General features: G+C 59.1%; 99 protein-coding genes, 1 tRNA gene, 8 pseudogenes and 1 riboswitch (2 of these 109 cut by a window edge). Of the genes and pseudogenes, 57 read left to right on the top strand and 51 right to left on the bottom strand.

The window, feature by feature from the left end; genetic code table 11:
• Window positions 1-415 (top strand): annotated as a pseudogene (locus G3A56_RS19845) (prephenate/arogenate dehydrogenase family protein); its annotated part reaches 536 nt to the left of the window's first position; the annotation flags it as partial.
• A gap of 170 nt (window positions 416-585) precedes the next feature.
• Here G3A56_RS19845 and G3A56_RS19840 read toward each other — a convergent pair.
• The gene (locus G3A56_RS19840) at window positions 586-1,587 is read right to left on the bottom strand and encodes a DUF2125 domain-containing protein (protein ID WP_082185451.1); all 1,002 of its coding nucleotides are present in this window, start codon (window positions 1,585-1,587) and stop codon (window positions 586-588) included.
• Between the two features lie 49 nt (window positions 1,588-1,636).
• On the opposite strand from G3A56_RS19840, the gene G3A56_RS19835 reads away from it, so the two are divergent.
• Entirely contained in the window at window positions 1,637-2,188 is a 552-nt protein-coding gene (locus G3A56_RS19835; RefSeq protein WP_082185453.1) for a gamma-glutamylcyclotransferase, read from the top strand.
• Here G3A56_RS19835 and G3A56_RS19830 read toward each other — a convergent pair.
• The 4 genes from G3A56_RS19830 to ftsE all read right to left on the bottom strand — a co-directional run bounded on the left by G3A56_RS19830 (window position 2,161) and on the right by ftsE (window position 5,583).
• On the bottom strand, window positions 2,161-2,958 hold the full coding sequence (locus tag G3A56_RS19830; protein WP_003497453.1) for a lysophospholipid acyltransferase family protein: 798 nt from the start codon (window positions 2,956-2,958) through the stop codon (window positions 2,161-2,163). The two genes, G3A56_RS19835 and G3A56_RS19830, sit on opposite strands and share 28 nt — an antisense overlap.
• 114 nt (window positions 2,959-3,072) lie before the next feature.
• Window positions 3,073-3,810, bottom strand: coding sequence for a YdcF family protein (locus tag G3A56_RS19825; RefSeq protein WP_035242872.1), 738 nt, complete (start codon window positions 3,808-3,810; stop codon window positions 3,073-3,075).
• A 113-nt stretch (window positions 3,811-3,923) separates the two neighbouring features.
• On the bottom strand, window positions 3,924-4,931 hold the full coding sequence (locus tag G3A56_RS19820; RefSeq protein ID WP_082185456.1) for a cell division protein FtsX: 1,008 nt from the start codon (window positions 4,929-4,931) through the stop codon (window positions 3,924-3,926).
• The gene (gene ftsE, locus G3A56_RS19815; protein ID WP_003497447.1) at window positions 4,924-5,583 is read right to left on the bottom strand and encodes a cell division ATP-binding protein FtsE; all 660 of its coding nucleotides are present in this window, start codon (window positions 5,581-5,583) and stop codon (window positions 4,924-4,926) included. Before ftsE ends, G3A56_RS19820 begins: the two co-directional genes overlap by 8 nt.
• 200 nt (window positions 5,584-5,783) lie before the next feature.
• On the opposite strand from ftsE, the gene G3A56_RS19810 reads away from it, so the two are divergent.
• From G3A56_RS19810 to G3A56_RS19800, 3 genes are all read left to right on the top strand, one after another.
• Window positions 5,784-6,455: a hypothetical protein gene (locus G3A56_RS19810; protein ID WP_082185459.1), complete on the top strand. Its 672-nt coding sequence runs from the start codon at window positions 5,784-5,786 to the stop codon at window positions 6,453-6,455.
• Window positions 6,456-6,525: 70 nt separating this feature from the next.
• Window positions 6,526-7,068: a hypoxanthine phosphoribosyltransferase gene (gene hpt, locus G3A56_RS19805; RefSeq protein WP_003497442.1), complete on the top strand. Its 543-nt coding sequence runs from the start codon at window positions 6,526-6,528 to the stop codon at window positions 7,066-7,068.
• 142 nt (window positions 7,069-7,210) lie between these two features.
• Window positions 7,211-7,570, top strand: a complete 360-nt coding sequence (locus G3A56_RS19800) for a response regulator (protein ID WP_003497441.1) — start codon at window positions 7,211-7,213, stop codon at window positions 7,568-7,570.
• 263 nt (window positions 7,571-7,833) lie between these two features.
• Here G3A56_RS19800 and G3A56_RS19795 read toward each other — a convergent pair whose 3' ends face one another.
• The 4 genes from G3A56_RS19795 to argH form a co-directional block, all read right to left on the bottom strand.
• Entirely contained in the window at window positions 7,834-10,521 is a 2,688-nt protein-coding gene (locus G3A56_RS19795) for a TIGR02302 family protein (protein ID WP_082185461.1), read from the bottom strand.
• A gap of 179 nt (window positions 10,522-10,700) precedes the next feature.
• Window positions 10,701-11,969: a diaminopimelate decarboxylase gene (gene lysA, locus G3A56_RS19790; protein ID WP_082185463.1), complete on the bottom strand. Its 1,269-nt coding sequence runs from the start codon at window positions 11,967-11,969 to the stop codon at window positions 10,701-10,703.
• 13 nt (window positions 11,970-11,982) lie between these two features.
• Window positions 11,983-12,186, bottom strand: a complete 204-nt coding sequence (lptM, locus tag G3A56_RS19785) for an LPS translocon maturation chaperone LptM (protein ID WP_020809890.1) — start codon at window positions 12,184-12,186, stop codon at window positions 11,983-11,985.
• Between the two features lie 94 nt (window positions 12,187-12,280).
• The gene (gene argH / locus G3A56_RS19780; protein WP_082185468.1) at window positions 12,281-13,681 is read right to left on the bottom strand and encodes an argininosuccinate lyase; all 1,401 of its coding nucleotides are present in this window, start codon (window positions 13,679-13,681) and stop codon (window positions 12,281-12,283) included.
• 24 nt (window positions 13,682-13,705) lie between these two features.
• Between argH and tlpA the strand changes: the two genes are divergently transcribed.
• Complete coding sequence (tlpA, locus tag G3A56_RS19775; RefSeq protein ID WP_082185470.1) at window positions 13,706-14,374, top strand: thiol:disulfide interchange protein TlpA; 669 nt, start codon at window positions 13,706-13,708, stop codon at window positions 14,372-14,374.
• A 66-nt stretch (window positions 14,375-14,440) separates the two neighbouring features.
• Here tlpA and G3A56_RS19770 read toward each other — a convergent pair whose 3' ends face one another.
• The 7 genes from G3A56_RS19770 to G3A56_RS19740 all read right to left on the bottom strand — a co-directional run bounded on the left by G3A56_RS19770 (window position 14,441) and on the right by G3A56_RS19740 (window position 19,757).
• Window positions 14,441-15,322, bottom strand: a complete 882-nt coding sequence (locus G3A56_RS19770) for a 3-hydroxybutyryl-CoA dehydrogenase (protein WP_082185473.1) — start codon at window positions 15,320-15,322, stop codon at window positions 14,441-14,443.
• A gap of 117 nt (window positions 15,323-15,439) precedes the next feature.
• Window positions 15,440-16,369, bottom strand: a complete 930-nt coding sequence (locus G3A56_RS19765; protein WP_082185312.1) for an electron transfer flavoprotein subunit alpha/FixB family protein — start codon at window positions 16,367-16,369, stop codon at window positions 15,440-15,442.
• A 25-nt stretch (window positions 16,370-16,394) separates the two neighbouring features.
• Window positions 16,395-17,141, bottom strand: a complete 747-nt coding sequence (locus G3A56_RS19760; protein WP_082185311.1) for an electron transfer flavoprotein subunit beta/FixA family protein — start codon at window positions 17,139-17,141, stop codon at window positions 16,395-16,397.
• Between the two features lie 182 nt (window positions 17,142-17,323).
• Window positions 17,324-18,097 carry a rhomboid family intramembrane serine protease gene (locus G3A56_RS19755; protein WP_082186039.1) on the bottom strand — a complete coding sequence of 258 codons (774 nt, stop codon included), beginning with the start codon at window positions 18,095-18,097 and terminating at the stop codon, window positions 17,324-17,326.
• Window positions 18,098-18,129: 32 nt separating this feature from the next.
• The gene (locus G3A56_RS19750) at window positions 18,130-18,708 is read right to left on the bottom strand and encodes a cob(I)yrinic acid a,c-diamide adenosyltransferase (RefSeq protein WP_082185475.1); all 579 of its coding nucleotides are present in this window, start codon (window positions 18,706-18,708) and stop codon (window positions 18,130-18,132) included.
• Between the two features lies 1 nt (window position 18,709).
• Complete coding sequence (locus tag G3A56_RS19745; protein ID WP_003497428.1) at window positions 18,710-18,907, bottom strand: twin transmembrane helix small protein; 198 nt, start codon at window positions 18,905-18,907, stop codon at window positions 18,710-18,712.
• 16 nt (window positions 18,908-18,923) lie between these two features.
• Entirely contained in the window at window positions 18,924-19,757 is an 834-nt protein-coding gene (locus G3A56_RS19740) for an SDR family oxidoreductase (protein ID WP_082185477.1), read from the bottom strand.
• 181 nt (window positions 19,758-19,938) lie between these two features.
• On the opposite strand from G3A56_RS19740, the pseudogene G3A56_RS19735 reads away from it, so the two are divergent.
• Window positions 19,939-20,858: pseudogene (locus tag G3A56_RS19735) on the top strand (YihY/virulence factor BrkB family protein).
• On the opposite strand, the gene gluQRS reads toward G3A56_RS19735, so the two are convergent.
• The gene (gene gluQRS, locus G3A56_RS19730) at window positions 20,826-21,725 is read right to left on the bottom strand and encodes a tRNA glutamyl-Q(34) synthetase GluQRS (RefSeq protein WP_082185479.1); all 900 of its coding nucleotides are present in this window, start codon (window positions 21,723-21,725) and stop codon (window positions 20,826-20,828) included. The pseudogene G3A56_RS19735 and the gene gluQRS overlap by 33 nt on opposite strands.
• A 57-nt stretch (window positions 21,726-21,782) precedes the next feature.
• Here gluQRS and G3A56_RS19725 point away from each other — a divergent pair, with 57 nt between their 5' ends.
• Entirely contained in the window at window positions 21,783-22,430 is a 648-nt protein-coding gene (locus G3A56_RS19725) for a DNA-3-methyladenine glycosylase family protein (protein WP_082185481.1), read from the top strand.
• A 15-nt stretch (window positions 22,431-22,445) separates the two neighbouring features.
• Here the strand turns inward: G3A56_RS19725 and G3A56_RS19720 are convergent, their stop codons facing one another.
• Window positions 22,446-23,864, bottom strand: a complete 1,419-nt coding sequence (locus G3A56_RS19720; RefSeq protein WP_082185483.1) for a helix-turn-helix domain-containing protein — start codon at window positions 23,862-23,864, stop codon at window positions 22,446-22,448.
• A 118-nt stretch (window positions 23,865-23,982) separates the two neighbouring features.
• Here G3A56_RS19720 and G3A56_RS19715 point away from each other — a divergent pair, with 118 nt between their 5' ends.
• From G3A56_RS19715 to G3A56_RS19685, 7 genes are all read left to right on the top strand, one after another.
• Window positions 23,983-25,515: an acyl-CoA carboxylase subunit beta gene (locus tag G3A56_RS19715; protein ID WP_003497416.1), complete on the top strand. Its 1,533-nt coding sequence runs from the start codon at window positions 23,983-23,985 to the stop codon at window positions 25,513-25,515.
• 102 nt (window positions 25,516-25,617) lie between these two features.
• Window positions 25,618-26,514, top strand: coding sequence for a glutathione-dependent disulfide-bond oxidoreductase (gene yghU, locus G3A56_RS19710; RefSeq protein ID WP_082185485.1), 897 nt, complete (start codon window positions 25,618-25,620; stop codon window positions 26,512-26,514).
• A 105-nt stretch (window positions 26,515-26,619) separates the two neighbouring features.
• Complete coding sequence (locus G3A56_RS19705; RefSeq protein ID WP_003497414.1) at window positions 26,620-26,997, top strand: hypothetical protein; 378 nt, start codon at window positions 26,620-26,622, stop codon at window positions 26,995-26,997.
• Between the two features lie 49 nt (window positions 26,998-27,046).
• Window positions 27,047-29,050 (top strand): acetyl-CoA carboxylase biotin carboxylase subunit, encoded by a 2,004-nt coding sequence (locus G3A56_RS19700; protein ID WP_164056791.1) that lies wholly within the window; start codon window positions 27,047-27,049, stop codon window positions 29,048-29,050.
• A 146-nt stretch (window positions 29,051-29,196) separates the two neighbouring features.
• The gene (gene scpA, locus G3A56_RS19695; RefSeq protein WP_003497411.1) at window positions 29,197-31,338 is read left to right on the top strand and encodes a methylmalonyl-CoA mutase; all 2,142 of its coding nucleotides are present in this window, start codon (window positions 29,197-29,199) and stop codon (window positions 31,336-31,338) included.
• Between the two features lie 13 nt (window positions 31,339-31,351).
• On the top strand, window positions 31,352-31,768 hold the full coding sequence (gene mce, locus G3A56_RS19690; RefSeq protein WP_082185488.1) for a methylmalonyl-CoA epimerase: 417 nt from the start codon (window positions 31,352-31,354) through the stop codon (window positions 31,766-31,768).
• Between the two features lie 176 nt (window positions 31,769-31,944).
• The gene (locus tag G3A56_RS19685; protein WP_082185490.1) at window positions 31,945-33,489 is read left to right on the top strand and encodes a glycerol-3-phosphate dehydrogenase; all 1,545 of its coding nucleotides are present in this window, start codon (window positions 31,945-31,947) and stop codon (window positions 33,487-33,489) included.
• Between the two features lie 19 nt (window positions 33,490-33,508).
• On the opposite strand, the gene G3A56_RS19680 is transcribed toward G3A56_RS19685, so the two are convergent.
• The gene (locus G3A56_RS19680; protein WP_082185491.1) at window positions 33,509-34,750 is read right to left on the bottom strand and encodes an ROK family transcriptional regulator; all 1,242 of its coding nucleotides are present in this window, start codon (window positions 34,748-34,750) and stop codon (window positions 33,509-33,511) included.
• Window positions 34,751-34,994: 244 nt separating this feature from the next.
• Between G3A56_RS19680 and xylF the strand changes: the two genes are divergently transcribed.
• From xylF to metE, 4 genes are all read left to right on the top strand, one after another.
• Window positions 34,995-36,035: a D-xylose ABC transporter substrate-binding protein gene (gene xylF / locus G3A56_RS19675; RefSeq protein WP_003497403.1), complete on the top strand. Its 1,041-nt coding sequence runs from the start codon at window positions 34,995-34,997 to the stop codon at window positions 36,033-36,035.
• Window positions 36,036-36,132: 97 nt separating this feature from the next.
• The gene (locus G3A56_RS19670) at window positions 36,133-37,428 is read left to right on the top strand and encodes a sugar ABC transporter permease (protein ID WP_425503385.1); all 1,296 of its coding nucleotides are present in this window, start codon (window positions 36,133-36,135) and stop codon (window positions 37,426-37,428) included.
• A gap of 18 nt (window positions 37,429-37,446) precedes the next feature.
• The gene (locus G3A56_RS19665; protein WP_082185495.1) at window positions 37,447-38,229 is read left to right on the top strand and encodes an ATP-binding cassette domain-containing protein; all 783 of its coding nucleotides are present in this window, start codon (window positions 37,447-37,449) and stop codon (window positions 38,227-38,229) included.
• 69 nt (window positions 38,230-38,298) lie between these two features.
• Window positions 38,299-38,513, top strand: a riboswitch (cobalamin riboswitch).
• 99 nt (window positions 38,514-38,612) lie between these two features.
• Window positions 38,613-40,961 carry a 5-methyltetrahydropteroyltriglutamate--homocysteine S-methyltransferase gene (gene metE, locus G3A56_RS19660; protein ID WP_082186041.1) on the top strand — a complete coding sequence of 783 codons (2,349 nt, stop codon included), beginning with the start codon at window positions 38,613-38,615 and terminating at the stop codon, window positions 40,959-40,961.
• A gap of 196 nt (window positions 40,962-41,157) precedes the next feature.
• Here metE and G3A56_RS19655 read toward each other — a convergent pair whose 3' ends face one another.
• From G3A56_RS19655 to G3A56_RS19625, 7 genes and pseudogenes are all read right to left on the bottom strand, one after another.
• Complete coding sequence (locus G3A56_RS19655; RefSeq protein WP_164056790.1) at window positions 41,158-41,391, bottom strand: hypothetical protein; 234 nt, start codon at window positions 41,389-41,391, stop codon at window positions 41,158-41,160.
• A gap of 94 nt (window positions 41,392-41,485) precedes the next feature.
• A complete protein-coding gene (locus G3A56_RS19650; RefSeq protein WP_082185500.1) occupies window positions 41,486-41,923 on the bottom strand; it encodes a helix-turn-helix domain-containing protein in 438 nt (145 codons plus the stop codon).
• A 136-nt stretch (window positions 41,924-42,059) separates the two neighbouring features.
• Window positions 42,060-42,953: a hypothetical protein gene (locus tag G3A56_RS19645; RefSeq protein WP_246231395.1), complete on the bottom strand. Its 894-nt coding sequence runs from the start codon at window positions 42,951-42,953 to the stop codon at window positions 42,060-42,062.
• Window positions 42,954-43,198: 245 nt separating this feature from the next.
• A pseudogene (locus tag G3A56_RS19640) lies at window positions 43,199-43,910 on the bottom strand (TfuA-like protein).
• Window positions 43,910-45,125, bottom strand: a pseudogene (locus G3A56_RS19635) (YcaO-like family protein). Before G3A56_RS19635 ends, G3A56_RS19640 begins: the two co-directional pseudogenes overlap by 1 nt.
• 16 nt (window positions 45,126-45,141) lie before the next feature.
• Entirely contained in the window at window positions 45,142-45,570 is a 429-nt protein-coding gene (locus G3A56_RS19630; RefSeq protein ID WP_003497386.1) for a hypothetical protein, read from the bottom strand.
• 8 nt (window positions 45,571-45,578) lie between these two features.
• Window positions 45,579-47,531 (bottom strand): BTAD domain-containing putative transcriptional regulator, encoded by a 1,953-nt coding sequence (locus G3A56_RS19625; protein WP_164056788.1) that lies wholly within the window; start codon window positions 47,529-47,531, stop codon window positions 45,579-45,581.
• Between the two features lie 172 nt (window positions 47,532-47,703).
• On the opposite strand from G3A56_RS19625, the pseudogene G3A56_RS19620 reads away from it, so the two are divergent.
• Together G3A56_RS19620 and G3A56_RS29035 are read left to right on the top strand one after the other, a co-directional pair.
• Window positions 47,704-48,194, top strand: a pseudogene (locus tag G3A56_RS19620) (hypothetical protein).
• 367 nt (window positions 48,195-48,561) lie between these two features.
• A complete protein-coding gene (locus G3A56_RS29035; protein WP_246231394.1) occupies window positions 48,562-48,702 on the top strand; it encodes a hypothetical protein in 141 nt (46 codons plus the stop codon).
• A 21-nt stretch (window positions 48,703-48,723) separates the two neighbouring features.
• Here G3A56_RS29035 and G3A56_RS19610 read toward each other — a convergent pair whose 3' ends face one another.
• The gene (locus G3A56_RS19610) at window positions 48,724-49,863 is read right to left on the bottom strand and encodes an ROK family transcriptional regulator (RefSeq protein WP_082185507.1); all 1,140 of its coding nucleotides are present in this window, start codon (window positions 49,861-49,863) and stop codon (window positions 48,724-48,726) included.
• Window positions 49,864-49,956: 93 nt separating this feature from the next.
• Between G3A56_RS19610 and G3A56_RS19605 the strand changes: the two genes are divergently transcribed.
• The 6 genes from G3A56_RS19605 to G3A56_RS19580 all read left to right on the top strand — a co-directional run bounded on the left by G3A56_RS19605 (window position 49,957) and on the right by G3A56_RS19580 (window position 56,194).
• Window positions 49,957-51,330 carry an ABC transporter substrate-binding protein gene (locus G3A56_RS19605; protein WP_082185509.1) on the top strand — a complete coding sequence of 458 codons (1,374 nt, stop codon included), beginning with the start codon at window positions 49,957-49,959 and terminating at the stop codon, window positions 51,328-51,330.
• A gap of 68 nt (window positions 51,331-51,398) precedes the next feature.
• Entirely contained in the window at window positions 51,399-52,310 is a 912-nt protein-coding gene (locus tag G3A56_RS19600) for a carbohydrate ABC transporter permease (protein WP_164056787.1), read from the top strand.
• Window positions 52,310-53,398, top strand: coding sequence for a carbohydrate ABC transporter permease (locus G3A56_RS19595; RefSeq protein ID WP_164056786.1), 1,089 nt, complete (start codon window positions 52,310-52,312; stop codon window positions 53,396-53,398). The genes G3A56_RS19600 and G3A56_RS19595 overlap by 1 nt, the downstream gene beginning before the upstream one ends.
• A 5-nt stretch (window positions 53,399-53,403) precedes the next feature.
• Window positions 53,404-54,516, top strand: coding sequence for an ABC transporter ATP-binding protein (locus G3A56_RS19590; RefSeq protein ID WP_082185514.1), 1,113 nt, complete (start codon window positions 53,404-53,406; stop codon window positions 54,514-54,516).
• 11 nt (window positions 54,517-54,527) lie between these two features.
• Entirely contained in the window at window positions 54,528-55,253 is a 726-nt protein-coding gene (gene ugpQ / locus G3A56_RS19585) for a glycerophosphodiester phosphodiesterase (RefSeq protein WP_082185516.1), read from the top strand.
• A 26-nt stretch (window positions 55,254-55,279) separates the two neighbouring features.
• Window positions 55,280-56,194, top strand: a complete 915-nt coding sequence (locus G3A56_RS19580; RefSeq protein WP_082185518.1) for a TIM barrel protein — start codon at window positions 55,280-55,282, stop codon at window positions 56,192-56,194.
• Between the two features lie 83 nt (window positions 56,195-56,277).
• Here G3A56_RS19580 and eglC read toward each other — a convergent pair.
• A pseudogene (eglC, locus tag G3A56_RS19575) lies at window positions 56,278-57,674 on the bottom strand (endo-1,3-1,4-beta-glycanase EglC).
• Between the two features lie 297 nt (window positions 57,675-57,971).
• On the opposite strand from eglC, the gene greA reads away from it, so the two are divergent.
• Window positions 57,972-58,454, top strand: coding sequence for a transcription elongation factor GreA (gene greA / locus G3A56_RS19570; RefSeq protein ID WP_082185521.1), 483 nt, complete (start codon window positions 57,972-57,974; stop codon window positions 58,452-58,454).
• 83 nt (window positions 58,455-58,537) lie between these two features.
• Here greA and G3A56_RS19565 read toward each other — a convergent pair.
• Window positions 58,538-59,955, bottom strand: a pseudogene (locus G3A56_RS19565) (O-antigen ligase family protein).
• Between the two features lie 129 nt (window positions 59,956-60,084).
• Window positions 60,085-61,422 (bottom strand): SGNH/GDSL hydrolase family protein, encoded by a 1,338-nt coding sequence (locus G3A56_RS19560; protein ID WP_082185525.1) that lies wholly within the window; start codon window positions 61,420-61,422, stop codon window positions 60,085-60,087.
• 412 nt (window positions 61,423-61,834) lie between these two features.
• On the opposite strand from G3A56_RS19560, the gene G3A56_RS19555 reads away from it, so the two are divergent.
• A complete protein-coding gene (locus G3A56_RS19555; protein ID WP_082185527.1) occupies window positions 61,835-62,983 on the top strand; it encodes a glycosyltransferase family 4 protein in 1,149 nt (382 codons plus the stop codon).
• 8 nt (window positions 62,984-62,991) lie between these two features.
• On the top strand, window positions 62,992-64,083 hold the full coding sequence (locus G3A56_RS19550; protein WP_082186045.1) for a glycosyltransferase family 4 protein: 1,092 nt from the start codon (window positions 62,992-62,994) through the stop codon (window positions 64,081-64,083).
• A 38-nt stretch (window positions 64,084-64,121) separates the two neighbouring features.
• Here the strand turns inward: G3A56_RS19550 and G3A56_RS19545 are convergent, their stop codons facing one another.
• The 5 genes from G3A56_RS19545 to G3A56_RS19525 all read right to left on the bottom strand — a co-directional run bounded on the left by G3A56_RS19545 (window position 64,122) and on the right by G3A56_RS19525 (window position 71,019).
• Complete coding sequence (locus tag G3A56_RS19545; protein WP_082185529.1) at window positions 64,122-65,327, bottom strand: glycosyltransferase family 4 protein; 1,206 nt, start codon at window positions 65,325-65,327, stop codon at window positions 64,122-64,124.
• Between the two features lie 87 nt (window positions 65,328-65,414).
• Entirely contained in the window at window positions 65,415-66,974 is a 1,560-nt protein-coding gene (locus tag G3A56_RS19540; protein ID WP_082185531.1) for an O-antigen ligase family protein, read from the bottom strand.
• Window positions 66,975-67,053: 79 nt separating this feature from the next.
• The gene (locus G3A56_RS19535) at window positions 67,054-67,710 is read right to left on the bottom strand and encodes a hypothetical protein (RefSeq protein WP_082185533.1); all 657 of its coding nucleotides are present in this window, start codon (window positions 67,708-67,710) and stop codon (window positions 67,054-67,056) included.
• Between the two features lie 13 nt (window positions 67,711-67,723).
• A complete protein-coding gene (locus G3A56_RS19530; protein WP_082185535.1) occupies window positions 67,724-69,982 on the bottom strand; it encodes a polysaccharide biosynthesis tyrosine autokinase in 2,259 nt (752 codons plus the stop codon).
• A gap of 128 nt (window positions 69,983-70,110) precedes the next feature.
• Window positions 70,111-71,019, bottom strand: a complete 909-nt coding sequence (locus tag G3A56_RS19525) for a hypothetical protein (RefSeq protein WP_003497341.1) — start codon at window positions 71,017-71,019, stop codon at window positions 70,111-70,113.
• A 393-nt stretch (window positions 71,020-71,412) separates the two neighbouring features.
• Here G3A56_RS19525 and G3A56_RS19520 point away from each other — a divergent pair, with 393 nt between their 5' ends.
• The gene (locus G3A56_RS19520) at window positions 71,413-72,465 is read left to right on the top strand and encodes an acyltransferase family protein (protein ID WP_003497340.1); all 1,053 of its coding nucleotides are present in this window, start codon (window positions 71,413-71,415) and stop codon (window positions 72,463-72,465) included.
• Window positions 72,466-72,598: 133 nt separating this feature from the next.
• Here the strand turns inward: G3A56_RS19520 and G3A56_RS19515 are convergent, their stop codons facing one another.
• On the bottom strand, window positions 72,599-73,927 hold the full coding sequence (locus tag G3A56_RS19515) for a hypothetical protein (RefSeq protein WP_082185537.1): 1,329 nt from the start codon (window positions 73,925-73,927) through the stop codon (window positions 72,599-72,601).
• Between the two features lie 306 nt (window positions 73,928-74,233).
• On the bottom strand, window positions 74,234-74,509 hold the full coding sequence (locus G3A56_RS19510; protein ID WP_164056740.1) for a hypothetical protein: 276 nt from the start codon (window positions 74,507-74,509) through the stop codon (window positions 74,234-74,236).
• Here G3A56_RS19510 and G3A56_RS19505 point away from each other — a divergent pair.
• The 4 genes from G3A56_RS19505 to G3A56_RS19490 all read left to right on the top strand — a co-directional run bounded on the left by G3A56_RS19505 (window position 74,408) and on the right by G3A56_RS19490 (window position 79,827).
• The gene (locus G3A56_RS19505; protein WP_082185539.1) at window positions 74,408-75,643 is read left to right on the top strand and encodes a glycosyltransferase family 4 protein; all 1,236 of its coding nucleotides are present in this window, start codon (window positions 74,408-74,410) and stop codon (window positions 75,641-75,643) included. The two genes, G3A56_RS19510 and G3A56_RS19505, sit on opposite strands and share 102 nt — an antisense overlap.
• Before the next feature lie 161 nt (window positions 75,644-75,804).
• Window positions 75,805-77,283 (top strand): lipopolysaccharide biosynthesis protein, encoded by a 1,479-nt coding sequence (locus G3A56_RS19500; protein ID WP_082185540.1) that lies wholly within the window; start codon window positions 75,805-75,807, stop codon window positions 77,281-77,283.
• The gene (locus G3A56_RS19495) at window positions 77,276-78,601 is read left to right on the top strand and encodes a polysaccharide pyruvyl transferase family protein (protein ID WP_003497328.1); all 1,326 of its coding nucleotides are present in this window, start codon (window positions 77,276-77,278) and stop codon (window positions 78,599-78,601) included. The genes G3A56_RS19500 and G3A56_RS19495 overlap by 8 nt, the downstream gene beginning before the upstream one ends.
• Window positions 78,602-78,609: 8 nt before the next feature.
• The gene (locus G3A56_RS19490) at window positions 78,610-79,827 is read left to right on the top strand and encodes a glycosyltransferase family 4 protein (RefSeq protein WP_082186046.1); all 1,218 of its coding nucleotides are present in this window, start codon (window positions 78,610-78,612) and stop codon (window positions 79,825-79,827) included.
• Window positions 79,828-79,877: 50 nt separating this feature from the next.
• On the opposite strand, the gene G3A56_RS19485 is transcribed toward G3A56_RS19490, so the two are convergent.
• The 3 genes from G3A56_RS19485 to G3A56_RS19475 form a co-directional block, all read right to left on the bottom strand.
• Window positions 79,878-80,666, bottom strand: coding sequence for a metallophosphoesterase family protein (locus tag G3A56_RS19485; RefSeq protein ID WP_082185542.1), 789 nt, complete (start codon window positions 80,664-80,666; stop codon window positions 79,878-79,880).
• A 258-nt stretch (window positions 80,667-80,924) separates the two neighbouring features.
• Window positions 80,925-81,530, bottom strand: coding sequence for a transglutaminase-like cysteine peptidase (locus G3A56_RS19480; RefSeq protein ID WP_082185544.1), 606 nt, complete (start codon window positions 81,528-81,530; stop codon window positions 80,925-80,927).
• Between the two features lie 145 nt (window positions 81,531-81,675).
• Window positions 81,676-81,933 carry a hypothetical protein gene (locus tag G3A56_RS19475; RefSeq protein ID WP_246231393.1) on the bottom strand — a complete coding sequence of 86 codons (258 nt, stop codon included), beginning with the start codon at window positions 81,931-81,933 and terminating at the stop codon, window positions 81,676-81,678.
• A gap of 330 nt (window positions 81,934-82,263) precedes the next feature.
• Here G3A56_RS19475 and G3A56_RS19470 point away from each other — a divergent pair, with 330 nt between their 5' ends.
• Window positions 82,264-82,821 (top strand): HNH endonuclease, encoded by a 558-nt coding sequence (locus G3A56_RS19470; protein WP_035242856.1) that lies wholly within the window; start codon window positions 82,264-82,266, stop codon window positions 82,819-82,821.
• Between the two features lie 30 nt (window positions 82,822-82,851).
• Here the strand turns inward: G3A56_RS19470 and G3A56_RS19465 are convergent, their stop codons facing one another.
• A complete protein-coding gene (locus tag G3A56_RS19465; RefSeq protein WP_003497317.1) occupies window positions 82,852-83,367 on the bottom strand; it encodes a disulfide bond formation protein B in 516 nt (171 codons plus the stop codon).
• A 969-nt stretch (window positions 83,368-84,336) separates the two neighbouring features.
• On the opposite strand from G3A56_RS19465, the gene G3A56_RS19460 reads away from it, so the two are divergent.
• The 6 genes and pseudogenes from G3A56_RS19460 to G3A56_RS19435 all read left to right on the top strand — a co-directional run bounded on the left by G3A56_RS19460 (window position 84,337) and on the right by G3A56_RS19435 (window position 90,902).
• Window positions 84,337-85,749, top strand: a complete 1,413-nt coding sequence (locus G3A56_RS19460) for an ABC transporter substrate-binding protein (RefSeq protein WP_246231392.1) — start codon at window positions 84,337-84,339, stop codon at window positions 85,747-85,749.
• 75 nt (window positions 85,750-85,824) lie between these two features.
• Entirely contained in the window at window positions 85,825-86,832 is a 1,008-nt protein-coding gene (locus tag G3A56_RS19455) for an ABC transporter ATP-binding protein (protein WP_175414404.1), read from the top strand.
• Entirely contained in the window at window positions 86,829-87,821 is a 993-nt protein-coding gene (locus G3A56_RS19450) for an ABC transporter ATP-binding protein (RefSeq protein WP_167373931.1), read from the top strand. Before G3A56_RS19455 ends, G3A56_RS19450 begins: the two co-directional genes overlap by 4 nt.
• Window positions 87,821-88,756 carry an ABC transporter permease gene (locus G3A56_RS19445; protein ID WP_082185547.1) on the top strand — a complete coding sequence of 312 codons (936 nt, stop codon included), beginning with the start codon at window positions 87,821-87,823 and terminating at the stop codon, window positions 88,754-88,756. Before G3A56_RS19450 ends, G3A56_RS19445 begins: the two co-directional genes overlap by 1 nt.
• 1 nt (window position 88,757) lies before the next feature.
• A pseudogene (locus G3A56_RS19440) lies at window positions 88,758-89,635 on the top strand (ABC transporter permease).
• A gap of 19 nt (window positions 89,636-89,654) precedes the next feature.
• Window positions 89,655-90,902: a M24 family metallopeptidase gene (locus G3A56_RS19435; RefSeq protein ID WP_082185549.1), complete on the top strand. Its 1,248-nt coding sequence runs from the start codon at window positions 89,655-89,657 to the stop codon at window positions 90,900-90,902.
• Between the two features lie 33 nt (window positions 90,903-90,935).
• Here the strand turns inward: G3A56_RS19435 and G3A56_RS19430 are convergent, their stop codons facing one another.
• Together G3A56_RS19430 and G3A56_RS19425 are read right to left on the bottom strand one after the other, a co-directional pair.
• Window positions 90,936-91,847, bottom strand: coding sequence for a LysR family transcriptional regulator (locus tag G3A56_RS19430; RefSeq protein WP_167373932.1), 912 nt, complete (start codon window positions 91,845-91,847; stop codon window positions 90,936-90,938).
• A gap of 436 nt (window positions 91,848-92,283) precedes the next feature.
• Window positions 92,284-92,368, bottom strand: a tRNA-Leu gene (locus G3A56_RS19425).
• Window positions 92,369-92,663: 295 nt separating this feature from the next.
• On the opposite strand from G3A56_RS19425, the gene uppQ reads away from it, so the two are divergent.
• Window positions 92,664-93,305, top strand: coding sequence for a polysaccharide biosynthesis GNAT family N-acetyltransferase UppQ (uppQ, locus tag G3A56_RS19420; RefSeq protein ID WP_082185551.1), 642 nt, complete (start codon window positions 92,664-92,666; stop codon window positions 93,303-93,305).
• Window positions 93,306-93,357: 52 nt separating this feature from the next.
• Here the strand turns inward: uppQ and G3A56_RS19415 are convergent, their stop codons facing one another.
• From G3A56_RS19415 to secA, 5 genes are all read right to left on the bottom strand, one after another.
• Window positions 93,358-94,629 (bottom strand): GNAT family N-acetyltransferase, encoded by a 1,272-nt coding sequence (locus tag G3A56_RS19415; protein ID WP_003500218.1) that lies wholly within the window; start codon window positions 94,627-94,629, stop codon window positions 93,358-93,360.
• An 8-nt stretch (window positions 94,630-94,637) separates the two neighbouring features.
• Window positions 94,638-96,053: a Wzx-type polysaccharide biosynthesis protein UppV gene (gene uppV / locus G3A56_RS19410; RefSeq protein WP_082185552.1), complete on the bottom strand. Its 1,416-nt coding sequence runs from the start codon at window positions 96,051-96,053 to the stop codon at window positions 94,638-94,640.
• 57 nt (window positions 96,054-96,110) lie between these two features.
• Window positions 96,111-97,256 (bottom strand): acyltransferase family protein, encoded by a 1,146-nt coding sequence (locus G3A56_RS19405; RefSeq protein WP_246231438.1) that lies wholly within the window; start codon window positions 97,254-97,256, stop codon window positions 96,111-96,113.
• Between the two features lie 139 nt (window positions 97,257-97,395).
• Window positions 97,396-98,289, bottom strand: coding sequence for a DMT family transporter (locus G3A56_RS19400; RefSeq protein ID WP_082185554.1), 894 nt, complete (start codon window positions 98,287-98,289; stop codon window positions 97,396-97,398).
• Between the two features lie 135 nt (window positions 98,290-98,424).
• Complete coding sequence (gene secA / locus G3A56_RS19395; RefSeq protein ID WP_082185555.1) at window positions 98,425-101,142, bottom strand: preprotein translocase subunit SecA; 2,718 nt, start codon at window positions 101,140-101,142, stop codon at window positions 98,425-98,427.
• 241 nt (window positions 101,143-101,383) lie between these two features.
• On the opposite strand from secA, the gene G3A56_RS19390 reads away from it, so the two are divergent.
• From G3A56_RS19390 to G3A56_RS19365, 6 genes are all read left to right on the top strand, one after another.
• Window positions 101,384-102,247 carry a peptidylprolyl isomerase gene (locus G3A56_RS19390; protein ID WP_082186050.1) on the top strand — a complete coding sequence of 288 codons (864 nt, stop codon included), beginning with the start codon at window positions 101,384-101,386 and terminating at the stop codon, window positions 102,245-102,247.
• A gap of 91 nt (window positions 102,248-102,338) precedes the next feature.
• Window positions 102,339-103,580: a bifunctional glutamate N-acetyltransferase/amino-acid acetyltransferase ArgJ gene (gene argJ, locus G3A56_RS19385; RefSeq protein WP_082185556.1), complete on the top strand. Its 1,242-nt coding sequence runs from the start codon at window positions 102,339-102,341 to the stop codon at window positions 103,578-103,580.
• A gap of 18 nt (window positions 103,581-103,598) precedes the next feature.
• On the top strand, window positions 103,599-104,375 hold the full coding sequence (locus G3A56_RS19380) for a GNAT family N-acetyltransferase (RefSeq protein ID WP_082185557.1): 777 nt from the start codon (window positions 103,599-103,601) through the stop codon (window positions 104,373-104,375).
• Entirely contained in the window at window positions 104,372-104,785 is a 414-nt protein-coding gene (gene mutT, locus G3A56_RS19375) for an 8-oxo-dGTP diphosphatase MutT (RefSeq protein ID WP_003500233.1), read from the top strand. Before G3A56_RS19380 ends, mutT begins: the two co-directional genes overlap by 4 nt.
• Window positions 104,786-104,944: 159 nt before the next feature.
• Window positions 104,945-105,259 (top strand): hypothetical protein, encoded by a 315-nt coding sequence (locus G3A56_RS19370; RefSeq protein ID WP_003500236.1) that lies wholly within the window; start codon window positions 104,945-104,947, stop codon window positions 105,257-105,259.
• 96 nt (window positions 105,260-105,355) lie between these two features.
• Window positions 105,356-105,547: a Flp family type IVb pilin gene (locus tag G3A56_RS19365; RefSeq protein WP_082185558.1), complete on the top strand. Its 192-nt coding sequence runs from the start codon at window positions 105,356-105,358 to the stop codon at window positions 105,545-105,547.
• A 15-nt stretch (window positions 105,548-105,562) separates the two neighbouring features.
• Here the strand turns inward: G3A56_RS19365 and G3A56_RS19360 are convergent, their stop codons facing one another.
• On the bottom strand, window positions 105,563-106,444 hold the full coding sequence (locus tag G3A56_RS19360; protein WP_082186051.1) for a methyltransferase domain-containing protein: 882 nt from the start codon (window positions 106,442-106,444) through the stop codon (window positions 105,563-105,565).
• Window positions 106,445-106,587: 143 nt separating this feature from the next.
• Here G3A56_RS19360 and G3A56_RS19355 point away from each other — a divergent pair, with 143 nt between their 5' ends.
• The 4 genes from G3A56_RS19355 to G3A56_RS19340 are packed head-to-tail and all read left to right on the top strand — an operon-like array spanning window position 106,588 to window position 109,009.
• Window positions 106,588-107,379: a ComF family protein gene (locus G3A56_RS19355; RefSeq protein WP_082185560.1), complete on the top strand. Its 792-nt coding sequence runs from the start codon at window positions 106,588-106,590 to the stop codon at window positions 107,377-107,379.
• A gap of 60 nt (window positions 107,380-107,439) precedes the next feature.
• A complete protein-coding gene (grxC, locus tag G3A56_RS19350; protein WP_035243594.1) occupies window positions 107,440-107,694 on the top strand; it encodes a glutaredoxin 3 in 255 nt (84 codons plus the stop codon).
• Window positions 107,695-107,723: 29 nt separating this feature from the next.
• Window positions 107,724-108,584, top strand: coding sequence for a carbon-nitrogen hydrolase family protein (locus G3A56_RS19345; protein ID WP_082185563.1), 861 nt, complete (start codon window positions 107,724-107,726; stop codon window positions 108,582-108,584).
• Window positions 108,581-109,009: a DUF1178 family protein gene (locus tag G3A56_RS19340; RefSeq protein ID WP_082185565.1), complete on the top strand. Its 429-nt coding sequence runs from the start codon at window positions 108,581-108,583 to the stop codon at window positions 109,007-109,009. The genes G3A56_RS19345 and G3A56_RS19340 overlap by 4 nt, the downstream gene beginning before the upstream one ends.
• Before the next feature lie 130 nt (window positions 109,010-109,139).
• On the opposite strand, the gene ubiG is transcribed toward G3A56_RS19340, so the two are convergent.
• Window positions 109,140-109,886 carry a bifunctional 2-polyprenyl-6-hydroxyphenol methylase/3-demethylubiquinol 3-O-methyltransferase UbiG gene (gene ubiG, locus G3A56_RS19335; protein ID WP_082186052.1) on the bottom strand — a complete coding sequence of 249 codons (747 nt, stop codon included), beginning with the start codon at window positions 109,884-109,886 and terminating at the stop codon, window positions 109,140-109,142.
• Between the two features lie 257 nt (window positions 109,887-110,143).
• Between ubiG and G3A56_RS19330 the strand changes: the two genes are divergently transcribed.
• Window positions 110,144-110,929 carry an SH3 domain-containing protein gene (locus G3A56_RS19330; RefSeq protein WP_164056782.1) on the top strand — a complete coding sequence of 262 codons (786 nt, stop codon included), beginning with the start codon at window positions 110,144-110,146 and terminating at the stop codon, window positions 110,927-110,929.
• 68 nt (window positions 110,930-110,997) lie between these two features.
• Here G3A56_RS19330 and G3A56_RS19325 read toward each other — a convergent pair whose 3' ends face one another.
• The gene (locus G3A56_RS19325) at window positions 110,998-111,255 is read right to left on the bottom strand and encodes a DUF2934 domain-containing protein (RefSeq protein WP_003500254.1); all 258 of its coding nucleotides are present in this window, start codon (window positions 111,253-111,255) and stop codon (window positions 110,998-111,000) included.
• A 282-nt stretch (window positions 111,256-111,537) separates the two neighbouring features.
• Between G3A56_RS19325 and G3A56_RS19320 the strand changes: the two genes are divergently transcribed.
• From G3A56_RS19320 to cysT, 3 genes are all read left to right on the top strand, one after another.
• Window positions 111,538-112,608, top strand: coding sequence for an enoyl-CoA hydratase/isomerase family protein (locus G3A56_RS19320; RefSeq protein WP_164056781.1), 1,071 nt, complete (start codon window positions 111,538-111,540; stop codon window positions 112,606-112,608).
• Window positions 112,609-112,934: 326 nt separating this feature from the next.
• Entirely contained in the window at window positions 112,935-113,921 is a 987-nt protein-coding gene (gene cysP, locus G3A56_RS19315; protein WP_003500258.1) for a thiosulfate ABC transporter substrate-binding protein CysP, read from the top strand.
• Window positions 113,922-113,975: 54 nt separating this feature from the next.
• On the top strand, window positions 113,976-114,290 hold the 5' portion of the coding sequence (gene cysT, locus G3A56_RS19310) for a sulfate ABC transporter permease subunit CysT (RefSeq protein ID WP_082185596.1). The gene runs 528 nt beyond the window's last position; only the first 315 of its 843 coding nucleotides appear in the window; its start codon is at window positions 113,976-113,978; its stop codon lies beyond the right edge, outside the window.

Here is a 114,290-nt window from a genome sequence, read left to right as displayed (position 1 = left end):
GCGCGTGGACGAAATGGATGCCGAACATCACGACAAGGTTCTGGCGATCGTCTCGCATCTGCCGCATATCATCGCCTACAACATCGTCGGCACGGCGGATGATCTGGAGACGGTGACCGAATCGGAAGTCATCAAATATTCGGCCTCCGGTTTTCGCGATTTCACCCGTCTGGCGGCCTCCGATCCGACTATGTGGCGCGATGTCTGCCTGCATAACAAGGACGCCATCCTGGAAATGCTGGCGCGCTTTTCCGAGGACCTCGCCTCCCTGCAAAGGGCGATCCGCTGGGGCGAGGGTGACAAGCTGTTCGAGCTGTTTTCCCGCACCCGCGCCATCCGCCGCTCCATCGTGCAGGCCGGTCAGGACGTCGACGCGCCGGACTTTGGACGGCACGCTCTGGATCAGAAGAAGTAGGGCGTATCCAGCTTATTGTCGTTTTGAGATTTGATCCGGCCCATCACGCCCGCCGGCAAAGTGCAAAGCCTCCTCGGCGTCATCCTCGGGCTTGACCCGAGGATCCACGATCCGACGCGCATGGATCCTCGGGTCAAGCCCGAGGATGACGTTGAGTATAAAGCAATCCCTCAGATCGGCGGAATCTTGCCAAGCGGAATGAAGCCGCTGACGGTGGCGCGACCGCGATCGACCACGAGATCGACGGACGCCCTGTCGCCGCCGCCGGCAAGCGCGCCGAGCAGCTTGCGGGCTGTGTCGATGGTGGATTGCAGCTGTGGGAACGCCTGCTTGGCATTGTCCGACCAGGCGCCGAGTTTTTCAATCTCCAGCTTGAACTGACCGGAGAGATAACCCTCATTGTCGAAGGAGAAGGGGCCGCTGATGCGCATGGTGCGGCCCTCGCCGATATCGGCCACCAGCCGGCGAAGCTCGCCGCTTGCGCCGTACAGGCCGGAACTGTCGCTGCCGTCGACCATGCCCGCCTTGCCCGCGAGTGTGACATCAACGATGGCGTCGAGGCGGGGAAGAACCTGCGGCCAGTCCTTGATGACGGTCGCCGAGTCGGTAAGCGTGATTGCACCGTCGAGATCGGCGCCGTTTTGGCGCAGGTGCATTTCCGTCTTTACGGCATCGAAGTCGATGGTCTGGCCGGTGACGGAAGAAATGGCCTGCGCCTTCAGTCCGTCGATGACGAGCGATGTGCGGTCGATGCCCTTCAGCTTGGTGACAATGCTCGATTGCATGTTCTGCCAGGCGGCAGAAACCGTCAGGCCATGGGCGGTGCGGATTTCCGCGGGCGAATCCAGTTCCCAGACGATGTGGCCGGGATTGTAGACCTGCGCTGCCGAGCGCAATTCGCCAAAGGAAGCGGAAACGCCGTTCTGCTTGTCGTCCACCATCACCTTGGAGCAGAAGAGGCCGATGCGGAAGGGATAACCCTTGAAGGCGATATCGCCGCATTCACCGCTGACATTTCTGGCCTGAGAGGGAGATATCACGTTCAGGACCGTCTGCTTCAGCCTGTCGGCGGCATAAAACCACCCGGCCGTGTAAAATCCGATGACCAGCACAATGGCGATACCAAGCCAGAGGAATTTTTTGGCCGTGCCGGATTGGCTTGACGCTGCCATATTGATCTCCGATGAACAGACTTCAGATAATTTTGATTTGGCTTGCGATATGGACGATTTTTGGGTCTTTGGCTACGGTTCGTTGATGTGGAACCCCGGCTTCGCCTTTGAGGAGAGGCAACAGGCGCGGCTGCATGGCTATCGTCGCTCGCTCTGCATCAGTTCCAGCGTCTATCGCGGTACGGAGGAAAAGCCGGGCCTCGTGCTGGGGCTGGAGCGCGGCGGTTCCTGCCTTGGCGTTGCCTTTCGGGTGCGGGGAAGAGACCACGATCCCGTCATGGCCTATCTGCGTGAACGTGAACTGATAACGAATGTCTACAAGGAACGTGTTGTTGCAATTGCCTTTGCCGATGGCCGGCGCGGTAGCGCGGTGACCTATGTGGCCGATCCCGCGCATGAGCAATATATTGGCGGCCTGGGTGTGGCAGAGGCGGCGGTCATCGTCGCGACTGCCTCGGGCCGGTCCGGGCCCAACACGGATTACGTCTTCAATACCGTGCAGCATCTGCAGGATATGGGCATTCGCGACTCGCTGCTGGAAAGCATCGCCGCCAATGTCGGCACGCTCGCGGCTCAGCCGGCGGCTGTGTCCTTGCCCTGAAGTTCGGCGATACGCTTGATGGCGGTCGGCGGCAGCGGCAGGTGCGGGTTGTTGCGCGCGGTTTCCAGCAGCAGCTCGTCGCTCGCCTTCTCCGTCACATCGATCAATCGCTTGAAAAACACGTCGGGGTCTAGCCCCGGCTCGATGGCCGGCAATATCCGCACCTTGAAATGGCCGGGATAACGCATGGTCGAACGGCGTGGCCAGAAGAGGCCGGGGTGCATAGCGACTGGAATGACCGGAACCTGCAGGTCGCGATAAAGCCTTGCAATGCCGTAACGATATTCAGGCTCGGCACCCGGCGGGCGACGCGTGCCTTCGGGATAGATGATGAGCTCGCGGCCGGCGGCCATTTCCTCTTTCGCCCGCTCCATCACCTTCAGCATGACCTTGCCGCGCGCGGCGCGGTTGACGGGGATCATGCGCTGCTTCATCGCATACCAGCCAAATAGCGGGATCCACAAAAGTTCGCGCTTCAGAATATAGACCGGGTCGGGAAGGTTGGGCAAAAGCGCATAGGTATCCCAGAAGGACTGGTGCTTGGGCGCGAAGATGCAGCCGGTCTCCGGAATGTTTTCCAGGCCCTCAATCTCGAAGGTCGTTCCAACGATGGTTTTCATCAGCCAATGGTTGGAGCGCGCCCAGTTCTTGGGGATTTCGTAGGCGATCTTGCGCGGCAGGATGAAATAGATCGGCGTCAGCACGATCATGCGGACAATCAGGTTGAGATAAAACAGCGTATTGAAAAGAAAAGAGCGCAGCTTGAGCATCAACAGCCTTCCCGGGATGCAGCCGTTCCGAAACTTTGAGCGCCTCGATGCCGGATGCCGATGCCAGACGCCTACACGAAAACAAGGGGCGGCAGCAAGCGTGTTTCTGGCAGCTTACGAGGAAGCCGCCGTTACTTTCGGTGGAGCGTGATCGGCGGCGGCCTTGCGCAGGCCGTCACCCTTGCCAAAGCCGGTCAGATCACGTCCGGCCGCCGCAACGAACTTCAGATATTCGTAGAGCATTGTTCTCACCACATCCGGCTCCGCGAACCAGTTGGTGCGGGCGAGGTCCGCGCTGATGACGGGGTAGGCGATGAATTCGGTCTGCGGGCTGGCGTTGCGCAATTCATGCAGGCTGCGATGCATATGGTAATTGTTGGTGACAACGACGATGGCCGAATAACCGTGATCGCGTATCCAGCTTGCCGCCTCATTGGCGTTGCCGATCGTATCAATGGCCTTGTAACCCATGTCCACGCAGCAGGAAAACATGTCCGAAGAGCCCTGCGTCATCTTGCGGATCTGCGAACGGGTGGTGGCGGGGTTGACGCCGGAAATCAGCAGACGTTTGCCCACACCGTCACGCAGCAGGCCGACCGCCTGTTCAATGCGCTGGTAGCCGCCGGTCAGAACGATGATCGCATCGCCCTTCGCGCCCTCCGGCGGGCGCATGGAGGCGACGGAATCGGCAAACCACAGGAAGCCGCCCGAAAAAGCACCGAGAGTGATGACGCAAAGCAGGATGAGACCGCGAATAAAACGGCGCAGGCGGCCACGCCGCGACCAGAGGCTCTTTTTTGCCGGTCGCGTGGTCGTCTGATCCTGATCCTGGTCCGTCCGACTCACAAACATTCCTCCTGAATACTCGCCGATTAAGGCAAGGAACAGGCATTTTTGTCCACCGTCCGCAGGTTACATCCGGCTCGTGAAGGTTTCAGTTTTCCGGCAAAATTTCAAAGCCGGGGTCACGATGCAAGGCCGTCACTTTTCGACGGATCGGAGCGCACGCGATCGATATCGTCGATCGTGCGGATGACGGTTACGCGCGCCGTGATGGTGGTGAGAAGCGCGATGATGATCATCGTTGTGGCGATGCCGATGTAACCGCCGAGACCGACCGAAAAGGAGCCGAAAAGCGCACTTGCCTGATCGCTCTGCGGTGTGGCGACCGTGCTCGATTGCCAGAAGCCGGCGGCAAGAAAAACCGTCGCTGCAAGGGCGCTGCCGGCCGCTGCCCCCTTGAGGCTGATTTTCAGGAAGTGCTTCTGGAATTCCCGCGCCACGAAGCTGCTTTCCGCACCGACAAAATGCAGGACCTCAACGATGTGACGATTGCCGGAAAGCGCGCCGCGCGTGGCGAACACCACCGTCAGCACCATGGCGGTGAAGACGAGGATCAAAACCCCCACACCGATCATGACAGTGGTTCTCGCCATCGAGACCAGCCTGTCCACCCATGTGCGGTGGTCATCCAGAAAGGCCTGCGGAAGTTCAGCCTTCAGCATATCCCGCATCGCCTGAAAATCCGGCGGGTTGTTTTCGTCGATGGTGATGACGACGAGGCGCGGGATCGGCAGTTCGGAAAGGTCGAGACCGCTGCCGAGCCATGGTTCCAGAAGGCGCGAGGTGGCGGCATCGTCAAGGATGGTTCCGTCGCGCGTGCCGACGAAAGTCAGCGCCAGATTGCGCGCCTTGGAGAGCGCCGCATTCATGTCCAGCCCGTCTTCGGGCTTGATCTGGATGGTGATCTCGCGGGAAATCTGGCTCTGCCATGTGGCGGCGGTGGCGCGCACCATGGAGACGGCGCCGAGCGTCAGGCAGGCGAGAAAGGCCATGATGGCGATGACCACCATCAGTGCGTTGCCCTGAATGTTGGATGGCGGCAGAATGGGCGCCATCGGGCGGATGCGCATCGGCGGGCGCTTCGGCGTCGTTGCCTCGGGTCTCAACTGTTTGCGGTTAATCTCATTCATAGATGTCGAGCCGCCCTTCGGTCAGGATCATCCGGCGCGCATCGATCTGGTCCATCAGGCCAAAATCATGGGTGGCGATGACGACGGCCGTGCCCAGCCGGTTGAGTTCCAGAAAGAGGTTGAGAAGGCGCTTGGCCATCGGCGGGTCGACATTGCCGGTCGGCTCGTCGGCCAGCAATATTTCCGGCTGGTCCATCAGCGCGCGGGCAATGGCGGCGCGCTGCTTTTCCCCGCCCGAAAGGATGGCCGGCAGCACATTGATGCGCTCGCCAAGGCCCACCCATTTCAGAAGCTCGATCACGTCGTTGCGATAGGCGCTTTCTTCCTTGCCGCGCACGCGCAGTGGCAGGGCCACATTCTCATAGGTCGTCAGATGATCCAGCAGCCGGAAATCCTGAAAGACGATACCGACGCGGCGGCGCAGCATCGGCAGCTCGCTTCGCGGAATGCGCGACACATCGCGGTTGAACATGCGGATATTGCCGCGTGTCGGCTGCAGCGACATCAAGAGCAGACGCAGAAGCGTCGTCTTTCCGGCGCCCGAAGGCCCGGTCAGAAACTGGAACGAACCCTTGGGAATATCGAAGGTCATGTCCCTCAGGATCTCGGGTCCCATGCCGTAACGCAACCCGACATTTTCGAAATGGATCAACGGACTTCCAGTCTCTTCGTTTCGTGGTGGTTCGCAAGCCGCTGGCGCGTGAGGCCCGGATGCCGCCGTTTAACCCGGTTCCGGTGGCCTGCGCGAGGCGTTTTTGCGAAGCATTAACCAATTAAATTTAAAACTTGGCAGGATTCGTTGCAATGCCCAGTTTTGCGGGCCGGAAAACCTGACCGGGGAATTCTATGGCTATGTTCCGTTCATCTCGCCGGCAAGCGGCATTCGATTTCGACCTCCTGATGCCGGAAGCGCCGGTGCGCCGGGCGGCGCGGGCCGCGGGTCCAGGCCCCGACGTGGTAGACGCGGAATTTGTCACCATCAAGGAAAACCGTGCGCGTCAGCCCGGAAACGACAACCGTGGTGCGGTGCGCCGGCGGAAGGAAAAACCACCCGTCACCGCCGGCGTGCTCGGTTTGGCGTTCGTCGGCTGGGTGGATCGGAAATTGTCGCGCCTGTCAGCGGATGCCTATTCCGCGCTGGTCGCGGGGCTGGCCATTTTCGTTTTCGTCTGCTCCGGGGGCCTGTCGGTCGTCGTGCCGGAAAAATCGGCTGTTGCCGCGCCGGTGAATCCGCTTGCCATTTCCCATGTCACCATCACGCCGCAGGAGGCGGGTGGCATGGATGTCCTTCTCATCAACGGCATCGTGGAAAACAACGGCACCGCGCTTGAAGACGTGCCGGCACTTCGCGCCGATCTCTTCGTCGCCAAGGGGCAGCTGGTGGCCAGCATGGTCATCGAGCCGCCGGTCAAGCAGATGCAGCCCGGTTTCAGCCACGGATTTTCGGCAAAGTTGCGCCATCCCGGTGGAAAAACACCGGAGATCAAGCTTTCCTTCGTCGAGGCGGGTGCGTCTGAACGCTGATTGTGCTAACGCGTGATCCTCGTATTTTTACTGAAAGGTAAAATCGGCAAGGCGCAGCACAGGAGAAAGAATGCCCGTCGTCCGTGGAAAAAACATCGAGCCGCTGTACACGGCCGAGCAGATCGCCGAGCGCAATCGCGATATGGCCAAGCATATAGCCGGCGGCCCGACCAAGGATTTGCTGGTCATCGCCGTGCTCAAGGGATCGTTCATTTTCGCGGCCGATCTTATCCGCGCGCTGCATGACAGCGGCCTTGCTCCCGAAGTCGAATTCATCACGCTGTCGAGCTACGGTGCCGGCACGGTTTCGCAAGGGGTGCGGATCGTCAAGGATATTGACAGCGACGTGAAGGACCGCGATGTCCTCTTGATCGACGATATTCTCGAATCCGGGCGCACGCTGCGTTTTGCCAAGGAACTGCTTTACGAGCGCGGCGCCCGTAACGTCACCATCGCCGTGCTGCTCGACAAGAAGGTCAAGCGCAAGGAAGATCTGGAGGCCGATTATGTCGGCTTTGAATGTCCGGATTATTTCGTTGTCGGTTATGGCATGGATGTCGCCTACGCCTTCCGTGAACTGCCTTTCGTCGGCGTCGTGACCGGCGACGCCTGACCCATTCTGCCGTGCCGGTTTGATACATGCCGGAGACGCCTCATTAACCATTCACCCAGCGAAACCCTGGGTGTTTACCTCTTGAAAAGAGGAGCCTGCGATGTTGCTCACGGCTGGAAATGATGCCCAGGAGCAATGATTGATGGCGAAGATTTTGATTACCGAAGATGAGGATGCATTGCGGGCTTTCGTCGCCCGCGCGCTGCGTCTCGACGGTCATGAGACCCATGAGGCGGCAGACGGCGAGCAGGGGCTGGAAAAGCTCCAGGAGACCAGTTTCGATCTTCTTCTTTCGGATATCCGCATGCCGGTCATGGATGGCATCGAGCTGGCGCACCGCGCCGCCGAACGCTTCCCGGCCATGCGCATCCTGCTGATGACCGGTTATGCCGAGCAGCGCGAACGGGCGGACGATCTGGCTGAAAAGATTGTTGACGTCGTCTCGAAGCCCTTTGCGCTTCCGGATATCCGCAAGGCTGTGGCGCGCGCGCTTGCGGCTTGAACGGCGAGACTAAGGAGATTTGAAGGGCGGCCTTCGTGCCGCCTTTTTTGTTGGCCGGACATCACCGCAGTCGTTGTTGCGCTATACCCACCCTCCGTCATTCCGGCCTTGAGCCGGAATCTAGCCAGCCCAAGTCCTTGGGCTGAAAGAACTCTTTCCGCCGCGCAGACGCGCGTCAACTGGATGCCGGATCAAGTCCGGCATGACGGAAAAGTTCAGGCGGTGAGGACGTAACGAGCCGCAGCATTACCTGTGCGTAACCCTCACTGTATATCCAGCAACCGCTCCAGATACCGCCGTTCAATTTCACCCGGCGGATTGTTGCCGAGCTTTTCACGGATCGCCTCGAGAATTTCACGGGCGCGCTGGACGTCGATTTCGTCCGGCACCTTCACCTGATCGCCGAAATCCGGGCCGGTGGTGCTGCGCGGACGGCCGAGCGGGTCGCGGCCGTTCTGGCCACCCTGGCCCGCCATGCCTTCCTGACCTTGCCCCGGCTGCTGGCCCTGCTGGCGCATGGCCTGCATGATCTGGCCCATCATGTCCTGTGCGCCCTGTCGCAACGCGTTCAGTGCATTGCCCTGGCCTTCGACTGCCTGTTCGCCCTGGCTTTTGCCGAGTGCTTCGCCGGCGCCTTCCATTTCCTGCTGTGCCTTGCCGAAGTTTTCCCCCGGCTCCATGCCGAGATCGCGAAGGCCCTGCTGCAATTCGCCGAGCTGCTTGCCGAGCGCATCCTGCTGCGCCCGCAGGTTTTTCAGCGCCTCGCGCAATTGCTCGGCGGTCATCTGGTCGCTCGGCTGTCCGCCCTGCTGGCCATTCTCACCCTGCTGGCCCTGTTGCGGCTGCTGACCGTTTTCACCCATCTGCGGGTCACCTTCGCCCTCGCCATCCTGCTGCGGATCGCCGCGCTGCATGCGGTCACGCAGCGCCTGATCGAGCTTGAAGGTCTCGTCCATCAGCTTTTGCTGCTGCTGCAGAATTTCGCCGAGCTTGTCGATCTGCTGGCGCATCTTGCTGCTCTGCTGTTGCCCCTGCTGGCCCTGACGCTGCGGCCGGCCCGCCTGCAGATTGTTCATCATGCGTTGCAACTGCGAGAGCATTTCCTGTGCCGCGTCACGGTTGCCGGAGCGGGCGAGGTTCTCGATCTGGTTCATCATGTTTTCCAGATCGCGCTGGCGCAGAACGTTTTGCGCCTGCTGGTTCATGTTGGCTTGCGGCGCGTTTTGCATGCGCTGCGCAAGTTCGCTCATGAATTGCTGCATCGCCTCGCGCAGTTCCTGCATCAGCTTGGCAACCTCCTCATCGGAGGCATTGCGCTGAAGCGCTTCGGAGAGTGCGTTCTGCGCATCACGCAGGCGTTTCTCCGCCTGAGACAGATCGCCATCCTCGATGCCGAGCGCGATCTCCCAGAGGTAATCGGCGGTATTTTTCAGCATCTCCTCATTATAGGCGAGCCGCATGCGGGTCTGCGCCGATTGCAGCAGGAGATAGTGCGTGGTGTTGGGAATGGTTTCTTCCGGACGCAGACCAACCGCCTCGTTATAGGCAATCGCCTTCGGCATCTGGCGCGTGTCGAGCGAAAAGATCTGACGCTGTTCGGCAATGGAGGCCGCCAGCGGTTCGGAGAAGTTGCGTCCGGGCAGCACCATCTCATGCGCCGGGCTGCGGCCGGTCTGGCCGGCACCGTCGGTCGCCACCAGCGTGATACGAACGCGTTTGCCTGCCATCGGATGTTCGGTCAGGTTGCGGCTTGTCAGCCCCTTGATTTCGCGGTTGTTCTGCCGCGGCAGGTCGAGCTTGAACTCCGGCGGCGGGTAAAGTGCTGTCGCACCTTCCGCAATGCCAAGCGGCTCAATGATGGCATGCGCTTCCTTCAGGCCGTAATCGTCCTTGGCGGTGAAGCCCACTTCAAGCGCGCCATTGACGGCGCGGCGCGGCATGTTGTCGAAGGCGATGGTGGGCGGCTGGTCGGGGATGACATTGAACATCCATTGTTCACCGTTCGCGGTGATCATGCCGCTTTCGGTGACATCCATGGCAAAGGTGCGCGGCGCAATAGACTGGTCCGGCGTGCGGGTTTCCGGCTGAACAGCCACGTCGCCGCTCGCACTGTCCGCACGCTTGGCCTCAGGCGCAAGCTTCTGCAGGGCGCCTGCCGTCTCGGGTTCGAAGGTCACTTCTTCGCCGCCATCACCGCCGGTCATGCGGATCGTCAGCTTGGAGGATTGCGGCACCGAAACCGCGTCACGGTTGGTTGCGTCGCGGCCCGTCAGGAAAATCGGTGCGCGGCCGGTATAGGCGGGTGGCGTCACCCAGGCATCGAGACGGATATCAGGATTGAGCGGACCAACGGCCGGCTGGCTGCGGAAGGCATCGGCCACCGTGCCCGCGCCGTTGGAATAGGAAAAACCAAAGGCGGTTACCAGAAGAAGGGCGGGAACGGCGCGCAACGCAAGACGGTCATAACGGGCGATATCGGGTTTCGGCAGGCCGGCATTGAGCGCGGCTATGCGTTCCGCCATGCGGATCTGGTGTTCTTTCCAGAGCGTGCGGGAAAAGGGGGTGTCGAAAGCAGGTTCGTCTTCCTGCACGCCGACCGGCTGGTGCGCGAGACCGTTGCGTTCTTCCAGAAGGCGCGAGGCGTCATTGTCCGTCGGCCATTTCAGCCGCAGGATCGGCAGCAGGGTGGTGATGAAACTGAAAACCAGCAGGAAAACAACGCCAAGCCGCAGGAAATCCGGCATCTGCCGGAAAAGACCAAACCAGGCGAGCGCCAGAAACAGGGCGGCTATGGAAAGTGGCCACAGCGTCTTCGGCGCCATTTTTTCCGAAAACAGCACGATTTTTGCGAAGAAGCGTTTGGCCGCAACCCGGCGGGCAAGGTCTGGCCGCTGCGCGAATGCGCCATTCGGGCGCTTTCTGCCTGTCCTGTCCTCTCCAGCTGTGGTCATCAATCCGTTCTCCCGGTTCTGGCCACGTCAAACGCCATTCCCGGAACGGCGAAATACTCTATGTCTCGAGACGGCAGGATAACATTCTTTGTGGCGAAGACGAGGGCAGCCGGGTGCTCACCCCCATTTTTTAGGCAGCTTCGCTCAATTGTGATCGACCAAGCCGGATGAATGGCGGATCAATCGAGCCAGGCTGGCACGGAATCGAGAGCGATCAACTCTTCATAGGTGCCGCGCGGGCGGATGACGTGGAACTTGTCCCCCTTCACCAGCACTTCCGGCACCAGCAGGCGCGAATTATAGGTGCCTGCCTGCACCGCGCCATAAGCGCCGGCGGAACTGACGGCGATCAGATCGCCCGGCTCAGGGGCCGCCATTTCGCGGTCCAGCGCCAGATAGTCGCCGGTTTCGCAGACGGGGCCGACGATATCCGCCTTGATGCGCGGTGCGTCCTCAGTCGGCTGCACCACGGGACGGATGCCGTGATAGGCCTCGTAAAGCGTCGGGCGGATGAGGTCGTTCATCGCACCGTCGACGATCACGAATGTCTTCTCGCCGCCATCCTTCACATAAATCACTTCCGTCACCAGAATGCCGGCATTGCCGACGATCAGGCGGCCCGGCTCGGTGACGATCTTGCAGTTGAGGCTCTTCAGCTCGTTCTTGACGATATGGGCATAGGCATCCGGCAGCGGCGGCGGATTGTTGTCCTCGCGGTAAGGGATACCAAGGCCGCCGCCGATATCGACGTGGCTGATCGCATGTCCGTCGGTGCGCAGCGCTTCGACCAGTTCGCGCAGCAACCGGAAAGCATCCTCGAAAGGCTGCAATTCGGTGATCTGGCTACCGATATGCATGTCGATGCCGGTGACTTCGATGCCGGGCAGGGTGGCGGCATAGGCATAGACCGCGCGGGCGCGCTCATAGGAAATACCGAACTTGTTCTCTTTCTTGCCGGTGGAAATCTTGGCGTGGGTGCGCGCATCCACATTCGGATTGATGCGGAAGGAGACATGTGCCCGCTTGCCCACTTTCACGGCGCGCAGGTTGAGAACTTCCAGCTCCGGCTCGGATTCGATGTTGAAACAGTAGATTCCGGCTTCCAGCGCATAATCCATTTCCGCAACCGTTTTTCCGACGCCGGAAAACATGATGCGACTTGCCGGAACCCCGGCTGCAAGCGCACGGCGCAATTCGCCGCCCGACACGACGTCGATGCCCGCGCCGAGCTTTGCCAGCGTCTTCAAAACCGCCTGATTGGAATTGGCCTTCATGGCGTAACAGACCATGGCGTCCACATCCGCGAAAGCGCCTGAGAAAACCTTGTAGTGGCGCTCCAGCGTCGCGGTCGAATAGACGTAGAACGGCGTGCCGACCGCCTTGGCGATCTCAGGCACGGGCACGTTTTCGGCGTGAAGCACGCCGTCGATATAGCCAAAATGGTTCACAGGCTTTTTCCCGTCAGAGAAGCTTGTCGAGGATGAACGGCCGCTCCGCCGTTGCCGGCTTCGTCTCCGTTCCGTCGGCATTGCGCTTGTTGCGCATTTCGACCGGCGTGCTCGGCGGGTCGATGTCGCCCTTTCGCCCGCAGGCGCTGAGAGCAAGGCTGACGGCAAGCGTCATGCCGATGGGAACGATGAGTTTGCGCGCGGTTTTTGAAAGCATGAGCCTGTCCAAAGGAAATATGTGCCTCTCTGATAACGAAAAACAGGGCGCTTGTGCACCCTGTTTCTTGTGATCGCAGCGTAACGCGATTTTATCAGTTGCGTCCACGCCACCAGGCGATCTGCTTCTTCACTTCGGAAGGAGCCGTGCCGCCGAAACTGGTACGGCTGGCAACCGATGCCTCGACCGAAAGAACGTCGAAAACGCCGCTCGTGATGGCCGGGTGGATCGCCTGCAGGTCTTCCAGCGAAAGATCGGCCAGATCGCAGCCCTTCTTTTCCGCCAGCGCCACGGCATTGCCGGTCACATGGTGGGCATCGCGGAAGGGCAGGCCCGCCTCGCGCACCAGCCAGTCGGCAAGATCGGTTGCGGTGGAATAACCAGATCCCGCCGCCGCACGCATGCGGTCCTTGCGCACTTCAAGGTCGCGGATCATGCCGGTCATGGCGGCAATGGCCAGTTCCAGGCTTTCGGCAGCATCGAAAACCTGCTCCTTGTCTTCCTGCATGTCCTTGGAATAGGCGAGCGGCAGGCCCTTCATGACCGTCAGAAGTGCGACTAGCGAGCCGTTGATGCGGCCGGTCTTGGCGCGCACCAGTTCGGCGGCATCCGGGTTCTTCTTCTGCGGCATGATCGAGGAGCCGGTGGAAAAGGCATCCGAGAGGCGGATGAAACCGAATTGCGGCGTCGACCAGATGACGATTTCTTCGGCGAGACGCGACAGATGCGTGGCGCAGATGGAAGCGATAGACAGGAATTCCAGCGCGAAATCGCGGTCGGACACGGTGTCGATGGAGTTGCGGGTCGGCTCGCGGAAACCGAGCGCCTTGGCCGTCATGTGGCGGTCGATGGGATAGCCGGTGCCGGCAAGGGCAGCGGCGCCGATCGGGCTTTCATCCAGATGCTCGATGGCGTGGCGCACGCGGGCGCGGTCACGGCCGAACATTTCCACATAGGCCATGCAATGATGGCCGAAAGTGACAGGCTGGGCCGTCTGCAGATGGGTGAAGCCGGGCATGACGGTATCGGCATTTTCTTCGGCGCGGTCGAGGAAGGCGGCGATGAGCGCGGTCAGCATGCCCTCCGTCTTCTGCAATTCTTCCTTGACCCAGAGACGGAAATCGAGCGCCACCTGGTCGTTGCGCGAGCGGGCGGTGTGCAGCCGGCCGGCCGCCGTGCCGATGAGGGTGGCAAGCCGCGCCTCGATGTTCATGTGAATATCTTCGAGCTTGCGTGAGAATTCGAAGGTGCCGGCTTCGATTTCTGACAGGATCGTGTTCAGGCCGTGAACGATCTTCTCTTTATCTTCCTGCGAAATAATGCCTTTTTCCGCCAGCATGGTGGCATGCGCCATAGAGCCGCGGATGTCCTGGGCGTAAAGCTTCTTGTCGAAGCCGATGGAGGCATTTATCTCTTCCATGATGGCTGATGGCCCGGAAGCGAAACGTCCGCCCCACATCTGGTTGGAGGATTTCTGATCTGTGCCGTCAGCCATGTTCGCAGTGCCCTGGAGTATTCGATGACAGAAAAAAGGCCGTTCAGGCTTCCTTCCGCCAGATTGGTTGCAATTGCTGCCGTAGCCGGTGTCGTGTGCGGCGCGGGCGCGGTCTGGTTCAGGCATATTGGGTCTGAGAGCCCGGTTCAAGGGGCAGCGGTTGCCGAGGCCGGTTTATGTGACGGTGCTGCAAACCGCATCGCCTCGCTGGAACCCTTTCTGAAAGGCCAGGTAGCGGCCATGTCGGCCACGGACAAGCCGCGCGTCATTCCGCTTTCCTTCAAGGGTCCGGAAGCCAGGGACATGACGCTTGCCGATCTCAAGGGCAAGGCGGTTCTTCTCAATCTCTGGGCCACCTGGTGCGTGCCGTGCCGGGAGGAAATGCCCGCGCTGAACGCGCTGGAGAAGGAAAAGGGCGGCGAGAATTTCGAGGTCGTTGCCGTCAATATCGATGTCGGCGCGGATGAAAAACCGAAAGCCTTCATGGAAGAATACAAGATCGATGCTCTGAAGCACTATCGCGACAGTTCCATGGGCGTCTTCAACGTGCTGAAGAAGGAAGGCTTGGCCTTCGGCCTTCCCGCCACGCTGCTTCTGGACGAAAAAGGCTGCCTGCTTGCAGCCATGAACGGCCCGGCAGCTTGGGATAGCGAGGATGCCAAGGCGTTGATATCGGCAATGAAGGCTAAATAAGTTTCCTGATACGTGCGGGAGGGGTTCCCTTCCCGCATTCGGACCTTGAGGTATATTTCCTGAGCTTTAGCGGGTCGGAACCGGCGTCTCGCCGCGATAGTCGTAAAAACCGCGGCCGGATTTGCGGCCGAGCCAGCCGGCCTCGACATATTTCACCAGCAGCGGGCAGGGGCGGTATTTGCTGTCGGCCAGACCGTCATGCAGCACCTGCATGATCGACAAACAGGTGTCGAGACCGATGAAATCGGCAAGCTGCAGCGGACCCATCGGGTGGTTGGCGCCGAGCCTCATGGCGGTGTCGATGGCTTCAACCGAACCGACACCTTCGTAAAGCGTGTAGATCGCCTCGTTGATCATCGGCAGCAGGATACGGTTGACGATGAAGGCCGGGAAATCTTCGGCAACGGTGATCGCCTTTTCCAGCGTCCGTACATAATCCTTGGCCGCATCGAAGGTCTTTTCGTTGGTGGCGATGCCGCGCACCAGTTCCACCAGCTTCATCACCGGCACGGGATTCATGAAGTGGATGCCCATGAATTGTTCGGGGCGATCGGTCGCGGATGCCAGGCGGGTAATGGAGAGGGACGAGGTGTTGGTGGCCAAAAGCGCTTCGGGCTTCAGCACGGGGCAGACCTGCGCATAAATCTTGCGTTTGATCTCTTCGTTTTCGGTTGCCGCCTCGATGACGAGATCCATCGGTGCGAGGTCGTTGATATCCGTCGAGCCGCTGATGAGCGCCAGCGCCTCTTTTCGGGCATCGTCCGAAAGTTTGCCGTTGGTAACCTGGCGGGCGAGGTTGCCATTGATCGTGGCAAGGCCGGCTTCAATACCGTCCTTGGAAAGGTCGTAAATATGAACCTTGTAACCCGCCAAGGCGGAAACATGCGCGATGCCGCAACCCATCTGACCGGCTCCGATGACACCGATATTCTTAAAGGGGGCGGTCATATGCTGGTCTCCTCTTGGGGATTTCATCTGCGTGTTGGTCGGCGATGTTACGCATATCGCCGCAAAAGAGAAGGCGGTGCGTTTAAAAAACGCACCGCCCCCGATAGCTGCTGAAAATCACAGCGCCTTTTCGAGTTCCGGCAGCGCCACGAACAGATCTGCGACGAGGCCGTAATCGGCGACCTGGAAGATCGGCGCTTCCTCGTCCTTGTTGATGGCGACGATGACCTTTGAGTCCTTCATGCCGGCCAGATGCTGGATGGCGCCGGAGATGCCGGCGGCGATGTAAAGCTGCGGCGCGACCACCTTGCCGGTCTGGCCAACCTGCCAGTCGTTCGGCGCATAACCCGCATCGACCGCCGCGCGCGATGCGCCAACGGCTGCACCGAGCTTGTCGGCGACCGGAAGGATGACTTCCTTGAACTTTTCCGACGAACCGAGCGCGCGACCGCCCGAGATGATGATCTTGGCCGATGTCAGTTCCGGACGGTCGGAAGAGGCGAGCGCGTCGGACACGAAGCTGGACAGGCCGGGGTTCTCGGCAGCGCCAATGGTTTCGACCGGAGCCGAGCCGCCTTCAGCCGCCGCCGCAAAGGCGGTCGGGCGCACGGTGATCACCTTCTTCGCATCGGTCGCCTGTACCGTCTGGATGGCGTTGCCGGCATAGATCGGGCGCTTGAAGGTATCAGGGCTGACGACCTCGATGATTTCCGAGACCTGCGCCACATCGAGAAGGGCCGCCACACGCGGGGCAACGTTCTTGGCCGACGCGGTCGCCGGCGCGATGATGACGTCGTAGGAGGGGCTGAGCGAAACGATCAGCGCCGCCAGCGGCTCGGCGAGCGCATTGGCATAGGACGCGTCATCGGCCAGCAGCACCTTGGAAACGCCGGAGAGTTTCGCGGCCGCGTCGGCGGCACCCTTGGCACCGGAACCGGCAACCAGAATGTGGACGTCGCCGCCGATCTGGGTTGCCGCTGTCAGCGTCTTGCCCGTCAGGTCGGAAAGGGTTGCGTTGTCGTGTTCTGCCAGAAGAAGAATGGCCATGAGAATATCTCCCTTTTCCGAAACCTTAGAGGACGCCGTCGGCTTTGAGCTTTTCGACCAGTTCGGCAACCGAGCCGACCTTGATGCCCGCCTTGCGGCCTGCCGGCTCCTCGGTCTTCAACACCTTCAGGCGCGGCGAAACATCGACGCCGAAATCGGCCGGCGACTTCTTGTCGAGCGGCTTCTTCTTCGCCTTCATGATGTTCGGCAAAGAGGCATAACGCGGCTCGTTCAGACGAAGATCGGTGGTGACGACGGCGGGAAGCTTCAGCTCCACCGTCTGCAAACCGCCATCGACTTCACGCGTCACCGCAACCTTGCCGTCGGACGGCTCGACCTTGGAGGCGAAGGTGCCCTGGCCCCAGCCCAGCAGCGCTGCCAGCATCTGGCCGGTCTGGTTCGAATCGTCGTCGATCGCCTGCTTGCCGACGATGACGAGGCCGGGCTGTTCGGCCTCCGCCACACCCTTCAAAAGCTTGGCGACGGCCAGCGGCTCGACCGTCTCGTCGGTCTCGATCAGGATGGCGCGATCGGCGCCCATGGCAAGCGCCGTGCGCAGCGTCTCTTCCGCCTTGGCCGGGCCGATCGACACGACCACAACCTCTTCAGCCTTGCCGGCTTCCTTCAGGCGAAGCGCCTCTTCCACCGAGATTTCGTCGAACGGATTCATCGACATCTTCACATTGGCAAGCTCAACGCCAGAACCATCCGCCTTCACGCGGATCTTGACGTTGTAATCAACAACTCGTTTGACGGGGACAAGGATCTTCATCGGTGGCTTTCCTCAAACTCCTGTCCGCGAGGCGATGAACCGCGCGGACCTCCAAAAACAGGTTGGCGACATGGATAAGCATTTTTCCCGCAATTACAACGGAGCAATGTTCATTATCACATGCACGCAAGGCATACCTTACGTTGACGTTAACGTAAATACGTTATCTCTCCGTCAAGGGCTCATCCGCTCCCGTCATAGCCCCGTTCGGTTTGCGACAACCCTGTCGTTTGCGACGGATTCTTGAACTGCGCCGCCCTTGGCGGAACAATGGTGCGGTCGAACAGGGGAACGTCCGGCCTGCGCATGAAGATCACCATGATCGCACCTGCCAATATGCCGCCCACATGCGCGCCCCAGGATACGTTTTCTTCCAGCCCGAGTGCGAGCATCAGGAACTGCTGGCCGATCCACAGCGCCAGCGGAATGAAGGCGGGCAGGGGAAGTGGAATACGCATGAAGACCAGCACCCAGACGCGCACCCTGGGATGCAGCAGAAAATAAGCCGCGACGACTCCGGAAACCGCGCCGGACGCGCCAATCAGCGGACCTTCGGAGGTGGGGGCGACAAAGCCGTGTAACAGTGCACCCGCGATGGCGCAGGCGATGTAAAAGATCAGGAAACGGAAGTGGCCGAGCGCATCCTCGACATTATCGCCGAAGACCCACAGGAACAGCATGTTTCCGGCCAGATGCCAGAAATCCAGATGCAGAAACGCATAGGTTATGACGGTCAGATCATCCGGCACCACCTGCAGGGCAGGTTCCAGGTAGGCGTAATCGAAAACCACAGCAGGAATAAAGCCGAGGCCGAGTGCGGCCGCATTGGCCTGCGTGTCGCTGGCAAGCACACCGGTAAACATCCAGACGAGCACATTGACCACGATCAGGCCGATCGTGACATATTGCAGCCGGATGTGTTTGAGGGAATTCGCATCGTGCAGCGGTATGAACATCGAATGCCCTTCGGTTGCGCAATCGAGGCGCTTCAGCGGTTCTTGCCGGGAACCCACAATATGTCGGCCTTGCCCGCGTCATTGGCGAAACGGGCGGCAACGAACAGGAAGTCGGACAGGCGGTTGGCATATTTGATGGCCGCCGGGCTGACGATTTCGGCCTCGGTGACCGAAAGCTCCACCATCAGCCGTTCCGCCCGGCGGCAGATGGTGCGCGCCAGGTGCAGATTGGCCGCCGCCGCATTGCCGCCCGGCAGCACGAAGGAGGTCAGCGGTTCAAGTGTGGCGTTAAGGTCGTCGATCTCGTTTTCCAGCCGCGTGACCTGGCTATCGACGATGCGCAGCGGCTCGTAAGCTGGCGGCTCGTCGGTTTCCGGGGTGGCGAGATCGGCGCCCAGATCGAAGAGGTCGTTCTGGATACGGAACAGCATGGCATCCAGCTTTTCCATTCCGCCGGTATGAAGCCGCGCCACGCCGATCGCCGAATTCGCCTCGTCCACGGTGCCATAGGCCTCGACGCGAAGATCGTGTTTCAGGCGGCGCGGGCCGGAAACCAGCGCCGTAGTGCCCTTGTCGCCGGTGCGGGTGTAGATCTTGTTCAGTTTCACCATATCAGCGGCCGCCGCCGGTGAGCCACAGGGTGAGCATGATGAGCACGATGGCGATGGCCTGCAGGAGAAGGCGAAGCTGCATCAGCTTGTTGGAACGGTTGGCGTCCTGCCCCTTCAGCATGTTGAACAGGCCGCGTATCAGCACGATGACGACAAGGCCCATGACAATAAGGGCGAGAACGGTGGTGAAGCCGGACATGCGGGGTGATTCCTCCTCAATCGAACCTGCGCAACAGACGATAGAACAGTCCGGCAGGCAAGAGCCGTTTCAGCAAGAGCCCCTGTTTGGCTGGAACGGTGACGGGATAATGCGGCTTGGGCCTTGCGGCGGTCAAGGCATGTTTCAGCACGGCATAAACGGCATCGGGGCCGAGCTTGTGGCGGCTGACCGGGCCGGAACCGTCCATCCGCGCCAGCTGCCGCTTGTATTCCGCCGCATGGGCCGAGTTTTCCAGATCGATATTGCCCTTGATGTGGGCAAGCGCGGTCGCGGTGAATTTCGAGGCGATGGGACCAGGTTCGATCAGGCTGACATGAATGCCGCTGCCCTGAAGCTCCATGCGCAGGGTTACGCCCAGTCCCTCGATGGCGAATTTCGATGCGGTATAGGCACCGCGATAGCGATAGGGAACGAGGCCGAGAATGGAGGAGCAATGCACGATGCGCCCTGAACCGCGCTTGCGCATGAACGGAATGACCCGCCGCGTCAGATCGTGCCAGCCGAAGACGTTGGTTTCGAATTGCTGGCGCAGCGCCTCGACAGGCAGATCCTCCACCGCGCCCGGCTGGCCATAGGCGCCGTTGTTGAAGAGCGCGTCGATGCGGCCGCCGGTTCTGGCCGCCACCGTTTCCACAAGCGCGGCGATGGTTTCCGGTTTGGTGTAGTCCATGATCAGGGTTTCGATGCCCTGATTTTCCAGTCCTGCCATGTCGGTGATACGCCGCACGGTGGCAAAGACCCGCCAGCCGTCGCGGTGGAGCGCGCGGGCGCAATGGGCGCCGATGCCCGAGGAGCAGCCTGTGATGATGATGACGGGTTTTTCAGACATCTTTGCCGCTCCGGTAAGCCGAATGTTGCTCTGGCCCGATGGTCCGGCCCGTGAAAATTGAATTGCGCAAAATCCTGTTCCATCGGGAACCGAAAGGCAGGTCTGTGCGCTGTACAAAGCGGAGCTGATTTCCCATATTCGCGACGAAGTTACAAATGAAATGCCGATGAATGGAGGTGACATGGTTGCCGCAGTGCGCCTGGCAGGCAAGGTTGCCTTCGATGCCTATTCCCATTTCGCCGAGGATGACGGCTGGGCGATGGCGAGCCATATGGCGCTTTCCATTCTGCTGGCGCTGTTCCCCTTCCTGATCTTTGGCACGGCGCTTGCCGGTTTTCTGGGCGCGGACCAGTTTTCCGAAACGGCAGTGCATCTTATTTTCGATACCTGGCCGGAAGCCATTGCCGGTCCGCTCGCGGCGCAGGTGCAGCAGGTTCTGACCATTCCGCGCGGCGGGCTGCTGACAATCTCGGTGCTGGCAGCCGCCTATTTTGCGTCCAACGGTGTCGAGGCGCTGAGAATTTCGCTGAACCGCGCCTATCGCGTCACCGAAACGCGCTGGTGGTATGTCACCCGCCTGCTCAGCCTGCTTTACGTGCTGATTGCGGTGGTGGTTTTTACCGGCATCAGCATCGTGCTCGTTGCCGTGCCGGTTGCCATGTCTTTTGCCGAGCAGCGTTTTCCCTGGCTGACGGATGTGCTGAACACGGTCTCCAGCCTCGGTCTTTACGGCACCATCGTGGTGCTGACGGCGGGCTTGTTGCGGCGCATCTGTGGCTTCCGGCCGGCAAGCGCCGCATCTGGGATGTCTGGCCCGGCATTCTGCTGACGATGATATTCTGGGTCATCGGCGCGGCGATTTTTGCCTATTACCTTTCCACCTTCGCAAATTACGCCGCCACCTATGCCGGTCTCGCCTCGGTCATGGTGGTGCTGGTGTTTCTTTACATGGTGGGCGTCATCTTCATGCTGGGAGCGGAGGTGAATGCCGCGCTCATGAAATACAAGGTCCGGCAGATCATCCGCCGCAATATCAGCAGCAGCAGCAGCGCGCGCCGCGAGCAGGTGCTAGACGAGCCCGACAAGCCGGCGGATATCTGAGGGCGACGCACCTTCGGCGCGAAGGGCCGAAAGGCCGGTGCTGCCTTCGCTTTTCGAGAGCTTGCGCCCATCCGCGCCCAAAATCAGCCGGTGATGGTGATAGGCGGGCTGCGGCAGGTCCAGCAATTGCTGCAACAGCCGGTGGATCGCGGTCGCGTGGAACAGATCCATGCCGCGCACCACATGGGTGATGCCCTGCAACGCATCGTCCAGCACAACGGAAAGATGATAACTCGAGGGCGCGTCGGAGCGCGACAGCACCACATCGCCCCAGAACGCCGGAAGAGCCTCGATTTGTCCCGTCTCGCCATCGCCGCTCTCCTGCCAGAACAGGGGGGCGCCAACGGCGCGGATCGCCTTGTCCATGTCGAGCCGCCAGGCATGCTGCCGGCCGGAGGCAAGCAGCGCTGCGCGTTCCGCCTGCGGTCTTTGCCGGTCGATGTCCGGGTAAAGCGGTGGGCCGTCCGGATCGCGTGGCCAGAGCCCGCCCTCCGCCTCGAAGGTCCTGACGATGGCTTTCGTCTCGCCACGGCTCAAGAAGGCGGGATAGGCAAGGCCCGCTTCGATAAGCTTTTCAAGCGCCGCACGGTATTCGTCGAAGTGTTCGGACTGGCGCCGAACCGGTTTTTCAAAGTCCAGTTCAAGCCAGCCGAGATCGTCATAGATTGCCTGCTCAAGTTCCGGCGTGCAGCGCGTCTGGTCAATATCCTCAATGCGCAGCAGAAAGCGTCCGCCATTTTCCCGCGCCATATCGTTGTTCAAAAAAGCGGAAAGCGCGTGGCCCAGATGGAGTAATCCATTGGGACTTGGTGCAAAACGGTAAACCGGTTTTTGACGCAGAGGCGAAGGCATGGTTTCTTCTGCCATGTTTTGAAGCGCCTCGCCACCCGGTGCCGGGCCAACGTGAATATGGGCTGTGCAGACATGAAAATCATCAGGGGCCTCGACGATATCAGCGAAGGTCTGGAGCAGCTTGCCCGCCTCGATCCGGCGCTTGGTGTGATTGCCGAAAAAGCCGGTCCGCTGGAATTGCGCATTCATGAGCCCGGTTTTGCGGGTCTTGCCCATATCGTCGTTTCGCAGATGGTCTCGCGCGCCAGCGCCAATGCCATATGGGCGCGTATTCTTGCGGGCACGGGCGGGGCGGTGACGGCGGAAAACTATCTGGCCGTGCCGGAAGAATTGCGCGCCACTTTCGGCCTCTCCCGGGCCAAGGCGACGACGCTTGAAGGCTTGGCGCGCACGGTTGCGGATGGGCGCATCGATCTTGATGCCGTCAGCCGCAAGGAAGCGGACGTGGCTCTTTCGGAGCTGGTGGCGCTTCGCGGCATCGGTCCGTGGACGGCGGAAGTCTATCTGATGTTCTGCGGCGGCCACCCGGATATTTTCCCGGTCGGCGATGTGGCGTTGCGGGCGGCCGTCGGCCACGCGCTTTCGCTCGAGGCACGGCCGGATGCGAAATGGCTGGCGGCGCGGGCGGAACTCTGGACGCCCTGGCGCTCCGTCGCCGCCCGGCTGTTCTGGGCCTATTACGCCGCCGTCATGCGGCGCGCGATGGTGCCGCTGCCCTGATATGACCGCGCGGCGCTAGAAGTCCGCAATCCTGTAGGGCAGGGCCCCGCGGGAGAGATGATCGACATGCAGCCTGCGTTTCAGCGGCGGTACGGCGCGCTGCACGCATTCCACCCTTTCGCACACCCTGCAGGAAACGCCGATGGGCTTGAAGGAGGAGGTATTGGTGAGATCGAGCGTATCGGCATAAACGAAATTCTGCGCATGGGAAATTTCGCAGCCGAGTGCGATGGCATAACGTGGCCTGTCCGTGTTGAAACCGGCGCCCGCTTTTTCGATCTGGGTGGCGATGGAAAGATAACGCACGCCGTCAGGCGTTTCCGCAAGCTGGCGCACGATCCTGTCGGAGCTTTCGAAGGCCTGGTGGATGTTCCAGAGCGGACAGGCCGCGCCGAAACGGGCAAATTGCAGCCTTGTGGCGCTGTGGCGTTTGGTGATGTTGCCGGCACGATCGATCTTGGCGAAAAAGATCGGGACACCCTTTTGGCCGGGGCGTTGCAGCGTGCTGAGCCTGTGGGCCACCTGTTCGAGGCTCGCGCCGAAGCGCACGGCCAGAAGTTCCAGATCGTGGCGCAGCTCCTGCGCGGCCCGGTGAAATTGGCCATAGGGCAGGATGAGGGCGGCGGCGAAATAATTGTAAAGGCCGATGCGACAGATTTCCGCGGCTTCCGCGCTGCGGAAACCGGCGGCGGCCAGCACTCTGTCCACCGTCGCTCCCGCATGAAGCTGGGCAATCTGAAGCGCCAGCTGAAAACAGCGGGTTGGTGCTGCCAGATAGGAACTGAGCGCGAGTGTTTTCCCAGCCGGATCGAAATGCCGGATCAACCCGCCAGCCGCCTCTATTCTGGTGATGTGGACACCGTAACGGCTGCGCAGGTGGGCCGCCAGAATGCCATAGGTCTCACCGCCCTCTATCTCCAGTTCGTCCGCCAGCTCCTCCGCCAGAAGATCGATTTCGGCGACGTAATTGTCGACGAAGTGGAAGAAGTCGCGCACCTCCTCATAGGGCGTTCTCTCCACCTGCGCGGTTCCACGGCCGAGCCTGTCGTCCAGCTGCACCAGCTGCTCGCTGTTTTGCCTGTAAGCCTGATGAGCGCGCAAAAGCGCATGGGCAAAACCCGGTGCGTTCTGGGCAATCAGCTTCAGCTCCTGCAGCCCCGGCTCGTAATTCATGAACAGTGGGTCTTTCAGGGCCTCGCGCACGGCGGAAACCAGCCGGTCGCTTTCGCCCGTTGCCAGTTCCGCCATGTCGAGCTGGAATTTTTCCACCAGCGTCACCAGAACGCTGGCCGAAACCGGGCGCTGATTATTCTCGATCTGGTTCAGGTAGCTCGCGGAAATGCCCAGCCGTTCGGCGAATTGCGCCTGCGTGGCGCGGGCATTTTCGCGAAGGCCGCGGACCTTGCGGCCGATGAAGAGTTTTTCCGTCGCCATGTTGCAACTTTGCAAAATTAAATATTGCAAATATTTATGGCACGCATACGCGCACGATCAAGGCTTCTAGGAGAATGTTTTCTAAGCTATTGATTTTGAGGAAACGCATGGAGGAAACATGCCCAGCATTCTGGAGCAATTGCAGACGCGCCGCGACGAAGCGCGGCTTGGCGGCGGCGTCAAGCGCATCGAGGCGCAGCATGCCAAGGGCAAGCTGACGGCGCGCGAGCGCATCGATGTGCTTCTGGATGAAGGGTCCTTCGAAGAATACGACATGTACGTTACCCACCGGGCGGTGGATTTCGGCATGGCGGAACAGAAGGTGGCGGGGGATGGCGTCGTTACCGGCTGGGGCACCATCAATGGCCGGCAGGTCTATGTGTTTTCCCAGGATTTCACCGTTCTCGGCGGCTCGCTGTCGGAAACCCATGCCCAGAAGATATGCAAGATCATGGATATGGCGGTTCGTAACGGCGCGCCGGTGATCGGCCTCAACGATTCAGGCGGCGCACGTATTCAGGAGGGTGTCGCCTCGCTCGGCGGTTATGCCGACGTTTTCAAGAGGAATGTCATCGCCTCCGGCGTCGTGCCGCAAATCTCCGTCATCATGGGGCCCTGTGCCGGTGGCGCTGTCTATTCGCCTGCCATGACCGATTTCATCTTCATGGTGCGCGACACCTCCTACATGTTCGTGACGGGCCCGGATGTGGTGAAGACCGTGACCAACGAGATCGTCACGGCCGAGGAGTTGGGCGGCGCTTCAACCCACACCAGAAAATCTTCCGTTGCCGATGGCGCTTATGAAAACGACATCGAGACGCTGGAGCATGTGCGGCTGCTGTTTGACTTCCTGCCGCTGAATAACCGCGAAAAACCGCCCGTCCGACCGTTTCATGACGACCCCGCACGATTGGAAGCGCGTCTCGATACGCTGATCCCAGACAGTTCGAACAAGCCCTACGACATGAAGGAACTGATCCACGCGCTGGCTGATGAGGGCGATTTCTTTGAGTTGCAGGAAGCCTTTGCCCGCAACATCATCACCGGATTTATTCGTCTCGAAGGTCAAACGGTGGGTGTCGTCGCCAACCAGCCGATGGTGCTGGCGGGATGCCTCGATATCGATAGCTCCCGCAAGGCGGCGCGTTTCGTGCGTTTCTGCGACGCCTTCAACATTCCGCTGCTGACGCTGGTGGATGTGCCGGGTTTTCTGCCCGGAACGGCGCAGGAATATGGCGGCGTCATCAAGCACGGCGCGAAACTTCTCTTCGCCTATTCGGAGGCGACGGTGCCGATGGTGACGCTGATCACCCGCAAGGCCTATGGCGGCGCCTACGACGTGATGGCCTCGAAACATATCGGTGCGGATGTGAACTATGCCTGGCCGACGGCGGAAATCGCTGTCATGGGTGCGAAGGGTGCGGCGGAAATTCTCTATCGTTCCGAGCTTTCCGATCCGGAGAAGATCGCCGCGCGCACCAGGGAATATGAGGAGCGTTTCGCCAACCCCTTCGTGGCGGCGGAGCGCGGTTTCATTGATGAGGTCATCATGCCGCATTCCTCGCGCCGCCGCATCGCCCGGGCCTTTGCCTCGCTGCGCGGCAAGAGCGTGGAAACCCGCTGGAAGAAACACGACACTATTCCGCTCTGACCTGCTTCGGGGCTGGAAAATTGCTTCGGCCACCTTACTATATGTTTGTTCAGGCGCCCGGATGTTCGGATGCCCTCCCGAAACGCACAAGGACAGATTTTTATGGCCGAGAATTCCTCCGCAGATAATTTCCCCGCCGGATATGAAGTGCCCAAGGTCTGGACCTGGGACAAGGGCAATGGCGGCCAGTTCGCCAATATCAACCGCCCGATCGCCGGTCCCACCCATGAAAAGGAACTGCCTGTCGGCAAACATCCGTTGCAGCTTTATTCGCTGGCGACGCCGAACGGCCAGAAGGTCTCGATCATGCTCGAGGAATTGCTGGCTGCCGGCCACAAGGGCGCCGAATATGATGCATGGCTGATCAGGATCGGCGAAGGCGACCAGTTCGGCTCGGGTTTTGTCGGCGTCAATCCGAATTCCAAGATCCCGGCGCTGATGGACCATTCGACCCCTGAGCCGACCCGCGTTTTCGAAAGCGGCTCGATCCTCGTCTACCTCGCGGAAAAATTCGGCGCCTTCCTGCCGAAAGAGGGCAATGCCCGCACGCAGGCGCTGAACTGGCTGTTCTGGCAGATGGGTTCCGCCCCCTTCCTCGGCGGCGGTTTCGGCCATTTCTACGCCTATGCGCCGGTGAAGATCAAATACGCCATCGACCGTTACGCCATGGAAGTGAAGCGCCAGCTTGACGTTCTGGATCGTCATCTCGCCGATAACCGCTATCTGGCCGGTTCGGAATATACGATCGCCGATATGGCCGTTTGGCCCTGGTACGGCAAGATTGCGCTTGGTCAGGCCTATGGCGATGCGGGTGCTTTCCTCGAAGCGGATGGTTATAAGAACCTCATGCGCTGGACGCTTGAAATCGGCGAACGCCCTGCGGTGAAACGCGGCGTGATCGTCAACAAAACCTCGGGCGATCCGTCCGAACAATTGCATGAACGCCACGATGCCTCCGACTTCGAGACGAAGACGCAGGATAAAATCGGCAAGGCATAACGAGAAGACCAGAGCGCTGAAAACGCTCTAACTATTTGAATTGATGCATTGTCCTGACGTAAAAGCGGACCCGCTCTTACTGGAAATGCTTTGGAAGGACTAGAGATGGCGAACCTGCCCGAAATGACCAAACACAAGGGATTTCCCTCCGGCATGCCAAGCACGGGCGTCCAGTTCACCATCCGCCGCGCCAATCCCAAAGGGGTAACGCCGATCAAGGTGATACCCCGCAGGGCGCGGGACGATTCCAAGGAGCATCGCATCGATGCAGCCTTCCTGCACTCGCTCTGGCACCATTTCGGTGCCGAGCCTTTCGAGCGCGGCAATCTCGATGCCGCCCGTCTCAACCTGCTGTTCGGCCGCGAGGTCGTGCCGGCGGAAAAGAACTTCGATCCCGTTTCATATCAGGCGATGCTTGTCATTGACGAACGTGTCGCCCGACAGAATTTTCCGGAATCGTTTGAGAATTTTTTCGAGATTTGAGGACGGGATCCGACATTTGTCGTGAGGGGAAGAGGGGGAGAATAACCGCGTGATCAAGAAAATCCTCATTGCCAATCGCGGCGAGATCGCCTGCCGGGTCATCAAAACGGCGAAGAAGATGGGCATCGCAACGGTTGCGGTCTATTCGGATGCGGATGCCAATGCGCTGCATGTAAAGATGGCGGACGAGGCCGTTCATATCGGCCCCGCACCCTCGTCGCAGTCCTATATCGTCATCGACAAAATCCTTGCGGCGATCGAGAAGACCGGGGCGGATGCGGTGCATCCGGGTTACGGTTTCCTGTCGGAGAATGCCGCCTTTGCCGAGGCGCTGGAGAAGGCGGGCGTCATCTTCATCGGCCCGCCGGTCGGAGCGATCCAGGCGATGGGCGACAAGATCACGTCTAAGAAGCTCGCGGCGGAAGCCGGTGTTTCCACCGTGCCCGGCCACATGGGGCTGATCGGGGATGCCGACGAGGCGGTCAGGATCGCATCGCAGATCGGTTATCCCGTCATGATCAAGGCCTCGGCCGGCGGCGGCGGCAAAGGCATGCGCATTGCCTTCAACGATGCCGAGGCGCGCGAGGGTTTTCAGTCCTCGAAAAACGAGGCGAAATCCTCCTTCGGTGACGACCGCATCTTCATCGAGAAATTCGTCACCCAGCCGCGCCATATTGAAATTCAGGTGCTGGGCGATCAACACGGCAACATCCTTTATCTCGGCGAGCGTGAATGCTCGATCCAGCGCCGCAACCAGAAAGTCATCGAGGAAGCGCCGTCGCCCTTTCTCGATGAGGCGACGCGCAAGGCCATGGGCGAGCAGGCCGTGGCTCTGTCGAGGGCAGTCGGCTACCATTCGGCCGGAACGGTGGAATTCATCGTCGATGGCGAGTGCAATTTCTATTTTCTGGAAATGAACACCCGCCTGCAGGTGGAGCATCCGGTGACGGAACTCATTACCGGCATCGATCTGGTCGAGCAGATGATCCGCGTCGCCGCCGGCGAAAAGCTTTCCTTCGGGCAGGCAGATGTGAAGCTGAACGGCTGGGCGATCGAGAGCCGGTTATATGCCGAAGACCCCTATCGCAACTTCCTGCCGTCGATCGGCAGGCTGACGCGCTATCGCCCGCCGCAGGAGGGCGAGGAAGAAAACGGCACCGTCATCCGCAATGATACCGGCGTCTTCGAAGGCGGCGAAATCTCGATGTATTATGATCCGATGATCGCCAAGCTGTGTAGCTGGGGTCATGATCGTAAAACCGCCATCGATGCCATGGGGCAGGCGCTGGATCGCTTCGAAGTTGAGGGCATCGGCCACAACCTGCCGTTCCTGTCGGCCGTCATGCAGCATGAGCGCTTCCGGGCCGGTCGCCTGACGACGGGTTTCATTGCCGAGGAATTCCCGGAGGGCTTTTCCGGGGTCGAGCCGGATGAGGCCTCCGCACGCAAACTTGCGGCCATCGCCACCGTCATCCACCAGCGACTTCAAAACCGCGCGGTCGAAATTTCTGGCACTATCGGCAATCATCGCCGCATCGTCGGACAGGACTGGGTCGTTTCGTTCGGAAAATCCCATCGGAGCGTCAGCCTGGAAACCGATACGGATGGCACGGCAATCCGTTTTGAAGACGGTGCGGCGCTGAGCATCGACACCGGCTGGCTTCCGGGCCGCAGCCTTGGTCTGTTCACGGTGGCCGGTGAGGTGATCGCCGCCAAGGTCGATCTTGCCGGTGCGGCGGTTCGCCTGCGCTGGCGCGGCATGGATATCCTTGCCCATGTGCGAAGCCCGCGTGTGGCAGAACTGGCATTACTGATGCCGGAAAAGTTGCCGCCGGATACGTCGAAACTGCTGCTCTGCCCCATGCCCGGCGTCATCACCGGTATCTCCGTTGGCGAAGGCGACGAGGTGGAGGCCGGCCAGGCGCTTGCGACGGTGGAGGCCATGAAGATGGAAAACATCCTGCGTGCGGAAAAACGCGGCCGCGTCGCCAAAGTATCGGCAAAACCGGGCGACAGCCTTGCCGTGGATGAGGTCATCCTCGAATTCGAGTGACGCTCGATCCTGTTTTTTGAGGAACGGATGAGGGCTGGAGCGGTTTACGGGGTCGGTTGGTTTTGACCGGCAAGGCGGATCGCTGGATTTCGGTCACGATTGCCCGCCACAGTGCGGAAAAATGAAATGCAGAAGGGGAGAGATGCATGTCGGGTGAAAAAACGGTGCGGGACTGGCTGCAGCTTGCCGAAAAGGAGCTGAAGCGTTCACCGGATTCACTGGTCTGGCACACGCCCGAAGGCATAGAGGTCAAACCGGTTTACACGGCCGATGATCTGCAAAAGGTTTCCCATCTTGAAAACCTGCCGGGCTTTGCACCTTTCACGCGCGGCCCGCGCGCCACCATGTATGCCGGGCGGCCGTGGACCATCCGCCAATATGCCGGTTTTTCCACGGCGGAAGCCTCCAATGCATTTTATCGCAAGGCGCTTGCCGCCGGCCAGCAGGGCGTTTCCGTGGCCTTCGATCTCGCCACCCATCGCGGTTATGACAGCGACCACCCGCGGGTGGAAGGCGATGTCGGCAAGGCAGGCGTGGCGATCGACAGTGTAGAGGACATGAAAATCCTGTTCGACGGCATACCGCTCGAAAAGGTCTCGGTGTCCATGACCATGAATGGGGCCGTCATTCCGGTTCTCGCCAATTTCATCGTGGCGGGGGAAGAGCAGGGCGTTTCGCGCGCCGCCCTTTCCGGCACCATCCAGAACGATATCCTCAAGGAGTTCATGGTCCGCAACACCTATATCTACCCGCCGGAACCTTCGATGCGGATCATCGCCGACATCATCGAATATACCGCGAAAGAGATGCCGAAATTCAATTCCATCTCCATTTCCGGCTATCACATGCAGGAAGCCGGCGCGACGCTGGTGCAGGAACTGGCTTTCACGCTGGCGGATGGTCGCGAATATGTGCGGGCCGCCCTAGCCAAGGGGCTGAATGTCGATGATTTCGCCGGCCGCCTGTCATTTTTCTTCGCCATCGGCATGAATTTCTTCATGGAGGCGGCAAAGCTGCGGGCCGCACGTTTCCTTTGGTCACGCATCATGGAAGAGTTCCAGCCGCAAAAGGCTTCGTCGCTGATGCTGCGCACCCATTGCCAGACATCCGGTGTCTCGCTTCAGGAACAGGATCCCTATAACAACATTGTCCGCACCGCGTTTGAGGCGATGTCCGCCGTGCTCGGCGGCACGCAGTCGCTGCACACCAATTCCTTTGATGAGGCCATTGCCCTGCCGACGGAATTTTCCGCCCGCATCGCGCGCAACACCCAGCTTATCCTCCAGCATGAAACAGGCGTTACGAAAGTGGTCGATCCGCTTGCCGGTTCCTATTACGTCGAAAGCCTGACGGATGAACTGGCGCAGAAGGCCTGGGCGCTGATCGAGGAGGTGGAGGCGCTTGGCGGCATGACCAAGGCGGTGGCGGAAGGCCTGCCGAAACGACTGATCGAGGAGGCGGCGACGCGCCGTCAGGCCGCGGTGGACAAGGGCGAGGAAGTGATCGTCGGCGTCAACCGTTACCGTCTGGAAACCGAAGAAGATATCGACGTTCTCGATATCGACAATGCCGCAGTGCGCGCCGCGCAGATCCGCCGCCTTGAGGACACCAAACGCCGCCGTGACGGCGGGGACGTTTCCAGGGCGCTGGCGGCATTGTCTGAGGTCGCCCGCAGCGGCAAGGGCAATATTCTCGAAGCTGCCGTTGTCGCTGCCCGCGCCCGTGCCACGGTTGGCGAGATCTCCGATGCGCTGCGTGTGGTATTCGGCGATCATGCTGCCGTGCCGGAAGTGGTGAGCGATATCTACGGCGAGGCCTACAGGGATGAACCGGAGCTTGCCACGCTCGCCGCCCGGCTTTCCGGCGTGAGCGAAAGGATCGGCACCAAACCGCGTATCATGGTGGCCAAGCTCGGGCAGGACGGGCATGATCGTGGAGCGAAAGTCATCGCGTCTGCCTTTGGCGATATCGGTTTCGATGTGCTGGCCGGGCCGTTGTTCCAGACGCCGGGGGAAGCGGCCGATCTTGCCGTCAAGAACAAGGTGCATGTGGTCGGCATGTCGTCACTTGCCGCCGGTCACAAGACGCTTGCGCCACAACTGGTCGAGGCGCTGAAGCAGAAGGGCGCAGACGATATCATCGTCGTCGTTGGCGGCGTCATTCCGCGCCAGGATTACCAGTTCCTGCTCGATCACGGCGTTTCGGCGATTTTCGGTCCCGGCACCAATGTCATGGAGGCGGCCAACAGGGTTCTCGACCTGCTCGAAGGTGTCAGGCGCAACGCGTGAGGGGAAGACGGCCATGTTCGGAAAATTGAACCACGTCGCCATCGCCGTGCCCGATCTTGAGGCCGCCATTGCCCGCTACAGGGCGCTTGGTGCAAGGGTCTCGGAGCCGCAATCCCTGCCGGAACACGGCGTGACGGTGGTTTTCATCCAGGCGGAAAACACCAAGATCGAACTTCTTCATCCGCTCGGGGAACATTCACCGATTGCCGCCTTCCTCGAAAGAAATCCGGGCGGCGGCACGCACCATCTCTGCTTCGAGGTGCCGGATATTTTGGCGGTCCGAGACGATCTCGTCCAAAAAGGCATCCGCATTCTGGGCGACGGCGAGCCGAAGATCGGCGCGCATGGCAATCCCGTTCTCTTTCTGCATCCAAAGGACATGGGCGGCGTGCTCTACGAGCTGGAGCAGGTTTCCCCGACACATGGCTGAAACACAGACCCCGTAACACACTGGCCATGCGGTTCGGCGGTGGCAGGCGGTCGATCGTCCATGCCTGGAATGCGGTTTCGTTTGTTTTCTTTTGACATTCGTTTTATTTTCGCTTTTATGGCAGTCGTCTTTCAACGATGGGGAAAATGATCCCCCGGCGCTGTCGTGGAGGCCTTATGTCCGGCGAAAACATATTCGATCTTTTTGTCATCGGTGGTGGCATCAACGGTTGCGGCATTGCCCGCGATGCGGTGGGCAGAGGCTATTCCGTGGCGCTTGCCGAAAAGGGCGATTTTGCCTCCGGCACTTCGTCCGCTGCCACCAAGCTCATCCATGGCGGCTTGCGTTATCTCGAACATTACGAGTTTCGTCTGGTGCGGGAAGCCCTGATGGAGCGTGAAATTCTATGGGCCATGGCCCCGCACGTCATCTGGCCCATGCGCTTCGTTCTGCCCATCCAGAAGGGCGGCGTGCGTCCTTCATGGATGGTCCGGCTCGGTCTGTTTCTTTATGACAATCTCGGCGGCCGCAAGCTCTTGCCGCCGACCCGCACGCTTGATCTGAGGCAGGATCCGGCGGGCAAGCCTCTGAAGCCGGTTTTTGCCAAGGCTTTCGAATATTCCGATGGCTGGGTGGACGACGCCCGTTTCGTTGTCCTCAACGCGCGCGATGCGGCGGATCGCGGCGCGACGATCATGAACCGCACGCGGGTCGTCTCCGCCCATCGCGAAAGCGGTCTGTGGCTTATCGAAACGCTGGACGAAAAAACCGGCCGCTCAGTCACGCACAAAGCGCGCATGCTGGTCAATGCCGCTGGCCCATGGGTGGATAATGTCCTGTCTGGCGTGTTCGGCCGCAACGATGTGCACAATGTCCGCCTCGTGCAGGGCAGCCATATCATCGTGCGCAAAAAGTTTTCCGATCCGCGTGCCTATTTCTTCCAGAACCCTGATAACCGCATCATCTTCGCCATTCCCTATGAGCGGGATTTCACGCTGATCGGCACCACTGACCGCGACTACAAGGGCGATCCCGCCAAGGTGCGCATCTCCGAGGACGAGATTTCCTATCTCTGCAATGCCGCCAGCGAATATTTCAGCGAGCCGGTGAACTCCGACGATATCGTCTGGACCTATTCCGGCGTGCGGCCGCTTTTCGACGATGGCGCTTCGAAAGCGCAGGAAGCCACGCGCGATTACGTGCTGAAAGTTGAAGAGGCAGAAGGCGAAGCGCCGCTTCTCAACATTTTTGGCGGCAAGCTCACCACCTATCGGCGGCTGGCGGAACATGCGCTGGAAAAGATCGGCGCGGCTATCGGCGAAAAGGGCAAGCCCTGGACGGCGGGTTCCCACCTGCCGGGCGGCGATTTCGGCGTTGAGAGATACGAAGCCCAGGTAACGTCGCTTCTTTGCAATTACCCATTCCTTGACCGTCGCCATGCTGAGCGGCTCATCAGAAACTACGGCACCAAGGCGGCGGACCTGCTCGGAACCGCCTCCGATGTTTCCGGCCTCGGCCGGCATTTCGGCGGCACGCTTTACGAATGCGAAGTGCGCTGGCTGGTGGAGCGCGAATGGGCCTTCACCGCCGAGGATATTCTCTGGCGACGCACGAAACAGGGCCTGCGGTTGAGCAGGGATGAAGCCGCCGTTCTAGGCGAATTCGTTTCCATGTTGACGGGCGTCAGGGAAAAGGCTGAGGCTTTGGCTGAACAGGCCTGAGCACCCACGAGTTGCCCTGTCAGCCCCCGGAATTCCTCACCACTCTGTCAGGGCCGTCTGCGCTCAATATATAATCGTCGGCGGCGGAAAGCGCGTGTTCCATATGCCCTTCGAACACCAGTTCCGGTTCGTCGGGTGCGATGCCGATTTTTGGCATTCCGCCGAAGCGCACGGCTTGGGATTGCGCGAGGCCGTCATGAAGTCCACTTTCCAGAAGGTCGAAATAGCGTGTGCCGGGGCCGGTGATGAAAACCGGCATATGGCCATGCAGGCTGAACAGGCGTGAAAGACCGTTGCCGAGCGCAAGTCCCGCAGTCCGGAAGGCAAAACGGGCCATGCGGGCGCCGGCGCGGGCAGAGGCGGCGATCTTGTCCACTTCGGCAATCGGCACGAATTTCGCCGGTTCCGCCTGCGGCGGCGCTTCGAAGGCCGAGCGCAGGATCGCATAAAATCCGGAATAGGCCTCGATACAGCCTTTGGTGCCGCAGCGGCACAACGCGCCATCCGCCAGATGCAGCATATGGCCGAAATTGGGGGCACTCACCTTGATCGCCCCATCCGGGGTGGCCCGGGCAATGCCGAGGCCGATGCTGTGCCCCAGCGAAAGGGTAACGAGCGCCTCCGGTGCCGGGCTCTCCTTTTCCTTTGCCTGCTGCCGCATCCAGATGGCTTTTGCGGCCAGCAGGGTTTCGTTGTTCAGCGTCACGCGGATGCGGCCGTCCTGCGAAATGAGTTGCTGGAAATCTATCTTTTCATTGCCCAGCACCGGGGACCAGACGAGTGCCGCCGTTGCCGCATCCACAAGTCCCTTGCTGCTGATCGATACCTGGAGAATATCGTGCCGATCGATGCGCGAGCGGTCCGCAAGCCTTGCCAGACCGGCCAGGATCGATTGGCCGAACATGCCTTTTTCAGCCGCGATCCTCTGTTCGGTGAAGCGGTCCACCAGCTTGCCGGCGTAATCGACGAGCGAATATTGCACGCTGTCGGATGAAATGATGACGATGGCGACGTGGCAGAAGGCGCCGCGCGGCCCAAAGAGAATACGCGGCCGCCCGCGGCCCGTAGTGGCAAGCTGCTCTTTGCGCAGGATGAGGCCTGCGCGCTCCAGCTCCATGGTAATGGCGGAGACCGTGGCGGAGGCAAGCCCGGTGAAGGACGACATTTCGGTATGCGAAAGGCTGCCGTGCAGGCGCAATGCCGCCATTACAGACAGGCTGTTTTTCTGGCGCACCAGTTCCGTACTTGCAATGGCGGACATGGGCTGCGGCCTGCTCCCTGAACGGCTTTTTCCTGTCGCGTGCTCACCCCTTCTGATGGCGCATGCCACACACAAGATCAAGGCACCCGGATGCTGCCCGCAGCCGTTGTTGACAGCATTAGGAATCTCTGACATTAATTTTCTCGACTGTCGAGAAAATTGTGAAACCACAGAGACCGGCAGCTTTTTTCCGGGCGTTTTCCCTGCATGGAGGTGCAGGCTTCGCCCTTACCGGGAGGACATCATGAATTCATTTGCCAAGCTTTTGGCGGGTACGGCCGTACTCGTTTCCCTGCACACCGCCGCCATCGCGGCCGATCTCGTTGTCGGCGTTTCCTGGTCGAATTTCCAGGAGGAGCGCTGGAAGACGGATGAGGCGGCGATCAAGGCAGCACTCGACAAGGCCGGTGCGAAATACATTTCCGCCGACGCACAGTCGTCTGCCGCAAAGCAGCTGACCGACGTGGAATCGCTGATTTCCCAGGGCGCAAACGCGCTGATCATTCTGGCGCAGGATAGCGACGCGATTGGCCCGGCGGTCGAAAAAGCCGTTGCCGAAGGCATTCCGGTCGTTGGTTACGACCGCCTGATCGAAAACCAGAACGCCTTCTACATCACCTTTGACAACAAGGAAGTCGGTCGTCTTCAGGCAGCTGAAGTCTTCAAGGTCAAGCCGGAAGGCAATTACGTCTTCATCAAGGGCTCTTCTTCCGATCCGAATGCGGACTTCCTGTTCGCCGGTCAGCAGGAAGTGCTGAAGGCTGCCATCGACGGCGGCAAGATCAAGAATGTCGGCGAGGCCTATACCGATGGCTGGAAGCCGGAAAATGCCCAGAAGAACATGGAGCAGTTCCTGACCAAGAACAACAACAAGGTCGATGCGGTCGTCGCCTCGAATGACGGCACGGCCGGTGGCGCAATCGCCGCTCTCGCCGCGCAGGGCCTTGCCGGTTCGGTTCCTGTTTCCGGTCAGGATGCCGATTTCGCCGCGCTCAACCGTGTCGCGCTCGGCACGCAGACGGTGTCGGTCTGGAAAGACAGCCGTGAACTTGGCAAGGAAGCGGCCGGCATCGCGCTGGAACTGGCCGGTGGCAAGAAGATGACGGAAATCAAGGGCGTCACCAGCTTTGATGGCGGTCCGAAAAAAGTGGCAATGCAGTCGGTCTTCCTCAAGCCCATCGCCATTACCAAGGACAATCTGAACGTCGTCATCGACGCCGGCTGGATCAAGAAGGAAACGGCCTGCCAGGGTGTGAAGGCCGGAACCGTCAAGGCCTGCAACTGAGACCGATAGGTTGACGTTTTGGGCGCCGCGCCACGGCATGTGGTGCGGCGCCTTTCAGATGTAAGGAGGACCGGCAGTCCATGGCCGACATGACACAATCCAATTCCACAGCGTCCCCAAGACGGAAAAGACAGGCTCGATTACGCGCTTCATCAGCGCCACAGAGCTGGATACCCGCCTGCTCGGCATGGTCGGCGCGCTTCTTCTGATCTGGATCGGTTTCCACATTCTTTCGGGCGGGCTGTTCCTGACGCCGAGAAACCTTTGGAACCTCTCCGTGCAGACCGCTTCCGTGGCGGTGATGGCAACCGGCATGGTGCTTGTCATCGTCACCCGCAATATTGATCTCTCGGTCGGGTCGATCCTCGGTTTTTCCGGTATGATCATGGGTGTCATGCAGGCGGAAATCCTGCCGCAGATCCTCGGCTTCGAACATTGGGCGACATGGATTGTCACGCTCTTGGTCGGCATCCTCGTCGGCGGCGCCATCGGCATGCTGCAGGGCTCGATTATCGCTTTCCTGAACGTGCCGTCGTTCATCGTCACGCTCGGCGGCCTGCTCGTCTGGCGCGGCGGCACCTGGTTCATCACCAGCGGCCGTACCGTGGCGCCGATGGATTCCACCTTCCGCCTGATGGGCGGCGGCACCAGCGGCTCGATCGGCGCGACATGGAGCTGGATCGCCGCCATTGTCGCCTGCGTCGCCATCGTTGCCGCCATTCTGAATTCCCGCCACCAGCGCCGCCGTTTCGGTTTTCCGCTGCGGCCGGTCTGGGCGGAATATTTTCTGGTGGCGCTCGGCTGCCTCGTCGTTGTCGGTTTTGTGGCTGTGGTCAACAGCTATCCCTGGCCGGTCAACATCGCCCGCAACTATGCCGACGCCAATGGCATCGCCTGGCCGGAAGGCGGGCTGTTCATTTCGCACGGCATCGCCATTCCAGTTCTGATGGCACTCGCCGTCGGGGCGGTGATGACCTTCATTGCCACACGGCTGCGATTCGGACGTTATGTTTTCGCCATCGGCGGCAACCCTGAAGCGGCGGAACTCGCCGGTATCAAGACCCGCTGGGTCACGGTGAAGATATTCACGCTGATGGGCGTTCTGTGCGCCATCGCCGCGGCCATCTCGACTGCCCGCCTCAACGCGGCCACCAATGCGCAGGGCGAGCTGGACGAGCTCTATACGATTGCGGCGGCCGTCATCGGCGGCACGTCGCTTGCCGGTGGTGTGGGAACCATTGCGGGCGCGATGCTCGGCGCGCTCGTCATGCAATCGCTGCAATCCGGCATGGTGCTCGTGGGCATCGATACGCCCTTCCAGCGCATCGTCGTCGGTGTGGTTCTGGTCGTCGCCGTCTGGCTCGACACCATTTACCGCGCCCGCGCCAAGTAAGAACCGAGGAGAACCCCAATGACGGACCAAGTCACGCCCCTCGTGGAAATGCGCAATATTTCCATTTCCTTCGGCGGCATCCACGCGGTGGAAAACGCCTCTGTCGATCTTTTCCCCGGCGAGGTGGTCGCTCTTCTCGGCCACAATGGCGCGGGAAAATCGACGCTCATCAAAATCCTCTCCGGTGCATATCGGCGTGACGGCGGCGATATCCTCATCAACGGTGAGGATGCGGATATCCGCAATCCCCGCGACGCCAAGAAATACGGCATCGAGACCATCTATCAGACGCTGGCTGTGGCGGATAATGTCGATGCGGCCGCCAATCTTTACCTCGGTCGCGAGCTGAAGACGAAATGGGGCACGCTTGACGATGTCGCCATGGAAGCCTCGGCCCGCGAGGTGATGGGGCGTCTCAACCCGAATTTCCGGCGGTTCAAGGAGCCGGTGAAGGCGTTGTCCGGCGGCCAGCGACAGTCCGTCGCCATTGCCCGCGCCATTCTGTTCGATGCCCGCATCCTCATCATGGACGAGCCGACGGCAGCACTCGGGCCGCAGGAAACGGCGCAGGTCGGCGATCTCGTCAAGGAACTGAAACGGCAGGGCATCGGCATCTTCCTCATCAGCCACGATATTCACGACGTCTTCGATCTGGCGGACCGGGTCTTCGTCATGAAAAACGGCAAGGTGGTCGGCCATGCCCGCACTGAGGATGTGACGAAGGACGAGGTTCTCGGCATGATCATTCTGGGTAAGGTGCCGCCAGGTGCCGTGCCGGGACCGGGTGCGGTCGTCTCCTGAGTAGTCGTCCTCAATGAAATAAAGATATAAAGATTTCTTTATGTCTATTGACATCATGATGCCCGTGGTGAGAAATGCGGGTGTCATGGTTCTCCGGGCCTGATTGTTTCAATCCCGGAGCTAAGAGGGAATCCGGTGCGCCATTAATTGGCAAGACCGGAGCTGCCCCGCAACTGTAAGCGGCGAGCCTTTGTCCATCAACGTCACTGGGGTGAAAGCCCCGGGAAGACGGGCAAAGGCGACGACCCGCGAGCCAGGAGACCTGCCAGGACAAAATAACGTCCACGGGCGGGGTGTCCCGGTGGTTGCTCGTTGGCCCGGCAACGGCTGGGCCCGCACGCGTCCGCTTTACCCATGCCCCCACAACCAAATGGGGTATGACAATGTCAAACAAGACCATTCCAGTCGCATCGCTCGGTTTCCCGAGGATCGGCCGCCACCGCGAATTGAAGTTCGCGCTTGAAGGCTTCTGGTCGGGAAAGATTTCCGAGCCGGAACTTCTTGAAACCGCCGCTAAACTGCGCGCCGAAAACTGGGCGCTTCAGCAGCAAAAAGGGATTACCCATATCCCGTCCAACGATTTTTCCCTCTATGATCACGTGCTCGATACGGCCGTGATGGTGGGCGCCATTCCCTCCGTTTACGCATGGACGGGCGGAGAAGTATCGCTGTCGACCTATTTCGCCATGGCGCGCGGCAGCCAGAGCGAAGGCCATGCGGGTTGCGGCCATGGTCATGAAGGGCATGCGCACCACGGTCAGGGCGTTCCGGCGCTGGAAATGACCAAATGGTTCGACACCAATTATCATTACATGGTCCCGGAGGTTTCCGAGGATCAGCATTTCGCGCTCACCTCGCAAAAGCCGGTCGATCATTTCCTTGAGGCAAAGGCGCTCGGTATCCATACGCGTCCGGTCATCCTCGGCCCGGTCACCTTCCTGAAGCTAGCCAAGGCGCGTGGCGCGGCCTTCAAGCCGCTCGATCTGCTGGCCAGACTGCTGCCGGTCTATGAAGAACTGCTGCGCCGCCTGCATGCGGCCGGTGCGGACTGGGTGCAGGTTGATGAACCGGTTGCCGCCCTGGACCTTTCCGAGGGTGAGCGTCATGCGCTGACTGTTTCCTATCAGGCTTTGTCGAAAGCCGCGCCGGATCTGAAAATCCTCGTCGCGACCTATTTCGGCGGTCTTGAGGATAATCTGGAGGCTGTCACCGCACTTCCGGTCGCGGGTCTTCATATTGATCTCGTGCGTGCGCCCGGTGAACTTGAGCCGGTGCTGAAAGCATTGCCCGCAGAGAGCGTCCTGTCTCTCGGCGTCATCGACGGCCGCAACATCTGGCGTGCCGATCTCGCCGCGATCATCGGCAAGCTGGAAGCCGCAATTGCCACGCGGGGCGCGGCGTCGTTTCAAATCGCGCCTTCCTGCTCGCTCTTGCATGTCCCTGTTGACCTCGAACTGGAAACAGGTCTTGATGCTGATCTGAAAAGCTGGCTTTCCTTCGCCACCCAGAAGCTCGGTGAGCTTGCCACGCTCGGCAGGGCGTTCGGTGAGGGCAAGGCAACTGTGACTGCGGAGCTGGAAGCCGCCACCAAGGTGATTGCCGAACGTGCATCATCGCCAAAGGTGACTGATGTGGCCGTGCGGAGCCGTATCGCAACGATTGGCGAAGCCGACAGGAAGCGGACGAGCGCTTTTGCCGAGCGGCAGAAGGTGCAGTCGCAGGCCATTGCGCTGCCGCTTTTCCCGACAACCACCATCGGCTCCTTCCCGCAGACGCCCGAGGTGCGAAAGGCCCGCTCCGCGCATTCAAAGGGCGCCCTGACCGACGCGCAATATGAAAGCTTCCTGCAGAAGGAAACGGAAGCGACCATCCGCTGGCAGGAGGAAATCGGCCTCGACGTGCTCGTTCATGGCGAGTTCGAGCGCAACGACATGGTGCAATATTTCGGGGAACAACTATCCGGCTTCGCCTTCACGCAGCACGCGTGGGTGCAGAGCTACGGCTCGCGATACGTTCGCCCACCGATCATTTTCGGTGATGTGTCGCGTCCGAAACCGATGACGGTGCGCTGGTGGGAATATTCCCAGTCCCTAACCGAAAAACCTGTCAAGGGCATGCTGACCGGGCCGGTGACGATCCTCAACTGGTCCTTCGTTCGCGACGATATCGCCAGAAGCGTGACGTGCCGCCAGATCGCGCTAGCCATCCGCGACGAGGTCAACGATCTCGAGGCAGCCGGGGCGAAGATGATTCAGATTGACGAGGCAGCGTTGCGTGAGGGCCTGCCGCTTCGGCATCGCGACTGGCAGGACTATCTCGGCTGGGCGGTTGAATCCTTCCGCATTTGCTCAAGCGGCGTGGAGGATCGGACACAGGTTCACACCCATATGTGCTATTCGGAATTCAACCAGATCATCGATGCGATCGCGGCCATGGATGCGGACGTGATCTCCATCGAGACCTCGCGTTCGAAGATGGAATTGCTGGATGCCTTCCGAACCTACAAATATCCGAACCAGATCGGCCCCGGTGTGTACGACATCCATTCGCCGCGTGTGCCGGCAGTGGGAGAGATGGTCGATCTTCTGGCGCTGGCGCGGCAGCGGCTTGACGACCGGCAGCTCTGGATCAATCCGGATTGCGGCCTGAAAACCCGCAAATGGGAAGAGGTGAGGCCGGCGCTCGTCAATATGGTGGCTGCGGCCGCCGAGCTTCGCCGGGCCGTGGTCTGATATGAAGCGAGGCCCGGCAAACCGGGCCTCGCTCATCGCTTGCGCGAAGAAAATTGGGAAGGGGTGTAAGGATGCTTTTGTCCGGCAGGATGGAGCCGGCCGGACCGGCAAACGGAAGCGATCCCGAGCGTTTGCGACTAGAGGTCGATATAAACGCTCGATTTCGCGGATTACGCCATTTCGGACGCGGAAGCGCTCAATGCAGATCGGACGATGCGAAGCCGCTGCCGTTCAGTTCTGCGCCTGCCAGCGGCATTCCTTGCTGGTTGATATCCTGGGCCAGCGACAACAATGCCATTTCGAGGAAATAGGTTGACATGCCCAGTTCCATGGATTTCGAACGCTGGCAAAGATAGGAAACCATCCTACCAAGGGCCAGAATCTCGTCTGCATTGTCCTGTTCAAGTATTGCTGTGGTAGACGCCGCCATGCTTCCCTCTCGACAATCGACAGTATGAAAACGCGTGGATATCGCGTTGTTCAATTTCGACCATATCGAGCGTCACGCGAGCGTCACACCTGCGTCAATCATCGTTCTTGTTTTCCGGCGTCACTGCATTTTCCGCTGTTTCAGTCGCAGCGAGCGATGTGACGAGTGCAACAATGCTTCTGCGCACGGATGTGCTCTTGATGCGGGCAAATGCCTGGTTCAGCGAAAAGCCTTCGTTCGAAGCGACGAATGTCTGCATGGCATTGATCGTGCCAAGGGCCGGATTGCCGGCGCCGCCATCGGGCGTTGCATTGGCGAACAGGGAGCTGACATCGACGCCGAGAACGGACGCAATGGCCTGCAGACGCGACGCGCCGACGCGATTGGCGCCTTTTTCGTACTTCTGGACCTGCTGGAAAGTAATTCCCAACCGGCCTGCCAGCGCACTCTGACTCATGCCGAGCGACTTGCGGCGCATTCTGATTTGTGCGCCCACATGTACGTCGATCGGGCTGGGTAGTTTGGCCTGCATGTTGAATTCCTCCAGTTGTGAGGTCTTAAATCGGATAAATATCAATTAATATTGTTGAAGGTATACATTCAACACAATTTCCACGGGTATTGTAGTCCATTATTGAGAAAATAACGACGTTTTTCCTTTGCCAACCCTATGCAGGGCCACGGTTTATCACCTTGGTTGCACATCGCAGCGCCCCGTTGCGACTAGCAAGATGGCTCCATCCCGCGATGCCGACGGCGTTAAACCCGAGGCTTTCCCATATTTGCCGGTTTTCTCGGTCGAAAATCCCAAGCGCTTCCGTATCGCCAAAATGCGGGATCCAGACGAATGGTCGTTTTTGACTGGAACGTGTGACATTTTCAAGAAAGACGTTGTTGTAAAGCCGGGGCAGGCATTTCTTCGTATCGATGGCGGGTAAAACCGGGATAGGATTTCGCAGGATCGCAAAACCCTGCCGCGCCAATGAAAGAGCCGATGCGTCCAGTTTCCGTTTCAAATCGGTGGCGGCACGGGCGTCGCAGCCGTCAAACGCGACCGGCTCGGCCACAAGCAACAGGGGATGGCCATCACGTCTCAGGCCGGTAACTGAAACAAACTGGTCGACGTGGAAACCGCATTGATGCATTTTTCCGCCGGCCATTGCCGGTGCTGAGGCCCTTGTTGATGAATGATCGGATGATGCCGAGGCATTGCCAAGGTCTTCAGGCCGATATCCGAAACTGTGTACGGTTCTGCCGTCGAGCGCCTGAACCCGCTGCCATCGTTTGTGACGGTCGTTCGCAGCACTCCGCCCGACCCAGCCATCATCCTGCAGGCTGGAATGGCCCACCAGCCGAAAGTCAGGGCCAACAAGCTGGTTACCGCCCGCCAGGGCCACATCCGAAAACTCTGCTGCAAACCCAAGACGATCGGCAAGTCGACCGGCGAGAGCATTTCCCGCCGTCATGACCAGTTCGCCCGCGCCTTCCTTACCCGCCCGGACGTGGAACATATCCTGTATCCACGGATGTGTGACACCGCTGTTTCCATCAAGCGGCATCATCGTGACGGTCCAGGTGGCTCCCAGCCGGTCGAGCCAATTTTGCGCAGGCAGAAGACTGATGCGATCGACGATAACAATGGCCGTTACATCGAAAGGCAGGGCCGAAAGCAGGTTTCCGATTGGGACGAGCGGTGACACGCTGTTGTCAGGCCTGTCATCCGCGAAAAAAGATGCGGGCAGCGCGATCGCGATGGTGCGGATCAGCCCGCCGCAATCGGGCACCAGCGACAGGGATCCGGTAGCGCTCAAGACGCTGTTTCCCGTGCCGTCTGCCGCGCGGCCAATTGCTGAAAAAACATCGTGTTCTGGAATTTCCAGGACAGCGGCAGCGGAGGTGGCAGCGGTTCGCCACCCAGTATTGCCAGAAGTCTGGTCGCGTCATTTTTTTTGATCGACACTGCGTTTGCGGCCAGAAAATTTGCGGTCTCGGAGCCAAGGCCGGCCTCAGCTGCGATGGCACGCCATGTCCTGCGGGTAAAATGCAGCTTGCGGGCAGCGCGGAACAGGGCGTCGTGTGGCTCTGGCTCCATAGAGGGCGGCATGCTTCCAGCGTCGCTTCGACATCGACCAGCGCGATCGTAAGAGGGCGATAGTCGAGTTCGCCGGGTGCGTGGCTCACTGCCACATCGGCATCGGAAAAACGTCGCCCGTCGCGATAGGCTTCGAAGATTTCACCGATGCCCGTCATGCCGAAGGCCGCGCATTCCGCAGCCCTCAACGCCCCATGCTGGCGGCGCCGAGGACGGAGACACCACTCGTCAGCGCATGCAGGATTTCCTTGTGCCAGACGGCGGCGCAATCACCATAAAGGCCATCGATCAATGCGATGACGCGGTTACCCTGCCGAACCGCATCGAAAATATCGCCGCAGGCGGCCGGTCCGCGAAGATCGAGGCCGGAGAGGTGGTCAGGGGCAATGCCGTGGATGGACGGGCCTGCAAAAACGACGGGCTTCATCAAAGCCCTCCGATGTTGAGGAGGCCGTCGAGCGTCCGTTGCGATATCTGTTGCAGGCCGCCACCGGCCGGGGAGAGGCCGCTTGCCATAACCCGCACGACATGCAGGCCGGAGACGCCGGTTTCCAGGGGAATACGTAGATATCCTCGATGCCGCCGGCGAACAGACGTTCCGCAAGCTTTTGCCATCGCGGCAAAGACGGATCGCCATGCGCAAGATCGAGATTGACCGGGGCCGTTTCCACCGGTCGCGCTGCCGAGGCGGAAGGCCCCGGGGAAAACATGTCCCGCTGATAGCGCAGAGGAGAGAGGTCATCCCTTGCGCCGCTGATATCCGTTAATCGCGACTGTATCGCCTCCAGCAATGCCGCAACGGCAGCATCATAGGCGCTCGGCCGGCAGGCGGCGCCCGCAGCACTGCGTGTCGCAAGACCGTCCTGCGCGTGGATGGACCGGGGCAGGCTCGCCATCACCACCGGCACGCCGAGCGCATTGGTAAGGTCGAAAAAGGATGGCGGCAGTCCGATATCCGCGAGGCGTTGAACGAGCGCGTCGAAGGAGGCGTGGACGCCGGGGGAAACAGCACCGGTTGCGGGGCAATAGTGCGGGTTTCGAAGGTATCGACGAGAAAGCAGGCGTCGTTTTCAATGAGTTCGAGAAGAGCGTGGAGAAACGCATGGTCATGGTCGAAACCGGCGGCAAGACCCTGTGAACTCATGAGGAAGGCTCGGCGGTCCCAGGGGAAATCCGCCCGGAAATCCATGCCGACGAGTTCATAAGGGGCGAAAATCTCCCTTTGCTGTCGTATGGAAGTGCCCTTTACCCAGGCGCGCTCGTTTTGCAGGTTGAGCATGTCCGGGTTGACACGGCCGACCGTCTCAAAAGGAACGAGCGGAACGCCCTTGTCGCGCATGTCGCGAATGGAGCCGAAAACGGCGATATGTTTACGGGTGTCTTCGGCGACGGCACCTTCGATCGCTTCCATGATTGCCGAAAGCCGGGCCTGCTCCGCGACAAGTCCCTTGCCCTGCGAGACCGACAGGCCGCGTGAATTGGGTCGCGTCGCGAACCAGACGGGTATGCCGATAATATCGAGACCGGTCACATCACCAACACGGGTAATCCCGAACCGCCGAAGCAGCTCGGGATCGAAGAACGAAGCGTCCGCATGTCTTGAAGCCGCTGTCGCTGAATTGGGAGCACCGGCAGCGGTCAAGGCTGCGGGACCCTCATCAGGGTGCCGCGTTGGTGTCGTCGGCCAGGATGGCGTCGAACAGTTCGCCGGTGATGGAGCCCGCCGGTCCGACAGCCTTCAGTGCGGCCTCGATCGGAGCCTGCACCATGCGGTTGAAATCCCAGCCGGCATCGACCACTTCGCCGATGAAGGCGAAATCGGCCTCGGAAACCACGGCGCCACCGGCGACGAGGGCTTCGATGCCCTGGATCTGGACCTGATCCAGTTCAGCCTCGGGCTGACCGTCCTGACGAACGAGCATGGCCTTTGCAGCCGCTGCAACGCGGGCATAACCATCCACACCGGGATGGCTCGCTTCATAGGCGGCAATCGTCTCATGCGAGACGGACGCAACCCGGAGCGGCGCCGTGCGAATGAAGAGAACGCCGAAGTCCTTTTTTCCGACAATGAAGAAATGCGAGGACATAATATCTCCTATTTGATCCCAGCTAATCGAAGTGCGTGATAGAATTTTTCATTCGCTATCGGGTCGCGGTCTGGAGACAGACTGCTGATCTCCCTCGCCGACATACCCGGATAGTTTTCCTGAAGCCTGCTGCCCGTTTCCCGGGCGGCGGCCAAATCTCCGTGCAGCGCATGGCTTGCGGTCAAGACCCGCAGCGCCGGCTCGTCATTTTCCATGCGTGCGCATAATTCCACCGCCGTGCCGTAATCCTCGCGCTTGAATGCGATGCTGGCGCCCGCCCACCAGTAGATGTCGGGCGCAAGCGGGTTGAGGTCTATGGCCTGCTGAAACTTCTCCCAGGCGATCTCGGCATCGCCGAAATGGGCGAGCGCATCGGCGTGCTGGAGCAAAAGGTCGGCGGAGTTGGGCGCAAGCGCCTCCGCCTCGAAGAATTTTTCGGCGGATATGTCGAAATCGCGTTGATAGAGCGCCACCACGGCGCACATCCAGTGGCCAACGCCAAGCGCAGGGTCGATTTCGACGGAGGCGTCGGCCTCGGCCTTGGCGCGGTGCAGCAGGTGGGGGTCGTTGCCGCCCAGCATCAGCCATTCCAGCTGCAGGCTCTGCGCCACGCGGGCGCGGGCAACCGCCATGCCGTGGTCGATATCGACCGCCTTGCGGAACATCGAGCGGGCTCGCCGCAACAGCGGCAAGTCACATTTGCCGCGCAGAAGCTGCTGGCCCTCCAGCAATTGCCGGTAGGCCTCGCCGCTGTGGTTGCGGTCGGGCTCCACCTGAAGACGCTCGATCTCGCGGGCAAGGGCTGCGGCCACCTGTTTGGACAGCAGCCGGAAGGCGGCGTGAATCTGCCGTTCGGTCAGGACCGCTTCCAGCGACCAGACGATTTCGCCGGTCGCTTCCTCGATCAGCGCAACCGACATGCGGGTATCGTCGAAAACCGTCGACATGATGCGGTAATCCGCCCGCAACATGGCGTAACTGTCGTCGGTCCGGTCGCGCGTCAGTGCAAAGGTACTGTGCGGTGAAAGGACGGTGAAGGTCCGGTATCGAACCAGGCTGTTGGCGACATCCTCGATGAAGGCCTGCATCACCGGTGAGCCCGGCAGCCCGTCCACCCGCGCCGGCCGGCTAAAGGCGACGCGTGGTTTTGCCGTGGCTTTCCGTCGGCTGCTCTCGTCCGGCTCGGTGGGGGCGGCTATCGTCGAGACGAGACTTTGTATCCTCCGCCGCAGCGCCACGGTTTCTGCTTCCGGAGAGCGCTCTTCCTGTCGCAGCTGTTCCAGTAGAAGCTGGAAAATTCCCTCGCAGGCGCTGGTGTTTCCTATCCGCGCATAGGCTGCCATGGCGGCGCGGTAGGTTTCTTCGCGCTCCGGCTCGATCTTGCGCGCGCATTCGACAAGCCTGGCAATATCGTTCGAACTGGCACGGCCGAAGCGCGTCAGCTCCTCCAGCAGTTGCACATAGCTTGAAAAGAACAGGTCCCTGAGGCGGCGTCGCTCCGACAGCAGCCAGAGGTAGAGATGATCCTGCCCGGTCTCCAGCCCCTCCAGCAATTCGCCGCCGAATTCAAGCAAGGCGTGCAGCCGTCGCATCGGCTCTTCGGCCCTTGCACCGGCAAGGAAGATCGCAAGGTCCGTCCTCTGAGCGAGCTTCCCGGCCTTCAGATCGTTGCCTTCGGTCAGAAGGATGGCTTCGTCCCCGTTGGAGAGCTTCTGAAGGCGCAGAATGAGCTGCCGCAGATTGCCAAGAGCCCTTTTCTGCTCGACATTTTCCCATAGCAGCGATGCGGCGTGCTGGCGGGACAGGGACTGGTTCGGAGCAAGGATAAGGGCGGCGGTAAGGGCAAAACCCTTGGACGGAAAAAAGGCGTCCCGCACCGCTTCACAGCGCGGGGTTCCAAAAAGCCGGATCGATATCAGTTCAGCGTTCCCAGCCACTTTCGTCCCCTCATGAATCACCATCTAACAACGTGCCCGGGAAATTGAAAGTCATCATAGCGTTCCATTTGACGCTGGTGTGACGCGGCCTGGCTATTGTCGCAGACAGAAGCGTGAATGACGGGCGGAAAACAGCGAATATGCAGCGGGCAGGCAGCGGGAATTTTCGAAATTGATAGCGTTTAACGGAAGCTACATGGCGTTCGAGCCGCGTATCGAACCTTACCAGCGTGCCGACGACGTCGGTTATGCGGTCAGCGAATTCATGTGGTTCAAGGGCCGGCCCTTCTATCCCGTCTCGGCGCTGGTTCACGCGAAAGTTGCCCATGCCAGGCTGTCGGCGCAGAAAAGTGACGATCAGGACGAAGACAATCTCGATATTCTTTTCCGCATGCCGGTCGTGGCGGGCGGTCATTTTTTCGAGATCGTCCTGCGTTCGAACGAAGGCACATCTTACGGCGGCTGGCTGTGGGGGAAGAGCTGGAGATCCTGAACGAGTTCGTCAACGGCTATCGCGTTCTGGCGGGGAAGTTCGACGACAGGTTGATCCGGTTCGAATATTCAAAGCGGTTTCAGCGCTACCGGACAGCCGAGCCGCTGCCGGTGGAAAAATCCGTTTTCCTGATCCAGCGGGAGGCCAAGCCTTACGCGGGAAAAAGGGAAATTCCGGGAAGCCCGGCACGGTAATCGCCCGGGGGTCGCCTATCCGTTCAGGGGAGCGGAAAGGCGTGGGGAAGAGGTGGTTCGACAGGTACTGCGCAAACTGCGCGCAGCACAAGCATGCCCGGTAAAGCCATGGCTTTATCGGATGTCTCGGGGTGAATTTTTTATTTTTATTGTGTGGAAAATTATGATGCCCAATAGAGGTAACATGCGTAACAGGCGGGTGTCATCGCAACTTGTCGCGGTGAATTGCGCCCCAGGCGACGAGGTGCTTTCCATTGAGGAGAGCGCCGACGACAAGCCGCGCCCATTCGTTCCGAATGACAGGCTTCATGTCGTAAGCGAACCGGTTTCCAAGACTGTATTCAGGTCTCGCCCGTCGGAGAGCCGGGTGGGAGAAGACACATTTCGGGTGACGGAAATCAGCAACACGGTCATCGACGCTGATATCAGGGTCGCGAAATGGGCCTGGGCGGCGCTGGTGATCGCGCATTGCGGGCTGATCTATTTCATGGTGCAAAATCTCGGGTGACCCGGGAACATGCTTCACCCTTCAGCCGGCGTCGCTGACACCATGCAGGATCATCGCCGCGGCACCGAAGGCCACGGGATCTGTGGCCACCACTTCCGGCAGCAGGATTTGCGGCTGTATCACGCTTGCGCCGTTGAACGGGTCAGAGCGTTCGTAGTCCAGCCATTGCGCCAGCCTCTCGCGCACGATCCTCGGTAAGGTGCCGCCGACGAAGATGGCGGTGGGCGCCAATATGGCGCTGACGGCGAAGGCGAGACGGGCGACTTCGGGGCCTGCCCGCTCAAGCCATGCATCAAACACGGCGGGATTGCGCGACAGATAATCCGTCCAGACCTCTGGTGCGCGCCCCGAAGGTTTCTCACCCACATGCTCGAGACACCATGCGGCCAGATCTTCGAAAGAGGGGCGCGATGCGCCGCGGCCGCGCAGGGCGCCGATCTCGCCGGCATTGCCGAGATAACCGCGAAAAAGCTCGTTCTTGATGATGATGCCGCCGCCGATCCCTTCTGACAGATAGAGATAGGCGAAGTTTTCATGCCCGGCCGTGTTGCCGAGCGTGAGTTCGCCCATGGCGGCGGCATTGGCATCGTTTTCGATGATGACCGGGCAGCGCAACGCCTCGCGCAGCATGGCGGAAAGATCCGATCCCGCCCAGGAAATCACCTCCTCGGCAAGATCGAGCGACATGGCTTCCTTGCGAAAGCGGGTCGGCATGGCGATCGCTGCGCCGATGAGATCGCTTCTATTGATCGCGTTTTTCGCAAGCAGTTGCTCGGACCCGTCCTGAAGCGCCCGCTGAACATCCGAGAATGCACCATAGGAACCCCGCAGCTGCAATTCGCCGACGATCTCCCCGCCGAAATTCAGGAGCGTCAACATCACCGAATAACGGTTCGCGTGCGCGCCAAGGGCGTAACCGACATTTTTTTTGAGCGTGAGGTCTATATGCGGTGCACCGCGACCTTCCTGCCGGCGTGCGCCCTCCTCGATAATGCCACGCTGAAGCAGATTGCGTGTCATCATGCTGACGGCTGCCGGGGTTATGTTGCAGTACTCGGCAAGCTCCACGCGCGAGGCCGAGCCCTTGCGCCTGATATATCCCAGAAGCGCGCCCTGTGTTGCACCGATGCCGGTCAGGTCGCCGTTTCGTCTGTCACTCAATGTTCCGCTCTCCCAGCCTTATCTCCGGAAATGTCATAAAGCTGTAAATTAAGCAACTTAATTAAATAATCAGTTTCAACGGGAATGGATCCTATGTTCAAGTCTCTCTCCTTGGCGGCGACGGTCGCTCTCAGCGCGCTTTTGCCGGCCGTTGCCTTCGCCGAAGACATCAACATCAAGCTCTGGACGCTTGCCGACAAGAACGCGCCAGGCCGTGTCACCAACATCGAGGCCGCGGCTGGTATTATGAACGCGCAGTTCAAGGCCGCAGGCGTCGACAAGCGCATCGTCATCGACATCAATAACAGCAGCGTACAGGGCTGGGACGCCTTCGCGCTCGATACGCTGAAGGCGTTTTCGGTGGGGCAGGGGCCGGATATCTACGTTCTGCCGCATGAGTGGATCGGCCAGTTCGCGCAGGACGGCTATGCGATGGCGATGGAAGGCAAGATCGCTGCCACCCCGTGGGTTTACGGCGATATTCTGCCTGTCCTGTGGGATTCGGCCAAGGCGACGGACGGCAAGATTTACGGCATTCCGCAGGACGCGGAGATCCGCATGTTCTTCTACAACAAGGACATGCTGCGCAAGATCGGCAAGGATGAAGCCTTCATCGAAGGCCTGCCGGCCAAGGTTGATGCCGGCGAATTCACACTCGATGATCTGACGGCCCTGTCGAAGGAAGTGGTTGACGGTAAGGCCGCGCAATACGGCATGCTGCACCGTCCGAATGTCGGCATCGATTATCTGATGGTATTTCAGTCCTATGGCGTGAAGTTCATGGACGAAAAGACCGGTAAGCTGATGTTCCCCAAGGCTGAGATGGCCAAGGCGCTCGGCTGGTACGAGCGTAACGCCAAGCAGGGCGTGACCCCGGTCGACAACACGGCCATGAGCTGGGAAGCCATCCAGACCGCATTCAAGCAGGAGAAGGCCTTCATCTTCCACCAGGGCGTATGGGCGGTTGCCTGGCAGGTGGGTGAAAAGAACGGCGCGACCTGGCCGACCGATGGCGAGGGATATTTCAACAAGATCGGCTGGATTTCCGCACCGGCTGCCGAAAAGGGCGGCAAACCTTCCAACCTGTCGCACCCGCTGCTCTACACCCTCAATCCGAAGAGCAAGAATGCCGACATCGCCGCCGATCTCGTGGCGCTCGCGACATTGCCCTATTTCAACAACGAGCATGCCGTGACCTCCTATCACACGGCGATCAGCAACGCCCAGACGGCGATGCCGAAATATCGCGACAACTGGGTTCTTTCCGCCGCGTCGCCGATGATGAAGGATGCGCAGTTCGTGCCCAACCACACCAAGTTCGGCAGCTATAACAAGGTGCTGTTCAGCGGTCTGCAGGCGGTTGAGACCGGCAAGATGACGGCTGCGCAGGCGGTTGATTTCATCGCCGACGAACTCGAACTGCAATTCGGTGCGGAGATCGAAATCCGCGAAGCCGCAAGCAACTGAGTTTGCCCGAAACCACGCCGTCCGGCTTTGCCGGGCGGCTTTTCCGCGTTTCCCACCGGTATATCGTAATGTCAAAATTCCAGCTTCGGACGCGTCGTCCGGCCCGGCCGATCTTTTATCTGGCGCCCGCACTTGTCCTGCTCGGCCTGTTCTTTCTGACCCCGATCGTCGTCAATCTGGTGATCGCCTTTACCGATATGGGCGCAAATCTGAAGGTCGGCAAATTCACGGTCGAGAATTTCCAGCGCATGGTCCAGCGTGACATGCGCCTGCCGATCGTGCTTCTGACGACGCTTGTTTATGTCGGCGCGACACTGTTCCTCTTCAATATCGGCCTTGGCGCGCTGCTGGCCGTCACGACGACGGCGATACCGGACCGGCTCGGCAATTTCTTTCGCGGCCTGTGGCTGCTGCCGCGCATGAGCCCGGCCGTGCTTTATGGCGTGCTGTGGATATGGATCGCCGATCCGACCTCTTCCGGCCTGCTCAACCAGTTTCTCGGCGCGCTCGGCGCACCCGCTCTCAACCTGCGCAATGACTTTCCGCTGCTTCTGGTGGTCGTGGCGAACGGCGTCGTCGGTGCGTCCTTCGCCATGGTCATCCTCACATCGTCCATCCGCTCCATACCCTCGCATCTGGCCAATGCGGCGCGTGTGGATGGCGCCAGCGAATGGGGCGTGCTTCGCCATGTCGTCGCACCGGCGCTTTCGGCTCCCATCCGTTTCATCACGCTCTATCAGGCGCTTTCGCTGCTGACGACCTATGAATACATCCTGCTGATCACCGGCGGTGGCCCAGTCTACGACAGCACGACCTATGCGCTCTATATCTACCGGCGCGCCTTCGAAAACGGCGCTTACGCCTATGGCGCGGCACTGGCACTCGGCCTGATGGCCATCGGCGTTGCGGTGACACTCGTCCAATGGCGTCTCAGCAACATGCGCTCGACCTTTGCTCCCGCCAAAATCGAGGTACTGTGATGACGCTCGCCCACTCCCATGCGCCTGCCCGTAACAGGCGCGCGCTTGATCTGAAGCCGGACTGGACGCGGCTGGAAAGGCGTAGCCTCGCCCATCGCGCCGGCTTTATTCCCGTTATCCTCGTGTTCCTGACGGTGGTCTCGGTTCCGGTTCTCCTGCCCTATCTGTGGCTGTTGGTGAAATCGCTGACGAGTTCCGACGACAATCTCAGCCGGCTTGTGTTGTGGCGCAGCGGCGCAATCGCCGCTTTTGCTTATGGCGGGGCGATAGCGGTCGCACTTTTCTCCGCGCGCCTGCGCAATCCCGTGCTGTTGTGGCTGGCATTTGGCGCCGTTGTTGCAGCACTCGTTTTCGTGCTGGTGCTGCCGCATCTGACCATCGAGAATTATAGCTTCCTGTGGAGCCGCGATATCGAGAAAACCGGCACCACGCGCATGGCGCTGATGCCGTCGATCTGGGCTGCGATGCGCAATTCGCTGCTGTTTGCCGCTTCCCAGACCCTGATCGTCGCGCTGGTCGCCACGCCTGCCGCCTATGCGCTGTCGCGCTTCACCTTTGCCGGGCGTGAAAATGTGCTGCGCGGCCTTCTGTTGCTGCATGCATTTCCAGCACTCGCGCTCACCGTCGCGATCTTCGTGCAGCTGCATTACATGGGCCTGCTCAACAATCTCTTCGGCGTGGTGCTGGTGATGAGCGCGCTGGAGCTGCCGTTTGCGATTTTCGTTCTCAAGGGCTTCTTCGACAACGTTCCCTGGGACATTGAAATGAGTGCCGTCACCGATGGCGCGACCCGCTTCCAGGCTTTTAGCATGGTGGTTCTGCCGCAGGTGAAAAGCGGACTGATCGCGGTCGCCACTTTCACGTTTCTGCGCGGCTGGGAGGAATATGTCTTCGTCCAGACGCTGCTCATCGAAAAAAGCCAGATGACGATGAGCCTCTATCTCTTCTTCGTGGCACAGGACAGCGTCGGCGTGAATTACGGCATGATCGCCGCCGTCGGCATCATCTATCTGCTGCCTGTGCTGATCATTTACATCTTCACGCAGAAATACATCACCCAGATGAGTTTCGGCGGGATCAAAGGATAATCGCCATGGCCAGGATCACTCTTACCGACGTCACAAAAAGCTGGGGCGACACCAGGGTTCTGCAACCGATGACGCTCTCCATCGAAGATGGCGAATTCGTCGCCGTTCTCGGCCCATCGGGATGCGGAAAGTCGACCACGCTGTTCCTGCTCGCCGGGCTCTACGCGCCGACTGGCGGAGAGATCGCCTTTGACGGCCATAACGTCAATCGCATCGATGCGCGCGACCGCAATGTCGGTATCGTCTTCCAGTCCTATGCGCTTTATCCCAACCTGACGGTGCGGCAGAACATTGCCTTTCCGCTGCGTTTCAAGAATGTTGCGCGCGAGGAAGCGGCGCGGCGGGTGGAGGAGGCGGCAAGCCTCGTGCAGATCAGCGCGTTACTCGACCGGCGGCCCTCGCAGCTTTCCGGCGGTCAGCAGCAGCGCGTGGCGCTCGCCCGGGCGCTGGTCAAGGAACCCAACATCCTCCTCCTGGACGAGCCGCTTTCCAACCTCGACGCAACGCTGCGCATTACCATGCGCGCCGAACTCAAAAGCCTGCAGAAACGGCTTAAGATCACCACGCTGATCGTCACCCATGACCAGATCGAGGCGATCACCATGGCCGACAGGATCATCTGCATGAACAATGGCGCGGTCGCCCAGATCGGCACGCCTGATGATCTTTATCGCCGGCCCGACAATCTGTTCGTGGCCGGCTTCATCGGCACGCCGCCGATGAACCTCTTGAAGGGATGGGCGCAGGGCGGGCAGTTGCAGATTGGCGATGCCTTGCTCGATCTCGATGGTCCTTGCGACGGTGAGGTCACCTTTGGCCTGCGCCCGGAGGATATCGCCCTCATTCAACCCACGGAAGCGCTGCTTTCGGGGCAGGTCACCACCGTCGAGCCCATGGGGCGCGAGGTGTTCTACACGATCGACACGCCCGCAGGCGTGATCCACGCGCTTGAATATGGCGAGACCATACGCCACTCGCCGGGAGATCATGTCGGGATCAGCTGCAAATCCGGCCTGACACTCGTGTTCGAAGCCAACGGCAACCGCATCGCTGGACTTCACGCCGATCTTTCCCACCATTCGACCGTTCCGGCGCGGGAGCCGGAGCCCGTAAACTGACAGGACTTACCATGCCCAAAATCGTCTCCCACCGTGGTGCCAATCAGTTCGCACCCGAAAACACCTTTGCCGCTGCCGACCTCGCCTTGCTGCATGGGGCCGATTATATCGAGCTTGACGTGCGCGAGAGCGCAGACGGCGTTCTTTATGTTTTCCACGATGAAACGCTGGACCGCACCACCGACGGCACGGGCCCGATCGGCCACGCCCTGTCGAGCGAGATCGATGCGCTGGATGCCGGCGGCTGGTTTGGTGAAAGCTTCAAGGGTGCGATTGTACCCCGGCTCGATGCTTATCTGCGCCATTTGCGCGGCCGCTGCGGTGTCTATGTCGAGCTGAAATATTGCGATCCCGTTAAGGTGGCAGCGCTGGTGCGCGGCCTCGGCATGATGCGCGATACCTTCTTTTTCTCTTTTTCCGAGGAAATGCGCCGGGGCCTGGCCGCCGCTGCACCGGATTTCCGCAAGATGATGACGCTCGACATCGCCAAGTCGCCCTCTCTGGCGGCGGCGGTGCATCATGCCTCGATCATCGAGATCACGCCGGAACAGATGCGCAAGCCCGGCCTTGTCGAGGCATGCCGCAACGCGGGTCTCGAGGTCATGGTTTATTATGGGGGCGATGATGTCGACCTTCATAAGGAGATCGCATTGGCCGGGGTAGACTATGTCAACGTCGACCGCCCGGACCTGTTCGACACGGTGCGGCGTGCCGCGCGGCTGCCTGAACTCGCATAAACTTCTTTACATCTGGAGATGATGACATGAGCAATCTTATTGGTACCGGTTTTAACGCCGGCTCGGACGACGGCGAACTGGCCACCCTTGAAAACGATCTGCGCGCACTGGCCGATATTGGCTGCGACACCGTTGAACTGGCTGTGACCAGCCTCGATCTGATCGCGGGCGGCCGCATCATCGAGGAGCGCGCCGAACGGTTCGTGTCGCTCGCGAAACAGTTCGATTTCCGCTACACCGTGCACGGGCTGGTGTCCTCCAATTTCATGGATCCGGTGACCTGCCGTTACCAGATCGATGCCGCCAAGGCGCTGGCCGTCCTCTGTGACCGCATCGGTGCCGGCATTCTCGTTCAGCATGGCGGTGCGCTGCGTGCGGACCAGATCGCCGAACGTGCCGATGCCGATGCCCGTGAGCGGGAAGCGCTTTTTGAGCTTGCGGAATTCTGCAAGCCCTACGGCGTACGTATCGCGCTTGAGAATATCTTCTCCACCGAGCCCGGCCAGTATCGCCAGACGCCTGCCGAAGTGGCCGCGACCGTGAAGGCCGTCGGGCACGACAATGTCGTTGCGCTGATCGACTTCAGCCATGCCTATATCGAATCCACCTATCGCGGTCTCGATTTCCGCGAGCAGCTTCGCGCCATGGCGCCGGTCGCCGGCCATCTGCATGTCCACGATTCCTTTGGCCGGCCGCAGGGTTTTTACCAGCCGTATTTCGACCAGGAAAATACCGCGCTTGGCATCGGCGATCTGCATATGCCGCTCGGCTGGGGCGATATCGAATGGGAAAGCATCTTCTCGGAGCTGACCTTCCTGCCCGATACCGTCCTGATGATGGAAATCGGTCGCCGCTACCGGGCCGAACAGCCGGCGAGCCTTGAAACGGCGCGGCGCCTCATGTCGCTCCACGCCGATCGGATGCAGATCGCGGCTGAATAAAGAGCTTCAACAAGGCGCAGCCCCGATAGGCTGAAGCCTGAAACGCCGGCAGTTCTGGACGCGACTGCCGGCGTTGTCGTTCCTTACGCGGCCCAGTCGGAAAGCGAATAGGCCCTGATGTAGTCGATCATCATCTGCGAGCCATCGCTGAAATCACCTGCAGACGGCGTTCCCGCCATGCCGCCGACGGCAAGATTGACGAGCATATACATGGGGTCATGCATGTCGTCGGGCGTATCCGTTTGTGCCACCGCGACATCGTCAAAATACCAGGTGATATGTTCCGCGTCCCATAGCACGCCATAGGTGTGGAACCCTTCCGTGCTCGGCACGCTGACATTGTTGATCACCGATGTCTGTTCGCCCGTCGCATTGGAGTGGGTGGACATGATCAGCGTATTGGGGTTCTGGCCGCGCATTTCCACGATATCCAGCTCCGGCGGCCAGGAACCGTCTTCCGGCAGAAGCCAGAAAGCTGGCCATGCGCCCCGATCGGTCGGCATATCTGCGCGGATTTCGAAATAACCATAGGTCTGGCTGAAGGAGGAATAGGTGTTCAGCATGCCAGACGTATAGTCGTAACCCTCGACCTCGGCGGCGATCGACTGTGGGGTTTCAGCGGCGGTGATGGTCAGCACGCCGTTTTCCACGCTGAAGGGATTGACCTCGGATGTCCCCGCATAAGCGGGGTTGATATACCATTGCGCCTCGCCATTCGTCGTCAGCGAACTTCCCTTTTCCGGTGCCCACCAATATTTGGCGTCCCAGGTTCCCTGATCGCCGCTGCGCAGAGAAAGCGCGTCGAATTCGTCGGCAAAGGTCTGGGTGAGGGATGACCGGTCAAGGCTGAGTTCGAACTGGTCGGCCTGAAGGTCGTCAATGGTGGTTCCGGCAAGCACGACAGCTTCACCATTTGCGAAGTTCAGCCAGAGATCGGTACCCTGTTGGGTGGAGTTGCTGACGAGTTGATCGAAGGATGTGATGCCGTAACCATTCAGCCGAATCGTATCGTTGGCGCTGAAATCCATGATGAGATCGGTGCCGTTGCCGCTGGTAAAAACGAAAGTATCGGCACCACCACCGCCGATGAGCACATCGTTGCCGGCGCCCCCATCGATCGTCTGGCTGCCCGATCCGCCGGTGATGATATTGTCGAGCGAATTTCCGAAAGCATAACGGCCGTCTCCCGTGACCCGCAGATTCTCGAAATTCTCGGGCAGGGTGTAGCTCATCCAGGTGTCGATCGTATCGATGCCCTCACCGGCATTTTCGACGGCGCGATTGATGCTGGAATAGAGATAATAAATATCGTCGCCTGTGCCGCCCGCCATCGTCACGTTGACGGAGCTGTCGCCCCACATGGAATCATTGCCGGCAGTGCCTGTTAGCAGGGGCCGGAACCCGTGGCGGAAAAAAATCCCTGGGAATTGCCGCTGTAATAAAGTGTGTCTCCAAGCGCATTCACTACTGTCCGGGCCATGAACTGTCTCCTGTCCGTTAGCGTTGGCTTCCTCCCTCCTCCTGCGGAACATCCTAACAGGGCAAAAAGCCTCCTGTTAGGGCCAGAAATGAGGGGTGCGTGTGTGCCAGGACAGATTGTGTAAAAGCGTCGATCTGATTAACGGGCGATGTCGCAACCAGCCAGTTCCGCTTCCTCCACGTCCGTTTTTGAACCTGTGGCTGTGTTTCCGCTCTTGCCGCGCTCCACTATGCGGTGGCAGGATTGGACCGAAAAGGAGATGCCTGAGATGGCATCTCATCGGAATGGAGTACGAGATTGAGTGTAGCCTTCACCAAGGAAGACAGTGCCGAAACCGCAGCCGAAACCGTTCTGCCGGATCGGGTGATTTCGCCGCATCCCAATCTGGTGACCGAGGCGGGCCTGAAAGCGCTGGAACTGCAATTGCGGCTGGCGCGTGAGGCCTGCGAGGCGGCCAATGCCGTCGAAGACATCAATGAAAGACGACGACTTTCCGCCAGCCCTCTGCGGGACGTCCGCTATTTCGCGGAGCGCATTCGCGCCGCCCAACTAATGCCGAGCCCGCCCGCAAATGGCATTGTTGCCTTCGGCAGTCTTGTAACCTTCAGCCGCGATGACGGGCGGACGCAACAGTTCCGGATCGTGGGTGAGGATGAGGCCGATCCTGCTGTGGGATCGATGTCCTATGTTTCTCCCGTGGCGCGGGCTTTGATGGGGAAGACGGCTGGCGATGTGGTTAATCTGGGTGGCAGGGAGATTGAAATCATCGAGGTCGGCTAGCGCGCCGGTTTAAGGCTGGAGCCTATGGCCGCCGCTCAAATATACCATTTTGATCGCCTTAGCGCTTGTCGTCCACGCTTTGGTTAGGAGGTCGGATGCCTCAAGCCGCCCAATTTATCCGTGAAGCCTCCTTCATCGCCGCCGCGTACGTTCTGCGTTATCGCGGCCATCCGCATCGCCGAATTCTTCATGAAAAGCCTGAAATCGAGATCGATGAAAGCATAGGCGAGGGCAAGTCCAACATGCGCCATGAAGACAGGATTGAAATTCAGCTCTTCGAACTGGTAGCCGATGATGACCCCAACCGCTGAGTAGGCGAAGAAGCTGACTTTTCGTTTTCGGAAGACGGCATAGATGGTTGCAAAGGCGCTTAGGATACAAAATCCAATGCCGGATGCATAGGCGGTTGCTAGAAAGCCGTTATGAGGCGTGCCGATCGTTGTTATCTTCGACAACTCAGAAATTCTACTGGCAAAGCCGATGCCCAGGGATGATTGAGCATTACCTGGAAACCGCCGGTGATAGTCGTCCATCGTTCTTGTACGTTGTTGCTGCTATTGTTGTCCTCGAAAAAACGTTTCGAAAAAGCTTGCTCTGCGAAGTCGAAAGCGCCCAATGGCAAAACGGCGGCAATGACAAGAGCGGATAAGGCCAAACCGAAATATGTGCTGAGCAGCATCCTGATTGAAAAATTTCTGATGTAAAAATAGAGTCCGATGGCAAGTACCGCAAACACTCCCGACCTGTTGAGCGTGAGGGTAAAGCTGGCCAAGTAAACGACCAAGAATACGGCGAAAAGCGCGGGGCGTCTGCGACGCTCAGCAATATAGGCTGCTGCTGCGCTCGCTAGAGCGAATGCCGGTCCGGCCGTGTTGCCGACGGGCCAAATTCCTCCCGGTTTTTCAAAGCGCAAAAGTAGCGGATTGAACTCGCCCTTAGCCGCAGTCTCCCGTACGCCGGCTTCATCGAACATAAAGGATAGCCCGACGGAGGCGAGTTGGTCATGAATGATGATGTCCAGAAACAGAAGAATCGCCACTGCGATAAAGCCGGCGAAAATTCCCCAGCAGAAAATGTCGAGAAGGTTCTCTTTGAACATCATGTAGGCAAAGAACAGAAAATACACCGCGTAAAAATAAGTCATCGCAGTGGTATAGAATTCGCCGTCACCGCGGTCGTCGGCAAAGAGTGTCGAAAGCGCGAAAAAGACCGTCAGTGGAAGTAGATAAAACAGAATAATCGACGGGGTCAGGCTGCGAATATAGAGCAGGGCGATAGCGGGTAGCGTCAGTAAAACCAGCATATCGGTGATGTTGAGAAATCGCAGGCCGACATTGCTCGTCGCAACATTGCATTGAATGAAAAAACCAATCGAAAAAACAAAGACGGACAGAAAACGGCCGGGAACATTGACTGTTTTTGACGGGTAAAACGGCATCGCCAGGACGAAGCCCGGTAACGGGAACTGACGCGATGTCAGCACATTTGCGCTTAGGGTCATTCGCGGCCTGTCTTTCGATGGCGGACCTGGAGTGGCCCTGTTTGAGGGCGTTATCCCCGCGAGGCTACAGGGGATGACAGTGAATAGTGGTCTTGACAGCATTGCCGCGCAAGATAATTTTCTGTGTTTTTAGCCGCTCAGATTGCCTTTCGGCGATGAACCTTCCGTTACAATTACCCGCTGGATATAATGCGGTTCATTAGAGTTTGGTGGGCTGGTGCCGAAGGCTGGATAGATTTGCAGGTATAGGCCGAAACCGCTGGGGCTAAGGTCGGGGTCGATGGCGATCTCATTGGCGACGGCCCACATCCAGCCACTATTACTGAGGGCGTTCATTCCGCCAAATTGCAGGGCTGCGGCATTGATCGTACGGGATGTGCCTCCGCTTTTCACAACCAGGACAACAAAGGGTGGGCGTTGCCCCTCGGAGTATTTGTAAAGCACCGCAAATGAAACGGTTTTGCCAATCATCGCCGCCGCTTCGGTATTGCGGAAGTAGCGAAGTAGTCCGACGGTCTGGTTGCCATTCGCACGCAGGGCGAGGCTATGGGCGAAGGCGGGAGAAAAGGTGACATCGGCGGCTCTGGTAACAGAACCCGGCGCGTTCAGGCTCCAACCCGTCGGAACCGAGCCTGACCAATCGGTGAAATCGCCGTTGGCGATGAGATTCGTGGCGGGAAGCCTCGGCCAGCAAGGGGTCTGAAAGCCGCTGTCGGGCGCAGACGCCAGATAACAACCGAACAAGGTTCGGGCGATGAGCCGAGAGCCGGCATCGTTCGGATGAACATTGTCCCGGTAAAGCGCCGCGTCCTTGCCATTCGCCACAAATGCCGCATGCGTATCCACCAGTGTGAGGTTCGGATGAGACCGGGCGACATCGAGGATCGCTTGATAGACTTTGTCGTAACCCGTGTTATCGCGCCAGGGATTTTGTGTGGTGATGAGTTGGGGAGCGCCAGGCCATTGCCATTCTGTCATGCCCAGCGGCCCGAGCAGGGTGGATCGCCCTGAACTCAGGATGCCGCCGGGTGCCTCGAAGCTCTGCATATTGTGTCCATGATGCATGATGCATACGTCGGGGCGTGGAATTTTCAGCGCTGCCGCCCGTTGTTCCGCGAGCATGTAAGCCGCCGTCCCGCCTGGCAGTGCCGCGAGATAGACCGTGAGCGTCGGGCCATCGCCGGCGCGCAGCGTGACCGGTTCGGCGTAGGCTTTCGGTCCGGTGGGCGCATCTGTCTGCCATTCGGCCCATCGGTACACCACCACCTTCATATCGTGCAGTTCGCCAAGCATCATGGCAAATTGCTGGAACGGTCCGGCATCAGCATAGGCTGTGCTGTCGCCATTCACGAAGATCGTTGCACCCTGTCCCGCGGTCAGACGAGCGCGCAACGGCGAGAGAGCGTTCAAGGCCGGGACCAGGGCGCGCATGTTCCCGGGGACGATGCCGAGCGTTACGCCGATCATGCCGGCACCTCTTCCGTTCCCGTTCTATATATGCATATGTTATGTTTGAGCGCAGTCATCGGTCGTTCTCCTGGTCTGGCCGCAGGATAACCCTGCCGTAAGATCCGGGGAAAAACGCGAAGAACCTGAGCGTATAAATCTGAACGTCACGCATTTTTCTTTGAATTCTTTTAAAATACAAAAATAGAATATTTTTCTTTTATTTTAAGTGGGCCGGATTTTTGATCCACATAAAGGTTTAAATGTCATTTTTTTTAAACGTAAGCAAGCATTGTCGTTCATACACTGAAGCTCATGATGAAGATATGCCTTTCGTCACCGATCATTTTGGTGTTGCTCGCGGTCAGCCTGTTCTTGCCCGCAATGATGGGCAATTGCCAATTGCGTGCTGCGACACGCTGCAGGTGACGCCATGACATCCGCTCTTTTTGTCAGCCATACCGGTGAGAAGGGCGGCGCTGAGCTTTTTTTGACGGATCTGGTCAAGGCCGGGCCGCATTCCTGGCGCGCCTGCTTTCTCAGCGGCGGCGCCGCCGCGGATGATCTCGAGGCCTCCGGGCGGCCGCCGATCATGTTGTCCGCCGGCAAAAAAATGCTGTCGATCCGCCGTGATTCATCGATTGGTTCAATGCTGCGTGGAGCAGCCGACGTGGTAGCCGTCGCCTGGCAACTGAGCCGGGAGGCGAGACATTACGACGTCATCTGCGCCAATTCGCAAAAGGCGCTTTTTGTCTGTGCGCTTGCAGCAAAGCTCAGCCGCCGCCCGCTCGTCTGGGTTTTGCATGATATTGTCACCGATCCAGCCTTCAGCGCTGCCAATCGTCGCGCGTCGCTGGCATTTGCGCGCCTTTTTGCGAGGGTGGTTGCGGTCAACTCGCAGGAAACGGGCAGGGCTTTCATCGAAGCTGGCGGTGAGGCAGATAAGGTCCGCATCGTTTACAATGGCTTCGACCCAGCAAAGGCCGCCACTTATGATGCCGGCAAGGCCGCGCGGCTGCGCGCGGAATTGGGTCTTGGCCCCGAGCCTGTCGTCGGGTTGTTCGGCCGGCTGAGCGAATGGAAGGGGCAGCATATCTTCCTGGAAGCAATTGCGGCGATGGATGGCGCTCAGGCCGTCATCGTCGGTGGGCCGCTGTTCGGGCAGGAGGCCTATGAGGCGCGTATCCGCGACCAGGCATCCCGTCTCGGTCTGGATGGTCGTGTCCGCTTCCTCGGCTTCCGTTCGGACGTTCCCGAGCTGATGGCAGCGATGGATGTGGTCGCTCACACCTCGATTGTTGCCGAACCGTTCGGCCGGGTCGTGGTCGAGGCGATGATGTGTGGCCGGCCGGTTGTCGCTACACGCGGCGGCGGCGTTACCGAAATCATTCGCGATGGTGAGACGGGTCTTCTCGTGCCGCCGGGCGATGCTTCGGCACTTGCTGCGGCACTCGGGTGCACCCTGTCGCATCCGGCGCTGGCAGAAAGGCTGGCGCAGAAGGGGCGGGAAGATGTAAGCCAGCGTTTTTCGCTGGAGGAGACCTGCAGAGCGGTTTCCGCGCTGCTGGCTGAAGCGGCATGAAGCCCCCGATGCGCATTCTCGTAAACATGCCGAGCCAATATGGTGGCAAGGCTTCCGGCGTCGCCCGCGTTACCTTCAGCCTGCTGGAGCAGCTTTTAGAGCAAACGCAGGACGATTATATTCTGCGCTCTCCCTGGACGCGGGCGCAACTTCCAGAAAGCCTGCGCGACAGCCGTCTTCAATTGATGGAAACTCCGCGGCCGCGTATCATGGTTTTCGATGTGCTGCGTCAGGCCGTGGCCTTGCCTGCACTTTGCCGCCGGCACCGTATTGATGTGCTGTTCAACGCCGATCCTTTTGGAAGTCCCCTCGGCGGCAAACGACGCGTCACGCTCGTTCATGATCTTTATTTCAAGACAATTCCCGAACAGATCGGCTGGCGGGCGACCTTGACGACCGATTTCATTTTCCGCCTGATGATGGCCGGTTCGGATCGCGTCACTTGCGTGTCCGAAGCGACACGAAGGGATTTGGCGCGCTTTTATCCCTCTGCCGCCAGCAAAAGCCTGACCATTCACTCCGACAGCACCTTGAAGGTTGATCCGGAGGCTGTAAACGGGCCGTCGCCCGTTGCCGGGCCTTATATACTGGCGGTCGGAAACGCGACCTCCAACAAAAACTTCACCCTTCTGGGCAAGGCATTTGCGGTGCTTGGCAAGGCAAGGCCGGATTTGCATGTCGTGCATGTGGGCCGCGACGATGCGGAGGAAATCGGCAATGTGCTCGACGACCCGGAATTGAAGGCGCGGCTGATCCGGCTTTCCGGCATAGACGACGGGCAACTGGCTGAACTCTATCGCCATGCCGCCTGCCTTTGTGTGCCTTCGACCTATGAAGGGTTCTGCCTGCCGGTTCTGGAAGCGCAGCAATTGGGATGCCCGGTCGTTTGCTCCAACCGCTCCGCGACGCCGGAGATCGCCGGCAAAGGCGCTCTCACCTTCGATCCCGCCGACCCGGATAGTCTTGTCGCTGCACTTTACCGGCTTTTCCAGGAACCGGGTCTGGCGGACGATCTTCGCCGGGCGGGTTACGAAAACCGCAAGTTATATTCATGGCAGAAGGCGGCGGAGAGCTATGCGCGGCTTTTCCATAATATCTGACGTCTAACGGGCGCGTTTTCGCGTTGGAATCCCATGGCTTATGACCGGATGCTGTCGTGCAGATCCGCATAAAGCGTTTCATAGGCCGCAACCACCCGTTCGGGCGCGACGCCTTGCGAAATCCGCTCTATAGTTTCGGATGTCTCTTTGAGAAGCGAGGGGTTGCGCATCGCTTGGGTCATGCGTGCGGCGAGTTCAGCGGCATTGCCGGGCGTAAACAGACGCTCCGGTCTGTCCCTGCCGATCTGTTCTGCAACCCCGGCGAGATTGGCACCGATGACGGGAACGCCGCGCAGAATGGCCTCCGCGACAGTGCGCCCGAAAGCCTCCGGCCACAAAGGCGGTACGATAAGGCAATCTATGCCCGCGAAAAAACTATCGGCATCGACATAGCCGGGGAATTCGACGGGTAGGTCGGCGCACTTTTGCCGATAGGCTTCGATGCCGCCTGGTGCCCGGCCTGCCATGACCAGCCGCCAACCCTGTGTCGGTAAAAGCCGCAAGGCCTCCATCAGCAGGTCTGCGCCCTTTGGCGCCTCGATGCGGCCGAGATAGCCGAAAACAACCGGCTCATCCGGCCTGCGGGGAATGCGCTCACTCTGTGAAGCCGGCGGCGTTATGGCGTTCCAGATCACCACGCGGCGGTTTTCGGGCACATCAGTGAAAAAGCCGGCCTTCACATGACGCTCGACAATATCGCGACCGACACCGGCGACAGCATCGACGGCGCATTGGCAACGACGGTGTAGATAGGAAAAGGTGCGGCATTTTTTGCTGCTTCCGTCGCAAATATGCCCGTCGTGATACAGGGATCCATTGGTGCACATGCTGGTGAAATCATGCAGGGAATGAACGAGCGAAATGCCGCGCTTGCGGATCATCGGCCAGATCAACGGTGTCAGTTCCGACAATGAATGGGTGTTGACGATGTCTGGACGGAAATCATCAATGACAGCCGCAAGCCGGCGCACGAGGCGCGGGTCCAGTTGCACGGCGATTTTATAATATTTGCGCTTCCATCCCGGCTGCTGCTCCCAGTCGCCGATAAAAAACGGTGTGGTGTGTCCTAGTCGATGAATGGCGAAACCATCGCGCAGCTCCACAGCCTCCTGTTTCCGGGAGATTGCAGCCACCGCAACCGCGTGTCCCTTTTCCGCCAGACCGCGTGCAAGGTCCTCCACGAATATCTCCGCGCCGCCGACCCGATCAGGAGAAAATAGCGATGTTACCTGCAATATCCGCATACCAATTTCTCGCGCCTATCTGGTTCTGCAATTACTACAACTATTTCGCATCGCCGGAATATGGACCATGTCTCGGCTCCACGACTGCTAAAACGCGGTTTTCAACGTCTCATCCTGACCGACTACACCCGCCATTGCCGGGTCGGCTGAAGATTGTCTGCGCCGCCGTTCGTCCCGCTCCACTCCGGGTGGGCGAAGGCAAAGAGTGACGATGGGGGCAAGGAAGGCGGCATAGGCCATGGCGAAGCCGGGCACCTGCAGCGAAAAATCAAGTGTCGAATGGAGTATGACGAGCAATAGTCCGGCAAGGCCGAGATGGGAGGCGTAACGATAGCTTTTCCGCCTGCGCGCCCCGCGAATAAAAATAACCAGTTGGGCAAGCACAAAAAAAGCCGCGTAAAAGGGGAAGGCGATGCCGAGTGTCAGCAGGCCTTCGGCATAGACATTATGGGCATGGGTGACGACGGCATCCACGCCGCATTGTGCCGCATGATAAGGCGCATAGGTTTCCGCAAAACTCGCAAGACCTGACCCGAAGGGCCAATTGTCGGCGATGGCCCGCATGATGCCCGGCATGTAGCAGAAGCGCATGTCGTCTTCCACACGCGTTTCCATGCGAAGCGCCACCCGGCTGGCGAAAAGCGAGAACAGGGCGATGGCGATGGCGAGCATGAGTGCTGCCCTGCGTTTAAACCCACGTCGCTTACGTCGTGAGGCGGCCGCTTTACGGCCTGTTCTCAAGGGAGCGTTGAACACGGTGAGAAGAATAAGGAGAAGCACCGCAGCGAAGCTCGACATGATCCCCGCGCGCGATCCGGTCAACATCAGGGCGAGAAAGCAAAATGTGGTCAGAACGCCGATGAAGGCGGCCTTGCGAATGAGGCGTTTCTGCTCATCCGGCACCGTCAGGCGGTTGGCCACCAGCGCTCTGATCATTCTCCAGTCTGGAGCCACGAGCCTTTTGTGCAGCAGCGCCACCAGGGTGAGAAGGATGAGGCCGAAGAACGTCGCGGCTGTGTTGCGATTGACGAAAAGACCGGTCAGGCTGCCGAGATAAAAGTGTTTCTGAATAAAGCCCAGCATTTCCGGGAAAAGCAGAAATTGCAGGATGGACCACAGCGCCAGCCAGCCGCCGGCTATTGCAAACCACCGCAGCCCCTTTGCCGCGCGCTCGTCACTATCGAAAATCACAAGGCCGGCCATGAAGACCCCGAAGGGCAGGGCAGCGCTCAAAAGGCCGAGTTGATCATCCGCCGGAGTGAGTGAGATTGTGGCCGCAGGCACGGCCTGTGTGAACATGGCGGCGGTTGCCCAGGCCGGATTGGGCGGGGCGATGCCTGGCAGGGACGATGTCTGTAGCAGCGCCTGGACGATGAGTGCTCCGAGCAAAAAGCTGGCGGCTGCCAGCGCTTTGCCGGATCCGCCCTGTGGCGGCCCAAACAGCAGAATGGAAGGCACCAGCAGGACATAAATAGCGATGGTAACGACAACGCGGCTTTCGATCTCGGTCGCACCACGATTGAGAAGCGCGAGAAGGAATATCGCCCAGAACGCGACTATCGCGGCCACCCGGAAATAATCTTGAAATGCGGCCGGTCGCGGCGGCGAGAAGGACAGCGGTTCTGACTGGGCTTCGAATGGTGGCATGGGGTTCGGCTTTGTAAGAAGTTTGCGGCGACAGTAACGGAAACGAAAAGGCGCTATCCGCCACTTCGCATATTTTGCCTCACGACACGGGCTTGGAACGTTTCGTGCTACCCGCTGGCTCTTGCGGACAGGCATCCCGCAAGGTCCAGCGTAGAATTTCACCTTCCCTGCCACACACGACCGCTGTGTCTGCGTTTCTGGCCGCTTCGGCCTGCGGCAGCGCTTCTTTTGGAAATTGTTGCCACATTACGAAACGTCCGCGTATCAGATTGGCGTCGGCCGGCCCGTAGAGATGGGAAAAATTCATCAGCACGGCAATTTCCAGGGGCGAGGCGTTGCGCAGCGCACGAACCATGGCAAGACGCAACCAAACATCGCCGTTTGCCGGAAAACAGAAGAGCGCATGGCGAACATAGGTCTCGGCAAAACCAAGACGCGCCGCCCCGGCCTTAGATGCCACGTCTTTGCCATTCGCATCGAGATCGGCCAGAACCAGTCGTAATCCCGCTTTGACGATATCTGAACGGCAGATTCTTTCTGCAATGACGGGACGAAGTCCATCGACCGCCTGGGCTAGCATATCGGGTGCAAGGCCGTTGCGGTCGTCGGCAATTCCTGCCATCGCGACGACATCGGAGAAACGTCGCGTTTCGGAGAATGCCTGTGCCGCGATCGACAAAACGAACACGGAAACGATGAGAACCGGCACGACTGCGAAGACCTTGCGCAGGCGCATCACGCCGTCCCGTCTAGTCATGGTAATATCTGGTGTAGCGCGAATGATAATATTCGCTCGAGCCGTAAGCCCGGTAGAGCTTCAGCTTTTCCGTATCCACCTTATTGAGAATGACGCCGAGGCATTTCTTGCGGATATGGACTTCGTTTTCAATGGTATTTCGCACGGCCCTGCGGGCGGTTTTGCCCCATTCGGTGACGAAGACGAAACCGTCGATCCGGCTGGCCATGGCGCGGGCGTCGACCACCGGCCCGAGCGGCGGCAGGTCGACAATGATGTAGTCGAAGACGCTGCTCGCCTCGGCCAGCAATTTGTGCATCTGCGCTGACGTCAACAGTTCGGAGGAATGCGGTACGCGTTGCTTGACGACGGTCGGGAGGAAAGCGAGCCGGGTCTTTTCGTCATGCAGAAGCGCATCGCGAATATTGCGGCCTTCCAGCAGTACTTCGAGCAGGCCCTCTGTGGCGTGACGCGCCAGAGCCCGTGTAGCGCCGGGATTGCGGATATCGGCATCCAGCAGCAGCACCCTTGCGCCCTGTCCGGCCAGAAGCTGCGCCAGATTGATGGAGATCGTCGATTTCCCCTCGCTCGGCAGGGCGGATACGACACCCACCACCCGCGCGCCATGTTTCGTGGCAATGCCAAGATCTATGGCAAGCCTTGTGCTGCGTAACGTTTCGGCAAAGGACGACAGCGGGTGGTCGACAGCGTAACGGGCGACGCTGGAAGGGCGTGTTGCGGCGGGTGCTTCATCTTGCCCCTTCGGCACCGCGTCTGCGCCAGGCTTGGTCTGGACGAGCGGGGTGTTGCCCAGGAACTCCAGCCCAAGAACGTCGCGCACCTGTTCCCCGGTCCGGAAGAAGCGGTCGCGGAATTCGCGGAACACGGCGATGCCTCCGCCGGCGGCTGCGCCCATGATCATGAACAGTGCGAGGATCATGGTCTTGTTCGGCTTGCTCGGCGTATATGGCGGCATCGCCTTGGAAATCACCCGTGCTTCTGTGACGGGAAAGGATTGCTGCTGCATCGCTTCCTGGTAACGCTGCAGGAAGGTCTGATACATGTTCTTGTAGGTTTCCGCCTCACGCTGCAATTCGCGAAGCTGAACCTGGGTCTGGCTGGCGGAGGTGCTGACGTTGGTGGCCTTGGCGACGCTCTCCACGAGCGATTTTTCTCTTGCTTCAGCAACCTCCAGATCGCTTTTGTAACTTTGCGCGATCCGGCTGATTTCCTGGAACATCAGTCGGCGATATTCCTGCATTTCGTTGCGCAGACGCACCGCCTGAACATGGTTGCTGCCGAGCCGGCTTGTGATTTCCGCTTCGAGTTTTGAGGATTCGAGATATTTTTTGCGCAGATCATTTGCAACCGCGCTGTCGAGAATATCGGTGACGACCGCATCGACATCATCGGTGGCAAGAATATATTCGATGCGCTGCACGCGCGCCCGCGCTCGCGCCGTGTCGGACTGCGCGAGGATCAGTGCACTGTTGGACGCCGCCAGTTGCTGGTCGGACAGCAGGCCGCTGGTGCCCGTCTCGATCAGATTGTGCACGGCCCGAAATTTTTGCACGGCCAGATCGGTTTCAAGAGCGCGCTGGCGCAATTCGGCGATGCGGTCAGACAGCCAGTCGCTCGCCCGCTTCGTCGCCTCATATTTGGAGTTGAGCTTATCCACCAGATAGGCTGACGCCACGGCGTTGACGATCTGTGCGGCGAGAACCGGCGACGTCGAATTATAGGTCAGTTCCAGCGCGTAGGTTCGGCCGATGCGCTTGACGCTGAGGCCCTGAAGCAAACGGTCCGACAGCGATCTCTTCAGGGTTCCATCGTCAATGACAGTCTCTTTTTTGACGGGTGAAAACCATTGCGAAACATTGACCACCGAACGGACGGTGCTGAATATCGAACTCAGAAGCGATGCTCGCGTTGCCCGGAATTCCTGGTTTTCCGCCAGATTGAGACTGTCGACCACGGCAAGGCCGATTGTTTCGGATTGCAGGACTTCGACCTGGCTGAGAATGGAGGCTTCGTCCTCGATGACGCCGCCGATTGTCGATAGCTGCTCGACGATCTGGCTGTTGTTGCGATCAATCAAAAGGGTCGCCGAGGCTGAATAGATCGGAACGGCCGTTGCGGCGAAAGCGAGACCAATTGCCCCGGCGACGGCAATCGCGGCAAGGACGACGCGCCATTGTCGGCGGATCATCGCAAGAGCGGCGTCGATATCGATAAAGTCGGCTGTAAGTCCGCTCTTATCGTAATCGGTCATCGTCAGAGGATCGTGCCTTTGCAACAACTGTCAGCCTCGCTTTTTCCGGCGGGCGCAATGCCCGCCAAGTCTCGGTTGCATCGTGGAACAGTCGATCGCCATCTCCGGAGGAAATGGCAAAACCAGGCTCAGACGGGACTTGTGCTCGTTGGCGTGCTGGTGCTGCCGGTTGAAACCGTTATGGACAGCAAGGCGCCGGTGGCACCGGTTGTTGTCGTTGTTGTTCCACTTCCACTTCCTCCACCGCCGACGGGCGCTGCTCCACCCCCGGCTTGTACCGTCCCGCCCGTATCACCCGCAGCACCTGAGCCGCCGATGCTGTTGCCGCTGGCAGGCGTGGAACCGGCGCCGCCGATAGGAGATGCAGCTGCTGCGGCGGCTGCGGGTGCAGCCGGGCCGGCAGCCGTTCCCTGGACGTTTTCGCTAAAGGCGATCAGCAGGTCGGAGGGTACGCCGGTACCCTTTGTCTGCAACTGGATCGCGGCCGCGAGTATCGTATTACCACTCTGCATTGCCGTGGAATAAGCAAGTGCAAGACCTTCGCCGACAACTTCGGAGAAGTCCTTGTTGGCGACCTTCTGAGCCAGTGCAACGACGACGGGCAATTGGCTGGAATCATTCAAAACCATGGCAGAAAGCTGTTCGGAGAATTGAGCAGCGCTGGTAGAGACGGCAATGATCGGAAACCCGTTCGTGACTTCTCCTGCGATGTCGGCGGTTGCCGCATCGGTGCTTGAGGCGATGGTGATCAGATCCTTGACCGTGCCAGGCGCCGGCGACTGCTTGAACAATTCTGCGGCGGAAAGAGCGACGGTGCCCGGATTGGCGCTATGAACGCGCGCCAGAAAAGCGGCGTTGGTTTCATCTGCAGCCTTGACGGGCGCGCTTGTCGCGGCGCTTTCAACGGGTGGCGTCTGCTCCTGAACAGCGGCAGGTGCGTTTTCGACAGTCTGGGCGTTGGCAGCTGCTGAAAAAAGGCCGATGCTGGTAACCAATATCGCACCAGCGAGCGTCGAGCCGTTACGAAGGCGGGACATTACAACTCTCCAAATTTTTAAAATACAAACTTAAGTATGCGTAATGTCGAACAGGGTTATCCAACATTTAAAATTTCTTCTTAAATCGCACAGGCCAAGCAAACGATCAAGTGTTAAAATACGCCTCACGCGGCTGAAGTTTCGGTATCCTTAACCGGCTTTTGAGGCGCGTTTCGGTTCAAAGCCTTCCGATGTCGATCGCTGTCCCAACTGCGGGGCAGTCGGGTGTTGTTGCGATGGGTTACTCAATATCAGTGTTGCGCGATCTTCGTTGCCGGTTACAGTGGGTGTGAATGCAATCTGCGAAAACGCAAAGAATCGGCTTCATTTTATATTTTTTATGCGCCCTTTTAAAATGATAATTGAATTGTAGTATTTTGAGGTTTTGTATTAATGATAGTGAATCTTCAGGTATTGCGAGCCGCCGCCGCGCTTTTGGTATTCTTTCATCATTTCATACCGGTGATCGGTCGTGTTTTTCCCGATGTTAGAAAATACGAGGGTGGTGCTTCCGGTGTGGACATATTCTTTGTCCTGAGCGGGTTTATAATGGTCGTCACAACCTATAATAAGGACGTGGACCCTTTTAAGTTTTTGATGAATAGAGTTGTGCGAGTCGTTCCGATTTATTGGATGATGACATTATTAATCGTGTCTCTTTTTATTGTCGGTGCTCGGCCTTTGGGCGTTATGGAGTTGCAGCCAAGTTATGTTTGGAAGTCATTGTTTTTTATTCCCTTTGAACGTGGGGGCTTTTGGGAGCCGGTGCTGTCTGTAGGCTGGACACTGAATTATGAAATGTTTTTTTATTTCGTATTTTCTATTTTGATGTTTATACGAAGCTCTCAATATAGATTAATTTTTCTTGTGTTTTTCCTGTTTTCTTTAGTTGCTTCAGGTCTAATATTTCCGTTCGATGATTATTTCAAATATTATAGCAGTCCCGTAATTTTGGATTTTGCATTTGGTGCTGCCTTTGGGGCGTTTTTCTCCGGCCTCAGAAACGATTCGATTTTAGTGGGGCCCCGAGGCTCTTGGCTGCTTATTGTTTTGGGAGTTGTTATTATCATCTCGACTAGTTCTGGATTCAGCCTCTACAACAATAACATATTACGTCCCCTGACCTGGGGCGTTGCCGGGATGTTACTTGTGTCAGGCTGTGTTTTTCTCGAGCGGAACGGTTACGTCGCTAAGCACTGGTTTTTATTGAGCTTGGGAAATGCTAGTTATTCCATCTATTTAGTGCATAATTTAATGATTCAAATATCAATGAAAACCGTAGCGATGACGGGGCTGTCTGGTCTTGCGTTCCTGCTTTTTACGGCCTTTTTCGCCTTGGCGTTGACCACCATATTTGGTTTGGCCTCATATCGATTTATTGAAGCGCCTATCAACCAAGCCTATCGGAAGAGAAACAAAGTCCGAGATTTATCTCTGCAACATTGATCAGTTGGACTTGGTTTATCCGAGAAGGCGAGTCCGAACAATGGCGTTGGTTCGCGTTTGACCACCGCCAATCCGCACCAAGCATGTTTATTGAATCGAAAGTCGGCGACCGGGAATTTTCATCCGCTCACCCTCAAAATACTTCCAACACAGTGAGTTGATCGCTGACGGGAAGCCTATATTGCCCTCCTTGCGGCTGAATCACGCGCTGGCTTACGGACCCATTGTCGTGGAACCTGTGTGCGATGACCTGGCTATGCGGGCCGGTCACCGAGAAGATCGAGGGACGCTCCTCTGGCGGGCTTTCGATCTGTGCTGGCCATTGCCAGCCCCGAAGTGCGAGCCAGACCGGCACAAGCGACGCGCCGTCGGGTCTTGTCAGCCGCAAGGATACTCTTTGGAGATCGTTCTGGATAAAATCGACGCGGCGTTCGGCTGGCGCTGTTTGCCGTCTCGCCTTGCAAAGCGAAAGCAGGGCGCGGACGGCCTCGTAAGCGGGCGTGCGGCTTAGGTCGTAGCGCAACAGACCGAAGGATGTTTCTGGATTTGTGTCGTCATCAGCGAAGCTGGAAACCATCTCGTAAATATAGGACCGGCGGATACCGCTTGCGAAACACCATAAAAGCATGCGCGGCATATAGCGCGCCTTGATGCCTTCGGTGACAGGAAAATGGAAGCTCTTGGTCTTCAGCGAGGTGTGGTAGCCGATCTCTGTGGCGAGTATCGGCCGGCGCGGCGCGATGGGCGCCGATGCGGTCACAAATTTTGAAAGCTCCCCCGGCCCGGTCGTTTCGGGATGTTCCATGCCGGCATATGGGTGAATGTTGCCGAAGTCGCACATTTCCTCAAGATTCTGCGCCAGCGGTATGTTCGTCTGGATATAGCTCGGTGCGACAACGCCGAGGGCGTTCAAGCGCGGAGTGGAACGGATCGTCTGGTAAAGTGCTGCCTGATGCTGCGCGGAGCGGCGCGGCGCATTTTGAGGATCCTTCATCAACACCGGTTCGTTACTGCCTTCGAAAAGCTCGATGCCGCCATCGCACCAGTCATAGAAATCCGCGAGCCTGTCGAGCGGCGTGGAGACGTAGGGGTTGAGATCGTCGTAGCAGATGATTGTGAGGCGAATATTCGCCGCCACGATCTGCCGCAGACGCTGGAACACGGCGCTGTTGCGTCGGTCTGTAGCGTTAATCAGGCCCTCGTCACGCAGGTGGCGTACGCCGAGGGCTTCCAACTCGGGCAGGATCTGTTCGAAGCGTTCCGGATAGACGCCGTTCGTGCGGGCAAAATGGCCACACACGCCGACACTGTCCAGAAATGCTTCCGTATCGGCGGAAACGGCGGGTTGCGCCTCTGCAGTTGTGGAGCGCAGCCCCGTCGCGGCGACCAATGCGGCAGGTGCGGCGGAAAGAAGACCACGTCGTGTCAGGAGGCCCATGGCAATCGGCAGTTTTCCGTTCATCTGCGTCTCCTGGCAATCCGGGCGAAAGTCTATCGTAGCCGCCATCGGGCGAGATGGCGCTGGTTTAAACGGGAGCGAAGCCTGTCAGAATGTCCTGGAAGTTTTCGGCATTTTCGGTCGCCATCAAATCCATTTTTCTGAAACAAAATAAATATATAAAGCAGTAATATTTCGATCTGGCGTGGCGGAGATTTCCTACCTGAGCTCAGACATTTCTCATATAAAAAGAGCCTAACACGAGACCGGTTCTTTTCGCAACACGGGATGGCTTTTGCCGCGCCGCGAAAAAAATGACTTGAAATGGCGTCAATTACCGTGCTCTTTAAAAGCAGATTTTTGGTTATTCATATTTTCAAGCGTTAAATCTGTTCCGTCTTTGTATTTTTGCAAATGTCCATTTGTTCTCGAGCGTTCGGGGATAGGGGCGAGGCCGGAGTGGATGTCATAAATTTTCGATGAAGGAAAATAGAGCGTATCCGCATGCGAATTCTCCATCTTAGCAGCCTTTATCCGCCGCATATTGTTGGTGGATGCGAACGCTCGGTCGAACATCTCGCCGAGGAACTCGTCTCCATGGGACATGACGTCGGCGCCGCCTGCATAGAGCGGCAGGCCGAACCCAAAACGGTGCGCAACGGCGTCAGCGTTTACCGCATGTTCCACAACAACGATTTCTGGCTCGAGGACTGGCCGCAATATACGCCGCAGCAAAGGCGCATGCAGAAGCTCAAGCAGCAATGGAATTTCGACGTCGAGAAGCAGTTCGAAGCTGTTCTTGACGATTTCAGGCCGGATGTTCTCAACACCCATTCGCTGCTGGACGTGACGACGCTGGTGTGGCGCGCGGCCCATAAGCGCGGCATTCCGATTGTTCACACGATCTGCGAATATGATCTCCTGTGTGGCAACGCGGCGATGTTCAAGGGCGGCAAGCCGTGTGAGCACATCCATCTCGGCTGTCAGGTGGTGAATTTCACCAAGAAATTCACGCAGCGTTATATTGGCGCGGTTGCAAGCGTCGGCACGGAAATCCTGAAGACGCATGTTAATCACGGGCTCTTCCATCACATTCCGGAAAGCCTGCGCCGCGTCATCTTTTATTCCTGCACCGTTCCGGATGGCGATCCCGTCGCACGCCGGCAGATCGACCGGGCCGGACGGCCGCTGACCTTCGGTTATATAGGCCGCATCAACACCGAAAAAGGCGTCGGCAACATGGTCGATGCCTTCAGGGAAATCGGCCATGGCAATTGGCGCTGTCTGGTTGCCGGCCAGGCCATGGACGATTCCATCGAGCGGTTCAAGGCTCAGGCCGGTGACCTGCCGATCGAGTTTATCGGCTGGGCAAAGCCCAAGGAATTTTTCGAAGAGATCGATGTTCTCATCGTCCCATCCTTCTGGGCCGAACCTTCGCCGCGCACGATATACGAGGCCTATGCCATGGGCGTGCCCGTTATCGGTGCCGCATCCGGCGGCATTCCGGAACTGATTGGCGAGACCAACCACGACTGGCTGTTCGAACCGGGCAATGCCGCAGATCTTGCTGCGCGTATTCGTCGCGTATTGACGCTTTCGCGCGCAGAATTACCGACCGAGGCGGATTTCGGAAACATCGTCGAGGAGTCCACCTCGCGGCGAGTGGGCGAGAATTATGTGAAGCTCTACGAGGACGTGCTGGCGAAGCAGGGCGAAAACCGGACCTTGCGCGCATCGTAAAACCGGTAGGGCTCTCCATGAGAGCCTGGTTTTCTTCGAAGGAAATGGCACATGGCGGAAAGTAATACCGATAGAGTCCGTTTTTATATGCTGGACTTGGATCGTTTTCTGGTTGCCAGGGATGTCGTTCCGTGTCGACTGGCTTTGCAGGCGGCTAATTGATGACCACTTCAAATTCAATAGGCAGCGCGGCGGTTCGGGGAGTTTTCTGGTCCATCGTCCAGAACTGGGGCGGGAAGCTTTTTACATCCGTCCTCTTCATCGTTCTCGCCCGTTTCCTCAACCCCACAGATTACGGCATGGTCGCGACTGCGGGGCTGGTTCTGATGCTGATCCAGATGCTGTCGGAATTCGGGTTTGCGGATGCGATTGTGCAGAAACGCGATCTGGAGCCGAGCGACGTCAATCTGCCATTCTATGTTTCTGTCGCGGTTGCGACGCTGCTGGCCATCGCCGTTTGTGTGTTTTCGCCTGAACTGGAAAGCTGGTTCGAGGTGGATGGGCTGGCGCCGATCATTGTAGCGATCTGCATATTGCTGCCGCTGAATACCGCCTCGCTTTTTCAGGAAGTGAGCTATCGGCGTGCACTCGCCTTCAAGCCGCTGGCGATCAGAACGTTCATTTCGAATATTATCGGCGGTGTCTTTGCGATTGTTTTCGCCATAACGGGCCTCGGCGTCTGGAGCCTTGTCGTTCAGGGCTATGTCGCGACCGTCGTCAACCTCGTTTGGTTGTGGCGGAAGCCCTACTGGCTCCCAGGGTTTACGCTCAGGCCTGACAGTTTTATCGGATTGCTTCGCTTCGGTTCGTCGGCGCTCGGCTTGCGTATCGTGGAGTTCGCGTCAACGCGCCTGATCGATTTTATCATTCTGGGACGTTATGGCGTGGCGGCCTTCGGGCTCTACACCGTTGGCAGCCGTCTCTACCAACTTATGATGCAACTGCTTCAGTCGGCACTTTATGACGTGTCACTGACGGTGCTTTCCCGTGTATCGCATGAGCGTGAGCGGATGGCGGAACTCTACAAGCAGTTGATCGCCATATCCGCAATCGTCTCGACGCCGGCCTTCGTGCTTTTTGCCGCTTTGGCGCCGGAGATTTGTCGTGTGCTGTTCGGGGCGCAGTGGCAAGGGGCGGATGAGATCGCGCGGCCCCTGCTTCTCCTCGGCGCCTTGCAATGCGTGCAGTTTCAGAACGGCCCGTTTCTCTCCGCGCGCGGAAGCCCGAACAAGGTGTTGATTGCCGGTACCGTCAAATCGGTCGCGACAATTCTCATGATCCTGCTGATACCGACAGACAGTATCGGTGAACTCGTCGTCGTCTACGTTTTCGGCCAACTGGCATCCACGCCCTTCACCTTCTTTTTTGTCTCGCGTGAACTGGATATTCCGCTCCGGCGCATATTTCTTGTGCTGCTACCGAGTTTTGCCGCGAGCGGTTTGTGCTTCGCGCTGGTTCACTGGATGCGACCTGAAATCGCCGGGCTGGGCCTGGGCGATTTCATATCCGGCATCCTGCTCGGATCCACCTTCGTCGTCACTTACTTCTTGCTCATGGCGTTGGTTGCCCGGACACAGGCTCGATCGGCGCTGATGTTCGTCATGAGCAAGGTGCTCTCACGGAAGGAAGCGCATGCGTAAACTTGTCAAAAAGATACTCCCCGCACCGCTGCATCGTGAATGGGTGAAATACAACGAGCGCCGTAATCAAGATATTGCGATTCATCGCTTTTTTGATGCTCTGCAAGAGCAGAAACAACAGATAAAGCCGCTTGGCGGTGGAGATCAATTAAGCCGGCTTTTGATAGTCGCCTGCGATCCTTTTTCCGTTTTTGGCTCCATTGGTGATGACGCCATGATCACCGCGACGATACAACATGCCTACGCCAGGAACCCCAATGTTGAAATTGATGTCCTCGTTGAAGGGGACGGTGCTGTGGATGTGGTTCGACAAAGGGGATTAAATCCCATCAATATCTTCGGCGAAGCTGATTTCATCGGAGCGCTTTGCAACCAGTTCGCGGCCAGGCAGTATGATTTTGTCGTGGTGTTGGGTGCCGACGTCATGGATGGATATTATCATCCGCTGGTCACCGCGAAACTTCTGGCAAGTGCTGATTTGGCCGCAGCTGCGGGTATCAAAAATGTCATCCTCGGTTTCAGTTTCAATGAAGCACCTCACGCCATTCTTTCCATGTTTTATAGCGCGCTTCATCCGGGTGTCTCGATCAATGTTCGCGACCCAGTCTCTCTCGACCGACTAAAATCCTTTGCTGAAACAAAGGCGGCGCTGGTTGCTGATTCAGCATTCAGTCTCGTTGCGTCAGAGCCTGATGAGGACACGAGCGCTTGGATCGCGCGGAAGCGCGCCGAGGGCTACAGGGTGATGGGCTTCAACCTGCATCCCATGCTGTTCAAAAATGCGGATCGGAGCCAGATTGAAACGATCATCAGGCGCGGGGCCGAAGCGTTACGGTTTGTGGCTGATGAACGGCCAGTATGCTGGCTGCTTATACCGCATGATTACCGGGAAGGTTTTGGTGACCAGTTCTGCCTTCAGGGGGTTGCCGGTCTCGTGCCCGCATCATTGGCGGATCGGGTTCGATATCTGCACGGTCAATGGTCGGCACCTGTTCTTAAGGGGATCGCAGGGCGGCTTGATGGAATTGTCAGTGGGAGAATGCATCTTGCCATAGCAGGACTTGGCAAAGGCGTTCCGGTCATATGCATCGCCTATCAGGGAAAGTTCGAAGGGCTTTATCAGCATTTTGGACTGTCGTCCTCGGACCTGCTGTCTCCTTCCGCGTTCTATACGGATGACGGTATCAGAAATGCGTTGATGGAGTTCGTCGACAATGTCGATGCCCTCCAGGAGCAGGTCAAACAGAAACTGCCCGATGTCCTCGCCCTATCAAAAAATAATTTCAAGATATTCGAGACCTTTCCAAAACAAAATTGATTGATGTCATGAAAGTCGCTTTCGTCTCAGCTATCTCTGCCGTTCCTGCCAATGAGGGTAACCGTAGCCGGATACTCCAGTTGACGCGGGCTGTCCGCCGCCTTGGGCACGACGTGCATTTTGTCTACATTGATACGCCGATAATAGCCGATTTCGATCCTGCGGCTCATGAAGCCGAATTCGGCTCTGGTCACCTGCATTTTGTCTCGCGGCAGCCTGGCGGCGTTAAAACACGGCTTGTCCAGGATCTTGGTTTCGAGCTTGGTTTCACAGCGTTTCGCAGCGTCCGAAAGGTTCACCGGCTTCTCGGTCACGATCATGGTTTCTACAATTACCTGGACGAGTTCTATTATCCGGAAATAGGCCGGCAGGTTCGAGATATTCAGCGTCGGCTGGGGATCGACGCCGTTATCGTGGAATATGCGTTTCACTCGAGAGCTTTCCTGGGGCTCCCGGATGATGTCCTTCGCATTCTCGACACCCACGATTCCTTTGCCGACCGCCATAAGGCATTCATCGATACCGTCAACAAATATGGCTACTGGTTCTCGGTCCCCCCGCAGGTGGAATGCAAGGCCTTCCGTCGCGCTGATGTGGTTGTCGCCATCCAGGAGGAAGAGGAGCGAACGTTCAGACAGCGGCTGGGCAAGGAGCCGCCGGCTGTCGCGACTGTCAGTCATATTCTCGATCTTGATGGAAGAGTGGAAGACCTCGCCTCGAGCGATTTCCTGTTCCTCGGGTCAGGCAATGACGCCAACCTCATTTCGCTCAATGGATTTCTTGATAACGTCCTGCCTCTCATCAGGGCGGCGCGTCCGGATATTCGTCTGGTGGTGGCCGGCAGCATATGCGGCAAGATCGAAGACAGGGAAGGGGTTGTCAAACTCGGCCGGGTGGACAGCCTGAAGGATGCGTTTACACGCGCACCGCTCTCGATCAATCCCATCGCGCTCGGCACGGGCATCAACATAAAACTGCTCGATGCCCTGGCAGCCGGTATTCCCACGATCAGCAGCCGGACCGGCGTAAGGGGGTTGCCTGAGCGCTATCGCAGCGGCGTGGTCGTCGTGGAAGACAATGATCATCAGGCTTTTGCCGAGGCTATCCTGCAGCTCTCCGCCAGCCGGGATCAGCGTGAGGCGCTGGGAAACAAGGCGTTTGAGGACGCTGTGGAATGGAACCGCCAGCAAATGACGGCGCTCGGCAACGTTTTGAGTGGCAGGTAACCTTGATTTCAGGCAAATCGCGATCGTCGTGACGCGACCCACCGCCATGATCAAATCAGGTACAATCCCGCATCCGATAATTTCAGCACAGTAAGCCTGCCGGTCGTAAAAGCGCCGGTGTCGATGCCGATGCGTTGCGGGCCGCTTTCCGGTTCCGCGACCGGCGTGTGGCCGTGGATGACGAGAAGGTCGAGGCCCGCACCTTCCGAAAGGAAGGGTTCCCTGATCCACAGCATATCCTCATCGGTCTGCATCTCGAGCGGTATCCCGGGCCTCAAGCCGGCATGCACGAAAATGTAAGGCCCGATGCGGGCGTAGATTGGCAGGCTGGACAAAAGCTGGCGGTGGGTCTGTGGGACTGCGCCGATCAGTGCGTCCTTGAACGGCTGAAGCCGCAGGCGACCCTTGTGCAGGAAATAGTCTATATCGACGCCGTAGGACAGAAGCGTCTGGCGGCCCCCGAAATCCAGCCAGTGCATGTTGTCTTGCGGATTTTCAAGAAAATCGCTGAATAGCTGCTCGTGATTGCCGCACAGGGCAATGCGACGCAGCGGCGCCGGCGGCGGTTGCAGCAGATGCTGGAGAACACCGCAGGAATCGCGTCCGCGATCGACATAGTCCCCAAGGAGAATGACCAGAGCGGGGGATGAACTGCCTGCCATGTCCGCGAGGATTTTCCGTTCCGCCTGCAGCAGCAGATCAAGGCTGCCATGCACATCGCCGATGGCGTAGATCGGAAAGGAGACCGGCCTGTCGCCAAGGTCCAGTCTGCGCCGCCTCCGGTCGTCGCGGGGGGCTGGCTGCTTACGACCGCGAATCCAGTTGAACACCTTGGGCATAGCTGGCGATACTGTCTCTCCGGCACCAGGTCAATAGCGTTGAAGGCGGATGCCTGCTGCCCGCCAATAGAGGGTTGGTAGAGGGTTTTGCGGGCTTTCGTCAAAACCCTTCTGAACGGCATGTCCAGAGGCGTGCATGGGCTGATGCTGACGGCATCAACAGCAAAGCAGGCGCCGGTTTTCGGAAGGTTCAGCGGGGGCAACTGAGGCGCATGGCCCCTTTCTTGTTCGAACGAGAATATCCCGAAAGGCCCCGGCCTAGAGTTTCAGCCAGACACGCGGGTTTTCATGCGACTGGATCTTGATCCATTTCAGATCCACCGATTTCCACGGCTTGACGACATTGGTGCGGTTGTCCAGCACCAGATCGCCCTGACTTGTGCTGACCACCAGAACGGCGTGGCCGATGCCATCAGTGGTGCGGGCGGTGGCGATGCGCAGGGCGCCTGAGGGCCAGCCGGCGCGCAGGAGACGCTGCCGCTTGGTCACTGCGTAATCATCGCAGTCGCCGCTTGCCGGGTTGAGCTTCCATTCATCCTGTCCGTCCAGTTCGCCGACATAGGCTATCGACGTATTGATCTCCGAGTTGATGCGCTGCAGTTCTGTGCGCTTCTGTTTCGTCAGCTCAACCGTGTCGCGATCGCCAATCCGCATACATTGGTCGGCGGCATTGTCGCAGAATTTCGCAAAGGCGATGGGCGCGATGGTTGGACGGCTTGTGGTCATGAACTGGCCGGGCCGCGATGCGGCGGGGTTCTTTGCCAGGCCACCGAGCGGGACGGCAGATACCGTTGTTGCGATACTGACGGATATACCCGTGGCGACTGCCAAAGTCTTTGCCAGACGGAATGCTTTATTCGCCATGTCTTGCCCCTGCACAGTTGTTTTCTCTTGTACCAGGGAAGATAGCGGCCCTTTCTTGCAGGCCGTTTAAGTCGATAGATTGCTTTTTAAGGAAATTGAATTTTATCCTCGGTTGATAAAAGACGGTGAAATCGGTGTTAAGATCTCAGTTGCAGCGGGTTCGGCCCTGGGTGTCGATAATGCAGGTCTGCTGCGGGGCGGCATTGCGCTGGTCGCGCCGGGCCTCCGGCGAGACGCGGTTGCCCGCCGGTGGCCGGTCATAATTGCGATAGACTTCGAAATTGCGCCCGCCAATCGTGCCCTGCGCACCGCCACGTCCATCCGGCGTGACTTCGAAATTCTGATATTGCTGTGCCTGGGCGAAGGTGGTGACTGCCATCAGCGCGGCAAAAGCACCTGCCACCAGACCTTTCCGCAATCCTTCTGCTTCATGCCTGTGCGAGACCATGGCCATTTCTTTCGTTCACGGAACGGTGGTTGATTATATCATTGATGTTTTGTCGTGCGTGAGAATGATTTCGCGTCCACTGGCCCGAATCGCCGCCGCGCCACCGTTGCGCATCAGCAGATGGCCGGGGAGGAGGCCGACCCGCCGCCCGGTCGTCAGAACGTAAAAAAGACGTTTTTTAAGCCGAAAAATTAAGCTCTTCTCCGCTGCATTTATAGGCTTCACAATCCTGTAACAACGGACCTAATATACAAGTGCAGATGCCGAATCGCTCAGGAGAAGCCCTTGACGATTGCAGTTTCACCACAGGCCCTGCCGGCGCTCGTTCTGAACGCAGACTACAGGCCACTGAGTTATTATCCCTTGTCGTTATGGTCCTGGCAGGACGCGATCAAGGCTGTCTTTCTAGACCGTGTGAACATCATTGCAGAATATGATCACGCGGTGTCGTCCCCCAGCTTTTCCATGCGGCTACCGAGTGTCGTCAGCCTCAAGACCTATGTGCAGCCCACCCGCAACCCCGCCTTCACACGCTTCAACGTTTTCCTTCGGGACAAGTTCGAATGCCAGTATTGCGGCACGCGGGACGAACTGACCTTCGACCACGTGGTTCCCCGCGCACATGGCGGCGAAACCACCTGGCACAATGTCGTGGCGGCCTGCTCACCCTGCAACCTTAGAAAAGGCAGCAAGCTTCCCAAGCAGGCGGGCATGTTCCCGGCGCAGAAGCCCTTCCAGCCGACGGTTCAGGATCTGCACAATAATGGGCGTCTTTTCCCGCCCAACTATCTGCACGAAAGCTGGATGGACTATCTCTACTGGGATACCGAGCTGCAGCCCTGATTTGTTGAGGACTGCAACGCGGCTTTCCGATTATCGGCTTTTACGGCTTGCGCCAAAGAAGGCGATGGCCGCCAGTGCGATGCTTGCAATGACGTTCCAGCCGGCGAAGGAGAGGCCGAGCACCCGAAGAGCGGCGTCGTTGCAGGAAGGTGCCTTGATGGCATTGAGATTGCCCAGCAGATCACCGGCATTGGTGGTGATGGACGGTGCGCCGGTGGCGCAGGTGATCGGGCCTTCCCAGAAACCCCATTCCACACCGGCGTGATAGACGCCAAGCCCGGCGCCGATCAGCATCGCCACGCCGATGAGGGCAAGCAGCAGCCGCGTGATCTGAACCGGCAGCTTGAAGACGCTGGTGGCAATGGCCAGTATGCCAAGCGGAATGGCGTAGTAGTAGGGGTCGCGCTGCAACAGGCACAAGGCGCAGGGCGTGTAACCGCCAATATGCTGGAAGCCGAGGGCGGAGCCCACGGTGAAGATCATTCCCGCCGTTACCCCAAGAGCGGCGAGCGTGCGGCTGTTGTCGGCGGTCGTTGCAGTGGCCATGATGTTTTCCCCAAACTTCGCGAAGAAGCAGATATCCCGAACGGGCTTTCAAAAAGGCGGGCGTGATGGCGAAATTAAGTCGCCAAGTCTCAACGGTTTGTCACAGGATGCGTCTAATCCAGTCCGTTGCGTCTGGCAAATGAAAGCCCGGTAATAAACCAGGTACGTGAGCAAAGTTTCGTGAGGATGCCGGCGGCCAGTGCCAGCTGTAGCTTGCGACTGTCAGATAGCGAACAACCTGCTTAGGGTTCTGACGGGCGTCGCGGCTCGCGAGGCTAATTTTGTGATCTTCGAGTCATGTTGGCGACATGTACGCCAACCGTGCTTGTTCTACCGCTCGCAAGCATCAAGGACGCGGACTTGTCTGAAGGTGGGCAAAATCACGAAAACATTCTGAAAATCGGCGGATAAGACGCGGGCGGGGTTTGGAACGGCCGCAATATCGCATCGTTAAAGACAATACACGTTACGCAGCTTCAGGCTGTTTATCGTAGTAAAAACGCCGTTCGTCGCGATGAGCTCACATATTTTAAGTCTCTCTAAAGTCAGCATCGTAAAAAATAAGCAGCGCCTGTGATGGGGTGGCATGTTTTATTTTGTTTAGAATGGATCTTATTTGTTTCCGATTATTCATCGAAGTATATTGTAGCATCGATCTAATAATTCGATGGATAGTCACGCTTCTGTTGCACTGCAGTGCAAGGAATCCATCGCATCCCGGGTGAACGCCCAAGCCTATCACAGCAGGAACAGTGAGACCTCAACCTAGCGGCGGCAGCGGTGCCGCGCGAACCTGTGCAGGAGCCGACAATGCCTGATTTCTCGATGACGCGTCGCAACCTTATAGCGGCTGGGGCGGCAAGCGGCTTTCTGGCCGCAAGCGGTGCGCCCTTCGCAATGGCGCAGAATGCTGCCCGCCGGACCCTGCGTGTCGGCATGAGTGGTTTTCCGGCCACTCTCGATCCGGCAATGGCCAATGCCACGGCGGTACGGCGCGTCGTAACCAATATGTTCGACAAGCTGCTCGCTTTTGATCAAAGCGCCAACATGGCGCTGCGTCCGGCGCTGGCTGAGCGCTGGGAGCGCGTGAGCGGCAGCGCATTGCGTCTTTTCCTGCGAAAAGGTGTGATGTTTCACGACGGCAGTCCGTTCACGGCCGAAGACGTTGCCTTTAGCCTCAACCCGGATCATCTGCTTGGTCCGGACAAGGCCGGGAAAACCACGGCCATGCAAACTCTCGATACAATCGACCGGGTGGAAATTATCGACAGCCATACCGTGATCGTCCACACCAAAGGGGACGACGGGTTGATCGAGAAGCGGCTGGCATCCTGGCATTCGGAAATCGTCAGCAAGCGCGCTTTCCTGGCTGCGGGTAGCTGGGATGCCTGGCTGGCGGCGCCGGTGGGCACCGGACCCTACAAAATCGTCAGCAAGACCCTCGACGTCGATATCGTGCTTGCCTCGCACGACGCTTATTGGGGTGGGTTGCCGCCGTTTTCCGGCGTCCATTTCCGCATTATTCGTGAACTGGCGTCGCGAATGAACGCGCTGGTCGCAAAGGAAGTCGACTTCATCACCGACATATCGCCGGACATGTTCCCTGAAATCGAACGGCACGGCGAGCTCGAGATTGCCGGCGGCCCTGTGCAGAATATCCGTTCCCTGACGATCGACACGACGGACCCGGTCTTGGGCAAAGTCGGGGTTCGGCGCGCGCTCAGCCTGGCCCTCGATCGCAAGGCTCTGGTGCAGGCGCTTTGGCAGGGCCGGCTTCCGGTTCCAAACGGATACCAGCTCGCGACTTTCGGCGAAGCCTATATCGAAGACTTCCCGGCGCTGGCCCATGATCCTGAACTCGCACGCAAGCTCCTGCGCGAGGCCGGCTATAATGGTGAGAAGATTACCTACAAGCTGCTCAACAACTATTATCCCAACCAGGTATCCGGTGCGCAGATCATGATCGAGATGTGGCGCGGGGTAGGGATCAATGTCGAAATCCAGATGATGGAGAATTTTGCGCAGATACAGAAAAAACCGATCCAAGCCATCTATGACAACTCCAACACAGCGATCTTTCCCGATCCGCTGGCCCATGCGTGGCGTCTGTTCGGACCGAATGGGGAGATGCCTAAATTGGGTATCTGGAGCAATGAAGAATATTTCCGCATCGGCGAGACACTGAAGAAGACCATCGATCCCGCAGCACGGCGGCCAATTCTCCGCAGAATGCTGGAAATCACCACCAATGACGATCCTGGTTGCATCATCCTGCATGGCTCGGGTCAGTTCTACGCAAAGCGCAAGGATTTTGGCTGGACGCCGGAACCGAGCCTCGATCTGGACTTCGGCCCGCTCAACCTCGCCTATGCGAAGACGTAACCTGTGACGCCAGAAAACAGGCAGGGAATCGCCCCGATGCAACCTGTGGCCGATTCCGCGCCGGGACCCGCCCTGATGGCGGGTTCCCAGGTGCGGCCTTTTCTTGAAATCGAGGCCCTGAATGTCGCCTTTGACGGTACTCCGGTCCTGCGTGGCATCGACTTTGCTGTGGGGCAAGGCGAGGCGATCGGTATCGTCGGAGAGTCGGGCAGCGGTAAGTCTGTGACATGGCTTGCCGCGCTCGGGCTGCTGCCGAAAACCGCTGTTATATCGGGAAATGTGCGGCTTGAAGGTAAAGAGCTGCTGTCGGCCGGAAGTGCTGAACTCGATCGGATCAGGGGCCGGCGGATCGCTATGATCTTTCAGGACCCGTCGAGTTCTCTCAATCCGGTCATCCGCGTCGGACGCCAGATTGCAGAGGTGCTTTCCCGCCATTGCGGGTTTTCCGGGCGTGCCATAGCCGCCGAGGCGAGGCGGCTGTTCGAACTGGTTGGCATGCCCGATGCCACTCGCAGGCTGGACGCCTATCCTCACGAATTGTCGGGCGGCCAGAACCAGCGGGTCATGATCGCCATGGCTCTGGCTGGCAAGCCGGATCTGCTTATCGCAGACGAGCCGACGACGGCCCTCGATGCGACGATACAGGCTCAGATACTGGACCTTCTGACGACGATCCGGCGGGAAACCGGCATGGCGCTGGTTCTCATCAGCCACGATCTCGGTGTTGTTTCCGAAACATGTGACCGTATCGCGGTGATGTATGGAGGGAAAATTGCCGAAGTGGCGTCCGCCGAAGCGATTTTCGAAAGTCCCGCGCATCCCTATACGCAAGGGCTGCTGGCAGCAATTCCTTCCTTTGAAGGCGAATTGCATCGGCTGATACCGATCGAGGGACATGTGCCGGAGCCGGCGGGGATGCCGCCCGGCTGCGCCTTCGCGCCGCGCTGTCCGCAACGCCAGCGGATTTGCGAAACGGTGGTCCCGCACCTCGCCGGAATCGGTGACGGGCGGTTCTGTGCCTGCGTTGTGCCCGGCAAAACGCTTAAGTCCGCACCGCAGCAACGGGAAAGCATGCCGGCATGACAACGAACATACTCGAATTGCATGGGATTTCTCGGCGCTATGGAATGCGTCAGGGCCTTTTGGGCTGCAAGGTGGCGGTACACGCGGTGGACAATGTCACGCTTGTGGTTGAGGCCGGGCGGACACTGGCGCTGGTCGGTGAATCCGGTTCGGGCAAATCCACCACCGGGCGGATTGCCCTCGGCCTCGAAAGGCCGGACGGAGGTCTTGTCACGTTTCGCGGCGAAGAGCTGCCGGCCGCAGACACGCCGGCCTGGCGGCATATGCGGGCCGCGATGCAAATGGTCTATCAGGATCCCCTGGCGGCAATGGACCGGCGGCTTCCGATCGTTGAACAGGTGCGTGAGCCGCTGGACATTCACAGGATAGGACCGGCGGCGGGGCGGCGGCAAAAGGCGCTGGCGACGCTTGATACGGTTGGCATCAATGCCGATTTGGCGCAGCGGCGTCCTGAGGAGCTTTCGGGTGGGCAGCGCCAGCGCGCGGTCATCGCCCGGGCTCTTGTGATGAAACCGGCCCTTTTGGTTTGCGACGAGCCGGTCTCGGCACTGGACGTATCAATCCAGGCACAGATCGTTAACCTTTTGATGGATCTGCAGCGCGATCTCGGCCTCAGCATGTTGTTCATCAGTCACGATCTGAAGGTGGTACGCCACATCAGCCATCGCGTCGCAGTCATGTATCTCGGCCGTATTGTGGAATATGGCGAGACGCTAAGCGTATTGTCGCAGCCGGCACATCCCTATACGCAGGCGCTCGTTTCGGCGGTTCCCGTGGCGGGACGGCGCACACGCCAGCAGATCATCCTCAAGGGCGAGCCACCCAGCCCTGCATCGCGGCCATCAGGTTGTGCTTTCCATCCTCGCTGTTCAATAGCAGCCACCCTGTGCCGAAACGTCTCTCCGTCTTTGTCGGCCACGGCACTCGGGCGAATGGTCGCCTGCCACGCGGCTGTGGACAGCTTCCCTGCCGGGGAGATGGAAAATTGATGGTGCGTTTCGTTGCCGTTCGCCTGCTTCGTGCCTTTCTGACCATCGCGCTGGTCGTCACCTTTGCCTTCATCGTGCTCAGGCTTTCCGGCGATCCGGCTCTTGCCATTATGGGTAATGAGGCTCCGCCGGAAGCGCTGGCCGCCTTTCGTCGCGAATGGGGTCTCGACGATCCGCTATGGCTGCAATATCTGACCTATTTCCGTGCTATTTTCCGAGGGGAGTTCGGGATTTCGATGCGTGGCGGCGGTCCCTCCTTCGATCTCGTGATGTCGCGTATTCCCGCCACGCTGGCCCTCACTTTGCCGGCACTGGTTCTCAAGCTTTCGATCGGCATTCCAGCGGGCATCTATGCGGCACTGCACCGGAACACACGCATCGACCGTGCGGTGATGGTCGCCGCGGTTACGGGATATACGGTCCCAAGCTTCGTGCTCGGCCTTCTATTGGTGCAATGGTTCTCTATCTGGCTGGGCTGGCTGCCGACCGGCGGTGGCGGCGGTTGGCAGCACCTTCTCCTGCCGGTCCTCACGCTCGGCATTGGCGGCGGGGCGGTTCTGGCGCGCTTCGTGCGCAGCGCAATGCTGGAGGTGTTGGGTCAGCCCTATATTCGTACCGCCAGCGCCAAGGGCATCCCCTGGGCGGCAGTCGTGCGCGGGCACGCTTTGCCAAATGCCGCCATTCCAACCGTCACCATCATCGGCTTCCTCGTCGGCAATCTGATCGCCGGCGCGGTGGTGGTGGAAAGCGTGTTTTCCTGGCCCGGCATAGGCAACCTGCTGGTGGTTTCCGTGACGGCGCGTGACCTGTCCGTCGTGCAGTGCATTTTGCTGTTCGTGACGGTTACCATGGTCTTTTCTAACCTGACCGTGGATTTCCTTTACGGCGTTCTCGACCCGCGCCTGCGAAACACCGGCCAAAGTGGGGGACACTGATATGAGCGCCTCGAAGGAAGGCCAGGACAGCGCCGCCCGAACCGTCATGACCGAAAGGAAAGCGAAGCTTCGCACAGTGCCGCCTGCGGTATTCGTGGCGATGCTGTGGCTCGGTCTGGTGCTGATCGTGGCAATCGCTGCGAGTTTGATCGCGCCTTACTCCTATACCGCACTCGATCTGGCCAACCGGCTTGCCCCGCCACTCCATCCGCAACATTGGCTCGGAACGGACGAGCTTGGCCGCGATATCCTGTCACGCCTGATCTTCTCTGTGCGCATCTCGCTGCTGGTCGCCTTCGGCGCGACTCTGATTTCGGCCTGTTTCGGTACGGTGATGGGCTTTATCGCAGCCTATTTTCGCGGCGGCGTAGAACATGCGATCCTGATGCTGGCGGATTTCCAGGCCGCCATTCCTTTCCTAATCCTGTCGCTCTCGGTGCTGGCCTTCCTTGGCAATTCGCTGCCGCTGTTCATCGGCTTGATGGGGCTCTATGGTTGGGAGCGCTATGCGCGCATCTCCCGGGTCTTGCCATATCCGCAAGCGTACAAGGCTATGCCAGCGCCGTGCGCCAGACGGGTGCCGGACCGCTGCGGGTCTATCTCCGTCACATCCTGCCGAACATCTCGTCCACCCTCATCGTCTCCATGACGCTGACCTTTCCGGAAGTCATACTCATGGAAAGCAGCCTTTCCTTTCTCGGTCTTGGCGTTCAGCCGCCGATGACGAGTCTCGGCAATATGGTCGGTTACGGTCGGGAATATATGACGCGCGCGCCGTGGATCATGCTCTCACCGGCAATGCTCATCGTGGTGACGACGCTGTCGGTAAGCCTTGTCGGCGACTGGCTTCGTGACCGGCTGGATGCCGACCTGAAATGATTTTCATTCGGTAGGGAGTATGACTTTGACACTGCGCCTCCTTAACCGGCATAGGGCTCAAACCCTGATGCAACGCAAAGGGTTGGACGGCCTCGTGCTTATACAGCCTGAAACAATCCTCTATGCCACCGGCGCGCGGCCCGGTAGTGCCACGGCCTGGCGGCGAGCCGGCGCGGCTTTTCTGATTGTGCCCGCGAACGCTGCAGAACCGATGACCGCCATTATCGGCGATTTCCACGCGCGCGAATTTCATGCCGCCTCGGGCATCGAGGATATCGTTACATTTCCGATCTGGGTTGATCTCATCGATATCGCCGATGTTCCCGGCCAGTCGCTCGTCGAACGCCTCGCAACCGCCCGCCCGCCGCAACAGGCGCGCGCCAGACCCGCAACTTTTGACCGGCAGGAAACATTCGCCCTTCTCGCGGACACGCTCTTGCGGCGCGGCCTTCATTCCGCACAACTGGGTACGGAATATGCTTTTCTCCCGGCGGCGGATATGGCCTGTTTTGCCGAGACCTGCCCGGATGTCCGATGGCAAGACGCGTCGGATCTTGTTGGCCGTCTGCGGATGATAAAATCGGCAGAAGAAATTGAGCGGCTCACCGCCGCCGCCATTGCGACGGAGGCGGGAGCAAGGGCCGCAATTGCGCATATCCGTCCAGGATGCACCGCTGACGATCTGCTGGCGGTGTTTCGCAGCGCTTCCAGCCTGCGCGCCGCCGAACTTGGATATGCCGCACCGAGCTTTCCGATCAGTTCAATCACCATTGGTCCCGGTGCAACTGGAAAGGGGCGGCGGGCGGAGAAGGGTGACATCGTCCGGCTCGACCTGGCCTGCTGCATTGACGGTTATGTTTCCGACTGCGCGCGCACGGCGGTGATCGGCCGGCCTAGCGCCAACCAGCAGGCGATATACGATGCGCTGCGCACAGCTTTCGATGCTGGCGCGGTGCTGTTGCGCCCGGGCGTTGCCTTGGGAGACGTGTTTAGGGCAGTCATGTCGTCGATGCACGGACAGGGCTTCGATATGTATCGTCGCGGCCATTTCGGGCACGGTGTCGGCGCTTCGCTCTTTGTCGAGGAATGGCCATTCATCGCCGCCGATGAGCCAACCGAGATCGAACCGGGCATGGTGCTGGCCTATGAGGTGCCGTGGTATATTCGCGGGCTTGGTGCTTTTACGATTGAAGATCAGTTCACAATCGGTCGGGAAACTTCCGATCCCTGCTGGGGTCTGTCTCGGGACTTGTTGATATGCGACTGAAACGCTTCTTGGTCATCGCCAAGAACGATAAATCTACTGTACGGACGTGATCGCGGTCGCCTGTCTGCACAGGCGAACGAGCCAACGGCAAAATGTTCTGGAGAGATCAGGGTTGCCGCTACGGTCGATGGAGTAAGCGCGATACTGCATGCCGCTGGGAGCTTGTGACCCGGGAATGACCTTGTAAAGCCCGTCGCGCACAAGATCGCTGACGACGATTTCAGGAGCGACGAGAAGGCATTTTCCAGTCGTCACCGCCGGGAGAGCGAGATAGTGATGATCGTAGCGCGCGCCGGAATGGATATCGGTCGATGTCAGGTTCATGGACCGCAGCCAGGTTGGCAGAATATCCGGTCTTGAAGTGATGTTGAGAATGGGCATCGAACGAACAATCGAAAAGTCTTTGCCTGTGACATGCGCGGATGCTCCGACGCACACGATCTGCTCATTATAGATCTCCCAATGATCGGCGGGCTCGATGATCGACAGATCTCGGGTAATCAGCACGTCGAATACATCGGAGGACGTCGGCATCGAAAGCGAACTGATGACATCGACAACGGCCCCTCCCATTTCATTTGAGAATTTCTGAAGATTGGGGATCAGCATGGTATAGGCAAAGGTCGCGAGTGAGGTTCGCACGACGATCCGGTTGACGTCCGCCCGATTGTGTCGGCGCATGCGCCGTGCGGTGTACCAGATTGTGTCGAGCGGCTCTGCGACCGTGTTGGCGAAAAGCCGACCAAATTCCGTCAGTTCGCTGTTGCGCCCGCGCCTCTCCATCAATTTGGCACCAAGATAATCCTCGAGCACCGCCAGATGCCGGCTTACCGAGCTTTGCGTGACGCCCATGGCCTGCGCAGCCCTCGTAACGCTTTTTTCGCGTGCGATGGTCACGAAGGCGCGGATGGCGTTGAGAGGCACGTCTTGATCGTCTTCGGTCATGTCCCTGCTCCAACGTTCCTCGCAGCCGGCGAACAGATCGAATCCTTTTGGCCTATCCATCGTATTATTCGATGTTTGTCACGGTTTTGTTGCAGGTCGACAATAAACAGAGTGACCTGTTACGCAGCGGTACTGCTGGAAATAAGTTTTTTATTTCTTCCTGTGAGAACCAGTTTGTGAAGGCTGTAATTGTCGGTTTTGATTGGACTGCGCCCCGATCTCATCAGTGAAGACCTCGTTGCCTTGCCGCAAAACACTTCGATGACCGGGCGGAGGCTTCGCAAAGTGCTGGGACAAGCGTTGACAACCTGCCGCCCCCCACACCGGTGATCAAGAAGGAGATTAACACGGCTCCGCGCTGGCGAAACGTGTGGCGCAAGCTGATAGGGGGCGCTCGCCCGTTAAGTGTGTTGAAAATCAATGCTGATTTTGGAAATGGTACCCCAAGCCGGGATCGAACCAGCACTCCTTTCGGAACCGCATTTTGAGTGCGGCGCGTCTACCAATTCCGCCATTGGGGCAACGGTGGTAATTCCACGGCGTCTATCACGGTCAAGGCCATGCGTGCAACCCCAAAGCTGACTTATCCTTCTTAATTGCGCGCGTTTGCGGCTGCCATTCGTTCTCTTTACGGGGCCTGGAAAGAAGGTGCTGCGGGCCTCCTCCATCCCACATCGATACACCTCCAGTTGCGCCAGTAATGTAATATTAGGCACCTCTAATAAATTAGAATATACGCAATTGCTAATTGAATTATGATGCCCGGGTGGAGTTTCCACGCGGGGCGGGATTGGCCTAACTCATATGGAGGAAACTATGAGGGCGCTTTCTCGCAATTTGTTATTGTCTGCCTGTCTGATTCTGCCGGTCAACGCTCACGCGCTGGATATCGGGATCGGCGGTGAGAATGGGGTGAATGCCAGTGTCGGCGGCAATGGCAGCGGTGGGCTCGGTGTCGATGCCTCCGTTGGCGGTAGCAATGGCGTCAATGCAAGCGCTGATGTCGGCGGCAGAAGTGGCGGCGGGCTGGGTGCGGATGTCAACGCTTCGGTCGGTGGCAGCAATGGGGTCAATGCGGATGTCAATGCATCCGTAGGTGGATCGAGTGGTATCAACGCGGGTGTTAATGCCTCGGTTGGCGGCTCAGGCGGCATCAATGCCAATGTCGGTGCCAATGTCGGCGGGTCGAGCGGTCTTGGCCTTGGCGTCGGGGTTGGCATCGGCGGCTCAGGCTCCTCAGGAAACCCCGGAAATCCTGGAAACCCGGGCAATCCATCCAATCCTGGCAATCCGGGAACGGTTTCTCCCGGTGGCATGCGCAATGCGCTGCAGGCTTATAATGATATGTCACGCACCGAGCAGATCAAGCTCGCCCGCCGTTGCATTGATATTCTGGGCGGCGGTTACGATGCGGCCCTGACGCAATTGTGCAAGATGATCCGCACAGCCTCGCGCTGATAGGTTTGATACCACAGCAAAGACCGAAGGGCGTCATCCGCGTCCTTCGGTTTTAATTGCCCTTGCGCCCGAAGGACAGGATCTTCTGCCGCAGGCTGCGGGCGAGGTTGCGGGTATTGCGGTACATATCCACCTGCGTGGAAACCTGCCGCACGTCGCGGTCGCTGTTCTGGGTCAAACCCACGACCAATGTGCCCATTTCCTGACGTTCCTGCCAGAAACGGCTCATGATCGGATGATCGGGCACGGCACAGCTGTCGCTGCGCATGATATTGGCGTCGTCCAGATGCCAGCCGGTCAGTTTCTGTACCAGCAGCTTGCCGGGCGAAAACTGCGCATAGTTTTCGTCAAAGGCGGTTTTCCACGTATAGGCCTCGCCGGCCGTCATGAAGACGACCATGGACGCGATGGCGCTGCCGTTGAGATCGATGGTGTGAATGCGCACCGCATCCGCCTCGGCCAGATTGGTGATCGCTTCGCGGGCAAACGCTGCGCGATAACGATCATTGACCAGTGCAGTGCGTTTGCGGCCCTTCCAGCCGCTCGCCTCCAGCGCCAGGAATTCCTCCATCCGGTAGCGGATGTCTTTCGGCTGCCGGGCAACGGTGTAGGTGAGGGGGCCAAGCTTTTCGAGCTGCCGCCACTGTCGGCGCATTTCCCGCATGTGGTGCGGCGCAAGTGAGCCGCGCAGATAGGCCTCGCCGTCGAGAAGGCTCTCCAGCATCGGCCGCTGATAGCTTCCGGTCGTCGTCAGCGGCAGGTTGCGGCTGAGCGCGATCGCCCTGAACATGCTGGCGAAAGGCCCTTCAAGCCGCACATCCGGCAGCACGAGCACATTTGGCAGACGCATCGCCGGGTCCGAGAGCGCATCGAAAAGATTGTCGAGCGTTTCCGCAGCACCTTCGGTATCGACCAGCGGCGTGCCGAGAGGGCCAAAAGGATTGGCCCAGACGCGGATAATGGAAGGGCCGATGGAAAAGCCCGGCTTTTCCACCGTGAAGGGCATCAAAAAGCGCATGCGGCTTCTGGCACCGTTTTCGTCGCGAATAAGGGCGAAGCGCACGGACTTGTCATCGATGCGCGGCATGGCGGGTGCAAGAAGCCGACCGGTGAAGAAGACATTGGCTTCCATGACGCGGTTGGACAGGAAGTCGAGCTCCTCCTGCATCTCGTAACCGAGCTGGCCCGGATAGATGCAGAATTCGCGGCCCTCGCGTCCCACGCGCCGGCTACTGTCCGCCACGGGGCGGTCACGCTCCGCAGCCGCCATCAGCGCAGCAATGCGCGGGTCCTGAAAATCCGGATTCTTTGGGTCGCTGGACATGCTTATCGTTACACCGCCTTCCCAGTGTCTTGACCCGCCCGGGGATCGTTGAAGGCAAAAAGGACGATCCCGAGTGTACGGCGAATGGCAATATGCAATAGCACAGCTTCTATGCACATGGCTATCGCCACCGCCGCCGCGGCTCCTGTCAGACCATAGACCGGAATCAGCGCCATGTTGAGCAGAATATTGCAACCAAAGATAATAATATAAAGAACTACGCACAATTTTTGTTTGCCGGCCATATTCAACAGGGTCTCTCCGGGGCCGATCAACGCCTTTGCGAGAAAACCGGCAAACAGGAAGAACATCAGCTCATAACCCTGAACGAAGCCGGGGCCGAATAGCGACAGCAGGAAAGGGCCTGCCAGAAGCACGACGCTGCCGACTGCCAGCGACGGCCAGAAGGCCCAGCGCGCCGCCTGGCTGGCAAAACCGGCGAGCCCCTGCCTGTCATTTGCCGAAATCAGGGCGGCCAGACGCGGCGCCGCCGCTGCCTGCACCGAGAAAAACACGAATTGCATCAGCACGATGGTTTTTGCCGCGGCGAAATAGATGCCGACCTGATCGGGCGGCAGATAGAGACCAACGATCACCACATCGGAATTGGTCATCAGAAAACCGATGCCGTCGATCAGGAAAACGGGAAAGGCGAACCGAAGCCAGTGGCGGAAATGGACCTTGCGGGTAACGCTGCGGAAATGCCGGTTGAGCCGGCGGTTCATGAAGGCGAAATGGAAAAGCGTGGTCACATAGGTTGCCATGAGGGCCGTGAGCATCGCCGTCGTCGCGGTCTTTTCCGCGCCGAGACCGATTGCCACCAGCATGAACAGCAGGATCAGCACAGGACGGACAATATAGGTGGGGCTGAGCGCGGAGATCGCCCAGCCATTGGCGCGTGCGGTGCCGTTCAGCACATCTCCAAGCGCCACCATCGGCAGAGTGAAAAGCGCCAGCGCAACGGGAATGAGATAATAGTCAGCGATCCGCTCGCCGAAGAAATGGAGAAAGATGAAACCGAACAGCGCCAGCGCGCTCGCCGAGAGCATGGCGAAGATACGCGCGGTCGAGGTCAGGCCCATGATCTTGTCATGGGCTTCCTCCAGACGGTAGCCGGGTAAAAAGCGGATGACGGTGGTGTGGAAGCCGAGACAGGACAGATTGCCGAACAGGATCACCAGAACCCAGACGAAGGCGAACAGGCCATATTCGAATTCGCCCATCAGGCGGGCAAGGATGATCTGAGAGATAAAAGCGATGCCGGCGCTGACGATACGCACTGCGAAGGCGACCAGCGCCATGCGCTGGGCGCGGGAGACGTCATCTCCACCGGAGGTAATGACAGCGATTTTCGCTCCCAGCGGCGCGAGTTTCGCACGCAGGCCTGCGGGTAGGGCTTTTTCCGCCGTGTTGAGGATAGCCATGATCCACACGCCATCATTTCCAGTTGAGTAGGCAAGCCGATTGTAAGCGCTCTATCATTAACGAAGGGTGTGGGAGGCGGTGACCTGTGTCCCGATATCGTTTGCCACCGGCGGTTTGCGGATGCCGTTGAACAGAAAAAGGGCAAGCGGACTGCGGCGTATCGCCTGATGCAGCATATAGGCCGCTACCGTGGTCGCCACGACGATGATGGCGAATTCGAAGACAGGTGGCAGCGAGATGAGGATGAAAAGCGTACCGAAGGCATAGATCAGCGGGTGATGAAGCAGGTAGATGGTGAAGGAGGCATCCGTCATTCCTCTGGCAAGCGGGCTCGGCCTGTCGAAATAGCGGCAGGCGAGGTCGATGAGCAATCGGCTCATCGTCACTGCTGCGATTGCCGAGGCCAGAATCAGCATCGCGGAGTTTACGAAGGGATTTTGCAGCCGCAGCGTTACCGCTGTCGCGATCGAGCCTGATGCAACGATACCCGTCAGCATCCCCGTTTGTCGAAAGCGGTGAAAAAGCGCTCGATCACGCCGAAGCAGAGCTCCAATGAGGAAGAACGGCAGGTAGCGCGCATAGGGATCGGAGGCCCGTTCATATATAAGAAAAAGGCCGTTTTCGCTTTTTGCTGCAAGCAGGCCGGAGCCGTAGACCATCCATTCCCAGAGGACGGGAAAGATACAGAAAGCGGTGAGAAACAGGAGCGGATATCGTCCATTCACCCTGTAAAACCAGTCTTTTGCCTCCGCCAATGGTGGTCGTTCCAGAAGATATAGCAGGCCCGCAAGCAGAACCGAATAGGTGATGAGGGCGGGCAGGAACCATAGATGCATGATCCATTGTTCGCTCGGCTGCAGCAGATCCGGCAGGCTCTCCATCATTTGGGTGACGGTGATGTCGCCTTTGGCAATAGCGGACAATTGCAGCATGAAAAGTTGCAAAGGCCCAAGCAAGAGCACGGCGACAATGAAGGGCAGGCCGAGCCGAAGGAAACGCTGCCTGAGCCAGCGCATCTTGCCCTTCTTGCCGATGACCATGATCGAGAAATACCCGGCGACCAGAAAAAACGCCGGCATTCGGAAAGTCACGAGTGCTGCACCAAGCGCGCTCAGAACCGGGCTGGTCTCTAAGTCCTTGATGTCCCAGGGCAGGGCATGGCTATAGAGCAGGGAGGCATGATAGGGAATGCCGAGCAGCATCAGGAGAGCCCTGAGAGGGTCCCAATAGTGCTCATAATCTGAAGTGTCCGGTTGCATTTTCCCCTCGCGTCGAAAACGCGATCCCCGTGTGATCTGTCACGATCGGCACGACTATTAGTCGAAAACGCTAATAAAGCCTTCATGCACCGGAAGGCGTGGGCGGAGCCTTTCTCTTGGGCAAGAGATCGAGCACCAATGCGCAGCCCAGAATGATGATGCCGGCGCCAAAAAGCTGGGGAAGCGACAGGGGTTCATCGAGCACCAGGGCGCCGACAAGCACCGCGACGACCGTTACCGCGAACTCCACGCTGATCGCCTTGGTCGCGCCGATGGAGGAGACAAGCCGGAAATAGGTGATGTAGGTGAGACCGCTCATGACGACCGCCTGGATGAGAAGATATCCATAATCGACGAGACCCGGTGTTCCGGGCAACGGAACGGCGAGAAGAAGCGGCAGGGTCATCAGGCCGCCTGTCAGGAACGAGCCGATGGTGATTTCCCAGGAGCCCACTCCTTTCAGGTGAAGGCTCGCATAATTGCTGCCATAGGCGGCGCAGATACAGGCGGCGACGGCGGCGGCGCAGCCGATGATGAAGCCTGTGGTCACGGGTACCGCGGGGAAACCGACAAGCAGGACAATGCCGGCAAAGCCGATGACGAGACCGGCAATTCCCTGCCGTGTCAGCCGTTCGAGCCCCCAAATCTGCGAGATGAGCATGGAAAAAAGCGGAATGGTCGCCACCAATATGGCCGCCATTGCAGTGCCGATCTGCGGCGTCGCGTAGGACAGGCCGATCAGTTGCCCGGCGACCGTCGTTGCGCCGACAACTGCAAAGGCGCGCCAGCCAGCGGAAAATCTGAGCTTTCGCCGCGCCGCCAGCGCGATGAGAAAGAGAGCGACGGCGGTCAGAAGCGAGCGAAGCGTGACCGCGCCTATCCAGCCGAAGGCGGCCACGACATGCAGAAGCAGCAGGAAAGACACGCCCCACGCAAGTGCGAGAAAAATATAGGCGGCGAGATCGCGAGGGGCCATGGAAGCGGTTTCCAGCAGATGATCCGGCTCCCATAGGCACAGCGCCGATGCCAGTCAACAGCAATGATCCGGCGCAAACAAAATCGCCCGTAACGCGGGTTACGGGCGATTTTTCATTTCAGGTCTGCCGCGCTTTTACGCCTGTTCGTAAACGCCGTGGCAGTGCTTGTATTTCTTGCCCGAACCGCAGGGGCACATTTCGTTGCGCCCGATACGGCCCCAGGTGGCGGGGTTGTTCGGATCACGTTCCTCACTCGGAACGAAAGCAACCGGCGCGACTTGTCCAATATGCGACATCTCGTCTTCGCCCGTGACCGGATCGAGGTGGTGCGCGGTCATTTCCGGCAGTTCCGGCTGCTGCGGCTCCTGCTGCACCAGTTCAACGCGCATCAGCTGGGCGGTGACGGCTTCGCGCAGATTGCTCAGCAGCGTCTGAAACAGCTCGAAGGCTTCCGCCTTGTATTCCTGCAGCGGGTCGCGCTGGGCATAACCGCGGAAACCGACGACGGAACGCAGATGATCGAGGTTGACGATATGTTCGCGCCACAGATGGTCGATCGTCTGCAGGACGACCGAGCGTTCGACATAGGCCATGATCTCGGGGCCGAAACGCTCCGCCCGCTCGGCGGCGTATTTATCGGCGGCCTCGGTGACACGCTCCAGAATATCGTCTTCGGCGATGCCTTCTTCCTTTGCCCATTCCTCCACCGGCAGGTTGAGGTTCAGGAACTGCTCGATACCGGCTTTCAGGCCCGCAATATCCCACTGTTCGGCATAGGCATTTTCCGGAATATGCTTGGTGACGAGCGCTTCGATGACTTCATGGCGCATATCGGCTGCGGTTTCGCCGATATTGTCGGATTCCATCAGTTCGAGGCGTTGCTCGAAGATCACCTTGCGCTGATCGTTCAGCACGTCGTCATATTTCAGAAGGTTCTTGCGGGTCTCGAAGTTGCGGGCTTCGACCTTCTTCTGGGCGCGTTCCAGCGCCTTGTTGATCCAGGGATGGACGATGGCCTCGCCTTCCTTCAGGCCGAGCTTCTGCAGCATCGAGTCCATGCGCTCGGAGCCGAAGATGCGCATCAGGTCGTCCTGGAGCGACAGGTAGAATTTCGAACGGCCGGGGTCACCCTGACGGCCGGAGCGGCCGCGCAGCTGATTGTCGATACGGCGGCTTTCGTGGCGTTCGGTGGCAATGACGTAGAGACCGCCGGCGGCGAGCGCCTTTTCCTTCAGAACCTTGATCTCGGCGCGGATCGCCTCTTCCTTGGCGTCACGCTCCGGACCCGGCTCCATGCCTTCCAGCTCGCGCTCGAGGCGCATGTCGACGTTGCCGCCGAGCTGGATGTCCGTGCCGCGGCCAGCCATGTTGGTGGCGATGGTGACGGCGCCGGGAACGCCGGCCTGCGAAACGATGTAAGCTTCCTGCTCGTGGTAACGGGCGTTCAGAACCTGGAAATCGGTAAAGCCCGACTGGCGCAGCATATGGGCCAGAAGTTCCGATTTTTCGATCGAGGTCGTGCCGACGAGAACCGGCTGGCCACGCTCATGCGCCGCCTTGATCTCGGTGATGATCGCCAGGAACTTCTCTTCGCCGGTGCGGTAGACCTCGTCATCTTCATCGATACGCTGGATCGGCAGGTTGGTCGGCACTTCGATGACGTCGAGGCCGTAGATGTTGCCGAATTCTTCCGCTTCCGTCGATGCCGTACCGGTCATGCCGGCAAGCTTTGCGTACATGCGGAAATAGTTCTGGAAGGTAACGGACGAAAGCGTCTGGTTTTCCGGCTGGATCTGCACCTTTTCCTTGGCTTCCAGAGCCTGGTGCTGGCCTTCGGAATAACGGCGGCCCGGCATCATGCGGCCGGTGAATTCGTCGATGATGACGATCTCGTCGTTGCGGACGATGTAGTCCTTGTCGCGGGTGAAGAGCTTGTGGGCCTTCAGCGCATTGTTGATGTGGTGAACGATGGCGACGTTTTCGATGTCGTAAAGCGATTCGCCCTTCAAAAGGCCGGCCTGCCGCAGCAGGTTCTCGAGCTTCTCGGTGCCGTCTTCGGAGAAGTTGGCCGAACGCTGCTTTTCATCGATCTCATAGTCTTCCGGGGACAGAAGCGGAATGAAGGCGTCGATCGTGTTGTAAAGATCGGAGCGGTCGTCCAGCGGGCCGGAGATGATGAGCGGCGTGCGCGCCTCATCGACGAGGATGGAGTCGACTTCGTCGACGATCGCATAATTGTGGCTACGCTGCACCATCTGGGCGCGGTCGTATTTCATGTTGTCGCGCAGATAATCGAAGCCGAGTTCGTTATTCGTCGCGTAGGTAATGTCGCAGGCATAGGCCTCGCGTCGCTGGTCGTCATCAAGCCCATGCACGATGACGCCGGTCGTCAGCCCGAGGAAGCCATAAAGCCTGCTCATCGTGGCCGCGTCGCGCTTGGCGAGATAGTCGTTGACGGTGACGACATGCACGCCCTTGCCGGCGAGCGCATTGAGGTAAACCGCAAGGGTCGCCACCAGCGTCTTGCCTTCACCTGTCTTCATTTCGGCGATGGCGCCACCATGCAGGATCATGGCGCCGGTCAGCTGCACGTCGAAGGGGCGCATGTGCAGAACGCGGCGCGACGCCTCGCGGGCGACGGCGAAAGCCGGGATCAGCAGGTCGTCCAGCGACTTGCCGTCGGCCAGCTGCTGCCGGAACTCCACCGTCTTTGCCGCCAGCGCTTCATCGGAAAGTGCCTTGGTGGCCTCTTCCAGCGCATTGATGGCTGCGATCTTGCTTTTATAGGAGCGGACGCGGCGTTCATTTGCCGAACCGAACAACTTGCGGGCTATTCCGCCGAGACTGACCATCTTACTGGCCCTTTCTGAAATTCCGTTTTGCCGGGCGCTTTTCTCCGTCACGCCGATTTCAGCACAAATGACGGACTTCGCCCTTCAACGTATCTGGACGCGAGGTTGCGTGACAGATAAGAGGGGGGCAAATGATGTCAACGGTTCTGCCCGTTACAGAATGGCCACAATCCGGTGTTTGGAAGTTTTTTCAGAGCCGGAAACCATGTCTGGAGCCGGCATTGTCCCCGAAAGGTTCAAAATGTTGCGCTATAATAAAATTGCGGCTGCGGTGATTGTGGCCACGCTCGGCCTCCAGTTCCCGGCTTTCGCACAGGAAGACAAGGTTGTCGCCAAGGTCGGCGATCTGGAAATCCACCAGTCCGAACTCGACCTTGCCATGAGCAACCTCGATCCGCAGCTCGCGCAGCTTCCCGACGAGCAGAAGAAGGTCGCAGCCCTTTCCGGCGCGATCGACGTCAAGCTTCTGGTGAAGAATGCCAGCGCCGAGGGTCTCGAAAAGACCGAGGATTTCAAGAAGCGCATGGAGTTCATCCAGGACCGTGAGCTGCACAATGCCTATTTCCGCAAGCATGTGGTTGACGCCGTTACCGCCGACGAAGTGAAGGCGCGCTACGACAAGGAAGTCGCAGCCCTGCCGCAGGAAGAGGAAATCAAGGCCGCCCATATTCTGGTCGCGAGCGAAGACGAAGCCAAGGACGTCATCAAGCAACTTGATTCGGGCAAGGATTTCGCCGCACTCGCCAAGGAAAAGTCGACCGATTCCAACAAGGATGACGGCGGCGATCTCGGCTGGTTCGGCAAGGGCCGCATGGTGCCGGAATTCGAAGAGGCTGCTTTCGGCCTCGAAAAGGGCGCTTACACCAAGGCCCCGGTGAAGACCCAGTTCGGCTTCCACGTCATCAAGCTGGAAGACAAGCGCATCGCTCCGCCGCCGGCTTTCGAGCAGGTCGAGCCGCAGGTTCGTCAGCTTGTCATGCGTGACAAGTACGTTGCCCTCATCGAGAAGGCAAAGGCTGACCAGAAGATCGAAATCATGGATGAGACGCTGAAGAAGGGCTACGACGAAGCCACGAAGGAACAGCAGGCTCAGCCGCAGCAGTAATAACTACTCTTGTTACGGGGCGGCCTAGAGGCTGCCCCGTTTCATCTCAGGCATCCATACTCCTCGTTTCCAGAATTTCAGGCGCTTCCCCATGTCCGTTGCCGTTTCCCCGCTCGCTCCGAAATCCTATCCCGATATGCCCGCGCTGCGTGGCGTTCGCATGGCGACGGCCGCGGCCGGCATCAAGTACAAGAACCGCACTGACGTTCTTCTGATGGTGTTCGACAAGCCGGCAAGTGTGGCCGGCGTCTTCACAAAATCGAAATGCCCGTCTGCCCCCGTCGATTTCTGCCGCGCCAATCTCGGCGGCGGCGTGGCGCGTGCCGTGGTGGTCAATTCCGGCAATGCCAACGCCTTTACCGGCGTCAAGGGCAAGGCTGCGACCGAGCTGACGGCGAAATCCGCCGCCACGGCCGTCGGCTGCTCTGAGGGTGAAGTGTTTCTTGCTTCGACCGGCGTGATCGGCGAGCCGCTCGACGCCTCGAAATTTGCCGGTGTTCTCGGCGACATGAATGTCAGGGCGGAAGCCGATTTCTGGCAGGAAGCTGCCAAGGCGATCATGACCACCGACACCTATCCCAAGGTCGCGACCCGCACAGCCGAAATCGGCGGCGTGATCGTGACGATCAATGGTATTTCCAAGGGGGCGGGCATGATTGCTCCCGATATGGCGACGATGCTCTCTTTTGTGGTGACGGATGCCGACATTGAGCCCGCTGCCCTGCAATCCCTGCTTTCGGCCGGTGTCGGTCCAACCTTCAATTCCGTGACGGTCGACAGCGACACATCCACGTCGGACACGCTGATGCTTTTTGCCACGGGTGCGGCGGCTGAAGATGGCCAGGTGAAGGTGACGAGCGCCGATGACGAGCGCTTGTCCTCCTTCCGCGCTGCGCTCAACGATCTTTTGAAGGATCTGGCGTTGCAGGTGGTGCGTGACGGTGAGGGTGCGCGCAAGATGGTGGAAGTCACCGTCACCGGTGCGGAAAACGATGCCGCCGCCAAGAAGATCGCCCTGTCCATCGCCAATTCGCCGCTGGTGAAGACTGCCGTTGCCGGCGAAGACGCCAACTGGGGCCGTGTCGTTATGGCTGTCGGTAAATCCGGCGAAATGGCCGATCGTGACCGTCTTGCCATCTGGTTCGGTGACGTGCGTGTGGCGGTCAATGGCGAACGCGATCCCGCCTATTCGGAAGCCGAGACCACCGCCGTGATGCGGCTGGAGGACATTCCGGTAAAGGTGGATATCGGTCTCGGCCAGGGCACTGCCACCGTCTGGACCTGCGATCTGACCAAGGAATATGTTGCAATCAACGGCGACTACCGGAGCTGACCGTTGGAGCCGCAAAGAATGCAGGAAAACAAGCCCGTCAATCTGCCGCTGGTGCGCCGTCTGGAAGCTGTCAGCTTCCGGGCATGGCCGGCCTCGTCGGTGATTTATGACGGCAGCTGGCAAATCCGCCTGACGGGTTCGCATCCCTCCAAGCGCATCAACTGCGTGGTGCCGCTCGACCCGTCCGACTATGGAAACTGTGCCGTGCGGCTGGAGAAGGCACGCAAGCGTTTCGAAGATTTCGGCCGTCCGCTGGTGGTGCGTGAAACGACGCTGATGCCGCCGCAGCTCAAGGCCTTCCTTGTGGAGGATGGCTGGTCCGTGTTCGAAGAGGTCAAGGTCATGACGGCCGACCTCGCGGTCATGGAGTTGCCGGAAACCCTCGTCAGCCTGCCAAGCCACGATATTGGCCGTTTTGTCGAAGCGAGCATCAAGGTCAGCGACGGTGATCCGGCCCAGCGGCCGGCAATCGCGGAAATCGTCAGTTCGATCAAGCCGACGCTCGGCCTCTTCATCAATGAAGAAGTCGAAGGCAGCGCGCTTGCGACGGTCATCTGCGTGCAGGATAACGATCTTGCCGGTATTCTCTCGCTCGATGTCGCCAAAACGCAGCGCCGGAAGGGCCTTGGCACACAGATTCTGGCGTCAGCGCTGCGCTGGGCGCGGATCAGTGGTGCCAAAAGCGCCTGGTTGCAGGTTGTTTCAACCAACGCCCCAGCGATCGCTCTCTATGAGAAGTTCGGTTTCACCGAGGCCTATACCTATCGTTACTGGCGCAAGGGTGCAGAAGAATGAGCGAAGCGGGCAAAAAAATCCTGCTGGTTGCCGCCTGCGCGCTTCTCGATCAGGACGGCCGCATTCTTCTGGCACAGCGCCCGGAAGGCAAGTCGCTTGCCGGCCTGTGGGAGTTTCCGGGCGGTAAGGTGGAGCATGGGGAGACGCCGGAGGAAACCCTCGTCCGTGAACTGGATGAGGAGCTCGGTGTGAAAACCAAGGTCGCCTGCCTTGCGCCGCTCACTTTCGCCAGCCACACCTACGAGACGTTTCACCTGCTGATGCCGCTTTACGTGTGCCGCCGTTATGAAGGCATTGCGCATGGGCGGGAAGGGCAGGCGATCAAATGGGTCAAGCCGCAGGCTCTGCGCGACTACCCGATGCCGCCGGCCGACGAGCCGCTCATCCCCTTCCTTCAGGATCTGCTTTAAGGCTCAGCCTGCGCGCCTTACATCGTAACAGCTTCGTGAAAAGCCTCTGTCTCCCCCGTTTTGCCGTGCCAAAACGGGGCTGCGTTAAGAGATCGTTCAGCACCCTCTGGCAGATTGTTAATCTAAAGAAGCGGTAAACTGCGCGAGACGAGGTTGGTCATGAACGAGGATTTCTGGAAGACGGTGGAAGGTCGTCACTCCTATTCCAACAAATCCCGTCGCACCGGCGTTCTCAATGTCGCGCTGCTTTTCGGGACGGCGGTGATCGCTCTCTCCCTGATCGTCACCCCCATGCTGGCAGGCAAGTCCTCGACCCGGGTGGCGCAGTTTCCCGATAATTACGACATGATAAGCACAGGCTCCATCAAGAAGACCGATGCCGGCAAGACCTATTCCATCCGTCGCAGCATAACACAGCCGATGCCGGAAATGCCCTGTGTCGTCACTGGCTATAGCAATGAAAGCGGTTGCTGATCGTTTACCATCATCGGTAACGAATCCCTCATGCGCTCGGCCTTAAGATAAATCCGATTTCAATATGTCATAATGCCGGCTGGCTGAGCGCACCGGATGGCGGATGGGGAATATCCTGTGCTGCATTTTTTGATCGGTTTCTATAAGGACGAACGTGGCGCGACCGCGGTCGAATATGGCTTAATTGTCGGACTGATTTCCGCCGCACTCATCGGTGGCGCAACCGCCATCAGCAGCAATATCAATGCAGTGTTCCAGCTTATCGCCGACACTTTCGCCAACAGCTGAACCCGCCCCGGTAGCTCAGGACAGTTTTACCTCAGTTGTCTTCAGAGCGTCGGCAAGGCGCATCTTGGCGGAGCCAGGCTTCAGCGGTTTCTGCTGGCTCTCATGCGGTGCCCAGCCTGAAACATAGATGATGGAGAACGTGGCTCTTATCCGCCCGTCCGGATCGGAATAACGCTCGGCGTAAAGTTCCGCTGCCCGCAGGAAAAACGCCCGATTGAGCGGTTTTCTGCTGCGGCTTGCCAGCGGGTTGGCCATGCCCATGGCGCGCAGGTCGCGCATCAATGGAAAAATCGAGTCGTAACGCACCGTATAGGTTTCCGAATCGGTGACGGGGAGCGCAAAACCGGCACGCTGCAAAAGTGCACCGACGTCGCGCACATCGGCAAAGGGAATGACGCGCGGGCTTGCGCCGCCGGTCAGTTCCGCCTCGGCGGTCAGCAGCACGTCGCGCAATTCCTGCAAGGTGCCGCTGCCGGGAATGGCGCCGAGAAACAGCCCGTCAGGCTTCAATGCCCGCCTTATCTGGATCAGCGCGCCTGGCGTGTCGTTGGTAAGATGCAGGGAAAGCGGCGAAACCACGAGATTTGCGGAGGCCTCCTCAAGCGGCAGATGCTCCATGGAAGCCGTCTCAGGGATATTTCCATCCGTCGTAAAACTGCTCTCGGTCTCGATACGGCGGATATTATCCACCTTGCCTGTCTCGACCAGCCGCTGGGCGGTCACGCCCGTTCCGCCATGCAGCTCGATCGCAGTCTCGAACCGGCGCTCGACGATGGCAAGCCTGTCGGCAAGCTCCTCGGCTGCCATGTCGAGAAGGAACAGGGCCTTGTCGTCACGCCGGCTCCACGCCCGGTGACGGTTTTGTTCAATCAGGGCCTGGTCAAAGAGAATATCCATCGTCTTGCCTGCTCGGCCTCCATCGCCTTCATGGTCGGCGGGCCGCATCGTTGCTGTCATGCCGCTTCGGCATCGTTTTGCCGGTGTGAGACCGGACCACATCGCTCTCGCAAAGGCACCCGTTCGGCGGTAAAGTCAACCTCATGGGTGCTGGTGACGATCTGTTTTCGGAATTGCTGTCGAAGTCTGCTGCCGTCTCGGCGGCGGCACGCGGCACGTTGCGCTCGGCCTTCCGCCTGGTCTACCCGCCGACCTGCGCAGGCTGCGCCCGCATGACCGGCGGCGAGGCCGCCCTGTGTTCGGATTGCTGGCGGGATGTCACCTTTATCGATCGCCCCTTCTGCGAAGTTCTGGGCATTCCCTTTGCACGCGATCACGGGGACGGCGTCGTCAGCGCGCAGGCCATCGCGGACCCGCCGCCTTTTGATCGCCTGCGTGCTGCTGCAAGCCATGAGGGAACCGCGCGCAAGCTCGTGCATCTGCTGAAATATCAGGATCGGACCGATCTTGCCCGGCTCATGGCGCTGTGGATGCTGAGGGCGAGCGACGGCACGGTGGATGCCTGCGATTGCATTGTGCCGGTGCCGCTGCATCGTCACCGTTTCTGGCGTCGCCGGTTCAACCAGTCCGCGGAACTCGCGCGGCATCTGGCCAAGGCTGCCGGCAAGCCTCTGCTTGTGGATACGCTGTTGCGGGTAAAGAAGACCGAGCGGCAGGTAGGCCTTTCGGCACTTGCCAGAAGAGACAATGTGCGTGGCGCTTTCGCCATAGCGCCCGGTCGGGAAATCGGAATTTCCGGCAGGCGTGTGGTGCTGGTGGACGATGTTTACACCACAGGTGCGACGGTTGGTGCGGCAAGTCGCGCGCTGCGGAAAGCGGGTGCCGTGGATGTGACCGTTTTGACCTTTGCAATGGCCATTTCCGGGCCTATATGAAGCCTGAATACCATGAGGAAATAGTGCGCTTCGGCGCATGTTTGCGAGGCTTTGAAGAACATGGCACCGGTGACGATCTATACGCGGGATTTTTGTGGTTATTGCGCGCGCGCCAAGGCGCTGCTGGACAGCAAGGGCGTCGACTACGCCGAATACAACGCCACGACGACGCCGGAATACCGGCAGGAAATGATCGAAAAATCCGGCGGCACGACCTTCCCGCAAATCTTCATCAATGGCGAGCATGTCGGCGGTTGCGACGATCTGCATGCACTGGAGCGTGCCGGTAAACTCGACGAAATGCTGGCCGCCTGATTGGCGCAATTTTTGGCATGGAGGACGTGATGACTTTCAAGGCTGCCGCCATTCAGATGCGCTCCGGGGTCGATCCGGTAAGGAATGCCGCCGATATGGAGCGTCTGGTACGCGCCGCTGCGGCTGAAGGTGCCGTCTATGTCCAGACGCCGGAAATGACCGGCGCCCTCCAGAAGGACAGGCAGGCGCTGCGCGCCCAGCTGCGTGATGATGACGGCGATATTATCGTTGCGACCGCCGCGCGGCTGGCGCGCGAACTTGGCATTCATGTCCATGTCGGTTCGACGGCGATTGCCCGTCCGGATGGCAAGATCGCCAATCGCGGTTTTCTTTTCGCGCCGGATGGTTCGCGCATCTGCAGCTATGACAAGATCCACATGTTCGATGTCGATCTCGACAATGGCGAAAGCTGGCGTGAAAGTGCTGCCTATGAACCCGGCGTGGAGGCGCGCGTCGCCGAACTTCCGCTGGCGAAATTCGGCTTTGCAATCTGCTATGACGTGCGGTTTCCGCAGCTTTTCCGGGCGGAAGCGCTTGCCGGTGCCGAGGTTCTGACGGTTCCGGCCGCGTTCACCCGCCAGACTGGGGAAGCCCATTGGGAAATTCTGCTGCGCGCCCGCGCCATTGAAAACGGCGCTTTTGTCATCGCCGCCGCCCAGGCCGGGGTGCATGAGGACGGGCGAGAGACCTACGGCCATTCCATCATTATCGACCCCTGGGGCAGGGTGCTGGCAATTGCCGGCGGTGTCGGGGAAGAAATCATTTTCGCCGAGATCGACACGTCGCTCGTGGCTGCCGCGCGCGGAAAAATTCCCAATCTGCGCAATTCCCGCGAATTCGCGCTGGACACGGTTGTTCCCCTTAAATCTGCCGGAGGTGAGGCGGCGTGATCCGTTATGCGCTGGCCTGTGAAAAAGGCCATGAGTTCGAAGGCTGGTTTTCCGGGAGTGACGATTTCGACAATCAGTTGCAGCGCGGCTTCCTGTCCTGTCCGGTCTGCAATTCAATGCAGGTCTCCAAACTTCTGATGGCGCCTTCGGTCTCCACCGCTCGCAAGAAGGATGAGCGCCAGACACTCGCCATGGACACGGCGAAAAAAGAAGCGCTGGCAAAAATCCGCGAAGCCGTCGCCAATATTCGCGCGAATGCGGAAGATGTCGGCGATAAATTTCCCGAAGAGGCCCGCAAGATCCACTATGGCGAGGCCGACGAACGCGGCATCATCGGCCATGCCTCTGCTCAGGATGCCAAGGCATTGATTGACGAAGGCATCGAGATTGCGCCGCTGCCGGTGCTGCCTGACGACGTTAATTAAGTTTACCTTTTTAGAACCTTACCCACATACTCGGCGTCATCCTCGGGCCTGACCCGAGGATCCATCCCAACGTTCGGCAATCGATGGTCGGTTCAAGCCCGACCATGACGGAGAGTTGGGTGCACTACCTTCACGACGGCCTTTTCGCCAGCATCATATAATTGACATCCATATCCGGCGAGAGATTCCAGCTGTCCTGCAGCACGTTGTAGAAGACGCCGGTGCGGTGGACGATATCCATGCCGCTTGCCACCAGCGGCCGCTCAAGCTCTTCCGGGCGAACCAGCTTCTCATACTGGTGTGTGCCGCGCGGCAGCCAACGCAGCACGTTTTCGGCGGCGAAGATCGCGAGCGCCCGGGCTTTGAGCGTGCGGTTGATGGTGGCGGCAAACATCAGCCCGCCGGGGCGCACCATTTTCGCGCAGGTGGTGACGAAGAGGTCGACATTGGCCACATGTTCGACCACCTCCATGTTGAGGACGACGTCAAAGGTTTCGCCGGCCTCCAGCAATTGTTCGGCGGTTACGGCGCGGTAGTCGACGGTCACACCGCTTTCCCGCGCATGGGTGGAGGCGATGCCGATATTCTTTTCCGAGGGATCGGCACCCACCACATCCGCGCCCATGCGTGCCACGGGCTCGGAAAGAAGACCGCCGCCGCAGCCGATATCCAGCACGCGCAGCCCTTCCAGCGGGCGGTGCGCCTTCGGGTCATGGCCGAAATTGTCGCAGATGCGGTTGCGGATATATTCCAGCCGCACGGGATTGAATTTGTGCAGCGGGCGAAACTTGCCCGTCGGGCTCCACCATTCCGCAGCCATCGCGGAGAAGCGATCCACCTCGCTCTGGTCGACGGTCGTCTTTGCGGTTTCGCTCATGGTTCTGCTCCATATTGCTGTTGCATTGAAGTCGGATGATTGCCCCCCGAAGTCAAGACCGGCGGTCCATTCGGCGGTCAAATTGTCGGGTGCTTCATTGCCGCAGGTGGAACTGAAGCGGACCGTCATTTGTTTCATGCTGCGTTCATGGAGGAACGCGTATTTTCCGATCGTGGCAGTATGCGAACGCATACTCGTCCATCGATAGCGATGGATGCCGACAAGGGCAAAGCGGGCCTTTGCTTGAGGAGAGAGAAGTGAAGAAAAAACTGTTTGGCGCAATCGCGCTGGTGGCCATGCTCGCCGCGCCGGCACTGGCCGAAGCCGCGACGCGCGGCTTTGCCACCGCGAATGTGAATATGCGCTCCGGCCCGAGCACGGCCTATCCGGCCGTCGTTGTAATCCCGGCTGGCGCGCCATTGACGGTGCATGGCTGCCTGTCCGATACGCCGTGGTGCGATGTCTCCTTCGTCAGTGGTCGCGGCTGGGTTGCCGGTCGCTATATCCAGACGACGTACCGGCAAAACCGGGTCTATGTAGAGCCGCGCTATTATCGTGATCTCGGCGTTCCGGTGATCACCTTCGAAGCCGGCCGTTATTGGGACCGTTATTACCGCGACCGCGATTTCTATCGCGAGCGTGACCGCTGGCGCCGCCCGCCGCCTTCCGGTGGCTATTGGAACGCTCCGCCGCCACGCGGCGACTGGGATCGCCCGCGTCCGCGTGACGAGTGGCGGGATGGACGTCGCGATGAATGGCGCGATCCGCGTCAGGGCGGCGGACCAAATGACGGCCGCTGGGAGCGCCGTTACGGCGACTGGAACCAGGGTGACAGAAACCAGGGTGACAGGCCACGCCGCGAGGATAATCGCCCGCGCTTCGAAGAGGAAAACCGCGACCGCAATCGCGATCGCCAGCCAAATCAGGACGAAGGCCAGCGTCGTCCCGAACGCCGTCAGTGGGACGACCCACGTCGTGCGCCCGCCTCGGAAAACCCCCAAGGTGGATGCCGGATCGGCGACCCGGGCTGCGACCCGCGCTAAACAGACAAAGCCCGGCGAGATTTCGTCGGGCTTTTCATTTGCTGCTCTTGATTATTGATCGAGTGCGTTTACTTCGCAGCGGCAGCCTTGCGTGCACGGGCCTTGGGTTTCGCCGGGGCTTCCACATCCGGTGCGGCTTCAGCGGAAACGGCCTTGGGAGCTGCCTTCTTGCGCTGCGCGGGCTTTGTCGCTTCCGATGTCTTCAGAAGTGAAAATTCGTGTTTTGCCTGTGCCCAGTGGTCCGCATCGCGGCCATGCGGGTGGCCTTCCTTTTCCCAAAGAGTATAGGCCCGTTTGCTGATCCATTCGTTTTCCGAAACCTGCATGCTCGTCTCCCGTTGCTGTTTACAGCGCCTTTGAGAAGGCGACATTACGCTTGGTCCGGCACACGCTCGACAGGAATCAATGCCGGCATTTCCAAGACCCATTACATGCCATGATTTTCCGGGCGTCAAGCAAACATGCTGCATTGCGAAAGCGGATTTCAGGCATTTTACGCCGGTGAAAGCGGTTTGAGCGAAAGACGTTCCCAAACGATAACATCAACGTTGCGTGATCGCGCCAACCCCGCCAAGATAGGCGGATGAATGGCAGCGGAGGAGGCGAGCTTGGAACTTGCAACGGCAGCGGAGGCGCAGGTCCTCGTCGAGAGGCAGGGAGGGGCTGGTATCATCCGTCTCAATCGCCCGAAAGCCATCAACAGCCTGACATTACCGATGGTCCGCCTCCTGTTTCAGGCGCTTGCCCGTTTTGAGGATGACCCCGACGTTTCCTGCGTGGTGCTGACGGGAGAGGGCGAAAGAGGCCTTTGCGCCGGTGGAGATGTGCGGATCATTCATGATCTCGGCAAGGCAGGCGATCCGCAGGTGCTTGATTTCTGGCGGGAAGAGTTTCCGCTGAATTATCGCATAGCCCGCTTCTCCAAGCCCTATGTGGCGCTGATGGACGGCATCGTCATGGGTGGCGGCGTCGGCATTTCCGCCCATGGCAGCCACCGCATCGTCACGGAGCGGACAAAGCTCGCCATGCCGGAGACGGGTATCGGTTACTTTCCTGACGTTGGAGGCTCCTGGCTTCTGCCGAAAGCGCCGGGCGAATGCGGCACATGGCTGGGATTGACCGGCAATGCCGTCGCTGGCGCCGATGCGATCTATGCCGGTTTTGCCGACTATCTCGTTCCTTCGGACGGTCTCGAAGTCTTGGTGGGAGATTTGTCGCGGGCGACGGATATCGAAGGTCTCGAAGCGGCGATCACGGCCTATGCCGTCGATGCGGGCGAAGCCGTCCTGGCTGTAAACCGTGATATCATCGACGCGACATTCCGTTTCGACACCGTGGAGGAGATTTTCGCAGCACTTTCGGCGCGCGACGATGCGTTTTCGCGCGAGACCCTGGAAGCCCTTCAAAAACGCTCACCCACCAGTCTGAAACTGACCCTGAAATTGCTGCGCCTCGGCCGGGAAAGCGCGAGCCTCATCGAATGCCTGGAGCGCGAATTTGCCGCCGGCACGGAAATATTGCGGGGCCATGATTTTTATGAGGGCGTGCGTGCTGCGCTGGTCGACAAGGATCGCAATCCCCGCTGGCGACCGTTGCTGCTGGAAGAAGTGCGCGAAGAAGACCTGTCGCCGTATTTTGCCGCACATTCCGGCAATCTGTTTCCCGATCATCGCCTTTAGATCAGGATGGGTTCGTATCGGGCTTGCTGCTTCAAAACTGGCGAATCTCCCCTCATTCCTGTGACAAGCACAGGAATGAGGGCGGCGGGGATGCGCTAGCTATGAAATCCGTGGGTCGTATACGATGGGTTGTGGTTCACTCCGATGTTGTGGATCACATCACGCAAAAGAAATCCGGCTTCTCGCCCTATATGAAATCATCACCTTTTGAACTTCTGTTGTTTGGGTGAAATTTCCAATCCCTGCCCCCCTAACGCACGGCTGTTCCTCGCGGGCGTTGCCGCCGGCCGCTATGTTGGCGACCATTCGATTTTCCGGGGGTATTCATGAAACGTCTTCTTATCATCGGCACTGCCATTGCCGCTCTCATTGCAGGTGCAGCACAGGCGCAGTCTCCGACCACCATTCTCAATGCGTCCTACGATGTCGCCCGTGAGGTTTTCGCGGCCGAGAACGAGGCTTTCATCAAGCTGCATCCGGGCGTCAAAGTCGATCAGTCGCATGCCGGCACCTCCAAGCAGGCGCGCGCGATCGTTGAGGGTCTGGAAGCAGATGTCGTCACCTTCAACCAGGTGACCGATGTCGATTTTCTGGTGAAGCAGGGTTTTGTTTCCGCCGACTGGCAGAAGGATTTCCCGAACGACGCCTCGCCGTTCTATTCCTTCCCGTCCTTCCTCGTGCGCACCGGAAACCCCAAGAACATCAAGGACTGGGACGATCTTGCCCGCGATGATGTGAAGGTCGTTTTCCCCAATCCGAAGACCTCGGGTAACGCCCGTTACACCTATCTCGCCGCCACCGCCTACGCCAAGGAGAAGTTCAACGGCGACGAGAAGAAGGTTCAGGAATTCGTCAAGAAAATCTTCGACAACACGCCGGTTTTCGACACCGGAGGCCGTGCCGCCACCACCACCTTCGTCGAGCGTGAAATCGGCGATGTGCTGATCACTTTTGAGGCCGAGACCCGCGGCATCGCCAAGCAATATGGCGCCGACAAGGTTGAAGGCGTCGTGCCTTCCGTCAGCCTGCTGGCCGAATTCCCGGTCGCCGTGGTGGACAAGGTGGTCGATAAACGCGGCTCGCGCGATCTGGCAAAAAGCTACCTCGATTTCCTCTATACCGAGGAAGGCCAGCGTATTGCTGCCGAGTTCGGTCATCGCGTTCACGATGAAAAGGTCGTTGGCGAGTTCAAGGACAAGTTCCCGGCCATTCGCCTCGTCAACGTCAACGACGTCTTCGGCGGCTGGGATAAAATCCAGAAAGAGCATTTTGCATCCGGCGCGACGCTTGATACGCTTTACGGCAGCCGTTAATCACAGCGATAGGCAACAGGCCAACGACCCGGCGGGAAACTGCCGGGTCGCTTTATGATGAAATGGGGGCGGGGTTTGAAGCGGAATGTTCTGCCGGGGCTTAAATTGTCCCTTGGCGTTACCCTCACTTACGTTGCCATCATCGTGCTGCTGCCGCTCTCGGCGCTGGTGTTCAAAGCCGCGAGCCTTGGACCCGCCGAATATTGGGCCATCATCTCTTCGCCGCGCGCCGTTGCCAGCTACCGGGTCACGGTGCTCTGCGCGCTGGCCGCCACGCTTTTCAACGTCGTTTTCGGGCTGGCGCTTGCCTGGGTGCTGACGCGTTACCGTTTCCCCGGCTGGCGTCTTATCGATGCCATTGTCGATCTG

The sequence above is a fragment of the Rhizobium oryzihabitans genome (genome assembly GCF_010669145.1).
In the GTDB taxonomy this organism is placed as follows: Bacteria; Pseudomonadota; Alphaproteobacteria; order Rhizobiales; family Rhizobiaceae; genus Agrobacterium; species Agrobacterium oryzihabitans.
Note: the sequence above shows the minus strand (reverse complement) of the source record. Positions and strands in the feature narration are given on the sequence as shown.

Bases quoted from the DNA above. Each gene is read 5' to 3' on its own strand.
- G3A56_RS19390 (WP_082186050.1), top strand. From the start codon at position 101,384: ATGTTGCGCTATAATAAAATTGCGGCTGCGGTGATTGTGGCCACGCTC.
- G3A56_RS19455 (WP_175414404.1), top strand. From the start codon at position 85,825: ATGGCGGGTTCCCAGGTGCGGCCTTTTCTTGAAATCGAGGCCCTGAAT.
- uppQ (WP_082185551.1), top strand. From the start codon at position 92,664: ATGAGGGCGCTTTCTCGCAATTTGTTATTGTCTGCCTGTCTGATTCTG.
- G3A56_RS19345 (WP_082185563.1), top strand. From the start codon at position 107,724: ATGACTTTCAAGGCTGCCGCCATTCAGATGCGCTCCGGGGTCGATCCG.
- G3A56_RS19580 (WP_082185518.1), top strand. From the start codon at position 55,280: ATGAGCAATCTTATTGGTACCGGTTTTAACGCCGGCTCGGACGACGGC.
- uppV (WP_082185552.1), bottom strand. From the start codon at position 96,053: ATGGCTATCCTCAACACGGCGGAAAAAGCCCTACCCGCAGGCCTGCGT.
- G3A56_RS19605 (WP_082185509.1), top strand. From the start codon at position 49,957: ATGTTCAAGTCTCTCTCCTTGGCGGCGACGGTCGCTCTCAGCGCGCTT.
- G3A56_RS19405 (WP_246231438.1), bottom strand. From the start codon at position 97,256: ATGCTGCTCGGCATTCCCTATCATGCCTCCCTGCTCTATAGCCATGCC.
- G3A56_RS19830 (WP_003497453.1), bottom strand. From the start codon at position 2,958: ATGCTCAAGCTGCGCTCTTTTCTTTTCAATACGCTGTTTTATCTCAAC.
- G3A56_RS19800 (WP_003497441.1), top strand. From the start codon at position 7,211: ATGGCGAAGATTTTGATTACCGAAGATGAGGATGCATTGCGGGCTTTC.
- G3A56_RS19645 (WP_246231395.1), bottom strand. From the start codon at position 42,953: ATGATGCCGCTTGATGGAAACAGCGGTGTCACACATCCGTGGATACAG.
- G3A56_RS19555 (WP_082185527.1), top strand. From the start codon at position 61,835: ATGACATCCGCTCTTTTTGTCAGCCATACCGGTGAGAAGGGCGGCGCT.
- G3A56_RS19540 (WP_082185531.1), bottom strand. From the start codon at position 66,974: ATGCCACCATTCGAAGCCCAGTCAGAACCGCTGTCCTTCTCGCCGCCG.
- G3A56_RS19505 (WP_082185539.1), top strand. From the start codon at position 74,408: ATGCGAATTCTCCATCTTAGCAGCCTTTATCCGCCGCATATTGTTGGT.
- G3A56_RS19840 (WP_082185451.1), bottom strand. From the start codon at position 1,587: ATGGCAGCGTCAAGCCAATCCGGCACGGCCAAAAAATTCCTCTGGCTT.
- metE (WP_082186041.1), top strand. From the start codon at position 38,613: ATGTCAAACAAGACCATTCCAGTCGCATCGCTCGGTTTCCCGAGGATC.
- G3A56_RS19490 (WP_082186046.1), top strand. From the start codon at position 78,610: ATGAAAGTCGCTTTCGTCTCAGCTATCTCTGCCGTTCCTGCCAATGAG.
- G3A56_RS19705 (WP_003497414.1), top strand. From the start codon at position 26,620: ATGGCGAACCTGCCCGAAATGACCAAACACAAGGGATTTCCCTCCGGC.
- G3A56_RS19545 (WP_082185529.1), bottom strand. From the start codon at position 65,327: ATGCGGATATTGCAGGTAACATCGCTATTTTCTCCTGATCGGGTCGGC.
- G3A56_RS19760 (WP_082185311.1), bottom strand. From the start codon at position 17,141: ATGAAGATCCTTGTCCCCGTCAAACGAGTTGTTGATTACAACGTCAAG.
- ubiG (WP_082186052.1), bottom strand. From the start codon at position 109,886: ATGAGCGAAACCGCAAAGACGACCGTCGACCAGAGCGAGGTGGATCGC.
- G3A56_RS19400 (WP_082185554.1), bottom strand. From the start codon at position 98,289: ATGGCCCCTCGCGATCTCGCCGCCTATATTTTTCTCGCACTTGCGTGG.
- G3A56_RS19715 (WP_003497416.1), top strand. From the start codon at position 23,983: ATGCCCAGCATTCTGGAGCAATTGCAGACGCGCCGCGACGAAGCGCGG.
- G3A56_RS19630 (WP_003497386.1), bottom strand. From the start codon at position 45,570: ATGTCCTCGCATTTCTTCATTGTCGGAAAAAAGGACTTCGGCGTTCTC.
- G3A56_RS19450 (WP_167373931.1), top strand. From the start codon at position 86,829: ATGACAACGAACATACTCGAATTGCATGGGATTTCTCGGCGCTATGGA.
- ugpQ (WP_082185516.1), top strand. From the start codon at position 54,528: ATGCCCAAAATCGTCTCCCACCGTGGTGCCAATCAGTTCGCACCCGAA.
- G3A56_RS19485 (WP_082185542.1), bottom strand. From the start codon at position 80,666: ATGCCCAAGGTGTTCAACTGGATTCGCGGTCGTAAGCAGCCAGCCCCC.
- G3A56_RS19745 (WP_003497428.1), bottom strand. From the start codon at position 18,907: ATGTCCGGCTTCACCACCGTTCTCGCCCTTATTGTCATGGGCCTTGTC.
- G3A56_RS19655 (WP_164056790.1), bottom strand. From the start codon at position 41,391: ATGGCGGCGTCTACCACAGCAATACTTGAACAGGACAATGCAGACGAG.
- G3A56_RS19550 (WP_082186045.1), top strand. From the start codon at position 62,992: ATGCGCATTCTCGTAAACATGCCGAGCCAATATGGTGGCAAGGCTTCC.
- G3A56_RS19725 (WP_082185481.1), top strand. From the start codon at position 21,783: ATGAAAATCATCAGGGGCCTCGACGATATCAGCGAAGGTCTGGAGCAG.
- G3A56_RS19825 (WP_035242872.1), bottom strand. From the start codon at position 3,810: ATGTTTGTGAGTCGGACGGACCAGGATCAGGATCAGACGACCACGCGA.
- G3A56_RS19765 (WP_082185312.1), bottom strand. From the start codon at position 16,369: ATGGCCATTCTTCTTCTGGCAGAACACGACAACGCAACCCTTTCCGAC.
- G3A56_RS19430 (WP_167373932.1), bottom strand. From the start codon at position 91,847: ATGACCGAAGACGATCAAGACGTGCCTCTCAACGCCATCCGCGCCTTC.
- G3A56_RS19370 (WP_003500236.1), top strand. From the start codon at position 104,945: ATGAACGAGGATTTCTGGAAGACGGTGGAAGGTCGTCACTCCTATTCC.
- G3A56_RS19380 (WP_082185557.1), top strand. From the start codon at position 103,599: ATGCAGGAAAACAAGCCCGTCAATCTGCCGCTGGTGCGCCGTCTGGAA.
- G3A56_RS19835 (WP_082185453.1), top strand. From the start codon at position 1,637: ATGGACGATTTTTGGGTCTTTGGCTACGGTTCGTTGATGTGGAACCCC.
- G3A56_RS19560 (WP_082185525.1), bottom strand. From the start codon at position 61,422: ATGATCGGCGTAACGCTCGGCATCGTCCCCGGGAACATGCGCGCCCTG.
- G3A56_RS19535 (WP_082185533.1), bottom strand. From the start codon at position 67,710: ATGCGCCTGCGCAAGGTCTTCGCAGTCGTGCCGGTTCTCATCGTTTCC.
- G3A56_RS19820 (WP_082185456.1), bottom strand. From the start codon at position 4,931: ATGAATGAGATTAACCGCAAACAGTTGAGACCCGAGGCAACGACGCCG.
- mutT (WP_003500233.1), top strand. From the start codon at position 104,372: ATGAGCGAAGCGGGCAAAAAAATCCTGCTGGTTGCCGCCTGCGCGCTT.
- G3A56_RS19360 (WP_082186051.1), bottom strand. From the start codon at position 106,444: ATGGATATTCTCTTTGACCAGGCCCTGATTGAACAAAACCGTCACCGG.
- G3A56_RS19770 (WP_082185473.1), bottom strand. From the start codon at position 15,322: ATGACCGCCCCCTTTAAGAATATCGGTGTCATCGGAGCCGGTCAGATG.
- G3A56_RS19720 (WP_082185483.1), bottom strand. From the start codon at position 23,864: ATGGCGACGGAAAAACTCTTCATCGGCCGCAAGGTCCGCGGCCTTCGC.
- G3A56_RS19365 (WP_082185558.1), top strand. From the start codon at position 105,356: ATGGCGGATGGGGAATATCCTGTGCTGCATTTTTTGATCGGTTTCTAT.
- G3A56_RS19795 (WP_082185461.1), bottom strand. From the start codon at position 10,521: ATGACCACAGCTGGAGAGGACAGGACAGGCAGAAAGCGCCCGAATGGC.
- G3A56_RS19755 (WP_082186039.1), bottom strand. From the start codon at position 18,097: ATGTTCATACCGCTGCACGATGCGAATTCCCTCAAACACATCCGGCTG.
- G3A56_RS19415 (WP_003500218.1), bottom strand. From the start codon at position 94,629: ATGTCCAGCGACCCAAAGAATCCGGATTTTCAGGACCCGCGCATTGCT.
- G3A56_RS19740 (WP_082185477.1), bottom strand. From the start codon at position 19,757: ATGTCTGAAAAACCCGTCATCATCATCACAGGCTGCTCCTCGGGCATC.
- G3A56_RS19530 (WP_082185535.1), bottom strand. From the start codon at position 69,982: ATGACCGATTACGATAAGAGCGGACTTACAGCCGACTTTATCGATATC.
- G3A56_RS19625 (WP_164056788.1), bottom strand. From the start codon at position 47,531: ATGGTGATTCATGAGGGGACGAAAGTGGCTGGGAACGCTGAACTGATA.
- G3A56_RS19500 (WP_082185540.1), top strand. From the start codon at position 75,805: ATGACCACTTCAAATTCAATAGGCAGCGCGGCGGTTCGGGGAGTTTTC.
- G3A56_RS19465 (WP_003497317.1), bottom strand. From the start codon at position 83,367: ATGGCCACTGCAACGACCGCCGACAACAGCCGCACGCTCGCCGCTCTT.
- G3A56_RS19435 (WP_082185549.1), top strand. From the start codon at position 89,655: ATGACTTTGACACTGCGCCTCCTTAACCGGCATAGGGCTCAAACCCTG.
- G3A56_RS19665 (WP_082185495.1), top strand. From the start codon at position 37,447: ATGACGGACCAAGTCACGCCCCTCGTGGAAATGCGCAATATTTCCATT.
- G3A56_RS19750 (WP_082185475.1), bottom strand. From the start codon at position 18,708: ATGGTGAAACTGAACAAGATCTACACCCGCACCGGCGACAAGGGCACT.
- G3A56_RS19685 (WP_082185490.1), top strand. From the start codon at position 31,945: ATGTCCGGCGAAAACATATTCGATCTTTTTGTCATCGGTGGTGGCATC.
- G3A56_RS19590 (WP_082185514.1), top strand. From the start codon at position 53,404: ATGGCCAGGATCACTCTTACCGACGTCACAAAAAGCTGGGGCGACACC.
- hpt (WP_003497442.1), top strand. From the start codon at position 6,526: ATGCCCGTCGTCCGTGGAAAAAACATCGAGCCGCTGTACACGGCCGAG.
- G3A56_RS19680 (WP_082185491.1), bottom strand. From the start codon at position 34,750: ATGTCCGCCATTGCAAGTACGGAACTGGTGCGCCAGAAAAACAGCCTG.
- tlpA (WP_082185470.1), top strand. From the start codon at position 13,706: ATGACAGAAAAAAGGCCGTTCAGGCTTCCTTCCGCCAGATTGGTTGCA.
- G3A56_RS19510 (WP_164056740.1), bottom strand. From the start codon at position 74,509: ATGTCCCATGGAGACGAGTTCCTCGGCGAGATGTTCGACCGAGCGTTC.
- G3A56_RS19355 (WP_082185560.1), top strand. From the start codon at position 106,588: ATGGGTGCTGGTGACGATCTGTTTTCGGAATTGCTGTCGAAGTCTGCT.
- argJ (WP_082185556.1), top strand. From the start codon at position 102,339: ATGTCCGTTGCCGTTTCCCCGCTCGCTCCGAAATCCTATCCCGATATG.
- G3A56_RS19460 (WP_246231392.1), top strand. From the start codon at position 84,337: ATGGCCAATGCCACGGCGGTACGGCGCGTCGTAACCAATATGTTCGAC.
- yghU (WP_082185485.1), top strand. From the start codon at position 25,618: ATGGCCGAGAATTCCTCCGCAGATAATTTCCCCGCCGGATATGAAGTG.
- G3A56_RS19520 (WP_003497340.1), top strand. From the start codon at position 71,413: ATGATAGTGAATCTTCAGGTATTGCGAGCCGCCGCCGCGCTTTTGGTA.
- G3A56_RS19445 (WP_082185547.1), top strand. From the start codon at position 87,821: ATGGTGCGTTTCGTTGCCGTTCGCCTGCTTCGTGCCTTTCTGACCATC.
- G3A56_RS19480 (WP_082185544.1), bottom strand. From the start codon at position 81,530: ATGGCGAATAAAGCATTCCGTCTGGCAAAGACTTTGGCAGTCGCCACG.
- G3A56_RS19325 (WP_003500254.1), bottom strand. From the start codon at position 111,255: ATGCAGGTTTCGGAAAACGAATGGATCAGCAAACGGGCCTATACTCTT.
- grxC (WP_035243594.1), top strand. From the start codon at position 107,440: ATGGCACCGGTGACGATCTATACGCGGGATTTTTGTGGTTATTGCGCG.
- G3A56_RS19515 (WP_082185537.1), bottom strand. From the start codon at position 73,927: ATGAACGGAAAACTGCCGATTGCCATGGGCCTCCTGACACGACGTGGT.
- G3A56_RS19525 (WP_003497341.1), bottom strand. From the start codon at position 71,019: ATGTCCCGCCTTCGTAACGGCTCGACGCTCGCTGGTGCGATATTGGTT.
- argH (WP_082185468.1), bottom strand. From the start codon at position 13,681: ATGGCTGACGGCACAGATCAGAAATCCTCCAACCAGATGTGGGGCGGA.
- lptM (WP_020809890.1), bottom strand. From the start codon at position 12,186: ATGCTTTCAAAAACCGCGCGCAAACTCATCGTTCCCATCGGCATGACG.
- gluQRS (WP_082185479.1), bottom strand. From the start codon at position 21,725: ATGGCAGAAGAAACCATGCCTTCGCCTCTGCGTCAAAAACCGGTTTAC.
- xylF (WP_003497403.1), top strand. From the start codon at position 34,995: ATGAATTCATTTGCCAAGCTTTTGGCGGGTACGGCCGTACTCGTTTCC.
- secA (WP_082185555.1), bottom strand. From the start codon at position 101,142: ATGGTCAGTCTCGGCGGAATAGCCCGCAAGTTGTTCGGTTCGGCAAAT.
- G3A56_RS19600 (WP_164056787.1), top strand. From the start codon at position 51,399: ATGTCAAAATTCCAGCTTCGGACGCGTCGTCCGGCCCGGCCGATCTTT.
- scpA (WP_003497411.1), top strand. From the start codon at position 29,197: ATGTCGGGTGAAAAAACGGTGCGGGACTGGCTGCAGCTTGCCGAAAAG.
- cysP (WP_003500258.1), top strand. From the start codon at position 112,935: ATGAAACGTCTTCTTATCATCGGCACTGCCATTGCCGCTCTCATTGCA.
- G3A56_RS19650 (WP_082185500.1), bottom strand. From the start codon at position 41,923: ATGCAGGCCAAACTACCCAGCCCGATCGACGTACATGTGGGCGCACAA.
- mce (WP_082185488.1), top strand. From the start codon at position 31,352: ATGTTCGGAAAATTGAACCACGTCGCCATCGCCGTGCCCGATCTTGAG.
- G3A56_RS19810 (WP_082185459.1), top strand. From the start codon at position 5,784: ATGTTCCGTTCATCTCGCCGGCAAGCGGCATTCGATTTCGACCTCCTG.
- G3A56_RS19595 (WP_164056786.1), top strand. From the start codon at position 52,310: ATGACGCTCGCCCACTCCCATGCGCCTGCCCGTAACAGGCGCGCGCTT.
- G3A56_RS19495 (WP_003497328.1), top strand. From the start codon at position 77,276: ATGCGTAAACTTGTCAAAAAGATACTCCCCGCACCGCTGCATCGTGAA.